This is a genomic window from Bartonella sp. CL70QHWL (genome assembly GCF_042194855.1).
In the GTDB taxonomy this organism is placed as follows: domain Bacteria; phylum Pseudomonadota; class Alphaproteobacteria; order Rhizobiales; family Rhizobiaceae; genus Bartonella.
Genome location: NZ_JBHINJ010000001.1, coordinates 57,672 through 173,014, shown reverse-complemented (window position 1 = coordinate 173,014; position 115,343 = coordinate 57,672). Strand labels below are relative to the sequence as shown.

Annotated in this window: 77 protein-coding genes and 1 tRNA gene (2 of these 78 cut by a window edge); 34 read left to right on the top strand and 44 right to left on the bottom strand. The window is 37.6% G+C overall.

The genetic code is table 11. The features are described 5' to 3' along the window. The 4 genes from ahcY to accD form a co-directional block, all read right to left on the bottom strand. A protein-coding gene (gene ahcY / locus ACFIJZ_RS00585; RefSeq protein WP_375630596.1) for an adenosylhomocysteinase crosses the window boundary here: on the bottom strand, positions 1 to 1,336 show its 5' portion. The gene continues 62 nt to the left of window position 1, outside the view; only the first 1,336 of its 1,398 coding nucleotides appear in the window; it begins with the start codon at positions 1,334 to 1,336; the stop codon falls past the left edge of the window. Positions 1,337 to 2,049: 713 nt separating this feature from the next. Then, positions 2,050 to 3,048, bottom strand: coding sequence for a complex I NDUFA9 subunit family protein (locus ACFIJZ_RS00580; RefSeq protein WP_273790204.1), 999 nt, complete (start codon positions 3,046 to 3,048; stop codon positions 2,050 to 2,052). A 43-nt stretch (positions 3,049 to 3,091) separates the two neighbouring features. Continuing rightward, the gene (locus ACFIJZ_RS00575; protein ID WP_273790205.1) at positions 3,092 to 4,411 is read right to left on the bottom strand and encodes a folylpolyglutamate synthase/dihydrofolate synthase family protein; all 1,320 of its coding nucleotides are present in this window, start codon (positions 4,409 to 4,411) and stop codon (positions 3,092 to 3,094) included. 4 nt (positions 4,412 to 4,415) lie between these two features. Continuing rightward, complete coding sequence (accD, locus tag ACFIJZ_RS00570; RefSeq protein ID WP_375630594.1) at positions 4,416 to 5,336, bottom strand: acetyl-CoA carboxylase, carboxyltransferase subunit beta; 921 nt, start codon at positions 5,334 to 5,336, stop codon at positions 4,416 to 4,418. Positions 5,337 to 6,310: 974 nt separating this feature from the next. Here accD and ACFIJZ_RS00565 point away from each other — a divergent pair. Beyond that, positions 6,311 to 7,030, top strand: a complete 720-nt coding sequence (locus ACFIJZ_RS00565) for a sulfate transporter family protein (RefSeq protein WP_375630592.1) — start codon at positions 6,311 to 6,313, stop codon at positions 7,028 to 7,030. 1,861 nt (positions 7,031 to 8,891) lie between these two features. Here the strand turns inward: ACFIJZ_RS00565 and coaBC are convergent. From coaBC to gyrB, 4 genes are all read right to left on the bottom strand, one after another. Further along, on the bottom strand, positions 8,892 to 10,313 hold the full coding sequence (coaBC, locus tag ACFIJZ_RS00560) for a bifunctional phosphopantothenoylcysteine decarboxylase/phosphopantothenate--cysteine ligase CoaBC (RefSeq protein WP_375630590.1): 1,422 nt from the start codon (positions 10,311 to 10,313) through the stop codon (positions 8,892 to 8,894). A 68-nt stretch (positions 10,314 to 10,381) separates the two neighbouring features. Beyond that, complete coding sequence (gene ubiB, locus ACFIJZ_RS00555) at positions 10,382 to 11,968, bottom strand: 2-polyprenylphenol 6-hydroxylase (RefSeq protein WP_273790209.1); 1,587 nt, start codon at positions 11,966 to 11,968, stop codon at positions 10,382 to 10,384. 2 nt (positions 11,969 to 11,970) lie between these two features. Continuing rightward, positions 11,971 to 12,753: a bifunctional demethylmenaquinone methyltransferase/2-methoxy-6-polyprenyl-1,4-benzoquinol methylase UbiE gene (gene ubiE, locus ACFIJZ_RS00550; protein ID WP_273790210.1), complete on the bottom strand. Its 783-nt coding sequence runs from the start codon at positions 12,751 to 12,753 to the stop codon at positions 11,971 to 11,973. Between the two features lie 118 nt (positions 12,754 to 12,871). Continuing rightward, on the bottom strand, positions 12,872 to 15,304 hold the full coding sequence (gyrB, locus tag ACFIJZ_RS00545; protein WP_273790211.1) for a DNA topoisomerase (ATP-hydrolyzing) subunit B: 2,433 nt from the start codon (positions 15,302 to 15,304) through the stop codon (positions 12,872 to 12,874). Between the two features lie 1,304 nt (positions 15,305 to 16,608). Between gyrB and ACFIJZ_RS00540 the strand changes: the two genes are divergently transcribed. Beyond that, on the top strand, positions 16,609 to 17,514 hold the full coding sequence (locus ACFIJZ_RS00540; RefSeq protein WP_375630587.1) for a transporter substrate-binding domain-containing protein: 906 nt from the start codon (positions 16,609 to 16,611) through the stop codon (positions 17,512 to 17,514). 11 nt (positions 17,515 to 17,525) lie between these two features. Here the strand turns inward: ACFIJZ_RS00540 and ACFIJZ_RS00535 are convergent, their stop codons facing one another. Further along, entirely contained in the window at positions 17,526 to 19,058 is a 1,533-nt protein-coding gene (locus ACFIJZ_RS00535) for a YifB family Mg chelatase-like AAA ATPase (protein ID WP_375630585.1), read from the bottom strand. A gap of 407 nt (positions 19,059 to 19,465) precedes the next feature. Between ACFIJZ_RS00535 and ACFIJZ_RS00530 the strand changes: the two genes are divergently transcribed. Next, complete coding sequence (locus ACFIJZ_RS00530; protein ID WP_375630583.1) at positions 19,466 to 21,430, top strand: autotransporter assembly complex family protein; 1,965 nt, start codon at positions 19,466 to 19,468, stop codon at positions 21,428 to 21,430. Then, entirely contained in the window at positions 21,430 to 26,088 is a 4,659-nt protein-coding gene (locus ACFIJZ_RS00525; RefSeq protein ID WP_375630581.1) for a translocation/assembly module TamB domain-containing protein, read from the top strand. The genes ACFIJZ_RS00530 and ACFIJZ_RS00525 overlap by 1 nt, the downstream gene beginning before the upstream one ends. 1,438 nt (positions 26,089 to 27,526) lie before the next feature. Here ACFIJZ_RS00525 and ACFIJZ_RS00520 read toward each other — a convergent pair. Both ACFIJZ_RS00520 and infC read right to left on the bottom strand, forming a co-directional pair. Further along, the gene (locus tag ACFIJZ_RS00520; RefSeq protein ID WP_273790216.1) at positions 27,527 to 29,293 is read right to left on the bottom strand and encodes an ABC transporter ATP-binding protein; all 1,767 of its coding nucleotides are present in this window, start codon (positions 29,291 to 29,293) and stop codon (positions 27,527 to 27,529) included. 595 nt (positions 29,294 to 29,888) lie between these two features. Then, positions 29,889 to 30,407: a translation initiation factor IF-3 gene (gene infC / locus ACFIJZ_RS00515; RefSeq protein ID WP_273790218.1), complete on the bottom strand. Its 519-nt coding sequence runs from the start codon at positions 30,405 to 30,407 to the stop codon at positions 29,889 to 29,891. A gap of 195 nt (positions 30,408 to 30,602) precedes the next feature. Between infC and ACFIJZ_RS00510 the strand changes: the two genes are divergently transcribed. The 3 genes from ACFIJZ_RS00510 (at position 30,603) to dapE (ending at position 33,555) form a co-directional block, all read left to right on the top strand. Beyond that, positions 30,603 to 31,382: an alpha/beta hydrolase gene (locus ACFIJZ_RS00510; protein ID WP_375630579.1), complete on the top strand. Its 780-nt coding sequence runs from the start codon at positions 30,603 to 30,605 to the stop codon at positions 31,380 to 31,382. Between the two features lie 31 nt (positions 31,383 to 31,413). After that, complete coding sequence (locus tag ACFIJZ_RS00505) at positions 31,414 to 32,160, top strand: M48 family metallopeptidase (RefSeq protein ID WP_273790220.1); 747 nt, start codon at positions 31,414 to 31,416, stop codon at positions 32,158 to 32,160. Between the two features lie 222 nt (positions 32,161 to 32,382). Further along, positions 32,383 to 33,555 (top strand): succinyl-diaminopimelate desuccinylase, encoded by a 1,173-nt coding sequence (gene dapE, locus ACFIJZ_RS00500; RefSeq protein ID WP_375630577.1) that lies wholly within the window; start codon positions 32,383 to 32,385, stop codon positions 33,553 to 33,555. A 1,598-nt stretch (positions 33,556 to 35,153) separates the two neighbouring features. Here dapE and hemW read toward each other — a convergent pair. Further along, positions 35,154 to 36,353, bottom strand: a complete 1,200-nt coding sequence (gene hemW, locus ACFIJZ_RS00495; RefSeq protein ID WP_375630575.1) for a radical SAM family heme chaperone HemW — start codon at positions 36,351 to 36,353, stop codon at positions 35,154 to 35,156. Beyond that, a complete protein-coding gene (gene rdgB / locus ACFIJZ_RS00490; RefSeq protein ID WP_273790223.1) occupies positions 36,350 to 36,997 on the bottom strand; it encodes an RdgB/HAM1 family non-canonical purine NTP pyrophosphatase in 648 nt (215 codons plus the stop codon). Before rdgB ends, hemW begins: the two co-directional genes overlap by 4 nt. Positions 36,998 to 37,502: 505 nt before the next feature. Between rdgB and hrcA the strand changes: the two genes are divergently transcribed. Together hrcA and grpE are read left to right on the top strand one after the other, a co-directional pair. Next, the gene (hrcA, locus tag ACFIJZ_RS00485; RefSeq protein WP_273790224.1) at positions 37,503 to 38,573 is read left to right on the top strand and encodes a heat-inducible transcriptional repressor HrcA; all 1,071 of its coding nucleotides are present in this window, start codon (positions 37,503 to 37,505) and stop codon (positions 38,571 to 38,573) included. 124 nt (positions 38,574 to 38,697) lie between these two features. Continuing rightward, positions 38,698 to 39,360 carry a nucleotide exchange factor GrpE gene (gene grpE, locus ACFIJZ_RS00480; RefSeq protein ID WP_273790225.1) on the top strand — a complete coding sequence of 221 codons (663 nt, stop codon included), beginning with the start codon at positions 38,698 to 38,700 and terminating at the stop codon, positions 39,358 to 39,360. A gap of 106 nt (positions 39,361 to 39,466) precedes the next feature. Here grpE and thpR read toward each other — a convergent pair whose 3' ends face one another. From thpR to ACFIJZ_RS00450, 6 genes are all read right to left on the bottom strand, one after another. Further along, positions 39,467 to 40,006, bottom strand: coding sequence for an RNA 2',3'-cyclic phosphodiesterase (thpR, locus tag ACFIJZ_RS00475; RefSeq protein ID WP_375630573.1), 540 nt, complete (start codon positions 40,004 to 40,006; stop codon positions 39,467 to 39,469). A gap of 624 nt (positions 40,007 to 40,630) precedes the next feature. Further along, positions 40,631 to 40,924, bottom strand: coding sequence for an HPr family phosphocarrier protein (locus ACFIJZ_RS00470; RefSeq protein ID WP_012754483.1), 294 nt, complete (start codon positions 40,922 to 40,924; stop codon positions 40,631 to 40,633). Positions 40,925 to 40,934: 10 nt separating this feature from the next. Next, on the bottom strand, positions 40,935 to 41,336 hold the full coding sequence (locus ACFIJZ_RS00465; protein ID WP_273790227.1) for a PTS sugar transporter subunit IIA: 402 nt from the start codon (positions 41,334 to 41,336) through the stop codon (positions 40,935 to 40,937). 135 nt (positions 41,337 to 41,471) lie between these two features. Continuing rightward, the gene (locus ACFIJZ_RS00460) at positions 41,472 to 41,936 is read right to left on the bottom strand and encodes an HPr kinase/phosphatase C-terminal domain-containing protein (RefSeq protein ID WP_375630571.1); all 465 of its coding nucleotides are present in this window, start codon (positions 41,934 to 41,936) and stop codon (positions 41,472 to 41,474) included. A 23-nt stretch (positions 41,937 to 41,959) separates the two neighbouring features. After that, the gene (locus ACFIJZ_RS00455; RefSeq protein WP_375630569.1) at positions 41,960 to 43,744 is read right to left on the bottom strand and encodes a stimulus-sensing domain-containing protein; all 1,785 of its coding nucleotides are present in this window, start codon (positions 43,742 to 43,744) and stop codon (positions 41,960 to 41,962) included. 39 nt (positions 43,745 to 43,783) lie between these two features. Beyond that, positions 43,784 to 44,506 carry a response regulator transcription factor gene (locus tag ACFIJZ_RS00450; protein WP_005774392.1) on the bottom strand — a complete coding sequence of 241 codons (723 nt, stop codon included), beginning with the start codon at positions 44,504 to 44,506 and terminating at the stop codon, positions 43,784 to 43,786. 386 nt (positions 44,507 to 44,892) lie between these two features. On the opposite strand from ACFIJZ_RS00450, the gene lysM reads away from it, so the two are divergent. Beyond that, positions 44,893 to 45,348, top strand: a complete 456-nt coding sequence (gene lysM / locus ACFIJZ_RS00445) for a peptidoglycan-binding protein LysM (RefSeq protein ID WP_375630565.1) — start codon at positions 44,893 to 44,895, stop codon at positions 45,346 to 45,348. 109 nt (positions 45,349 to 45,457) lie between these two features. Here lysM and ACFIJZ_RS00440 read toward each other — a convergent pair whose 3' ends face one another. Beyond that, a complete protein-coding gene (locus ACFIJZ_RS00440; RefSeq protein ID WP_273790231.1) occupies positions 45,458 to 46,012 on the bottom strand; it encodes a copper chaperone PCu(A)C in 555 nt (184 codons plus the stop codon). Between the two features lie 967 nt (positions 46,013 to 46,979). Between ACFIJZ_RS00440 and dnaK the strand changes: the two genes are divergently transcribed. The 5 genes from dnaK (at position 46,980) to lepA (ending at position 56,968) form a co-directional block, all read left to right on the top strand. Then, positions 46,980 to 48,872, top strand: coding sequence for a molecular chaperone DnaK (dnaK, locus tag ACFIJZ_RS00435; RefSeq protein ID WP_273790233.1), 1,893 nt, complete (start codon positions 46,980 to 46,982; stop codon positions 48,870 to 48,872). A gap of 158 nt (positions 48,873 to 49,030) precedes the next feature. Continuing rightward, positions 49,031 to 50,173, top strand: coding sequence for a molecular chaperone DnaJ (gene dnaJ / locus ACFIJZ_RS00430; protein WP_273790234.1), 1,143 nt, complete (start codon positions 49,031 to 49,033; stop codon positions 50,171 to 50,173). 1,708 nt (positions 50,174 to 51,881) lie between these two features. Further along, positions 51,882 to 52,787, top strand: a complete 906-nt coding sequence (gene argB / locus ACFIJZ_RS00425; protein WP_375630729.1) for an acetylglutamate kinase — start codon at positions 51,882 to 51,884, stop codon at positions 52,785 to 52,787. Positions 52,788 to 52,819: 32 nt separating this feature from the next. Continuing rightward, positions 52,820 to 53,734 (top strand): DMT family transporter, encoded by a 915-nt coding sequence (locus ACFIJZ_RS00420; protein ID WP_375630563.1) that lies wholly within the window; start codon positions 52,820 to 52,822, stop codon positions 53,732 to 53,734. A gap of 1,428 nt (positions 53,735 to 55,162) precedes the next feature. Then, entirely contained in the window at positions 55,163 to 56,968 is a 1,806-nt protein-coding gene (lepA, locus tag ACFIJZ_RS00415; RefSeq protein WP_375630561.1) for a translation elongation factor 4, read from the top strand. A gap of 517 nt (positions 56,969 to 57,485) precedes the next feature. Here lepA and dapD read toward each other — a convergent pair. Further along, positions 57,486 to 58,334 (bottom strand): 2,3,4,5-tetrahydropyridine-2,6-dicarboxylate N-succinyltransferase, encoded by an 849-nt coding sequence (gene dapD / locus ACFIJZ_RS00410; protein WP_375630559.1) that lies wholly within the window; start codon positions 58,332 to 58,334, stop codon positions 57,486 to 57,488. A gap of 106 nt (positions 58,335 to 58,440) precedes the next feature. Here dapD and ACFIJZ_RS00405 point away from each other — a divergent pair, with 106 nt between their 5' ends. Next, positions 58,441 to 59,304, top strand: coding sequence for an LOG family protein (locus ACFIJZ_RS00405; protein ID WP_375630557.1), 864 nt, complete (start codon positions 58,441 to 58,443; stop codon positions 59,302 to 59,304). A 32-nt stretch (positions 59,305 to 59,336) separates the two neighbouring features. Here ACFIJZ_RS00405 and truA read toward each other — a convergent pair whose 3' ends face one another. From truA to def, 3 genes are read right to left on the bottom strand one after another with little or no spacing between them, the layout of a single operon-like run. Then, positions 59,337 to 60,080 (bottom strand): tRNA pseudouridine(38-40) synthase TruA, encoded by a 744-nt coding sequence (gene truA, locus ACFIJZ_RS00400; RefSeq protein WP_375630555.1) that lies wholly within the window; start codon positions 60,078 to 60,080, stop codon positions 59,337 to 59,339. 1 nt (position 60,081) lies between these two features. Continuing rightward, positions 60,082 to 61,011 (bottom strand): methionyl-tRNA formyltransferase, encoded by a 930-nt coding sequence (fmt, locus tag ACFIJZ_RS00395; protein ID WP_375630553.1) that lies wholly within the window; start codon positions 61,009 to 61,011, stop codon positions 60,082 to 60,084. Beyond that, entirely contained in the window at positions 61,011 to 61,547 is a 537-nt protein-coding gene (gene def, locus ACFIJZ_RS00390) for a peptide deformylase (RefSeq protein ID WP_375630727.1), read from the bottom strand. The genes fmt and def overlap by 1 nt, the downstream gene beginning before the upstream one ends. Positions 61,548 to 61,643: 96 nt before the next feature. Here def and ACFIJZ_RS00385 point away from each other — a divergent pair, with 96 nt between their 5' ends. From ACFIJZ_RS00385 to ACFIJZ_RS00375, 3 genes are all read left to right on the top strand, one after another. Then, positions 61,644 to 62,825, top strand: a complete 1,182-nt coding sequence (locus ACFIJZ_RS00385) for a DNA recombination protein RmuC (RefSeq protein ID WP_273790242.1) — start codon at positions 61,644 to 61,646, stop codon at positions 62,823 to 62,825. A gap of 111 nt (positions 62,826 to 62,936) precedes the next feature. Continuing rightward, on the top strand, positions 62,937 to 63,524 hold the full coding sequence (locus ACFIJZ_RS00380) for a hypothetical protein (protein ID WP_273790243.1): 588 nt from the start codon (positions 62,937 to 62,939) through the stop codon (positions 63,522 to 63,524). Next, positions 63,515 to 63,637, top strand: a complete 123-nt coding sequence (locus tag ACFIJZ_RS00375) for a hypothetical protein (protein WP_375630550.1) — start codon at positions 63,515 to 63,517, stop codon at positions 63,635 to 63,637. The genes ACFIJZ_RS00380 and ACFIJZ_RS00375 overlap by 10 nt, the downstream gene beginning before the upstream one ends. Before the next feature lie 1,478 nt (positions 63,638 to 65,115). On the opposite strand, the gene ACFIJZ_RS00370 is transcribed toward ACFIJZ_RS00375, so the two are convergent. After that, positions 65,116 to 65,191: transfer RNA gene (locus tag ACFIJZ_RS00370), tRNA-Ala, on the bottom strand. Positions 65,192 to 65,308: 117 nt separating this feature from the next. Continuing rightward, positions 65,309 to 65,689, bottom strand: coding sequence for a TIGR02300 family protein (locus ACFIJZ_RS00365; RefSeq protein WP_273790244.1), 381 nt, complete (start codon positions 65,687 to 65,689; stop codon positions 65,309 to 65,311). A 187-nt stretch (positions 65,690 to 65,876) separates the two neighbouring features. Here ACFIJZ_RS00365 and aroA point away from each other — a divergent pair, with 187 nt between their 5' ends. The 5 genes from aroA (at position 65,877) to pncB (ending at position 79,920) form a co-directional block, all read left to right on the top strand. Then, positions 65,877 to 67,205, top strand: a complete 1,329-nt coding sequence (gene aroA, locus ACFIJZ_RS00360; RefSeq protein ID WP_273790245.1) for a 3-phosphoshikimate 1-carboxyvinyltransferase — start codon at positions 65,877 to 65,879, stop codon at positions 67,203 to 67,205. Then, positions 67,202 to 67,849 (top strand): (d)CMP kinase, encoded by a 648-nt coding sequence (gene cmk / locus ACFIJZ_RS00355; RefSeq protein WP_375617510.1) that lies wholly within the window; start codon positions 67,202 to 67,204, stop codon positions 67,847 to 67,849. Before aroA ends, cmk begins: the two co-directional genes overlap by 4 nt. Before the next feature lie 133 nt (positions 67,850 to 67,982). After that, the gene (rpsA, locus tag ACFIJZ_RS00350) at positions 67,983 to 69,683 is read left to right on the top strand and encodes a 30S ribosomal protein S1 (protein ID WP_026500132.1); all 1,701 of its coding nucleotides are present in this window, start codon (positions 67,983 to 67,985) and stop codon (positions 69,681 to 69,683) included. A 228-nt stretch (positions 69,684 to 69,911) separates the two neighbouring features. Then, positions 69,912 to 78,482 (top strand): GH36-type glycosyl hydrolase domain-containing protein, encoded by an 8,571-nt coding sequence (locus ACFIJZ_RS00345; protein WP_375630547.1) that lies wholly within the window; start codon positions 69,912 to 69,914, stop codon positions 78,480 to 78,482. Positions 78,483 to 78,615: 133 nt separating this feature from the next. Continuing rightward, a complete protein-coding gene (gene pncB, locus ACFIJZ_RS00340; RefSeq protein WP_273790248.1) occupies positions 78,616 to 79,920 on the top strand; it encodes a nicotinate phosphoribosyltransferase in 1,305 nt (434 codons plus the stop codon). Positions 79,921 to 81,481: 1,561 nt separating this feature from the next. On the opposite strand, the gene ACFIJZ_RS00335 is transcribed toward pncB, so the two are convergent. The 10 genes from ACFIJZ_RS00335 to nth form a co-directional block, all read right to left on the bottom strand. After that, positions 81,482 to 81,868, bottom strand: coding sequence for a YbaN family protein (locus ACFIJZ_RS00335; protein WP_375630545.1), 387 nt, complete (start codon positions 81,866 to 81,868; stop codon positions 81,482 to 81,484). A gap of 408 nt (positions 81,869 to 82,276) precedes the next feature. Continuing rightward, positions 82,277 to 83,182 carry a metal ABC transporter permease gene (locus ACFIJZ_RS00330; RefSeq protein ID WP_375630543.1) on the bottom strand — a complete coding sequence of 302 codons (906 nt, stop codon included), beginning with the start codon at positions 83,180 to 83,182 and terminating at the stop codon, positions 82,277 to 82,279. Then, entirely contained in the window at positions 83,179 to 84,045 is an 867-nt protein-coding gene (locus ACFIJZ_RS00325) for a metal ABC transporter permease (protein ID WP_273790251.1), read from the bottom strand. Before ACFIJZ_RS00325 ends, ACFIJZ_RS00330 begins: the two co-directional genes overlap by 4 nt. Continuing rightward, positions 84,042 to 84,872, bottom strand: a complete 831-nt coding sequence (locus ACFIJZ_RS00320; protein WP_273790252.1) for a manganese/iron ABC transporter ATP-binding protein — start codon at positions 84,870 to 84,872, stop codon at positions 84,042 to 84,044. Before ACFIJZ_RS00320 ends, ACFIJZ_RS00325 begins: the two co-directional genes overlap by 4 nt. After that, positions 84,869 to 85,777, bottom strand: a complete 909-nt coding sequence (locus ACFIJZ_RS00315) for a metal ABC transporter substrate-binding protein (protein WP_375630541.1) — start codon at positions 85,775 to 85,777, stop codon at positions 84,869 to 84,871. Before ACFIJZ_RS00315 ends, ACFIJZ_RS00320 begins: the two co-directional genes overlap by 4 nt. A gap of 289 nt (positions 85,778 to 86,066) precedes the next feature. Next, positions 86,067 to 88,481 (bottom strand): phenylalanine--tRNA ligase subunit beta, encoded by a 2,415-nt coding sequence (gene pheT, locus ACFIJZ_RS00310; RefSeq protein WP_375630539.1) that lies wholly within the window; start codon positions 88,479 to 88,481, stop codon positions 86,067 to 86,069. 39 nt (positions 88,482 to 88,520) lie between these two features. After that, complete coding sequence (gene pheS / locus ACFIJZ_RS00305; RefSeq protein ID WP_375630537.1) at positions 88,521 to 89,597, bottom strand: phenylalanine--tRNA ligase subunit alpha; 1,077 nt, start codon at positions 89,595 to 89,597, stop codon at positions 88,521 to 88,523. 94 nt (positions 89,598 to 89,691) lie between these two features. Then, positions 89,692 to 90,093, bottom strand: coding sequence for a 50S ribosomal protein L20 (gene rplT / locus ACFIJZ_RS00300; RefSeq protein ID WP_012754515.1), 402 nt, complete (start codon positions 90,091 to 90,093; stop codon positions 89,692 to 89,694). Between the two features lie 33 nt (positions 90,094 to 90,126). After that, complete coding sequence (gene rpmI / locus ACFIJZ_RS00295) at positions 90,127 to 90,330, bottom strand: 50S ribosomal protein L35 (RefSeq protein WP_183193590.1); 204 nt, start codon at positions 90,328 to 90,330, stop codon at positions 90,127 to 90,129. A 155-nt stretch (positions 90,331 to 90,485) separates the two neighbouring features. Then, positions 90,486 to 91,226: an endonuclease III gene (gene nth, locus ACFIJZ_RS00290; protein ID WP_375630535.1), complete on the bottom strand. Its 741-nt coding sequence runs from the start codon at positions 91,224 to 91,226 to the stop codon at positions 90,486 to 90,488. A gap of 120 nt (positions 91,227 to 91,346) precedes the next feature. On the opposite strand from nth, the gene ACFIJZ_RS00285 reads away from it, so the two are divergent. The 3 genes from ACFIJZ_RS00285 (at position 91,347) to ilvD (ending at position 94,888) form a co-directional block, all read left to right on the top strand. Next, positions 91,347 to 91,778 carry an Hsp20 family protein gene (locus ACFIJZ_RS00285; protein WP_012754518.1) on the top strand — a complete coding sequence of 144 codons (432 nt, stop codon included), beginning with the start codon at positions 91,347 to 91,349 and terminating at the stop codon, positions 91,776 to 91,778. Positions 91,779 to 91,804: 26 nt separating this feature from the next. Then, positions 91,805 to 92,056 carry a DUF1150 domain-containing protein gene (locus ACFIJZ_RS00280; RefSeq protein ID WP_012754519.1) on the top strand — a complete coding sequence of 84 codons (252 nt, stop codon included), beginning with the start codon at positions 91,805 to 91,807 and terminating at the stop codon, positions 92,054 to 92,056. Between the two features lie 993 nt (positions 92,057 to 93,049). After that, positions 93,050 to 94,888, top strand: a complete 1,839-nt coding sequence (gene ilvD, locus ACFIJZ_RS00275; protein WP_375630533.1) for a dihydroxy-acid dehydratase — start codon at positions 93,050 to 93,052, stop codon at positions 94,886 to 94,888. Positions 94,889 to 95,924: 1,036 nt separating this feature from the next. Here ilvD and mutS read toward each other — a convergent pair. After that, complete coding sequence (gene mutS / locus ACFIJZ_RS00270) at positions 95,925 to 98,669, bottom strand: DNA mismatch repair protein MutS (RefSeq protein ID WP_375630531.1); 2,745 nt, start codon at positions 98,667 to 98,669, stop codon at positions 95,925 to 95,927. 195 nt (positions 98,670 to 98,864) lie between these two features. Between mutS and ACFIJZ_RS00265 the strand changes: the two genes are divergently transcribed. Then, on the top strand, positions 98,865 to 101,165 hold the full coding sequence (locus tag ACFIJZ_RS00265) for an NADP-dependent malic enzyme (RefSeq protein WP_375630529.1): 2,301 nt from the start codon (positions 98,865 to 98,867) through the stop codon (positions 101,163 to 101,165). Between the two features lie 67 nt (positions 101,166 to 101,232). On the opposite strand, the gene secB is transcribed toward ACFIJZ_RS00265, so the two are convergent. Then, positions 101,233 to 101,709, bottom strand: coding sequence for a protein-export chaperone SecB (gene secB, locus ACFIJZ_RS00260; protein ID WP_375630527.1), 477 nt, complete (start codon positions 101,707 to 101,709; stop codon positions 101,233 to 101,235). Positions 101,710 to 101,852: 143 nt separating this feature from the next. Continuing rightward, positions 101,853 to 102,347 carry an FxsA family protein gene (locus tag ACFIJZ_RS00255; protein ID WP_375630525.1) on the bottom strand — a complete coding sequence of 165 codons (495 nt, stop codon included), beginning with the start codon at positions 102,345 to 102,347 and terminating at the stop codon, positions 101,853 to 101,855. A 174-nt stretch (positions 102,348 to 102,521) separates the two neighbouring features. On the opposite strand from ACFIJZ_RS00255, the gene ACFIJZ_RS00250 reads away from it, so the two are divergent. Then, positions 102,522 to 103,214: a Tim44/TimA family putative adaptor protein gene (locus tag ACFIJZ_RS00250; protein ID WP_375630523.1), complete on the top strand. Its 693-nt coding sequence runs from the start codon at positions 102,522 to 102,524 to the stop codon at positions 103,212 to 103,214. A 52-nt stretch (positions 103,215 to 103,266) separates the two neighbouring features. After that, positions 103,267 to 103,857 carry a Smr/MutS family protein gene (locus tag ACFIJZ_RS00245; RefSeq protein ID WP_375630521.1) on the top strand — a complete coding sequence of 197 codons (591 nt, stop codon included), beginning with the start codon at positions 103,267 to 103,269 and terminating at the stop codon, positions 103,855 to 103,857. 912 nt (positions 103,858 to 104,769) lie between these two features. Here the strand turns inward: ACFIJZ_RS00245 and ACFIJZ_RS00240 are convergent. Beyond that, complete coding sequence (locus ACFIJZ_RS00240; RefSeq protein ID WP_273790264.1) at positions 104,770 to 105,306, bottom strand: GcrA family cell cycle regulator; 537 nt, start codon at positions 105,304 to 105,306, stop codon at positions 104,770 to 104,772. A 486-nt stretch (positions 105,307 to 105,792) separates the two neighbouring features. Between ACFIJZ_RS00240 and ACFIJZ_RS00235 the strand changes: the two genes are divergently transcribed. The 3 genes from ACFIJZ_RS00235 to ACFIJZ_RS00225 are packed head-to-tail and all read left to right on the top strand — an operon-like array spanning position 105,793 to position 108,977. Continuing rightward, positions 105,793 to 107,007: an aspartate aminotransferase family protein gene (locus ACFIJZ_RS00235; RefSeq protein WP_375630519.1), complete on the top strand. Its 1,215-nt coding sequence runs from the start codon at positions 105,793 to 105,795 to the stop codon at positions 107,005 to 107,007. After that, positions 107,004 to 107,939, top strand: a complete 936-nt coding sequence (gene argF, locus ACFIJZ_RS00230) for an ornithine carbamoyltransferase (protein WP_375630517.1) — start codon at positions 107,004 to 107,006, stop codon at positions 107,937 to 107,939. Before ACFIJZ_RS00235 ends, argF begins: the two co-directional genes overlap by 4 nt. A 36-nt stretch (positions 107,940 to 107,975) precedes the next feature. Beyond that, positions 107,976 to 108,977, top strand: a complete 1,002-nt coding sequence (locus ACFIJZ_RS00225; protein ID WP_375630515.1) for an Hsp33 family molecular chaperone — start codon at positions 107,976 to 107,978, stop codon at positions 108,975 to 108,977. A gap of 848 nt (positions 108,978 to 109,825) precedes the next feature. Here the strand turns inward: ACFIJZ_RS00225 and ACFIJZ_RS00220 are convergent. From ACFIJZ_RS00220 to ccmA, 4 genes are all read right to left on the bottom strand, one after another. Next, on the bottom strand, positions 109,826 to 110,440 hold the full coding sequence (locus ACFIJZ_RS00220) for a DsbE family thiol:disulfide interchange protein (protein ID WP_375630725.1): 615 nt from the start codon (positions 110,438 to 110,440) through the stop codon (positions 109,826 to 109,828). 191 nt (positions 110,441 to 110,631) lie between these two features. After that, the gene (locus ACFIJZ_RS00215; protein WP_375630513.1) at positions 110,632 to 111,411 is read right to left on the bottom strand and encodes a heme ABC transporter permease; all 780 of its coding nucleotides are present in this window, start codon (positions 111,409 to 111,411) and stop codon (positions 110,632 to 110,634) included. A gap of 46 nt (positions 111,412 to 111,457) precedes the next feature. Next, complete coding sequence (gene ccmB / locus ACFIJZ_RS00210) at positions 111,458 to 112,123, bottom strand: heme exporter protein CcmB (RefSeq protein WP_375630511.1); 666 nt, start codon at positions 112,121 to 112,123, stop codon at positions 111,458 to 111,460. An 11-nt stretch (positions 112,124 to 112,134) separates the two neighbouring features. Next, positions 112,135 to 112,746 carry a heme ABC exporter ATP-binding protein CcmA gene (gene ccmA, locus ACFIJZ_RS00205; protein WP_273790270.1) on the bottom strand — a complete coding sequence of 204 codons (612 nt, stop codon included), beginning with the start codon at positions 112,744 to 112,746 and terminating at the stop codon, positions 112,135 to 112,137. 297 nt (positions 112,747 to 113,043) lie between these two features. On the opposite strand from ccmA, the gene acnA reads away from it, so the two are divergent. After that, positions 113,044 to 115,343, top strand: partial view of an aconitate hydratase AcnA gene (acnA, locus tag ACFIJZ_RS00200; RefSeq protein ID WP_375630509.1) — the 5' portion only. It continues 388 nt past the right edge of the window; 2,300 of the gene's 2,688 nt are visible here — the first part of the coding sequence; it begins with the start codon at positions 113,044 to 113,046; its stop codon lies beyond the right edge, outside the window.

Sequence of the window (115,343 nt, the reverse complement as noted above, 5' to 3'; positions counted from 1 at the left end):
GTTCTTCTGATAAAACACTTAATTTTATTCCTAACCGATCAAGATGTAGACGTGCAACTTTTTCATCAAGATGTTTAGGCAAAACAGTGACTTCATTTGTATAGTGTTCTGCACGGGTAAAAAGTTCAATTTGCGCTAAAACTTGATTAGTAAACGAGGCTGACATGACAAAAGAAGGATGCCCAGTCGCATTCCCGAGGTTTAACAAACGCCCTTCAGAGAGCAAAATGATGCGTTTTCCATCGGGAAAGGTGATCATATCAACTTGTGGTTTTATATTTGTCCATGGCAAATTTCTAAGGGCAGCGACTTGGATTTCGTTATCAAAATGACCAATATTTCCAAGAATACACATATCCTTTACTTGTCGCATATGGTCTAAACGAACAACATCTTTATTGCCTGTTGTCGTGATGATAATATCAGCACTGGAAGCAGCATCATCCAAATTAACAACTTCATAGCCATCCATAGCGGCTTGAAGAGCGCAAATGGGATCAATTTCTGTTACTTTAACACGAGCCCCAGCACCAGAAAGAGATGCTGCTGAACCTTTACCTACATCACCATAACCACAGACAATGGCAATTTTACCGGCGATCATCACGTCTGTTCCACGTCGAATACCATCGACCAATGATTCTTTACATCCATATTTATTATCAAACTTTGATTTAGTGACGCTATCATTAACATTAATAGCAGGAAAAGGTAGAAGTCCTTCTTTTTGTAACTGATAAAGACGGTTTACACCTGTTGTGGTTTCTTCGCTTACACCTTTAATTGCTGCACGCTGTCGTGTAAAAAAACCTGGCGTTGCATCCATACGCTTTTGTATTTGTTTGAAAAAAATTTCTTCTTCTTCTGTTTTGGGATGCGATAAAATATCTTTATTTTGTTCTGCACGACTTCCCATTAAAATATAGTTTGTGGCGTCAGCTCCATCATCTAAAATAAGATTGGAAGGATTACCATCTGGCCATTGGAAGATTGCATCTATATAAGTCCAATATTCTTCCAATGTTTCACCCTTAACGGCAAATACAGGAATGCCAGTTGCGGCGATAGCTGCTGCTGCATGGTCTTGCGTAGAAAAAATATTGCTAGAGCTCCAACGTATATCGGCGCCAATGGCTTTTAATGTTTCAATTAAAACAGCTGTTTGAATTGTCATGTGCAATGAGCCAGAAATACGCGCTCCGCGCAAAGGTTGGCTGGAAGAAAACTCCTTACGACAAGCCATCAAACCAGGCATTTCAGTTTCAGCAATATTAAGTTCTTTACGACCATAAGCGGCAAGTGCAATATCTTTGACAACAAAATCTTGAGCTGCCATTCTTCATTCCTTTAAAATAAGTTTTTCCAAGACGGTAGGAGAAATTAAAAAAAAATGCAAGACAAGAAGAGGACTTCTCTATGTGAAAAAGCTCTTTTAAAATCTCCATAAATTTGTGCAACAAATATGCATTTACGGATCTGAGTAGTGATGTTACTAACAGAATAAGAGATCTTCATGATAAGTCTTATTATATAAACAAAACTCTATCCTTTTCACGTAACTTTAAAGCTTTTAAAAATCTCTAGAGGGAATACCTTTTAAATAATAAAAATGGTGCATTGCTTCACAGTTTTTATATCGATTTTTTATGGGATAATATCGAAAGTAGTATACCCATATTCTACTCACTTATGCGGTTGTTGAAAAAGGAAGTATTACTTTAATCTCATTATTAAGCTTTTTAGCAAAATAATATAATGCAAAGCCATAGGCTATCATGTTTATGAATAGGCAATTCAGAATCGGTTCTTTAGGATTCCAATATTGCATCTGCTCTTGGATAAAGACAGTTTATAAGAAGTGCTTTTCTTCTGTTTTCAAAGATTTTTATCAAAAGACTATAGATATACGATTAAACATTTTTTGTGATACTGAATAGAGTATTTAAAATGTAAAAACATCACTCTATTGAACACTCTGATTTTAAAACTGCTAACAACGAGCGATGAATTATAAATCAAATAATTAACTCAGTTTTAGAAGAATTTATTCTAAACGAATAGGTTTTGGGAAAATTGACCATGTGGACGAAATCGCCAAAGATAACTTGGCAAGAATGCTGCCATTGCTCTGGGGGTAATTCCCACACCTTCTAGAGTATATCCATTCTCTATAGCTTCTTTAGAAACAATGTTATCCATTTGCAAAAAACGTATCTGATTGGCTGTTACGAGTGTTGGTACAAAAGGCAATTTACCGACTGTTCCCAAAATTCCTCCAATCAATAGACCAGCAGAAAGGGGCATGGATAGGATTGTTTTTTTACGGTGAATAATTTTGAGTATATTTTCAAGAGTATTTTGGAAGGTGATAATCTGGGGACCACCAAGATCATAATTTTTTCCCCAAGCAACTTGTCCATCTAAAGCGCGCGCGATAAACTCAGCAACATCACCAACATACACGGGTTGCAATTTGCTTTGCCCACCTCCAAAAAGAGGCATAATTGGTAAAAAACGTGACAAATCTGCCAAGGTGTTAAAGAAACAGTCCTCTGGTCCAAAGATAACGGATGGACGGATAATAATTGCTTGAGGATGCTTGTTATGAATGATTTGTTCACCCATAAACTTAACACGTGCATAAAGACATGAAGCATTCTCGTTAGCCACAAGTGTTGACATATAGATTAGCGGAATACCAGTTTCTGCTGTTAATTCAGCAACATTGTAAACACCATCAATTTGTGTTTTTTTAAAATTCGATTGATTTGCTTGTTTTAAGCTACCAGGCAAAAACACTGCTGCATCAGCTCCAAGCAATGCGCGTGCAACAGAAGCACGATGCTTGATATCTGTTTTAAGCATTTGGGTTTGTCCTACTTCTCCTATTTGAAGCATGTAATAAGCTTTTTGTGGACAACGAACAGCGATACGAACGCGATACCCCCGCTTAGTCAAAGTTTCAACGACATGTCGTCCTACAAAACCAGATCCGCCAAAAACAGTAATAAGTTTAGGATGTTGATAAAGTGCACAATCAAGTTGCATGATGAAAAAGTCTATCTTTCAAAGTTTTAAAAATGGCTAATTTTTAGCACGGAGGTGTTTTATTGTCACGCAAAATATCGCCCGCAAGATAAAGGGAACCACCAATAAGGACAATTGCCTCTTTATATTCCACCTTAATCTTATGCAAAGCATCTTGTAGATGAGCTTGTGGAGTAGCAAGGATTCCTGCTTTTTGCGCTGATTCAGCTAAGTTTATTGGAGAGATACTTGCATTATTGTTAATCAGCGGTATCGTATATACTTTATCGACAAGGTTTGCTAAGGAACGAAAATAACCGACAGCATCTTTGGTATTGAGCATGCCAGCAATCATAATAATAGGACGATCTGTTTTTTTTCTCCATTGTGCAAGTTCTGCTCCAATAACTTTTCCAGCAGCAGGATTATGACCACCATCTAACCATAAATCGATATTAGGAGACAGTTGATCAACCAAATGTCCCTGGGTAAGATGTTGCATTCGTGCGGGCCAATAAATATTTTTCAAAGCATCATTTATGGCTTGTTCTGAAAGTTGAAAACCTGCTTGAAAGACTGCTTCAAGAGACGCGCCAGCATTAGCAACTTGGTGGTCTCCAATAAGGTTAGGAAGGGGAAGATCCATGAGACCTTGATTGTTTTGAAAAACCATACGTCCATGTTCTTTATAACTTTGATAATCTTGATCAAATAGAGAATAAGATGCTTTATTTTTATTAGCAAGGGGTATTAGAGTAGCAAGAGTTTCTTCATAATTTTGCTTTCCAATGACTACAGGAACGTTTGGTTTGATAATCCCTCCTTTTTGAAAAGCGATTTGAGCAATTGTCTTTCCAAGAAAGATCTCATGATCATAATCAATGGGCATAATAAGTGATACAGCTGGTTTGTTAACGACATTGGTAGCATCAAAATGTCCTCCCAATCCAACTTCTAAAATGACAACATCAGCCGGATGTATACTAAACAGCATAAAGGCAGCGGCTGTAAAAATTTCAAAAATAGTAATCGGCTCTTGACGATTTACTTTTATAATTTCATGGATTGTCTCAGCTAATTGGTTTTCTGTAACAAGTTGACCACCTCCTTTTTGACCTAACCGGCAGCGTTCATTCCAGTTGACGAGATGAGGTGAGCTATAGACATGAACGCGGTAGCCTGCACTTTCCAAAAGAGCACGGCAAATTGCTGAGGCAGATCCTTTGCCATTTGTTCCAGCGATGTGAATAACAGGTGCAAGTTTTAAATGTGGATTACCAAGACGCTCTAAAAGGTGAACAATACGCTCTAAAGAAAGATCAAATTTTTTCGGATAATTTTTTAGTAAATCATCCACCACCCTTTGTATTTGGCTTTGTTGCATAAATTTAAGCTGCTTTTGTTGTAGAAAGCGATGTTTGAGAGTCTGTTGGGGATGGATCAGAAGGGTTAAAAACAGCAGGGCGTTTCATCATCAAGCGTAAAAGACGTGCAATGGTTGTTTTCATGTCTAAACGCGATACAACCATATCAATCATACCATGTTCAAGCAGATACTCACTACTTTGAAAACCTTCTGGTAGGGTTTCGCGTATAGTTTGTTGAATTACACGTGGACCAGCAAAACCAATCATAGCGCCAGGTTCGGCAATGTGAATATCACCAAGCATGGCGTAAGAAGCAGTAACACCACCGGTGGTTGGATTGGTCAGCACAACAATATAGGGAAGTTTTTCTTCTTTCAACATTTCAATCGCTACTGTTGTACGAGGCATTTGCATCAACGAGAGTGTTCCTTCTTGCATGCGTGCACCACCAGAAGCAGCAAAAAGAACCAGCGGGCGCCTTTCAGCAATAGCAGTATCAAAAGCTTTGATAATAGCTTCTCCTGAAGCCATACCGAGTGATCCACCCATAAAGGCAAAATCTTGAACGATTGCAATAATTGGTAAGCCTTCAATCGTACCACGTGCACTTAAAATATTGTCATCAACACCAAGTTTAGAACGATAATCTTTTAACCGGTCAATATAGCGTTTTTCGTCACGAAATTTTAAAGGATCTGTTACAACTTTTGGATTTTCAAGAGTTGTATAAACACCATCATCAAAAAAATGCATGAGACGATTTTTAGCACTGATACGCATATGATGGCCAGAATTGGGAGCTACAAATTGATTAGCTTCCAGATCTTTATGGAAGATCATTTCACCACTGGTAGGATCTTTAATCCATAGATTTTCTGGAATTTCACGGCGCCCCAATATAGAGTTAATTTTAGGACGAACATAATTTGTAATCCAGTTCATCTTTATAACCTTCCTTTAAATATTGTGCATCTTTTGCATGATTTGAAAGAATATAGAACTTAAGCAGTCACATTTGCTTTACCGGTTGAACAAAGGAGTCTATTTAATACTTTTATCAGTGTACGTATAGCTTGTTTTTTAATTTTTAATTTTTCCCATATCATAACAATCATATGCATCATGAAGAGTATTTCCTATAATAAATTTCTCATAAGTTTTAAGAACTTACATTTTTTTATTTTTTACTTTGGTATTAAAATTCACTCCTTGTGTGGTTAACAAACGCCTTATTTTTTAATAAAAATGAATATCCAATTAATCATTCGTATCAACAGTTTTGAAGAAAAGAAACCTTATAGTATAAGGCGCTAACAAGGCTAAAATAATCCATTAAAGATAATGAATACGACAACGCTATATTAGCGAAACGCTAACATCAGAGCAAGGTTTTTTTCAAAAGGTTTCTTTAAAGCGTATGCTTTTTACAATTAAAATTGAATACGCTCAAAATACTCCTATTCCATTGAACTCAATATTGTTTTGAATAAAAACAAGAGGAAAAAGCATGCCGCCAAATAGTAGAAAAGTACAGAGTATTAGGAATTGTGCAAAACAATTAAGCACGTAGCTAAACGAAGTTAAACAACTCTACTGAATAAATAAAAGTAAACAACTTTCCTCCCAAATAGTTATTATTCCTTAATTTTTTACATATATCATACAAATGCAATAATCTACACTCTGTACAAAAATATTAAAAATTTCTTCTACAACAGCTGCTTTTTGAATTCTTCTTGGTTTTTAAAATTCAAAATTTCTATTCATTAAAACTTTATTTTAAACAAAGAAGCCCTAGCCGTTTTTTATAATGTTCTTGAAAAAAATCTTGTAGTTCAAAGAAAGAAAAAATTATACAGTACATTCTTTAAATATATTTCTTGTTTTTTTTGCGTCTTTCCTTAGTTTATTAATCTATGATTTTTACTGCTGCTTATCGTGCTTTACAACGTCTTTTGACCTCGCAATATCGTATTATGATACTGAAAGCATTGGGGGTTACTTTTTTCACTCTCACCATTTTATGGTTATGTGTGCACCAACTTTTTGTGTCTTACTTTTGGCCCTGGATTGCACAATTTCTTCCTGGACTCCCTAGTTGGGCAGGATGGATTGGTTTTAGCATGCTTATCATTTTTAATCTTGGTTTGGCTCTTTTGTTGGCTTTTTTGATTGCACCAATCGCAGCTATGATTGGTGGTTTTTTCATTGACTCTGCTGCTGAAATTATTGAAAAAGAGGATTACCCAAACGAGCCTATTGGACAAGCTTTGCCGTTTCGGCGTTCTCTTATCATTTCCTTTAAATTTGTTATTTTAAGCCTTCTTGGTAATGGAATTGCTTTTATTTTATTCTTCATACCAGGTATTAATTTAATTGCTTTTTATCTTATTAATGGTTATTTGCTCGGTCATGAATATTTCTTGTTTGCTGCTTATCGTTTTCGAACAGAGCAAGATGCACGTGCTTTTTTACATACTCATTACACAACGGTTTTTGGTGCAGGATTATTGATAGCGCTTTTTGTTTCAATTCCAATTCTTAATTTAGCAACACCGCTTTTTGCAGCCGCCTTTATGACATATTTACACAAAATGCTTTCCCAAAAGACCATGGCACGCATTACACAAAAATAGTGTTCCTTGACTTTAAGGTTAATAAAACTTGCTAGCCAAAGAAAGCATAATATAAAATTTTATGCTTTATCTTTTATTAAAGCAATATATTGATTTATAATGATAATTTATTGTTTCACAACATGAATGAAAAACCTAAATATCATGAGGATTTCTTATTTTAGTCCTATTCATATTAGATCAATTGAAATCGTTTGTTAATATGTCATAAACGGAGGTGGTGTGCAGATAAAAGTACTTTCAAAAAGGCGTGAAATATCTTTTATGAATCCTCTTAATGCAAACATTATCGTCGCATTGAAAACTGAAAAAGAGTATGATGGTGCCGCTTTGTACCTTATATTTCAGTAACAATGGATAGCATAAAGTATTTTATACCATTCATGGAGAGTGTATACTCTTCATAAGAGTGTTTTGGCAATTATTGAAAGATATCTGTGTAAAATAAGCACGTAGTTATATAGGAGTAACGTAGTAGCGCCGTAGATATTCTGATTTTGGGCAACAGATAGAAAATGATTAATATGATAAAAGTGGAAAAAATAAGCTTAGGCGATTGACCGTCCGATCCCATGGAAGAGCTCTTTCTTAAGAAGAAGCAAAGAATGAGAGACACCACTGATGATTAAAAATGATGAGATTTTAAAAGCTATAAGTGCAATGAAATAAGAATTCATTGAAGCACTTTTCGTACAAGTGGTGCACTGTATCAAATAATTTTTAGATAATAACACCATTAATTTACGAAGAGAATTGATCATTTTCAACTTGAATAAGAATCCAAAATATAGAAATATTCTTTAATTTCAAAGTCTCTATTCAACATCAAAAAATTATTTACTTGCACATTATAGACGAGACCAATGTATGGATACAAGGCTTTCGATAGAGGAATAAAAATGCTTTTCATGAATCATTACAATGTGAGGATATCATGGATAAAATTCTAATCTTTGTGGTCTTGGTATTCTGGAGAGAGGACACACACATTTAATCTTAAAGACCGATCACTGAGGAAAATAATAAAGGCGTCAGTTTAGACAGTGGTGCAATGAATTTTGTCTATACTCTTTATAAGCGTCAGTGTGAGATATGCTTTAAATTGCATTGAGATATTATAATATATTGATTTATATATTATTTTTCATAGTGAATAAGAGCTCCAAATAAAGTTGTCATATTTTCTCATTAGCTGCTCTCATCATGAAACAATCAAAATCATTTATTTGCATATCATAAATATGACCAATATGAGGATAAAAACATTGAAGAAAGAAAATGCTTTTTATAAATTTTATCCAGTGCAAGAGCTTTGTCAAAATTGATGGTAGCCAAAGTGAATGATAGCTTGTTTTTTTATAAGCTGGGGAGACAGTGGTGCAAGAGATCCTACTTTTATGAAGGCTAAGGTGATACGGGATTTTAAAAAAAATATTTCCCAATGCTCGTCACACCCATTTCGCAATCGCGCCCATGAATGGTATAAGGGCAAAGTTCTCGTGAATAATATAAAACTTATAGGGCATCACTATCTTTACGCTTAATAAAAAGAGCACGCTGGCGCCATCATCCTCAGTGTTGCCCGAGACGGCCCATTATAAGCGTTTTTAGTTCTTTCTTAAACGTTTTGTATTCATACAGCTATCCTTGTTTGCAATGTGCAAGAAAATGATTTTTATTGCCTTAACATGAGAGAGATTGGAAATGAGAGAATCTTACGATATTTGGGTTCTAATTTAATATGAACAATGCGAGATTATCATTATAAATCAAAAATATTGTATAACAATCGAGATGGATAGACACCTATTGTCAGTTCTATTTTATAGGTTTTTTTAATATCAACGCGTTTGAAGAGTTATTATTTGCAAAGGGGTATATTTTCCTCATGAGGAGTAGGTGTTTTGGGGGCAAAAAATGATACAATCACGTTTGCTAATTTTTGCGCTACGTGTTGTTTACTCATATGGGGCCATTGTTCAACTTTTTTTCTACTTACGAGATAAACTTGATTTGTATCAGCACCCATGACACCTGTACCATCTAGTTGAAGAGAAATATCATTAGCAAGAATGAAATCAGCTCCTTTTTCAACACATTTTTTTTGCGCATTGGCAATGATATCACATGTTTCTGCAGCAAAACCAATGACCAGTGAGGGGCGGTTTGGAGCGTGTCCAATCGTTGCTAAAATGTCAGGATTTTCGACCATATGAAGGGATGGTGGTATTTTATGAGCATTCTTTTTAATTTTGTGTAAAGACTGCGTTTGACTGCGCCAGTCACAAACAGCGGCAACAAAGATGGCGCCATCAGCAGGCAATGCGGTTTGAACGGCTTGTAACATCTGTTGTGCTGTTTCAACATGAATGGTTTTTACTTCTTGTGGGTCTGCAAGATTAACAGGTCCACAAATAAGTGTTACTTTTGCACCCAAATGCGCAAGAGCGGTTGCGATGGCATGACCTTGTTTACCTGAAGACCGATTAGCAAGATAACGTACTGGATCAATTGGTTCATGGGTAGGGCCAGAGGTAACGATGAAATGGCGGTCAGAGAGAGGTTTTTCATGCCCATTCAAAAGAGCCTCTATGGTAGCAACAATAGTTAAAGGTTCGCTCATACGCCCATATCCTATCTCGTCACGTTCAGCCATATTTCCGATTTCTGGTCCGATGATATGAACGCCATCTGCGCGCAGTTGTGCAACATTGCGAATAGTGGCAGGATGCGCCCACATGGACGGATTCATGGCGGGTGCAATTAAGAGTGGACAGCGTGCCGCTAAAAGAATGCAATCAGTCAGATCATCTCCTATGCCATTGGCTATTTTTGCAATGCGATTGGCTGTAGCAGGGGCTAAAATAATAAGGTCAGCGTTACGTGCTAATCGGATATGTCCAATATCATGTTCTTCTTCGCGTGAAAATAAATCAGTATATACAGTACCACCGCTTAAAGCTTCAGCGGCTAAAGGCGTAATAAATTTTTGCGCTGCTTTTGTCATTACAACTTTTAAGTGTGCTCCACGTTCTTGTAAACGGCGAATCAAATCAAGTGCTTTATAGGATGCAATACTTCCACCAATAATAAGAAGAAGAGATTTTGATTTCAATGATTTCACTTCAACAGCACTAGCATGAAGGGGTTGTGTGGTGAGAGGAGTGGGATTGCTTAAAAGGCGTCGGACTTCTTCTTCCATAGAAATACCATTTTGCGCGGCGCGTATGCGCAAAGCTTCTTTGGTTTCAGGAGACAGGTTACGAATGGTAATACTGGCCATAAAATACCTCCAAGAAATAAAATGATTGCAATGATTTCATTGTTGATATTTTTAGCATATTAAGGAGATTAGAAAAGATGAAAAAAGTAAAAAGTAAGAAAAGTGCAACAAAGTGCAATGATGAAAAGGCTATAACGACCATAACGGTTTCGATGACTTTGTTCCACAGCAAGTTGTTTGAGGGTAGTAGGAGAAAGATTAAAACCTGTTTTTCTCATTTGATTAAAATCTTCTTCTATCCGTTGGAAATTTTGAACCAATTGTGGTGTTTTGCGTGCCAGCGAAAGGAGAGCTTGTGCTCCTTCACTAAAGTCTTTTGCAACGCCTACGGGTCCTAAATTTTTACTAATCCATTCTTTGACAACGGGTTCAGAAGCTTTCCACATATTAAAAGTGGGGTCTAATGTGCGGGCAACGCCTTCCACAACAACCATCGTTTTTTGCAACAATAAAAGTTCAGGTCGCGTTTGCATGTCAAATAATTCAGTGACTTCAAACAATAAAGTGAGCAATTTAGCCATGGAAATGCTTTGTGCTGATTGTCCGTGAATTGGTTCGCCAATAGCGCGGTTGGCTTGCGCAAAGCTTTCAATATTATGGTGTGAAGGAACATAACCTGCCTCAAAATGGGCGCGTGCAACCCGATGGTAATCGCGGGTAATAAAGCCATAAAGGATTTCAGCAAGGAAATGCTTTTCTTTTTTACCAAGCCTTCCTGTAATGCCTAGGTCAACAGCAACAATACATCCTTTTTCATCTACAAATAAATTACCAGGATGCATATCGGCGTGAAAAAAACCATCACGCAATGTATGGCGAAGAAAAGATTGAATAAGCGTAATAGCGAGCGCCTTCAAATCAAAACCTGCTTCTTTAAGTTTGGAAGTTTCGGATATTCTTATACCATCAATCCATTCCATTGTAAGGACATTACGTCCTGTCCGTTCCCAGTCAATACGTGGAACCCGAAAGCCTGTATCATGTTGAATATTTTCAGCCATTTCAGATATAGCTGCTGCTTCTAGGCGTAAATCCATTTCAAGCCGTGTTGTTTGTGCTAAAGTATCCACTACACAAACAGGACGAAGCCTTCGAGAGGCAGGGATATAGCGCTCTTGTAAATGAGCAATGAGATAGAATCCTCTAAGATCTTTAGAAAAACGTGCTCTGATATTGGGACGAATAACTTTTACAGCACATTTTGTCGTATGGCCAGTTTCATCACTGTATTCAGCTGGATGAACTTGAGCAATAGAAGCGGCGGCAATGGGGGGATAAAAATTTACGAATAAATCATCAATAGAGCGACCAAGAGAACTTTCAATTTGAGCAATAGCGGCGGTACAAGAAAATGTTTGGACGCGATCTTGTAGTTGTGACAAATCTTTCGCAATATCATGGCCGACAATATCAGGCCTTGTTGCAAGAAATTGACCAAGTTTTATGTAAGAGGGTCCAAGCTTATTAATGGCATACGAAATATTTTCAGATCGCTGTTTCTTTTTTGTTTTGCGTCTTGCTAATGCGCCCGCTATACGATGACATAGCGCTGGAAATCCTTGAAGATCATCATGAGGAAGAGCACTTAAAACACCTTCACGTGTTAAAACCCATCCTGCACGCATCAATTGAAAGTAAGGGGAAATTTGCACCATTTTTAAATTTTCCAACCTGAATGCAGCGCTGCAATCGCACCGGTGAGATTGCGGTACGATACCCGCGAAAACCCCGCATGCTTGATCATATGGGCAAAATCATCTTGCTTAGGAAATTTGCGGATAGATTCAACCAAATAACGATAAGCATCGCCATCATTTGCGATAAATTGACCCAGCGTAGGGATAGCATGGAAAGACCAAAGATCATAAATTTTATCGAGCCAAGGCATCTCGACATTTGAAAATTCTAAACATAAGAAACGTCCACCGGGCTTTAAAACACGAAAAGCTTCTCTAAGAGCTTGATCAATATGAGGAACATTGCGAATTCCAAAAGCAATCGTGTAAGCGTCAAAGCTTTGATCTTCAAAAGGTAGATTTTCTGCATTGGCTTCAACAAAATCAATCAGAGGGGCAAGACCATTTTTTTGTGCGCGTTTTTTGCCAACGCTGAGCATTGAGCCATTAATATCAAGTACTGTAGCATGGGCTTTTTGGCGTGAAGCATTAAGAATACGAAAAGCAATATCACCTGTACCGCCAGCGACATCAAGAACTTTCCAATGAGAAAGTGCTGGTGGGGAAAGCCAAGCAACCATGGAATTTTTCCACACACGGTGTAGCCCTAAGGATAAGATATCATTCATCTTGTCATAATTTTCAGCGACAGAATGAAACACACCATCCACCATGGATTGTTTTTGCGTTTCATCTACTCTTGTAAAACCAAAAGAGTGCTCCATGCCACCCTTGGTTCCTACACGTTCTGTTTCAATTGCCATGTATATGATCTTCCTTATTTTTCTTTTATCGTAAATGAAATAGAGAGGGAATGTTCAACTACGAAAAAACAACGTATAAAACTACGACATTTACACAGCCAAAAACAGAAGAGTACCTTTAGATATCAAGATTGGCAACGTTTAAGGCATTGTCTTGAATAAAAATACGTCTAGGTTCAACTTCATCACCCATGAGACGAGAAAAAAGTGAATCTGCATCGGTTGCATCATTAATTTTTACTTGTAAAAGAGAACGTGCATTGGGATCAAGCGTTGTTTCCCAAAGTTGTTCAGCATTCATTTCCCCAAGACCTTTATAACGTTGAAGAGTAACACCTTTTTTACCGTTTGTAAAAATGCTTTCTAAGAGGCTCATAGGACCAAAAATACGCTCTGTTTTATCTTTGCGACGTAAAAGAACAGGAGGATGATATATGTCGATAAAATTTTGGGAAATGCGATCAATTTGACGTGCATCAGTTGAATTTATAAGTCCCACATCAAGCGTAACAACATCTTTAACACCACGCAAAATACGCTCAAAACATAAACTTCCATCTGCTGTATATTGTCCACTCCAACCTTGTTCCATATCATCAGCAATCAGATTAAGGCGGTGTGCTATAGTATCTGCTATTTTTTGCGCTTTTTCTTGTGATGCAAAGACTTCAAGATTAAAAGCGCCAACAATTGCTGCTTGTTCAACAATATTACGATCATAACGGGTATGAAGACCATTTAAAAGTTGACGTAATATACGAGCATCTTTAGCGAGTTGATACAAATCAGCCCCTGCACGAACTTCTCCCGTTGAAAGCTCAAGCGTTGTTTCTTCTAATCCAGTATCGATCAAGAATTCTTCAAACGCTGCTTCATTTTTAATATATTGGGAAGATTTTCCACGCGATACTTTATAAAGAGGAGGCTGAGCAATATAAAGATGACCACGTTCAATCAATTCAGGCATTTGTCTAAAAAAGAAAGTAAGCAGCAAAGTTCGAATATGGGCTCCATCAACGTCCGCATCCGTCATGATAATAATCTTATGATAACGTAATTTATCCGGTGAAAATTCATCTTTACCGATAGACGTTCCAAGAGCTGTAATAAGTGTTCCAATCATATCAGATGAGAGCATGCGGTCGAAACGTGCTCGTTCAACATTGAGGATTTTACCACGAAGGGGTAAAATTGCTTGATTTTGACGTGAGCGCCCACTTTTTGCTGAACCGCCAGCCGAATCCCCCTCGACAATAAAGATTTCTGATTTTGCAGGATCACGTTCTTGGCAATCGGCAAGCTTTCCTGGCAGAGAAGTGATATCAAGTGCCCCTTTTCGTCTTGTGAGTTCACGTGCTTTGCGCGCTGCTTCACGTGCTGTTGCAGCTTCTACCACTTTACTAATGAGAAGTTTTGCTTCATGAGGATGTTCTTCCAGCCATACTGAAAGACCTTCATTGACCAAATTTTCAACAATAGGGCGCACTTCAGAAGAGACTAACTTATCCTTTGTTTGTGAAGAAAACTTTGGATCAGGAACTTTGACAGAAAGAATAGCTGTTAATCCTTCACGGCAGTCATCACCGGTTAAGTTCACTTTTTCTTTTTTAGCAATACCTGAAGATTCAGCATAGCCATTAATTTGGCGCGTAAGGGCACTTCTAAAACCTATCAAATGAGTTCCACCGTCACGCTGAGGAATATTATTGGTAAAACACAAGACCTTCTCATGATAGGAATCATTCCACCATAGGGCAACATCAACGCTCATACCATCCTTTTCACTTGCAATATAAATAGGATTATCAAGCAGGGCTTTTTTTGATTGGTCAATATATTTGACAAACTCCGTTAATCCACCTTCATAATGCAATTCAACTGATTTAATATCAGCATGACGCTCGTCAACAAGAAGAATATAAACCCCAGAATTTAGAAAGGCTAATTCCCGTAAGCGGCGCTCCAAAGTTTCAAAATCAAACTCAACCATAGTAAAAGTTTCAGAACTTGGTAAAAATCTGATTTCTGTTCCACTTTCTCTATCGCAATCGCCAATAACTTTTAATGGAGCATCAGCTACCCCGTGGGTAAATGATATTTCATGAATTTTACCATTGCGTTTGATTTGCAATTTAAGCCAAACGGATAATGCATTCACAACAGAGACACCAACACCGTGTAATCCGCCTGAAACTTTATAAGAGTTTTGATCAAACTTTCCGCCGGCATGAAGCTGTGTCATAATAACTTCAGCTGCAGAAATACCTTCTGTTGGATGGATATCTGTCGGAATTCCACGTCCATTATCACGAACAGAACAAGAACCATCAGCATGGAGCGTGACGTTTACAAGAGTAGCATGACCGGCTAGAGTTTCATCAATAGCATTGTCTACAACTTCATAGACCATATGGTGTAAACCCGATCCATCATCAGTATCACCGATATACATACCAGGACGTTTGCGTACAGCATCAAGACCTTTGAGAACTTTGATAGAAGCGGCATCATAGTTATTGCTTTGTACTGGTGAGGTTATTTCATCACTCATAAGTTAGTCCATTCCTGTGTTCAATTTACAATATTTTATCCGCTTTTTTCAAAGCTCAATGTTCTGATCAGTTATTTATGGAATAACCACATTAAATATTTACCGTATATCAGATCTAGATTCAATATCTGTCGATATATAATGGAGAGAATGATGAAATGATAGTGTACTGTTATGCTGTAAAACACGAGGGCGGTGATATAAGGCGAATAAACACTTTTGACTTATACAAAAAGTTGTTTCATAAAACGATGCTATTTACTTTGTTTATTTTTGCATATGCGTAATGTTTTAAAATTAGTTATGCATTTTTGTGTTACTCTAACAGAGGTCTTACTTGTTTTATCCATAAATCAATTTTCAATCCTAATTCTACCATATATTTAAAACAAAGGTTACGAGCTCTCTAAGCAGTTCAAACTTTTGTATGTTAGATTGAGGCGAAAATATTGTGTATATTGGTTTGTGTCATCTTTAAAATGTGAAAAAAGCCTCATTTGAGGAAAATATAAACGCGTAAATATAAAAACACGTTTCCACGATCATCTTTTATATTCAACTTTACAATTTTAAAAAACGTCTACGGTGATGTTTTTGAATAATGAGGGTGATGACGCATTATCTTACGCTTTATGTTTTTCTCATTCCTGTAATGGAGGTTACGTCCCTCATTTAAAACAAAGCACCATTGCGCTGATATTCTCGCACTTTTTTAAGGAACATCTCTCAATGTTTCCAAACTCATTTTACAACGATGTTTGAATAATATAGCGCAAAATACCCTGTGAATACTACAAGATTCATGTCTCCCACCTTTCCCATCTTGACAATAAAGCACAAACCAGAATCATCATTTTATTTTTCAACTCTTAAATGTTGATGCAACCTTAATGTTGAGAAAAACCTCGGCATTTGAGGGGTATTTTTACTCTTTTCTTCAATAGTATCTATATACTTCCCTAGTTGTGATACGCAAGGAAATGGTCTTAATATTTTAAGATACGCGAGATATTTTGATAAAATAAAGTGTGCCACTAAAGTATATACAGCTTATTTCTTATATTTAAAAAATTAAATCACCTTTCTCTAAAATTACCTTTTATATATTTATTTTGGAAAATTAACATCAGAAATCTAAGCATTTTCAATGGTTTCAAAAAAAATATATGAAAACTGTTAAATTTTTTAACAGTTTTAAAAAATAGCAAGAATTTTATTTATTAAACGCCAGATATTTTGGTGAAGTGCGTTAGATAATAGTTAAGAAGAGTTGCATCTTAGTTTTGAAAAATGGGGGAGAGATTTTGAAAATAAAAAAATCTATATATGTAAAACATCTTCAATTGCGTTTACGGTATCTTTTATTCAATAATCCATACAATATTTTTATTCGTATTTTATTTGTAGCAGGGGGGGTTCTATTTTCCTCTTACGCAGAAGCTGAAAGGCTGCCTTCTTTTTTTGATTCGCATGAACACTTGGTACAACCTGATACAACGGATATCTTTCGTTTGCGTTTTGTAACAACTTTTGATTTTCCTCCTTTTAATTTTATTGATCAAACGGGGCATCTTGCAGGTTATAATATCGATTTATTGCGCGCTATTTGTTCAAAATTAAAATTAGAGAAGCTTTGTGAAGTAGAAGTGATTCCTTGGAAAGAGCTTGTAGAACATGTTGAAAATGGTGATGCGGAAGTCATTATTGCGGGTTTAAAAGAAACAAGTAAAACCCAGCAAGATCTTGTTTTTACAAAGTCATATTTACGTTTTCCAGCGCGATTTGTTGCTTCTCGACGTTTAAATCTCGATGCGCCAATAAGCGATCAATTGATACATTTAACCAGTGGTGTTTTGTCTAAAAGTGTTCACGAAAAACTCTTTCAACATTATTTTCCTAAAGCCAAATGGCAAGGATTTAAAAAGAGAGAAGAGCTCTATAAAGCGTTACAAGAGCGTAAAATTGACCTTATTTTTGATGATGGATTTGCTTTATCATTATGGTTCAAAAAACAAAAATCTGTTGATTGCTGCCATTTTGTTGGGGGGGCATATATGGCGCCACAGTTATTGGGGCAAGGAATGCAGCTTGCTGTTGCAAAAAAGAATGAAAAATTGGTTGATATACTCAATTATGCGCTGAAATCACTAGAAGAAGATGGTAAACTTACAGAACTTTATTTGCGTTATTTTCCAATAAGTTTTTATTGATGAATAGTTTTTTAATTAAGGGCTGTTAATCTTTCTGCGCCTAGTCGATAGGAAATAGCTTCTGCGAGATGATAGCGTGAAAGAGTATCTGATCCGTCAAGATCAGCAATTGTGCGTGCAACTTTGAGAATGCGATGATAAGCGCGTGCAGAGAGGTGCATTTTTTCACTCACATCTCGTAAGAGTATGGTCGCACTTTTATCAGGAATGGCAATCTGTTCTATAATTTTGGCAGGGCAATCGCCATTGGTACGAATATGATCAAACCCCATTGTTGAAAAACGTTTAGCTTGAATGGTACGGCATCGTGCGACGCGTTTGGCAACGTCGCAGCTTTTTTCTGATTGTTCTGGTTGCATAAGGTCCATAGCTGTCAAAGCAGGGACATCAATCCGTAAATCAATTCGGTCAAGCAGAGGACCAGAAATACGGGACTGATAATCGATTTGACAGCGTATTCCTTTAGGGCAAACATGGTCTTTTTCGCCTGCCATACCACATCGGCAAGGATTCATTGCGGCAATGAGTTGGAAGCGAGCAGGATAGCTAATATGGTGATTAGCGCGGGCGATAACTGACTCCCCACTTTCTAAAGGTTGACGAAGAGAATCAAGAACCTGCGGAGAAAATTCAGGCAATTCATCAAGGAATAACACACCATTATGGGCAAGGGAGACCTCTCCCGGTCGTCCTTTAAGCCCCCCACCAATCATTGCGGCCATGGAAGCAGAATGATGTGGGGAACGAAAGGGGCAATGAAGTGAAATGGTATTATGAACCGTTTCTCCTGTAATAGAAGCAATCAGAGAGACATCTAAAAGCTCACGGCTATCAAGAGGTGGCAAAATGGAAGGTAAGCGTTGCGCTAACATAGATTTCCCAGCACCAGGGGGGCCTACAAACAAAAGGTTATGGCGTCCAGCAGCACAAACTTCTAAGGCACGTTTGGCTGTTTTTTGTCCTTTGATTTCGCAAAGATCTGGAAGTTCAGTTTCGATAGTATATTGGCGCGGTTGTGGACGTTTTTGAATTTGGGTTCCTTTGAAATGGTTGACTATAGTGAGCAGAGTCTCTGGAGCAAGAATATTTATTTCTGCATTTGCCCATGCTGCTTCAGGTCCACATTGGAAGGGACAAATCAGCCCTTTATCGAGTGATAAAGCTGTCATGGCGGCTGGTAAAACACCATTAACAGCGGTAAGCGAACCATCCAGTGATAATTCTCCTAAAATGATATAGTCTTGTGCTACTTCAGGAGGGAGGATTCCCATAGCAAGCATTAAGCCTACGGCGATTGGCAAATCATAATGCGATCCCTCTTTAGGCAAATCAGCTGGTGCAAGATTAATCGTAATTCGTTTAGTAGGCATAGAAAGTCCACAAGCGTGGAGGGCTGCTTGTACACGTTCACGGCTTTCTGCAACTGCCTTATCAGCTAATCCAACAATAGCCATTCCTATTTTACCAGACGAAATCATAACCTGTACATCGACAGGGACTGCTTCTAGACCGCGAAAAGCAACAGTTGTAATACGTGCGATCATTTATTTATTTTCCCCCTTTAGACTTGGTAGAGACAATCATATCTATTTATAAAAATCAAGAAGCATCTCTATGGTTTTTTTTATAGAGAGATCTATATACATGGGCAGTTTTTAGCGTTCTCATGGAAAGTCATTTGTACAAATTTAACCATGATAATATGGGACGCAATAAAACATTTATAATAAGCTAAATAAATATGTTAAGAAAAAAAGAATGAGGCTGTTCGTGTTATACAACAGTGCAGAATTTTATGAAAATATAAGGGGAGGGTGACGTTATGTATCGCAGAGTGTTATTTGATGTGATAAAACGCGTAAAATGTGCAAAGTAATTATATTTACCTTTCTTATTTTTATATTATTTAAAGCGTAGTAGAGGCAAAGTGTATTATAAGGTATCTGATTTTATGGTATACCAGACAAGAGTTTTGTTAAAATCAGGGACTGTGCGCTGTGTCTTTATAGGCTTGTGTTTTTCTTTTTCTTTTCCACAGCCTCTTGCTGCATTTGATTTTTTCGGCATTCCTCTTTTTGGTAAAAAGAAAACAAATTCTCCTTCACATTATGCAAAAAGTACAGAGAGATTTTATAAAGTTGATGTTGTTGCACCGCCAGGTGCGCCATTAGAAGGTATAAAAATAGTTAAATCTGTTTCTTCTCTTGTTGCTGATAAAGAGAAAGCATCCGCCAGTTCTTCTGGTTTGCTAGCCAAGGCGCGTTCAGATTATCGAGCAATTCTTTCTGCTCTTTATGCTGATGGACGCTATGGTGGTGTTATTAGTATTAAAATTAATGGTTTAGAAGTCGCTGATTTAAGTCCGGTAACTCAACTTCCAGCACAATCGAATATCGTTATTACAATTAATGCTGGTCCACAATATGTTTTTAGTATTGCCAATATTGATAAAGTAGCTCCGTTTGAAAAACGTAAAGCGCATAAAATGCCCACAATTGAAGAATTGGGCTATAAAGTTGGGGCTATTGCTAAATCTGAAACCATTTTGAAAGCAGAAAAATGGGCGATAGAAGGATGGCGGCAACAAGGTTATGCTAAAGCTAAAATTATGAAGAGTGAAGTCGTGGCTGATCATGCTACATTGCGTGTTGAAGGACGGATTGTTGTTGGTCCTGGACAAAAGGCTCATTATGGTCCTTTAAGTGTGCGTAATATAAGTAAGAAACCACGTGTAGATTCAGCTTATATCGCGTGGATGACTGGATTGAAACCAGGGCAGATATACGATTCCGATGCGTTAGCTAAGGCAAATGAACGTCTTGCGCGCCTTGGTGTTTTTCGTGCTATCAATATACGTGAGGCTGATACTATTAATCTAGATGGTAGTTTACCGCTTATGCTTGTTGTACAAGAACGTAAACCGCGTCGTTTTGGTGTAGGCGGTAGCTATTCAACATTAGATGGTGCTGGTTTTGAGACTTATTGGATGCATAACAATCTTTTGGGTCATGCAGAGACTCTTAAAATTGAAACAAAAATAAGTGGTGTTGGTAGCAATAAAAAGCAATCATATAATTTTAAAAATTTTGATTATCTTTTCGGTGGCACGTTTATAAAGCCTGGGGTACTCACGCCAGATACAGATCTCAGGTCAGAATTAAAAATACAACAAGATGTTTTAGAAAATTATACGACAAAAGCCATCAAAGGAAAATTAGGTATTACGCATATTTTCAATGGTAATCTATCGGGACAGGCTGCTGTAGAAGTTTCAAATGGTTATTCACGTGATATCTATTTTGGGAGCCGTAATTTTACAACAATCGGTTTCCCTAGCGGCTTGATTTACGATAGTCGTAATAATAAGTTTAATGCAACAAAAGGTTTATATGGTGAAGTTTTCATTGAGCCTTTTTATGAGATGCGTTTTAGCAACTTTGTTGCAAAAGTAACAGCAGAAGGTCGTTCTTATTGGGCGTTGGATGAAGGGGATCGTTTTGTTGTTGCTGCGCGGGCAAAGCTTGGTACAATTCTTGGGAATGATACAGCACAAGTACCCGCAAATACGCTTTTTTTTGCTGGTGGTGGGGGCTCTGTTCGTGGTTATGCTTACCGTAATATTGGTATCAAAATAGAAAATGATGCGGTTGTTGGTGGACGGGCGCTTATTGAGGGATCGGCAGAATTGCGTGTTTCTTTAAATGATAAAATAGGGGTTGTCGGTTTTCTTGATGGAGGTTTAGTAGGGGAAAAGGCGAATTTTGATTTTTCTCAAAAAATTAAATGGGGAGCCGGTATAGGAGGACGTTATATGACGGGTCTTGGTCCTTTACGCGTTGATTTAGCCTTTCCTTTAAAGAGAGAGAAGGGTGACCCTCGCATTGGTTTTTATGTGGGTATAGGGCAAGCATTTTAATGAAAAAAGGTGTACGTTTATCAGCTTTCTTCTTTGTATTTTTGTTTTTTGGGGTGGGTGGTTTTGTTTTTGCGCAAAGAGGAGACATTCTTCCCTCTAGCGAAATGAAAACAGATGATCGCTCATGGTTTGTTTCTTTAATTGAACGAAAGCTTTCAGCGCCTAATCGTCAAGTTCGTTTACACAATATGCAAGGGACACTGTCTTCTCAAACATCAATTGATACTATTACTGTCAGTGATAAAAAAGGGGTTTGGCTTAAAATTACCAATGCTAAAATGGATTGGAATCGTCTAGCATTGCTGAGAGGGCGGATGGATATTAACCAGCTTTCGGCAGAACAGGTTACATTCTTACGCAAACCGCAAGGCAATTCTTCTTTTGTTTCTTCCCTTGAGACGGGTAAGTTTTCTTTACCAAAATTGCCGCTTGCTCTTTCTATCAATACGCTTACTGCTCAACATGTGACATTTGAACAGAATCTTTTTGGTTTTTCTGCTGATATGTCCTTAAAAGGCAATTTCACCTTGGCTAGTGGTAATTTTGATGTCGATATAGCGGCGCATCGTTTAGATGCACCGGGTTCTTTTTCTGTTCTCACCAAGATATCTGATAGTAATCGTACAGCTCAAATTGATATTTCTGCTAACGAACCACAAAATGGTATTTTGGCAAATATTTTTAACATTGAACAATGTCCAGCATTAAATCTCGTCCTGAAAGGTGATGGTACTTTTGATGATTTGGTTATCAAACTTTCTTTAGAGTCTGATCATCATTCTATTGTAGATGGTAATGTTATTCTTGCAAGTGTTCCAGAAGGACAGAGTTTTTCTACGAAACTAGAGGGAACACTGAGCCCTTTAATACCTTCTCAATATCGTAGTCTCTTCGAATCTAATATAACATTAAAAGCAAAGGCAAGAAGAACAAAAGAAGGTGTGACACACCTTGATCAGATGGTTATTCAGAACAAAGCAATGAACGTTATAGCCAATGCTGAAATAACCGCCGATGGATTTTTGCGACGGCTTTTTGTTGATGGAAAAATGGCTCTTGATAACGAAAAGGATTCTGTTCATTTACCTATATCAGACGTGCCAAAATCTGCGAATACTCTTGCTTTGAACATTGATTATGGTCGCGAAGGTCAACAATCTTGGAGTGGGCGGTTGGTTGTAAATCATTTAAGCAATAAAAATATTTATATTCGCGATGCAATTTTTGATATGGGAGGAGTAAGCGAAAATCTTGATAATGCAGCTTCTCGTCATGTTGGTGTTCAGGTTAAAGGGACGCTTCAAGGGGTTAAAAAGATTAAGGGAGCGTTAGTAGAAAATTTAAGCCAAGCGGTTCATGTGCATTTAGATACGGATATTGTTTCGAACAAACCAATTTTGATTCATGATCTGAGTGTTACGGCTCAGGGTTTTTCTTCTTGGTTAAAAGGGACAATGGAGAATTTTATTTTTAAAGGCGATCTCGGTTTAAAAGCTCAAACATTAACTCCTTTGGAAGTGTTCAGTAAACAATCACTTTCTGGTAGTGCAGATATTAAAGCCAAAGGAACGATCAGTTTATTGAGTGGTATTTTTGATCTCCAATTATCAGGAATGGCTGACGATATGAAAATAGGCATGCAGTCTTTTGATCGTTTATTCAAAGGAAACATCACTCTTTCAGGTGGTGTTACTCGAAATACGAGGGGTGTCATTTTTCGTCATTTTAATTTGAAAAATCAATATACAAACATAGAGGCTAATGGTTATTTTTCAGATGAAAGCGCTAAAATGGATCTATCTGCTCAAATATCTGATTTGTCCAAATTAGATCCAAAGATAAGCGGTGCGCTTACAATTCAAAGTACGGCGAGAGGGCGCAATAGCCATATAAAACTAAATACACGTGCCCATATTGCTGAAGCATTAATTGTAGGGAAGAAACTTCAAAACACAACACTTAACATAGATGCATTTGTAGATAATACAGCACAAATTACTTCTTTAACGGGGGTGGTAAAAGGTGAAGGGATTTTTGCTAAGAAACCTTTGCATGTATCGGCCTCTTTTGAAGATTCTCATAAAATTCGAAAACTTAAAAATATCAATATTAGAGGGGAAAGTGCAAAAATAACGGGTGATCTTTCTCAACAACTTGGCGGTTTTTTGAAAGGAGCGCTGCATATTGATGCCGATGATATTTCCGTACTTTCAGCGTTATTTTTGCAGGATGGTAGTGGAAAAGTAAAAGGAGATTTTATTTTTGATGAACAAAATGGCAGACAAAAAACCAATGTGAAGGCGCATGTTAACCATTTGAATTTTTCCAAGAATAAAATAAAAAAATTGGCAATAGATGCTGACATATTCGATCCTTTTGGCATGACTCAGTTTGAAGGAGTTATCAATGCAGAACATATTCAAACACCTTTGGTAATGGTCAATCGTTTAAATGCTCACGCTGATAGGAATAATGGACAAACGGTTTTTACTGTCCAAGCGATGTTGCATGATACTCTCAATGCACGGCTTTCTGGTCGTTTAATGGTTGAGGAACTTCCAGAAAGTATAAAACGAGAAGTGCAAATTGAAACTGTGGACTTAAAACAACATACGTTTCATGCAACATTGCCGAAGCCATCCATAATTGCTTTTGATAAAGATGGAATGACAATCAATGAATTAGGAATTGCAATAAATGGAGGCAACATCATCTTAGCAGGGAATATTCAAGATACCATGAATTTGCAACTTACAATGAATGCGCTTCCTGCTGCTTTAGTCAATCTGTGGAAATCTGATCTTGGAGCAGCAGGGAGTGTAACAGGGCAGGTTATGATTCGTGGTCATTTAAAAAAACCTAATATAACTTACGATATAAAAGGTGAGGGACTGACAACCGTTGCTTTTCGAGATAAAAAAATTATGCCTTTTTCTCTTTCTGCTACGGGGAACACTGTAGATCAAAATCTTACTTTGAATGCAAATTTAACAGGAGAAGGAGTACAAGCACAAGCTCAGGGGCATGTATCTCTAGAGAAAAATGCGCTTGATCTTCATATTAATTTGCAAAATTTATCTGCACGTTTGGCGAATGGTTTTATTGCAGGACAAGCGCTTGATGGGACAGTGATAGGTAAAGTTGATATTGGTGGAACAATGAAGGATCCATCTGCTCATTTTGAGCTTTCTAGTCAAAATTTAACCGCTATGACGCATAAAGGACCGATGTCAATCAATATAAATGCTCGTGGTTCTTATAAAAAATCGACATTTCATATTGAAAATATGATAGCTACTGGAGATAAAGGATTAGATCTTTCCATCCATGGGCCTGTGTCTCTTAATGGTTCAGAGGCAAAATTAAACGTTAAAGGGATAATGCCTCTTGATTTTGTTAATCTCTTATTAGCCAAGCGTGGTGCACATATAACGGGTACAGCAAGAATTGATACAGCTCTTAATGGGGCGTTATCAAAGCCACAATTGTTAGGAAATATTTCTATAGGCGACGGTAGCTTTTTTGATTCACAAACAAATGTAGGATTGAATAATATAAAGCTTGAAGGCAAATTGAAAGGTGATCATATCCTTATAGAGAAAGCTTCAGCTTCTTCGTTTGAGGGGGGGGGAATTTCTGCTTCAGGTCGTATCTCTAATAGTCTAGAGACAGATTTGATATTTCATCTTGATAATGCCAATTATAATGATGGTTCTATGATTCTGGCAACATTATCAGGTGAGATGACAATGACAGGTCATTTTTTAAATAATCTTGTTCTTGGTGGTGATATCATCGTTGAAAAAGCTGAAGTTTTTGTTCCTGATCATTTTAAAAGTGCCAAGTTTCTTGATGTTAGAAATAAGAATTTAACTAAATCGATTCAAACAACACTTGAACGTGCTGATGTTAAGAACACGAACAAAAGCAAAAGCCGTATAGTTACACAAGAATCGTCATCTGTCGTGCTATCAAATATGCGTATTACAGCACGCAATCAATTTTTTGTACGCGGAAAAGGCTTAGATGCTGAACTGGGAGGACGCATTAATCTAGCAGGTCCATTGAATGATGTGCATCCAGTTGGTGAATTTAGAATGATTCGTGGACGTTTTGATATCCTGTCGCAACGTCTTAATTTTGATCAAGGACAAGCGAGTTTTAGTGGTAATCTTAATCCTACGGTTTATTTTGTAACCAACAATAACAGTGGTGATATTCGCGTCACTGTAACTGTAAGTGGGACGGTTGATAATCTTGATATTAATTTTTCTTCACAACCAAATTTGCCTCAGGATGAGATTTTGGCTCGTTTGATTTTTAATCGCTCTCTTAATGAATTATCACCATTTCAGATTGCTCAACTTGCAGCAGCAGCGGCTGATCTTGCAGGTGCTTCTAATACATCTTTGTTGAATACTTTACGAACTAAAATTGGACTTGATGATCTTGATGTTATCGTTAATGAGAAGGGTAATACAGGCTTACGTATTGGACGCTACATACACAATAATATTTATTTGGGCTTTGAAGCAGGGTCTGATGGAACGACGAAAGGGACAATTAATTTAGATATTTCGCGTCATCTCAAAGCTAAAGGTGCTATAGGAAATGAACAAAATTCTAGTATAGGTCTCTTTTATGAAAGAGATTATTAAAGATTGAATTTTAAAAAAACAATTTCTTCGTTTTTTGTCTTTCATTTCTAAATCTGAGGAAGGAGGCATAGACTAGAAATCCTATAAAAGAAGAAGCTTTTTGTTGAGGCGTGAAGAGATATATCTGAAATATTCGATTTTTTGTTATGCTATTCTCTAAAGGGACAAAATCTTCACGAAAGATAGTATGTTATTTTGCTGCTATATATTTATTTTAGAGAAATACCTTACCTTGTTTTCAAGCCCATATCGTGCTGTTGCCTAAAGAATGTAGTGTGTGCAATATATTGATTTATAAAGATAATTTATTGTTATTCAACTTGAATTAGAACTTTGAATATCGTACGAATCTCTTTCGTATTGAATCAATCAAAACCATTCGGCTTGTATGCTACAAGCGGGGAATCCTGTGTGGATAAAACTATTAAGAAATGACTAAAAATGCCTCTTATGAATCATCTCGAGAGCTAAGAGCTGTCGCAACATTAGGGACTGGCAGAATAGTGTGAATGGTGCCGGTTTATTACTCCATAAGCGTAAAGATAGAGGGGTTAATGGATTTATCGTTATACAGTTCACGAATGTTATCGCGAAATGGGCTTAGGGAAGACTTTGAGAGAGGTCTCTTTAAAACAAGTACGTGAATTTGCAACACAATGGCATTCTGTTTTTACGTGAAGGACATGATTCCATTAAAGACCGTCAAAAGCATGAGGCAAGCAGAGAATTCATAAGATATCGATTTTATTGTCAAACGCATTTAAAGCAATATTTTTTAATAATAAAAATTACCTATTATTTTAGATTTTTGTTTATTGTGTCTTGAATGAGATCACTTTTCTTATAACGAATAGCTCCCCAAACAGAATACTCCAAAATATAACATTATTGTGTTGCAAGTTTATGTACTTGTTTTAAAGGAACATTTCTCAGTGTGCGCTTGAGTCTATTTCATAAGATTGCTTGTGAAATGGTATAAAGTACCTCTTATGAATGGTATAAAATCTACACTACCGTTATTAATAAAGGTATAAGTATTTGCTAAAGCTATAAGCCGGCATTATCATTCTATTTTCCAGCTTTTCATGTTGCTGACAATCTTTTCACTTGAAAGTGTAGAGGTATTTTTATTGCTTATCTTAAGAGTTTTTATGCATATACCAATATCTCTTATGACGTACAACAAGCGCTTTTGATTGATTCATCATAAATATAAAGAAAATTTGCAATAAGCAAATTACATCTTATCTTTTGCATTCAACAAAACAACGAGTAAAGTTTTCATCTAAATCCAAGAATTTTATTTTCAATAAACCATAAATTCTTTACCAATTCTTGATTGAAGTAATGCTTTTTCTTGATAACAAGTCTTTTTTTATAAATGGAGCATTACCTTCTATCCATTTTTTATTTCAAATCTTATTTAAGGATCTAGAAATTAGGAGGTATGTTTTTTGAACTGGATATTATGAAGTTTTTTATAAAACCCATTTTCTTTTGCTAGCAATTCTTTTTGAGTACCTTGTTCAATTAGTTGTCCATTTTGTATGACCACAATTTTATGAGCACGAGCAATCGTTGAAAGGCGATGAGCAATAATGATCGTTGTGCGTCCTTTAGTAAGATGGTGAATGGCTTCATTAATTTGTGCTTCGGTGTGTGAATCGAGCGCACTTGTTGCTTCATCAAGAATCAGAATTTCACTATCGTGAATCATTGCTCTAGCGATAGCGAGTCGTTGTTTTTGCCCCCCTGAAAGATTACAGCCATTATCACCTATCTGTGTATCATAACCATTTGGCAAACTCATAATAAAGTCATGAGCATTTGCTGCTTTTGCTGCTTCGATAATTTCGTCATCACTAGCCCCTTCTTTTCCAAGCCCGATATTATATTTAACAGTTCCTTGAAAGAGAAAAGTATCCTGTCCTACATAGGCCATCAGGTTTCTCAGAGAGCGAAATGTTGTGTAGCGAATGTCTTGATCATTAATCAATATGCGTCCTTTTGTGGGGTCATAGAGGCGCATAATAAGGTTGATAAGGGTTGATTTTCCCGAACCGGATGGTCCCACCAATGCTGTCATTTTTCCGGCTTCTATTTCTAGATTGATGTCTTTCAATATCATTTTGTTATTAGTGTATGCAAAAGAAACATGTTCGAAACGAATAGTTCCTTGCGTTTTATTCAGATCTTTAGCTTCTTTATGTTCTACAACTGTAAGGGGACAATCGAGTATTTCAAACATCGTACGGATATTGACCAAGCCAGATTCAATTTTAACACGTACATTTGCTAGTCTTTTTGCGGGTTCATAAGCTAAAAGTAAAGCAACAATAAAGGACATAAATTCACCTTGAACACCTGCGCGTTGGGTTGCAAGATAACCGGAAAAACAAATAATACCTGCAATGGCAACACCCGTGAGTGTTTCCATAATTGGATTGGTAATAGCTTCGAGTGTTGCAATACTGTTTGTTTGTTTTTCAACATCACAAATGGCTTTGTCCATCCGTTTTTTCATGACTTCTTCTAGTGAAAAGGCCTTGATGATTCGAATACCAACAGCCGTTTCCTGTACGATTTTGATAATTTCACCAAGTGAAAGGAGCTCTTTTTCCATCAAGCTGCGAACGCGTTTTAAAGCCATTCGAACGCCTAAAAAAGCTAGTGGTCCTACGATTAAAGTAATGGAGATTAACACAAAGTTTTGAATGAACATGACAAGCAACAGACCACTAACGGAAAGCAAATCACGTACAAAAGTTGTGATAATAGTATCAATTATATTACGTACGGCTGTTGCATTATGAGTTACACGAACAAGAAGATCAGATGAAGTATTATTATGATAAAAAGAGACTCCTTGTTCCATAAGTCGTGCAAAAATTTTACGCTGTTGTTCAGCAATGATACTGTTGCCTGCTTTGTTTAGAAAGTAAGTTTGGAAAAAAGTTGCAACTCCTTTGAGAATAAAGATAAAAGCAATGAAGCTAGAAATCAAAACAATCATAGGAAAATTTTGTGCATCAATAATCTGATTAACAACATCCCGCATAATCCATGCACTGGTTGCTGTGGTACAAGAAATGATGATCATTGAGAAGATAGCCGCACTGTACCAACGCATATGTTTACGAAAATTTTCTCGTAAAAGGCGGATAATAAGATGTTTGTCGAAAGAGGAAATTTGTTTTTTAGCCATGAAGTGCTTCTATATTCTCTCATTATTTTATGCAAGATTGAAACACTCTTAATTAAAAAGCCCCTTAATCTTTTTTACAAAAATAGTCTTTTCTTTCAAGGCTCATCATATCAATTTCACGACGGCGAGAGTGAAGAATGTAGTGCAAAGTTTCTGTAAAAGGTATAACGAAAATTCGTTGTTCATCATTATTTTTAGTTTTCAATAAAAGATACCGGCGAGTTTCACTATTGTATTTACCAATTTCCGTATTGTGATAGCCTTTGGCACTTGAAATGGCTCACAAAAAACATTTCTGCTTTTTTAATAATTTTTTATGTATCATCTCCATTTGTGATGTGTAAGCAAACAATTTCGCCGCATTGCATAATAAGAGTGCTTGAAATAAGAAGGCCTTACGATGTTTGAGCTTTCTCATTTAATATGCAAAATAACGAATTCTTCTTATAAATCGATCAAGCATTATTAAACTCTTAAAAGGCTTTATACACATTTATAAAACCTTAAAAGCACCACAAAAACTCTATGTGGTGCTTCTAAAAATACCATACGCTCATGCTGATGAGTTGCATGCGAATATTATTCCAATGCAAAACTATTTAGGTGCTATCACCATCATCATTTGCCGGCCTTCAAGCTTTGGCTCCAATTCGATTTTGGCAATTTCACTTGTATCTTCTTTCACACGCTGAAGAAGCTTTAATCCAAGATCTTGGTGAGCCATCTCACGACCACGAAAACGCAAAGTAATCTTTACTTTATCACCATGATCAATAAAGCGATGAACAGCCTTGAGCTTGACTCCATAATCATGGACATCAACATTTGGGCGCATCTTAATCTCTTTGATTTCGATGACTTTTTGCTTCTTACGTGTTTCAGCAGCTTTTTTTTGGGTTTGATATTTTAATTTTCCCAAATCGATGATTTTACATACGGGTGGCTCTGCATTTGGTACAATCTCAACCAAATCAAGTCCCGCATCTGCAGCCATAGCAAGAGCTTCTTGTATCGCAACAACTCCCTGATGTTGTCCCTCATCATTGATAAGCTGAACATGAGGTACCCGAATATCCTTATTTGAACGTGGTCCGTCTTTTTGGGTAGGTGTCATTTTAAACGGTTTACGAATGGTTTATGCTCCTTAAATTTTGATTCAACTACAGTTAATTTAATATACAATTATGCACCTAAAAACAACTATAATTCGTGTTATTTTCATTATTTGATTTATTACTTTTTGGAATGATTTAGATTATAAAAGTTTTCTCTTAATTTAAAGAAATTGTTTTATGGAGGATAAAGAATCATGGATCAACATATTCCTTGTCAGTTTTTTTCGTTTGAGAACACCACACTTGCAGTACGCTATCGCAAGGGGCGCCAATCTCCAGGTTTGGTTTGGCTTCCTGGCTATCAATCCGATATGTTGGGAAGTAAGGCAACGTTAGTTGATCAGTTTGCTCAGAAGAATGATTTGTCTTGTTTACGTTTTGATTATTCTGGACATGGAGAATCTGAAGGTGATTTTTTTCAAGGAACAATTTCGCGTTGGGTTAAGGAAAGTTTAGCGACTTTTGAAACCTATTGTGAGGGTCCACAAATTTTGATTGGTTCCTCTATGGGTGGGTGGATTGCACTAAGGCTTGCTATGATGCTAGCACAGAAAAATAAGAAGCTTGCTGGCATGATATTGATTGCTCCAGCGCCTGATTTTACACAAACATTGGTGGAACCCAAATTAGGCCCAGAAGAATGGAAGATTTTGGAAGAAAAAGGCTATATTGAACGACCTGCTGTTGATGATACAGAGCCAATGCCCTTTACAAAAAAATTAATTGAAGATGGGCGCAAAAATTGTGTTATGAAAGGATGCATTGATGTTGGGTGTCCAGTCCATATTCTACAAGGGATGGAAGATGAAGATATTCCCTATCAGCATACATTGACTTTACTTGATCATTTACCTCTCCATGATGTAACGTTGACACTTGTTCGTGATGCAGATCATCGCTTTTCTCGTCCACAAGATTTAGATTGCCTTGAAACAGTATTGAGATCTTTTATTAATCAGATTAATGCAAAATAAGGGGTACATTTATTGATGAAGATAAAAATATATGAGCATTTCTAAGCAGCATTTTATTTTTTCTGATCGCTCTGTACCTGTACGGGTGCGGGAAAATAAGTATGCACGCCGTCTTACCTTACGTATTGATGCCAGCAGTCAAGAGATTTGTGTAACAACACCACCAGCGATAAGTCTCTGTACGATTCAAAGTTTTATTGAAAAGCATCGATCTTGGATTGAGGCACGTCTTGCTCGTTTACAAATCTCTCATGAAAATGCTTATCTCAAAGAGGGGGCAATGATTCCTTTATTAGGTGTTTCCCATACCATAAAGCATAGAGAAGGGCGTGGGGTAACAGAAATCCTTACAGCAGATGCGGAGCAAGGACCTAAAATTATTGTTTATGGTCAATTAGAATACCTCCCAAGACGCATTGCTGACGTTTTGAAAAAACAAGCAGCACTTATTATAACACCTTTGGTGGCACATTATGCCCATAAAGTAGAGCGTAAAGTCAAATCAATTTGTTATAAAGATACGAGAAGTCGTTGGGGATCTTGTTCAATAGATAAGCGTCTTTCTTTTTCTTGGCGCCTTGTTATGGCACCAAAAGAAGTTGTGGAATATGTTGTTGCTCATGAGGTTGCTCATCTTGTTGAAATGAATCACGGACCAAGATTTTGGGCTCTTTGTGAAGAGCTATGTCCTGATAGTAAAACGTACCGTGCTTGGTTGAAGGAAAATGCCCATAGATTGCAAGCAATTAATTTTGATTCATATAATTTAGAGGCGTAAAAAACTTTCAAATGAAGGCAACATTTAACGGAACTTTTTGTTGAGTGTTTTGTTGTGTGTGTGCTTGCTCATTTATAATGAGGAAGCCATTGAAGCTCTCAGCACGATTGTTCTCCCCTGCTTGGTTTGCTGAGTGTCTTCAATGTTTTTTCTTTATCTTTTTTGTAATTCAGCGTAATAACCTTAAGTTCCGATGACTTATAAAAAATGGGAAGGGACCTTATGCCTGTTCTTACAGATCCACTTCAGCTACTAAAGAGACTTATCCGTTGTCCTTCTGTTACACCTCATGAAGCGGGGGCTTTATCAACTTTGGAACAATTTTTGAAAAAAATGGGATTTCACGTCGAGCGCCCTATTTTTACGGATAAAAATACAGATAATGTTGAAAATCTTTATGCAAAAATGGGAAATGAAGGACCCCATCTTATGTTTGCGGGTCATACAGATGTCGTACCACCAGGTGCATTGGAAGATTGGACTTATTCACCTTTTGAAGCTGTCATAGATCAGGGGAAATTATATGGGCGGGGTGCTGTTGATATGAAGGGCGGAATCGCTTGTTTTATTGCGGCGCTAGCGCGAGTTCTTGAGAAACGATCCATTAAAGGAATGGTAAGTTTTTTGATTACCGGTGATGAAGAGGGACCTGCTGTTAATGGTACCGTCAAACTTCTCAAATGGGCAGAAAAAAAAGGCGAAAAATGGACTGCGGCTCTTGTGGGGGAACCAACAAGTGTAAAGACTGTTGGGGATGTCATCAAAATCGGTCGCCGCGGATCGATTTCTGGTATCATTACCGTGAAAGGTCGCCAAGGTCATGTTGCTTTTCCAGAGCGGGCTGCTAATCCCTTGCCTTTGGCAAGTAAGCTTATTCAAGCATTGACACAAACTGCTTTAGATAAAGGGACAGAGAATTTTCAACCCAGTAATCTAGAGCTAACAAGCATCGATACCGGTAATTTAGCGGTCAATGTTATCCCAGCGCAGACAACAGTTCATTTTAATATACGCTACAATGATCTTTGGACAAAAGAAACACTGATGAAGGAAATTGAAAAGCGTCTTGCTTTGGTGCAATCAAAAAACAATGGTGACCAATATCCCTCTTATCAGCTTGAATGGATTCCAAGTTTAGGAGATGTTTTTTTGACCAAAAATGATAAACTCATTCAAACTTTATCCAATGCTATTAAAAGTGTAACAGGGAATATACCAGAATGTTCCACTTCTGGTGGTACTTCAGATGCGCGATTTATTAAGGATTATTGCCCAGTGGTTGAATTTGGCTTACCAGGGCAAACGATGCATATGGTAGATGAGTGTGTGGCCCTTGATGCAGTGGAAACTCTTACTACTATTTATGAGCGTTTTATTATTGAATTTTTTGCATAAAGAAAAGATTTTTGGTTCAAAAATACCTTTATCTTGTTGAGCTATAAGATATTGACATTTAAGGTGTGGTGATATGAGTCTCGTAAGACTTAATATATTAAGTGGTTTTAGAGTAAGTGATGAATATTCTTAAGTTGGGATTCTTGCCTGTAGAGTTTTTAGTTAAGTGAATTACATAATTGGAAAGCCAAGAGAGACCTGCTTGAAGAAGTAGAACTGTTTAGACCATATTGGATTGAAAATATTCGTTCTTTAAAGTGTAGAAAGGAAGTCACACGCAATCATATATGGAAAACAATGAATATTATATCATCATTGTGTGATGACAGGTTGAAGCCATAAAGACACACAAAAACATGCTGCTATTGTCAAAAGTTCGTACAACATAAATGCGCTCATTCACAGCTCATGTTTTGATATGTTTTCTGCACTCTCATAAAAGGTACTTCTTGTTCCAATTAGACTCTCTTAGAATAAAGCCTATAGGAAAAGCGCTTTAAGTTTGTTTTATTTCATATATTTTGCCATGCTTTTTTTGTCCCCAAGAACTTCCGTTGCAAAATCATTACGAGATAGAAGGTGAGCTTATTTAATCAGCTTGAATCTTGGTTATGATAAAGATACACAGAATTTTTTGTAGCAGCACGTTGACTTCTTGAGCCAAGGATTGTCCTAGTATTATTCTCAATTTTTTAATAAAATAACCTTAAAGGACGCGTACAGATACTCATAAGCATTATGCATACAAGTAAGATCATATGGAATTAACATCGTTTCGCTCGCTAACAAAGCAATCTCGATTCATATCGGGTATATTTGCCATTTGAGTGCATTATTTGTTTAATAAAGCTCGTGATTTTGCTGTGACCTATAAATCAATACCAATCATACAGCCGCGTATCTCAAATAAATATTGGTTCAGTACTTTTTGCGATAACCGCTTTTACATGCCAGAATAGGATAAAAGTATTGCGTATATCTATTTTTTATAATCTCTGAAACAGACATACAATTTCATTGAGGAAAAATATAAAGGTATAAAGGTGAAAATCAGCGTGCTTTTTTACTTTCTTTTTTATTCGGCTTTACGGTTTTCAAAAGTAAATAGAGTAAGATCTTTTTAAATAATCAGAAATTGATGCATGGTTTCATGCTTATTTCTATGGTTCTTTTAATGGTGCCACGATTTCATAAAGAAAAAATACATTATCGTGTTATGCATTCACGTATTTGTTTTAGAGGAATTTTCTCAATGTTTGTCACATTTGTGCTACTACGGTGCTTATGAATGTTGTAATATAAAATCTATAATGCCTCCCCATCTTTATGTTTATGAAAAATAAAGTTAGAGCACCATACACTTTCTAGCTCAAAATATTGCAATAGCTTTTAGCACTTAAGAGTGTTCATAAGAGGCCTTTTTACTCCTTTTTTATAGTTTTTATCCACATGCTTCTCTATTTTTAAGGTGTAAGCAAATGGCGATAACTCACTTGCTATAAATAGTTTTGAAATGAGAGAAGCTCACAATATTCTAATCTCACCTTGCTATGAAAAATGATAATTATGATTAAAATAAGTATGTTGTTATAAAAACTTTAATTTGCAAGTTGGCTGATGATGTGATCAAGAACAATACGTCCTTTGGTTGTTGCTTTTAAGCGTTGGTTATCCACCATTTCTATCAATTCTTGGTGTTGTAAATCGATCAGTTTTTCCATTGGGATACGTTTAGGGCTTAAGGTTTCATAGCGTATAAGTTCTAAGCCTTCGCAAAGGCGTAATCCCATAAGGAGCATTTCATTTGCCTGTTGTTCAGTGGTTAAATGTTCCGTTTCAATACAGCCATGTCCTGTTGTTTCTACCAAATTAAGCCACTGCTCGGGATGCTTTTCATTTATTGTGACATAACGTTCGCGGTTTTCAAGGTGTGATGACAATGTTTTTGAACAGAAAGAGGAATGATTCGATGCGTGCTCAATGAAACGTCCATGTGCTCCTGGACCAAAGCCTGCATATTGGTGATAACGCCAATAAAGAAGATTGTGTGCTGATTCGGCACCGGGCATTGCATGGTTTGAGATTTCATAGGCAGGAAGTCCATGTAGTGCCGTTATTTCTTGAGTAAGATGATACAGATCTGCTGCTAGCTCTGATGGGGGAAGGATAAGTCTTCCTGCATCATGAAGCCGTTTAAAGGCGGTTCCTTCTTCGATCGTCAATTGATAAAGAGAAAGATGGTCCGCTGCTAAATCAATTGCTTGCACAAGTTCAGATTTCCATTGTTCAAGGGTTTGTTCGGGGCGGGCATAAATGAGATCAAAGGATAAACGTGGAAAAATTTGTCGTGCTAAAGCAATGGCACAAAGAGCTTGTTCCACATTATGGAGTCGGCCAAGTTTGCGCAATGCTTTATCATTGAGCGCTTGTATCCCTAGAGATAAGCGATTAACACCTGCCGCACGGTATCCACGAAAGCGCTCTGCTTCCACACTGGATGGATTAGCTTCTAATGTAATTTCAACTTTATCATCGACTACCCATTTTTTTGCAAGTGCTTGCAATAGGGCATCGACAGTTTGCGGCTCCATAAGGGAAGGGGTTCCTCCACCAATAAAAATACTTGTAATATGGCGTGGGCCTATTTTGTGGTATTGCGTTTCTATTTCGCGCTTAAAGGCGGTGACAAAACGTGGTTGATCAACACCATGGATGCGAACATGCGAATTAAAGTCACAATAAGGACATTTAGCTGCACAAAAGGGCCAATGAATGTAAATGCCAAAAGGTTCTTTCATGAGAATGCTAAAAGGTTTTCTGCCAAAAGTTTGAAAGCACGTGCGCGATGTGAAAGAGGGGGAATATCATTACGTTTCCAGTTGTGTTTTTGCTCTGTTGACATTTCTCCAAAGGTATTTTCACATCCATCGGGTAAAAAAATAGGATCAAAACCAAAGCCTTTATCTCCCCGTGGAGGCCAAATGAACGTTCCTTCAACGCATCCACGGAAGTAATCTGCATGAGCATCAGGCCATGCAATGCAAATGACGGATATAAAACGGCATTTCCGTTGACTTTTTTCTCGTGCTCCGACTTTTTGGAGTTCATTTTCTATTTTTTTCATAGCTTTTGGAAAATTACGTGTACCATCGGCTTGAATTGCCCAATCAGCGGTATAAACGCCTGGCGCACCCTCCAATGCATCTACCTCTAAGCCTGAATCATCAGATAGGGCAGGAAGTCCTGTTTTTTTTGCTGCTGAAAAAGCTTTAATATAAGCATTTTCTTCAAATGTTTTTCCCGTTTCTTTTGGTTCTGGCAAGCCCAGTTCTTTTGCCGATTGTATTATTAAACCGAAAGGCGTAATTAAAGTAGTGATTTCATGCAATTTTCCGGTGTTATGTGTAGCAATGACAAGTTTTTTATCTGCTATGCTTCTCATATAGATTTCTCCAAAAATGAAAGGGGAATTATTTTTGTGCTAAAAACCGACTTTAATGCTCATACACACACATTTTACATGATATGATTATTTTACACGTTTAATGATATTTTATTCCAATAAAATTTTTTATCTTGTATGAAGATAACCTTGCAAAGATATGAAAGACATGTCTTTATTTATGATAGCATTTTTATGGTAAATTTCCAATTTCCTGCTTGCTCTAAAGGGTGAAATTTTCTATCTACAGCGGTTTTTAATCAATCTAGATTCTCTTGATAAGTCCCTACAGCAGACCACTTTACAGATCAACTCTTATCTTAAATATTTCTCACACACTCTAACAAAAAATATTTCCTGCGTAATTTATCAAGCATCACTCTGAAAGGTAGCATTTTACAGCTCAATAGGATAATATATTTTTATACTACTTTAGACTATTTGACCAAACCTTGGCAAAACTTATATAAGAGATGAGGATTTTAAAAGTAGTGAAACAATTGTGATGAAGCACAAAACTATTGATAATGAACTAAAATATCTTGATGAACGTTCGCGTGATATTTTTCGCCATATTGTTGAAGCTTATCTTAATGATGGTGAACCTGTAGGGTCACGTAATCTTTCGCGGCTTTTACAACAGACATTATCGCCTGCGACGATTCGCAACGTGATGAGTGATCTTGAACATCTCGGTTTGATTTATGCACCACATGTTTCTGCGGGTCGAATGCCGACACAATCAGGTTTACGCTTTTTTGTTGATGCATTTATGGAAGCGGGTGATTTGCCAAACGAAGAGCGAGAAAATATTGAAATGCAAGTCAAAGAGGCTGGTCATGCACAATCGGTTGAACATTTTCTTGTTCAAGCAAGCCGAGTTCTTTCAGATCTTTCACGTGGGGCAGGGCTTGTTTTAGCAACAAAACAAGAAGGAACATTGAAACATATTGAATTTGTGCGCCTTGATAGGGAGCACGCTCTTGCCGTTTTGGTGACTCAACAAGGTGAAGTTGAAAATCGTATTGTTCATTTACCAGAAGGGGTTACCCATGCACAATTGACGGAAGCAACGAATTTTCTCAATGCCCATATTCAAGGGCGTACATTGAGTGAAGCTAAAGGGGAAATTGCCCGCTTATGCGCAGAAACAAGGGCCGCACTTGATGATTTATCACATCATCTTGTTGAAACGGGATTAGCTCTTTGGGGAGGAGAAGATGCTGATCATAAAATACACCTCATTGTTCGCGGGCGTAGCAATTTACTTGAAGATGTAAAAGCAGAAGAAGATTTAGAACGGTTACGCCATTTGTTTGATGATCTTGAAACGCGCGAGAGTATGGCACAGCTTCTCGATTTAACGGATGAAGGTTCTGGGGTTAGAATTTTTATTGGTTCAGAAAATAAATTATTTTCTCTTTCTGGTTCTTCTTTAGTTGTAGCACCTTATCGAGATTCACAACAAAGAGTCATTGGTGCTTTAGGTGTTATTGGTCCTACACGGCTTAATTATGCAAGGATTGTGCCCATGGTTGATTATACAGCTCAACTTGTGTCACAGTTATTGCGTTAAAACGATGCAAGTAAGTATTTGTACTATAAAAGCTCATTGTATTATATACATCGCTACCCCTTGATTTTTGTCTGTAGAATTTCGATATCGAGAATAACGAATCTTATGAAGGAATAAAATTTTTATGTCTGATGAAAAAAACAAATTTACTGACGCTTCATTTGAAAATTGTGATTTAAAAAATCCAGCTGATCGTAATACACTTAAACAGGCAGCCGATGAATTTTTAAAAACACATAAAACAGAGGAACACGAAGTCATTGAAACAGAAAGCAATGAGGTTAGTGATCTTTTAGCGTCTTTGCAGGATGAAAATAAAGAACTGAAAGATCAGCTTTTACGTCTTGTTGCAGATATGGAAAATCTTCGACGCCGTACTATGCGAGATGTGGCGGATGCAAAGGCTTATTCCATTGCTAATTTTGCACGGGATATGTTATCGGTTTCTGACAATCTCAATCGTGCTTTGGAAGCTATTCCAGAAGGTGCACGGGAGAGTGATGCTGGTTTGAAATCATTGGCAGAAGGCGTTGAAATGACTGAACGTGCCATGATGGCAGCATTAGAACGTCATGGGGTGCAAAAAATTCATCCAGAGGGGCAAAAATTTGATCCTCACTTTCATCAAGCGATGTTTGAAATTCCCAATGCTGATGTTCCAGATAATACTGTTCAACAAGTGGTTCAGGCAGGTTATATTATCGGGGAAAGGGTGTTACGTCCAGCTATAGTGGGTGTAGCTAAAGGAGGAGCAAAAGAAGCTTCTGTTGAAGCTGATTCGACTTAAAATACATCAATAACAAACCTCTATCGTAAAATGCAGTATTCCCTGCAGTTTCATATATATAGGGTCTTTTCTCAAAGAGTTTTTAAAGGGTGTGACAAACACCCTTTTATTTTTGAAGTGGCCAATTTCCTTTTACAATATAGGGAGCCTTATTTAAGGGAGAGGCCGATAACAATAAAACAAAATGATCAACTTCAAAAGGAGGGACAAAAAAATCATTTTGAAAAGATAGATAAGAAGAAAGATCTTTAAGATTAATATCAAATATTCGTGCAAGAGTGATATGCGGAATAAACAGTCTTTCATCAGGCTTTAACTCTAATTTATTCCGAATATATTGCATCTTTTCATGTAAAAGAGTAAGTTTTTCACAAGGTTCAATGCGAACCACAAGAGAATGGGGAGCATTTTCTGAACCAAAAACTTCAAAACCCTTTATCTGTAGCGTAAAAGAAGGAAGTTCTATAGTGTTAAAGGTATGCATAATTTCATCTGCTGTAGAACTTTCAACTTCGCCAAAAAAAGATAAGGTGACATGAAAATTTTGCGGGTTGATCCATTGCGCTTTTGGTAAGCCATTTTGCAATGATACGAGGGCTTTTGTTGTTTGTTGAGGAATCTGGAGAGCACTAAATAGACGACCCATGATATTATCTCCTTATAATGAAAGATGCTATCCCAAGCGCAATATAGATAATAAGGGCGGGGCACGTACCACATAAAACAAGGCAATAGTATAGAAAAAGAATGTCTAAAAAATGCTTACTATAATTATGAGCGTACAAAGCTTATTCGTTTTAAGAAAATGGTTATGACATTGATAAGAATTGCGTTTTCATGATCTGTATCACAATGATGTACAATGGAAGATTACTTGTGTATTATAAAGGCTACAAAGTTAGCAGAAAATAAGAAAAGTTGATAGATTGTTGATGTGCGAAATTATTTTGACATTTATCTTTAGCCTAAAATAAAGCATATTATAATACAAGGTGAAGAGTTCTCTTTTCTGTAAAGATTTAATTATATGATTAAGTCGGGGAATAGCCATAATACGCAAAACTATTCAAATTGGTCAAATAATGTTAGGAAAGGAAGAAAAAACCAGCATAACAAAATTACTATAAGCTTTTACATTTATGATAATTATACCAATCCATAATGGATATGAATATTGGTATAAAAGCAGGAAGAGAAATTAAAACTCAAAATAATGATGGAAAGTTCCTATTTTCTAAGAATTATCATCCTTGTTTATGATGAAAAAGCACTAGTTTTCCTCTCCAAAGTTGTTATTGATGAGCTTTTCAAGAGCATTAAGAGCATCTGTTGCTTCTGGTCCTGAAACACGAATGGTGAGGTTGCAACCGGATGAAGCCGCTAGCATCATAAGTCCCATAATTGATGATCCGCCAACAATTTTTCCATCTTTTTCAACTTCAACAGTAACATTAAAATTGTCAACAGTTTGTACAAATTTTGCAGAAGCACGTGCATGTAACCCACGTTTATTACAGATATTGAAATGACGACTTATACACGGGAGGGTATCTTTGGAAAACATTGGTATTTTATTATCCGCTAATCATACTTGGTACATTAATATATTTACGCCCTGCTTCTTGTGCTATTCTTAACGCGTCTGATAATGAAATATCCGGACATTTGCGAATAGAAATCAGTTTAATAAGCATGGGCAAATTAACACCCGCAATCATTTCAACGCGTCCTTTTTCAATAGCAGGAATAGCTATATTTGATGGTGTTCCACCGAACACATCTGTTAATATGATGACGCCATGATCCGTATCTGTATCGGTTACTGCGGCTATAATATCACCTCGGCGCTGATCTATATCGTCATCGGGATAAACGCATATTGTTGCGAACTTTTCTTGTACTCCAACAACATGTTCCACGGCATGTAAAAATTCGACAGCCAGCTCACCGTGCGTTACAAGCACGAGTCCAATCATTTACGCAAACTCCTGTTAACTAATAAGACCCAACCATATTGGTGGGAAAGACATTGTACAAGGCTTTATCTTGCTGCCAAGAAAAATTTGCAAAAAAAAGGCAAAAATTGTGATTTTTTTATCTTTAGAAAAAAATTAGACAGATTTTTGCCATATTTTTTTAAACAAAAATGCTTCAATAGCTTGACAAATGGCTGTACAATCGGCTTCACGAAGAGAGGGAAGTTTTAAAAGAGGAATGTGCAAATTTTCAAATTGAAAAGTTTTATTTGTGGAAAAACGTTCATATTCCGGACCGAGAAAAATAACACAATCGATAGTTGTGTGCTTTTCAAATTCTATCATATAAAGACCAACGCCACGAATCTCGATGCCGCCCTCTAAATTATCGGGAGTGTATCCGTGAAGCTTTCCATTTTCCGCACGCAACATTGTATAATCATCACTGATAAGCTTCGCTTCACGTTTTGACCACTCAGCGCGGTCAAGCAAAGAAAGGGTGAGGGTTGATTTTCCTGATCCCGATGGACCTATAATTAACAGCCCCTTGCCGCCTAGTTGAAGGCAATTTGCGTGGAGTATTTCACATTTTGTTTTCATGTCTTTTACTTTGGATAAAAGATTTATTTAGCAAGCGGAAGCATAATAGTAAAACGTGCACCAGTTTTACACTTCCCAAGTGTAGGATCAATAATATTTTCGGCTGTAATTGTCCCATTATGAGCTTCGATGATTTGGCGACTAATAGAAAGGCCAAGTCCAGAGTTTTGCCCAAAAGCATCTTCATTTGGTCGATCTGTATAAAAACGTTCAAAAATGCGTTCAATATTTTCTGAACGAATACCTGGGCCATTATCTTCAATGGTTAAAATAAGGGTTGAAGCATGACTTTTCATAGTAATGCAAATTTTGCCACGATTCCGAGGAATAAAAGAACGCGCATTTTCAAGAAGATTTGAAATCACTTGTCCTAAACGGAGTTCGTGTCCCAATACAAGATAGGCTTTTCCATGAGGACGTGGGACAATATTAAGGCTTATATCAATGGTTTGCGTATTACGATACACTTCCTGAACAGCATGAACAAGACTTTCCAAAAGCGGTGTCATATCAACAATCTCTGCGGTTTCTCGTGCAAGCTCTGCATCGAGCCGTGATGCATCAGAAATATCTGTAATCAACCGATCAAGGCGGCGCACATCATGTTGAATAATTTCAAGCAATTTCTCTTGTGCTTCTTCATTTTTAGCCAGAGGGAGCGTTTCAACAGCACTGCGTAGAGAGGTGAGAGGATTTTTTAATTCGTGGCTTACATCAGCAGCAAAGCGTTCAATGGCTTCAATACGCATATAAAGGGCATTGGTCATATCACGAATAGAAGTTGAAAGGTGACCAATTTCATCTTCACGCATTGAAAAATCAGGAATTTCTACACGCTGATTATTGCCATTACGCACTCGATTAGCCGAGGCAGATAATTTACTTAATGGATGGGCAATCGTATGGGCCAAAAAGAGAGAAAGAACCAAAAGTACGCTACCTACAACGGCAAAAACTTTAAAGATAACCAGTCTTTCGCCTTTTACAATGTTATCAATATCGGAACCAGTGGTTGAAAGAAGAAGAGCTCCAACCACTGCGCGATAGCGTTGAACAGGAACGGCAACAGAAACAATTAATTGCCCTTGTCTGTTGCGTCTTTTAGCCGTAGCAAGAGATCCGTTTAATGCGCGGTACACTTCTGGATAAGCAATACCACTGGTTTTTATTTGTTCTCTGTCAAGAGCAATACCTTTACCATAAAATGCGCTTGAATACCATGAAGTAAGGCGATCCCACATGTTTTGTTCTGTTTTAAGTGGGGGTAAATCATAACTAAAAACTTCTCCACTAGAATAAAGAACGCGCGAATCAAGAAGGAGAGTAGCATCACGATCATAGATACGTGCTCTTGTCGTTTTAGGTGTGATGAGACGCCGTAAAAGAGGGGCAACTTGCTCAGGGTTAATAGGAAAATCCCAAGAATCGGTTGATTGAGGGGCTGGTGTAACGCTTTCACCAGTCTGTAACTCTAAGAGTTTTTGGGGATCAATGAGGATAGAATTTGTATCTACTGTTGCAGAAGCAGCAATAGCCCCAGCAATAATTTTTCCTTGGGTACATAAACTTTTAATTTTTGCTTCAATTAAACCATCGCGAAATTGGTTAAGGTATAAAATGCCTGTAACTAAAACGGCAAGGGCAGCAATGTTTAATATAACAATGCGACGTGTAAGGCTGGAAAAAAGCAATTGTCTAAAGAGACGTTGTATTCGAAGATGCAAACGAGAAAACATAAGAAATGGCGTTGAGGATGTACCATTAACGGTTGTTTTTTGTAAAGTTTCCAGTTGAGAATTGTCTGTCATCGATTTGATTGCCGTTCAAATTTTTGCGACAAAGTAGTTTTATACCTCGTGGAAACGATAACCTACACCATAAAGTGTTTCAATCATTGCAAAATCATCATCCACTTGTTTAAACTTTTTACGCAGACGTTTAATGTGACTATCAATGGTGCGATCATCTACGTAGACTTGATCACTATAGGCAGCATCCATTAAAGCATCACGACTTTTTACAACTCCTGGTCTTTGTGCTAAGGTTTGCAGAATCAAAAATTCCGTAACGGTTAAAATAACAGGTTTATCTTTCCATGTACAGGTATGGCGTTCTTGATCCATCACAAGATCTCCACGTTTGAGAGAAGAGGTGGAAGAAGTTCCTGTAGAAAGCGGTTGGTTACGTGCATTAGAACGGCGCAAAATAGCTTTCACGCGTTCAATAAGAAGACGTTGGGAGAAAGGTTTAGTAATAAAATCATCAGCTCCCATTTTGAGACCAAATAATTCATCAATTTCATCATCTTTAGAGGTGAGAAAAATAACTGGAAGATCAGATTTTTGACGCAAACGACGCAAAAGTTCCATCCCATCCATTCGGGGCATTTTAATATCAAAAATAGCTAAGTGTGGAGGGTGAAGTGTGAGACCCTTGAGTGCAGATGCTCCATCTGTATAGCTTTCAACCCGATATCCTTCTGTCTCAAGCGCAAAAGATAAAGATGTCAAAATATTGCGATCATCATCAACAAGTACAATCGTTTGTGTGATTGTTGGTGTATCTTTCATGGTTTCTTAGACCTTTCTATTGCTGTGGTAGCAAATTACCCACACTTATTTATATGGGAGTTCATATTTTTTTTGCAAAACAAATATGATACAAATTGTAGCAAAGTAAAAAACCTTTTGTCATTACTGTAAAATCTTGTTTTGCTTTCATAATTTATAATGTTTCTATGTCTATTAAGATCCCTTCATTTGAGAGAAAATTTTCATAAAGGCTTTTTTTATCAAGGTTTATTACAAAGTTTATTATTGTATTTGTCTCATAATTGAACAGATGTAGTTTTGATTGTTGAAGTTTAGAAAATCTGCCTATGTGTTTTAAGAGCAAAGAAAAGAATGTGGCAATATATGCACAAAAATTTGTTTCTGCTACACGAAAGGAGGTCGTAATGGGATTTTTTAATTTTATTAAAACTGTAGGGGAAAAGTTAGGTATTGGGGACCATGAACCAAAAGAAAAGGATTTTAAAAGAGCATTTGATGATTTTCAACTCGGTACAGAAAAAGTCAATATTCAAGTTGAAGACGGTAAAGCTATTTTAAGCGGTGAAGTTCCAGACAGGGAAACACTTGAAAAAGCACTGCTGGTTGTTGGCAATTCACAAGGTATCTCTTCTGTAGATGTTGATCAATTAAAGGTTATAGATACAACGCCTAGAAAAACTTCTCGCTTTTATGAGGTTAAATCTGATGATAATCTTTGGAAAATTGCTGAAGAGGTTTATGGAAAAGGGCAAGGTAATAAAAACACATTTATTTTTGAAGCCAATAAGCCAATGCTAAAATCTCCCGATAAAATTTATCCTGGACAAGTTTTACGTATTCCTGAAATTGACCATAGTTAATTCATCAAAGAGGATAATTTTTTACTGATGGCATTAAACAAAAAATAAAGGAGCGTAAAAAAATTCACGCTCCTTCATTTTATAAAGTGTGTATTTATATAAAAGGAGCTTAGTGAACAAGAGAGGATTTAGAAGGTGATGGTACTTTCATAGCGTTTACAGAGAAATCAACATCAATGGTTCCTGCTTTCTCAAATGTCAATTTTGCGCTAATTTTATCACCTAACTTGAATGGTTTTGAAAGCCCCATAAACATAATATGATCACCGCCAGGCTTAAGCGTGATTTCTCCATTTCCCGGAATTTCAATGCCATTGTGCATTTTTTCCATTTTCATAATATCATTAACGACAGCCATAGAGTGTATCTCTGTTGTTTTTACTCCGTTTGTGGAAATAGAAACCAAACGGTCTGGAGTATTACTGTGATTAATAATGTAGAGATAACCGCTACCAACTCTTATACCTTTAGGTGTTTCTCGTGTCCAAGGATTGAGAATTTCTATGTCGCCAAGTTTATATTGCTGAGCACCTGCTGGCAGGGTTATACCAGCAAAGAGAAGAGCACACACGATATTTATGATAACCTTTTTGTATGGATATTGTGTATGGATTATATTCTTAAAGATGAGATTTGTTATTTTCTTAATAATAGATGTCATCATTGATTTACCCTCCTTCATAAGATTCACACTTTGAATATTTTTTTATTTTAGCAGAGCTTTTATTTAAAATAAAAGAAAGAAATACTAAAATGAAATTGATTTGAGTATGAGAATAAAAATCATAGAATTATTTGATTCTAAAGGAAGGCAGTAAGGTTTACAACGACAACACACCTCTCAACACTTCCGTATTCATCTCATAAATAATATTTGTAAATGGTATAAAATCTATGATGCACTACTATTTTGCTTAATAAAATATAATATAGAACAATCATCAACCACTTTACCAATTTTAATATTATAACAGCTCTTGGCATTTTAAAGCGTTTATACAGACGCATTTTTATATATTTTCAAAGTTCAAAATTATACAGTTAGGAAAAAACGCTTTAGGTGAGTTTAAAGCATAGATTTCAAATAACCGCAAACAATGAGATCGTTAGAAGGAGAATTTTTGAAAGGAGATCGATGGATAATACCTTTACAGATGTGAGCATTAGATATGATGATTATTTTAGTCCAAGAAAAATTTATAATATTCGTGATATAAATTATTCGCCTTTTAAAAAGCTTTTACGTGGGTATTTTTTATCAATGATGAGAAGATCAAGAGCGAGAGTGCAATCACTCTTTTATTTTTTTAATTTTTATAGAAAGATATATTTGTTGAGAATTGCAAGAAAAATATATTATAATCTCAAGTCTCTCATAAATATGGTATTTATGGGTCATTAGAGCGCCTATTTTAAAATAAATTTTTTATTTTGGAGATGTTTCTCTCATTATTCTCTTGTAGCAATAAAAGCCTGTTCTTATATACGAGGCAGCAAGGCTTGTTGCGACTTGCAGTTTATTATTATTTTATGTTGCTTGAAGCAATATACGGGCTTTAGGTGTTATGAGGAGCTATCTTAAAAAGATGCTTTATGAAGGTTGAGGTAGCTTGCTGAATGGAGATTATAATATGGCAAAAGTAATTGGTATTGATTTGGGGACAACGAACTCTTGTGTGGCTGTTATGGATGGCAAAAACGCAAAAGTTATTGAAAACTCAGAAGGAGCGCGAACAACACCTTCCGTTGTTGCCTTTACTGATGGGGGGGAGCGGCTTGTTGGGCAGCCTGCTAAACGGCAGGCGGTGACAAATCCTGAAGGGACAGTTTTTGCAGTTAAACGTTTGATAGGGCGCCGTTTTGATGACCCTATGGTTGAAAAAGATAAAGCACTTGTGCCTTATAAAATTGTTAAAGGTGACAATGGTGATGCATGGGTTGAAGAAGCGGGAAAGAAATATTCTCCGTCGCAAATTTCAGCTATGATTTTGCAAAAGATGAAGGAAACAGCAGAATCTTATCTTGGTGAAAAAGTTGAACAAGCCGTTATTACGGTTCCTGCTTATTTTAATGATGCGCAACGTCAAGCTACGAAAGACGCGGGTAAAATTGCTGGACTTGAAGTTTTACGGATTATTAATGAGCCAACAGCTGCTGCTTTAGCTTATGGTTTGGACAAAAAAGACGGAAAAACAATAGCAGTTTACGATCTTGGTGGTGGTACATTTGATATTTCAGTTCTTGAAATTGGAGATGGCGTTTTTGAAGTTAAATCAACCAATGGAGATACGTTTTTAGGTGGTGAAGACTTTGATATGCGCCTAGTTGGTTATTTTGCAGATGAATTCAAAAAAGAGCAAGGAATTGATCTGAAAAATGATAAATTAGCTTTACAGCGCTTAAAAGAAGCGGCAGAAAAAGCAAAAATTGAGCTTTCTTCGTCACAGCAAACAGAAATCAATTTACCATTTATCACGGCAGATCAATCAGGTCCCAAGCACTTAACAATGAAATTGACTCGGGCAAAATTTGAATCTCTCGTTGACGATTTAGTGCAGCGTACCATCGAGCCTTGTAAAGCTGCGTTGAAAGATGCTGGATTAAAGGCTGGTGAAATTGACGAAGTTGTTTTAGTAGGTGGTATGACACGTATGCCCAAGATTCAGCAAGTCGTGCAGAGCTTCTTTGGTAAGGATCCACACAAAGGTGTTAATCCTGATGAAGTGGTCGCAATGGGTGCTGCCATCCAAGGAGGTGTATTGCAAGGCGATGTCAAAGACGTGTTGTTGCTAGATGTAACGCCTTTATCTTTGGGTATTGAAACCTTGGGTGGGGTTTTCACACGCCTTATTGAGCGCAATACCACTATCCCAACAAAAAAATCGCAAGTTTTTTCGACAGCTGATGATAACCAGAGTGCTGTGACGATTCGTGTTTTCCAAGGTGAACGGGAAATGGCAAGTGATAATAAGTTATTGGCTCAATTTGATCTTGTTGGTATTCCTCCAGCACCACGTGGTATACCTCAAATTGAAGTTACTTTTGATATCGATGCGAATGGTATTGTTAATGTTTCGGCCAAAGATAAGGGAACAGGTAAAGAGCATCAAATTCGTATTCAGGCATCAGGTGGTTTAAGTGATGCTGATATTGAAAAAATGGTAAAGGATGCAGAAGAGCACGCGGCTGAGGATAAAAAACGCCGTGAAGGTGTTGAAGCTAGAAATCAAGCGGAGGCTCTTATTCATTCAACTGAAAAGTCGCTCAATGAATATGGCGATAAAGTATCAGCTGAAGAAAAGGGACAGATTGAAACAGCAATATCTGATTTGAAATCTGCGCTTGAAGGCAGTGATACGGAAGAAGTAACAACAAAGATGCAAAAATTAGCAGAAGTCAGTATGAAGCTTGGACAGGCTATGTACGAAGCCTCACAAGCAGCGAGCGCTGACACTGAAACAGAGGCAAAGAATGATGATGTTGTTGATGCTGATTTTGAAGAAGTTAATGATAAGAAGAAATAGTGTCAGCATATGTGTTGATTAATTTATAAACCCGGCCTTTGAAATATAAGGCTGGGCTTTATTATTTGAGATAAGTTGCAACTTTGTTGCTAAAAATATAAATTAAAAGCAATATTATCCATAAAGATGGATGACAGAAAAATTATCAGGAATACATGATGAAGGTTGACTATTATGAAATTCTTGGCGTGACTCGCGAATGTGATGATAAAAAGTTGAAATCTGCTTTTCGTAAGTTGGCAATGCAATATCATCCTGATCGCAACGCGGGGGATAAAGAGGCAGAGCGAAAATTCAAAGAAATTGGCGAAGCCTATGAAGTTCTTAAAGATCCTCAGAAGCGTGCTGCTTATGATCGATTTGGCCATGCGGCCTTTGAAAATAGCGGTGGTCAAGGGGGAGCAAATCCCTTTGGCGGTTTTGCTGCTGGTGGTGGATTTGCGGATATTTTCGAAGACTTTTTTGGTGAGATTATGGGAGGGACACACCGTAAGCGTGGTGATAGTCGCGAACGTGGTGCAGATTTGAGTTATAATATGGAAGTGACTTTAGAAGAGGCATTTTCAGGAAAAACTGCAGAAATTAATATTCCCAGTTCCGTCACGTGTGATGTTTGTGAGGGATCAGGAGCGAGAAAGGGCTCTAAGCCGCAAGTTTGTGGAATATGTCATGGATCTGGTCGTGTGCGTGCAGCACAAGGTTTCTTTTCTATTGAGCGAACATGTCCTTCATGTCATGGACGTGGTGAAACTATTACGGATCCATGCCCCAAATGTCAGGGGACACGACGCATAGAGAAAAAACGTTCATTGAGCGTAAATGTTCCAGCTGGTATTGAAGATGGAACGCGTATTCGCCTTTCTGGTGAGGGTGATGCTGGTATTCGTGGTGGCCCCAATGGTGATCTTTATATTTTCCTTTCCATTAAACCGCATGAGTTTTTTCAGCGAGAAGGAGCAGATCTTCACTGTCGCGTTCCTATTTCAATGGTAACAGCTGCTTTAGGAGGAGAGTTTGAAGTTTCCGACCTTGATGGTGTTAAAGCACGCGTTAAGATTCCAGAAGGGACACAAAATGGACGTCAATTCCGCCTTAGAGGCAAAGGTATGCCCATGTTGCGCCGTCAGCAAGCAAGGGGTGATCTTTACATCCATATCACGATTGAGACACCGCAGAAATTAACGCAAGAACAACGTGAATTGTTGCAAAAATTTGAAAAGCTCTCAAATCATGAAAATTCACCGCAATCACATGGTTTTTTTTCACGTATGAAAGAATTTTTTGAAAATATTTCTGGTTAAAATTATGTGAATGTTCTCAGAATAATTAGAGAGAGCTGTAGGAAAGTTATTTTCATTAAGTTTTCTATTATCTCATTGTCTTTGAAAAGCATTTTTTCTTGAAAAGAAAAGAGAGAGACAGCTAATTTAGGATAAACTCCTGCTGCTGATAGTTTTTATATTTCATGAGTTTTATGGATAAGTCTTATTTTTGAGTGTCTATGACATTTTAAAAAGGGCTTATCCATATAAGAACGCAATTGAGTGATTGATAATAAATATTGCCAGTGTCATGATAACTGCCTTTATGCATTCAGTATTTTTTGTATTTCTTTTTAAAGGCTCTATAATAAAACTGTAAAATAGGTAGCAGCTTGCCAAGAAACGCTAAATAAGCTGTTAGGCAATCCATCTTATTTCAAATAAAGTATCAACTTCTTATAACCGATTTTATTTTTGGCATTTTTCATAGTTTTAATCACTGCTTCCTTTAAAATAAGGGTTATTTTATTTGGAATAGCTTTTACATGCCTCATCTTAGCTTTTAGCCGTAATCATGTCTTTTTAGATGCGGATTTAGTTTTGTATTTCTGATGTCATAAATACTTCTTCCAGATAATAAAAAACGCTATAATCAAGTTTATTTTGTTCCAAAGAAATTGTGGAATGAGATAATGTGTGTTTAATGCTAAAGAAGACATAACAAAACACGTTTTGAGGTATTCGATGTATCTCTCTTGTAGGGAAACAGATTCGATGGAATTCACTTAATTGAATTTATTGGCATAATAAAAAGTTGGTGGGAAGATAGAGGAAGTTACCTTTAAAAAGAAAAAATAAATACCATAAAAAATAGCACAATATGCTTAGAAAACAGCACGATATATTATTGAAATTGTTAGTGATATGGAAAGAGAAGTATACGAAATGAATCTTTTTTCATAAAATAACATAATTAAAATAATACATTAAAAGAATTAACAATTCTAAAAAACATTGAATAATTCAAGCATGTATTGCTATGCAAAAAGAAAAACTTAATGACAGATCATGAAAATGAGAAATTTTATCAAATCTTACGAAGAGAGTAATCTAAACAATTAAATGCTTTTACGAAGATGCTTTTGAAGAGCTATCACAATATATGGATAATGTTGCAAAGCCTTTTTTCGATTTTACGATATAAAAAGATAAATTATTATTATAAATTAACTTATTATGATTCTCCATAAGGAGCGTTCAGTTGACATTTCCTCATGTTTTATGATTGAGAAAAAGTCAAATTTTTAAAACCAAAGTTATAGTTTATTGGGATAAGCTATAAAGCAGTTGAGTGATTTCTTAATCTTGGGAATATGTTAATTTTATTATTATAAGAAACTTTATTTTTATCTTATAAAATCAATGGTTGTATATATTCCTATTCATTGTTAAGTATCCGTAGGGATAAACTAATGAGTTGAATGTGCAGCGTAGCTTCAAAATTTTGCTTTTCAATTTTATATATAAGATCATAAAATAATGACGTTTTTTACGCCTATTTTGTTTAATTTTTCGCTGTCAATTTTTAAAGGAAGTTTTTGTATTTCATTTCGCTATTCCTTTTTCGTAATTTAGAGGAAAATTGACGATTTTCAGGGGGGTGGATAGAGTAAAGTTTGGTTTTATTGTTTTCACTTTTCCTAAATTTCATTAAGAGATGGTAAAAAGTGATGAGGAGGCTCTATTGATGGATGATGCTAAAAACGGTGATGTAGATGTTTTGGAAAAACAAGCAGCATTTTTATCGTCTGCTTTACCCTATATGCAAAAATATGAAAATGAAACGGTCGTGGTAAAATATGGCGGCCATGCTATGGGTGATCCTGCTTTGGGGCGAGCATTTGCGCGTGATATTGCTCTATTAAAGCAATCGGGGATTAATCCTGTTGTTGTTCATGGTGGTGGGCCTCAAATTGCTGAAATTTTAATGAAAATGGGGATTGAATCGCGATTTGAAAACGGATTACGGGTAACCGATGAGCGGATCGTTGAAGTGGTTGAAATGGTTTTAGCGGGTTCCATAAATAAAGAAATTGTTGCTCTCATCAATGCTGAGGGAGAATGGGCAATAGGATTATGCGGCAAGGATGGCAATATGGTTTTTGCCGAAAAGGCTTATAAAACTGTCATTGATCCTGATTCGCATATTGAGCGTGTTTTAGATTTGGGGTTTGTTGGTGAGCCTGTTGAAGTTGACCGCACATTGCTAGATCTTTTAGCATGTTCTGAAATGATACCGGTTCTTGCTCCTGTGGCTCCAGGACGCGATGGTAAAACTTATAATATTAATGCTGATATTTTTGCTGGAGCTATTGCTGGTGCATTAGAGGCTAAACGCCTTTTATTTCTCACTGATGTTCCTGGTGTTTTGGATAGCCAGGGTAAACTTTTAAAAGAATTGACAGTTTCTGAAGCTGAGAAATTTATTAAAAATGGGACAATTTCAGGAGGCATGATTCCAAAAGTAGAGACTTGTATAAAAGCCCTTCAAAATGGCGTGGAAGGTGTTGTCATTTTAAATGGTAAAACTCCTCATTCTGTTTTACTAGAGCTGTTTACCGAACAGGGAGTTGGAACGCTTATTGTTTCATAAATTGTGGGGAAAATTGGAAGAGAAAGTTTTTCATGGTGAATCTAAAACAGTTTAAATATCCTTTATTAAGTAAGCCAGAATTGGCAATATTTACTGCGACAATATTGTGGGGCGTTACATTTTTAGTCATTCACATTGCGGTACGCTATAGTGGTCCTCTGTTTTTTGTTGGATTTCGTTTTATTGTTGCATCTCTTATATGTGGGGTAATTTTTTGGCGCTCTATAAAAGGTATAACTGTTTATGAAGTTTTCGCTGGGATGGCGATAGGTTTAGCCATGTTTTTTGGTTATGCTTTTCAAGCAGCTGGACTTCAAACAATTATTAGTAGTCAGTCAGCTTTTATCACAGCGCTTTATGTACCGATGGTTCCAATCTTGCAATGGATTGTTTTTAAAAAACCTCCCCGTTTAGCTTGTTGGATTGGTATTATTTTCGCTTTTATTGGGCTTGTATTTATTTCAGGACAAAAGCTGGGAAATTTTGATTTTTCAAAAGGCGAAATTTTAACTTTGTTAGGCGCTTTAGCGATTGCTGGAGAAGTCATACTCATCGGAATTTTTGCGAACAAGGTTGATAGTCGGCGTGTAACCATTATTCAGTTATTTTTTAGTGGTTTTTTTTCATTTGCTTGTATGCCTTTGATGGGTGAAAGCATCCCTGAATTTTCGTGGGTGTGGTTTAATATTGGTATAGGATTGGCATTAATGAGTGCCATCATTCAATTAGCTATGAATTGGGCACAAAAGTCTATTTCCCCTACGCGTGCGACACTCATTTACGCAGGTGAACCGGTATGGGCTGGTATTGTTGGGCGTTTGGCTGGCGAACATTTATCTCCCTTAGCTTTATTGGGCGGTTTGCTTATTCTGATTGGGATAATTGTGGCTGAATTACAACCTTCACAATGGCGTAAAAAAAATAAAGCAATTAAAAAAATTGATTAGCTATACATTTTTTTATTATGATTTTATTGCATGAGATTTTTGCTTGTAGAGTTTTCATTTTTGAAGCTTTTTTAATATTAAGATGATTAAGAAGTTCTATAAGTTATTCCAGCTTTTGCATGTATCTGTTTGCCTAACTTCTGAAACGGGAAGACAACCTTTATTGAGCCAAAGCATGAGGTGATATAAAGGTAAAAATTAACGCTCATCTTTACGATCATGTTTAAATTTGGCTTTAACAACTTTCAAAAACATCTACGGTAATGTTTTTGAATAATGAGAATTACGCACTGTCGCACGTTATTTCTTTTGTCCTTTAATAGAGTTACGCTTCTCATGCAAAATAGAACGCCCAAAGTATCCCCATAACGTTGTACATTAAATCGTTTTTTAAAAGATAATTTTCTCAATATACATCATATTCATTGACAGTCCGCATGAAGTATAGAAAAACCACAGAGCATCATCATTTTACTTAAAATAAAGGGCACTAGCATTTTCTTTATCAGTTCTCAATATTATGATAGCCTTTGGCATTTGAAAGAGAGAGGCATTTTTACTCATTTCTTAAACGTTTTTATCCATACACTAGCTCTGTTTTATAATGGGGAAGCAAAAAATTTATTGATTCATTATGAGAAGATTTAAAATGAGAGAGGCTCGCGATATTCAGAGTTTTAATTTAAATCGCAAAACAATAAACGATCATTATAAATCAATGTGTTATCCAATGAATCGAAGAGGATTGGTGTGCTTTATGCTTAATGGAGGAAGGAAGGAGTTATATAAAAAGTATATAAAAACATCACTCAATAGAGCATATTTCTAAAGTTTTAAAAATTGAGAAGAAACTCCCGCGATATTCATATTATTTTATATAAGATTACTAAAAAAGAAGATTATTGCGTACAAATAAAAAAGCATTTCTTGCGAATTTATTGCAAGCCTAAGTGATATACACGCCCATCATATAAATATGATAATACATTGATTTATAATTATAATATAGCACTATTCACATTGAATTAGAACCCTGAATACCGTAAAATTTTCTCACGTCAAATCATTTTCATGTTAAATCAATCCAAATCACTTGCTTACACATCACAAGTGGGTGGGGGCATGTGGGTAAAGACTGTACAAGAAAAGCATATCTCTTATAAACTTTTTCAAGTGTAAAGGATCGTCGTAATATTGGAGGCTGGCAAAGTGTGTGATGGTGCCGGCTTACTACAGATATGAGTTATCAAATAAGATGTGAAAGAATCATTTTAGCACCCTTGGATTTAATTTAGCAAACAAAAGCCTCATTTTTTAGGCTATAAAAAGTTGTGTTTTGAGAAGCTTTTTAGGTTTATATTATTTTGATAGAAGCCGGAACATAATTGGTCTTTGCGTTTTGTATTATTCTTTGCTAAATCGCCTTATATGACAATAGATCGTAATTATATTCGTAATTTTTCCATCGTGGCGCATATTGATCACGGCAAATCAACTTTAGCTGATCGTTTGATTCAAATAACAGGTGGGCTTGATACACGTGAGATGAAAGAACAAGTACTCGATTCCATGGATATTGAGCGTGAACGTGGAATTACTATTAAAGCACAAACGGTACGTTTACACTATAAGGCAAAGAATGGTGAAACCTATATTTTAAATCTTATGGATACACCTGGTCATGTGGATTTTGCTTATGAGGTTTCGCGTTCATTGGCAGCTTGTGAAGGTTCTCTGTTGGTGGTGGATGCGAGCCAAGGCGTAGAGGCGCAGACGTTAGCAAATGTTTATCAAGCCATTGATAATTCCCATGAGTTGGTTGTTGTTCTCAATAAAGTTGATCTTCCAGCAGCAGAACCTGAGCGTGTTAAAGAACAAATTGAAGATGTAATAGGCATTGATACATCTCAAGCAGTAGAAATATCAGCAAAAACAGGTTTGGGTGTTCCTGATGTTTTGGAGGCAATTGTTGCACAATTACCACCTCCACATATAGGCGATGTTGCAAATCCCTTGAAAGCAATGTTGGTTGATAGCTGGTATGATGCATATCTTGGTGTTATTGTTTTGGTACGGGTGATAGATGGTATTTTAAAAAAAGGCCAAACCATTCGTATGATGGGTACAGGAGCAAAATATCCAGTTGAGCGCGTTGGGGTTTTTACACCTAAAATGGTACAGGTTGATGAATTAGGACCGGGCGAGATTGGTTTTATCACTGCTTCTATCAAAGAGGTAGCAGATACACGGGTTGGGGATACGATTACTGAAGAGCGCCGTCCTTGTGAAAATGCTTTACCTGGTTTTAAGCCTGCGCAACCGGTTGTCTTTTGTGGACTTTTTCCAATTGATGCTGCCGATTTTGATGATTTGCGTGCAGCCATGGGCAAATTACGCTTAAATGATGCGAGTTTTTCTTTTGAAATGGAAACATCTGCGGCTTTGGGGTTTGGTTTTCGCTGTGGATTTTTGGGACTTCTGCATCTTGAAATTATTCAAGAGCGATTAGAGCGTGAGTTTAATTTGGATTTAATCGCGACAGCACCTTCGGTTGTTTATCGCATGAATATGAATGATGGTTCTGTTAAAGAGTTGCACAATCCAGCGGATATGCCTGATGTGGTTAAAATTTCTTCCATAGAAGAACCGTGGATTCGGGCGACAATCATGACTCCTGATAATTATCTTGGGTCAATTTTAGAACTATGCCAAGAGCGGCGCGGGGTACAGGTTGGTTTGTCCTATGTTGGAATCCGTGCTATGGTAACGTATGATTTACCACTGAATGAAGTTGTTTTTGATTTTTATGACCGGCTAAAATCAATCTCAAAGGGTTATGCTTCTTTTGATTATCAAATGACAGATTATGCAGAAGGTGATTTAGTTAAAATGTCTATTTTGGTGAATGGAGAGCCTATTGATGCATTATCGATGCTTGTTCACCGCACGATTGCAGAAAAGCGCGGGCGTTCCATGTGTGAAAAACTGAAAGATCTTATTCCCCAGCATATGTTTCAGATTCCAGTTCAAGCGGCTATTGGTGGTAAAGTTATAGCGCGCGAAACGATTCGTGCTTTGCGTAAAGATGTAACAGCGAAATGTTACGGGGGTGATGTTACGCGTAAGCGCAAACTTTTGGAAAAGCAAAAAGAAGGCAAAAAGCGGATGCGCCAATTTGGAAAAGTAGAAATTCCACAATCAGCATTTATTCAAGCGCTCAAAATGAACAAATAATGAAAAAAGGAGTATTTTCTCTCATTGATTGCGCTTTTGCTTTTGTCGATTGGTTCAGGTGTTTAAAGGACACTTTAAATAGAATTGCGCCGTGCTTTATGTTTTTGTGTATTGCGTAATGGTGTCACTTTCTCATGTAAAACAGAATGCTTTAAACAAAATGCGTTTGTGTTGCATATTTGTGCACGTATTTTAATAAATATCTCTCAATACACTCGACCTCATTTCACGATAGCGTGCGTAGAAAGTATAACGGTAAAGCTTCCGTGAATGACATAAAACTCATAACCATATTTATTGTCATAAAGACACATAGTGCTTGAGAAAACTCATTAAAGACATTTTTATTCTTTTCTTAAAGTGCTTCTTACCCATACACCAACAGTGTTTATGAGACGAGCAGGAAATGATAGTGATTGATTCACTATGAAAGGATTTGAAATGAGAGAATCCTTGTATTCGAGGTTATTATTCAAGTTAAAAAACGATGAAATATTATTATGCATTAATCTTGTGTCTAAGAACGTAAAAGATCATTAATGGATGTTTTTTCTCGTGTTTTTTGATCAACACGTTTTACAATAACAGCACAATAAAGGCTAGGTCCTGCTTCACCATTTGGTAAAGGTTTTCCAGGGAGAGAACCTGGTACAACCACTGAATAGGCTGGTACTTCACCAATAAAAATTTCACCTGTTGTACGATCAATAATCTTTGTTGATTTTCCAATAAAGACTCCCATTCCCAAAACAGCACCTTCACGGATAATACAGCCTTCAACAATTTCAGAGCGAGCACCGATAAAGCAATGATCTTCAATGATTGTTGGATTTGCTTGCAGTGGTTCCAAAACACCTCCAATACCAACACCGCCAGAAAGATGGACATGTTTACCAATTTGTGCACAAGAACCAACGGTGGTCCATGTATCAACCATTGTGCCCTCATCGATAAAAGCACCAAGATTGACAAAGGAAGGCATCAATATAACGTTGGGTGCAATGTAAGCAGAATGACGTACAATGGCTCCAGGAACGGAACGGAAATCAGCACTTTTAAAATCTGCCTCTTGCCAACCAGAGAATTTTGAAGGAACTTTATCCCACCAATGTGTCCCATTGATTCCACCAGTAATAATTTGCATAGGATTAAGCCGAAAAGAGAGTAAAACCGCTTTTTTCAACCATTGATGAACATGCCATTGTCCATTTTTGTGTCGTTCTGCAACACGGATTTCACCTTTATCAAGAAGGTTCAATGCATGTTCAACACTCTCACGTATTTCGCCTTTTGTGGTAGTATCGATAGAATCGCGATCATCAAAAGCTTGTTCGATAATAATTTCAAGTTGTGTGATATGGGTCATGACGAGAGTTCCGTTAAACAAGTTGAAAGCTTCAAGATTTATTCTCTATGAACTACGCGAAGAAATGTGTTCAGTCAATAAAACGATGAGGAAGTAGGACAGGTGTATGAAAAAAAGCTGTAAAGAAAAAAGAAAAGCAGAGCAAGAAAACTGGGCACCACTTCTCCATGCGAAGGATGCTCTACAACAAATACATAAAGTTTCTAATTCAGCACAAATGCGTTCGTCTACTTATCGTTTAGCCTATACCGATCAAGATTTTATGATGCGTCCAGAGCTGCGCTCACAACGTATTAGTCTTGAATTTTTAAAGCCGGAAATAACCCTTAAAGAATATGATATTCAATCAACAGTTGTTTTGTTTGGTGGTGCGCGTATTCCTGAACCTGGGCAAGCAGCGTGGGCTGCAAAAAATGAAATACAAAAGAAAAATTTGCATGCTATGTCACATTATTACGATGAAGCAAGAGAGTTTGCGCGTTTGTGCTCACTTTATTCTGCTACGACAGAATATCGTGAATTTGTGGTTGTTACGGGAGGCGGACCAGGAATCATGGAGGCGGGAAATCGTGGTGCTTGTGATGTTGGTGCCCCAACGATTGGCTTGAATATTATTTTACCACATGAGCAAGAGCCTAATTCGTATGTGTCACCGCATTTGTGTTTTAATTTCCACTATTTGGGGATGCGCAAAATGCATTTTTTAGTACGAGCGAAAGCCCTAGCCATTTTCCCTGGAGGATTTGGGACTCTGGATGAACTGTTTGAGACGTTAACTTTAGTACAGACAGGGCGTATGAAACAGGTACCAATTTTATTGTTTGGCAAAGAATTTTGGAGCAATACTATCAATTTTGAGTATCTGTCTGCACAAGGTACAATCTCTCCTACTGATGTTAATTTTGTGAAATTTGTTAATACAGCAGCAGAAGCTTTTGAAGAAATTCGTTCTTTTTATAAACTGCCTTAACGACTTTTGAGACGCTCACTCTTGAAGGATCATTAATACTCTACTTTGGTTAAATAAAGTCCTGAGGGGGGGGCAACAACACCACAACGTTTACGATCTTTAGCATGAAGAGCTGCTTCGAGATCTTGAGCTGTCCAACGTCCAATACCCACTTCCATGAGGCTTCCTGCGAATGAACGGATTTGATGATGAAGAAAAGAACGAGCTTGTGCATAAAGAAAAATTTCTTCACCTTCTCTTTGAATATCGAGGCGTTCAAGGGTGCGAATAGGGCTTTTGGCTTGGCAATGTGCTGAACGGAAAGTTGTAAAATCATGTTGTCCTACAAGTTTTTGCGCAGCTTCATGCATGGCGTCAGCATTAAGAGGCTTTGGCAACCACCACACGCGTTTGGCATTTAAAGCTGGTGGAGAGCGACGATTGAGGATTTTGAAAAGATAATGGCGTTTGGTTGCGGAAAATCGTGCATCAAAGTCATCAGGGACATTTTCTACATTTAAGATTGAAATCGCCTCTCCCTGTTTACGTAAAAGAGCATTGAGCGCATCTCGCACAGTATGGGAGAGCCAGTTTTTTTCAAAATCAACATGCGCAACTTGTCCGGTAGCGTGTACGCCCGCATCCGTTCGTCCTGCTGTTGTTATGGTCAATTGTTGTCCACTAAAGCAAAAAATCGCTTGTTCAAGAGCTCCTTGTATCGTGTGAAGTTTTGCTTGACGCTGCCAACCAGCATAATTTGAACCATCATATTCAAGAGTGAGTTTAAAACGTGGCATCTTAAAAAACAGCAGAAATATGAGCACCTCGCAAAAAGGTTGCGCTATCAAGAATTTTACCGCCAGATCTTTGGAGAGAGGTTATTTCTATCCGTCCTTGCCCACAATGGATAATCAAAGAATCTGGTTCTATCCGTCCAATTTCAAGAGAAGGACCTGTTGTTAAACGACTATCAAGAATTTTTACACGTTCTTCTCGTCCACCGATATTCATATTGCACCAGCAACTAGGAGAGGGAGAGAGCGCGCGAATATGCCTATGAATAAACTCTGCTGGTTTTGTCCAATCAATGCGGGTTTCTTCTTTTCTAATTTTGGCGGCATAGGTGATGCCTTCTTCTGATTGTGGGGTCAGTTTAAGTCGTCCTTTTTCAAGAGTGGATAAAGTCTCTACCATAAGTTCTGCGCCAATATGTGAAAGTCTGTTTGAAAGCTCAGCAGTGGTGGTGTTATCCGTAATGGGGATGGAGCGAGAAAGAGCGATAGGCCCCGTATCAAGTCCTTCATCCATTTTCATGATCATGATACCTGTTTCTTTATCACCAGCCATAATTGCTCGTTGAATAGGCGCAGCACCACGCCAACGTGGTAAGAGTGAAGCGTGGGCATTAAAACAACCAAAACGCGGCGTTTCGAGAATAGCTTTGGGTAAAAGGAGTCCATAAGCCACCACAATAGCAGCATCAACAGAAAGTGCTGCAAATTGCTCCTGTTGTTCGATTGTTTTAAGTGTTTGAGGTGTAAAGATGGGTATAGATTTCTCTTTTGCTACGGTGTGAACAGCGGAGGGGATTAATTTAAGCCCTCGACGTCCTGCTGGGCGAGGGGGTTGACTATAAACAGCAACAACATCATGACCTGCATCCAGTAAAGCATGTAAAATAGGAACAGAAAAATCTGGTGTTCCCATAAAACTTAATCGTAAAGCCATTACAAAACTGCTTCCTGCATGTTTTTTTCTTTTGCGCGTTTTTTAAATTTTCGTATCACCATATCGCGTTTGATCTTTGAAATGTAATCAATAAAAAGGCGCCCATCTAAATGATCAATTTCATGCTGCAAGCAAGTTGCTAAGAGATCGTCTGCTTCAATTTCTGTTTGTTTTCCTTTACGGTTCTGATAGCGAACACGAAGGCGTTTAGGACGTTCAACCTCTGCAAAATAATCAGGAATAGAAAGACAACCTTCTTTGTAAATATTACGCTCATCTGAAAGCCATAAAATTTCAGGGTTGATAATAACAAGTGGTTTTTTCTGCTCATCTTCAGAATTTCCAGAGACATCTATAACCAACATACGTAGCGGTATACCAATTTGAATAGCAGCAAGACCAACGCCCTTAGCATTATACATGGTTTCCAACATGTCATCTGCAAGTTTTTGGAGAGATGAATCGACCTGCTCAACAGGTTTGGACACTTCCCGTAAAATCGGATCAGGTAAAGTAATTAAAGATCTCATTGGCATAGGCATAAGTAGAGATTAATCAATGGTTTGTTATTGGTCAATATTGAATAACGGATTCTTGCGTTTTTTTACAATAAGAGCGTTATATTACAATTTATGTTTGATTCGTTTTTTTCCATACTCGCTGGTGATTTTTTTTCTAAACTAGTGCTTTTGCTTTTATTTATACTTGTCTGTTTGGCATTTTTTATGTTGATACATTCTCATCGAAAAAAAGCATTTTTGGAAAATGAAATTGCTGAACGCGCACGTGAGGCACAAATGCAGATGGCTACCTTGCTGAAAACACAAGCTGAAATGCAAGGGCGAATGCAAACGATGGCGGAAATTTTTGGTCAACGGCAGGCTGAATTGAATAAATCACTCAGTGAGCAACTCAATGGGATGACAACAAGCTTAGGCCAAACACTTCAGGTACAGACTAAATCCACTTATGAAAATTTGAATCGTTTGCAAGAGCGTTTAGCAGTGATTGATGCGGCACAAAATAATATTCAATCGCTTACGGGACAAGTTGTTCAGTTACAGTCTATTTTAAGCAATAAGCAGACACGTGGTACTTTCGGTCAGGGGCGGATGGAAGCTATTATTGCCGATGCCTTACCAACAAACGCTTATGCTTTTCAGGCCGTTCTTTCTAATGGAAAGCGCCCAGATTGTCTCATTCATATGCCCAATAAAGCCCCTTCTCTTGTTGTTGATGCTAAATTCCCTCTGGAGGCTTGGAATGCTATGCGTAAGGCAGAATCAGCGCAAGAGCGTCAAGAGGCAGAACGCCAATTTCGTACCAATATGGAAGTCCATATTCGTGATATTGCACAAAAATATTTGATTCCTGGAGAAACTCATGACACTGCTTTCCTTTTCGTGCCATCTGAATCGATTTTTGCAACAATTTATGAGGACTTTGAGGCATTGGTACAAAAATCCAATAGAGCTCATGTGATTATTGTTTCACCATCTTTGTTGATGCTCTCTGTCCAAGTGGTACAAACCATTATGAAAGATGCGCGGATGCGTGAACAAGCGCATTTAATTCAATCAGAAGTAGCAAAATTGATGGAAGATTTTGGACGAATGGATATGCGTGTTCGCGCATTACAGAAGCACTTTCACAAAGCAGGTGAAGATATAGAGGGAATTTTGATATCGTCCTCCAAAATTATGAAACGGGCAAATCGCATTGAAACTGTTGAATTAAAAGAAAATTACTCTGAACCAACAAAAATGACAACATTAGCTCAGTCGCAAACATTGCGTTTTGCTGATGAGGAATAAAGCAAAGCAAGCTTCTTAAATATCACAAGTTAGATCATGTTCTTTATTGATTGGTAATCATTTTTTAGTATCTCTATCTTGTTTTATTTCTTAAACGAGAGGAATAGGAATATGCGACACCTTTTGTTTTTAGGGGCACTGGTGTTTTTGCTAGAGGGATGTGCAACAACCACTCCCATCCACACAAATAATGCTTGTGCTATTTTGGCACAAAAAAATGGTTTTTTTGACAATTGGGGTAAAGTGTCTCAAAGAGCGGAAATGCGCTATGGAATTCCTATGCCTATCATTCTTGCAACCATTAAGATGGAATCGAGCTTTCGTCACAATGCACGTCCTCCACGCAAAAAACTACTTGGTTTTATCCCATGGAAGCGTCGGTCGACAGCTTATGGTTATGCTCAAGCGCTTGACAGTACATGGGCAATGTATCTTCGCTCGACAGGAAAGTCTTTTGCATGGCGTACGAATTTCGCAGATGCTGCTGATTTTGTTGCTTGGTATCATCGCCAAAGTGTTCAACGCAATGGGGTGAGATTTGATGATGCATATAGCCTTTACTTAAATTATCATATGGGACATGGTGCTTATGCGCGTAGTGGCGGGCATGCCACTACGGCACTCTCACAGGCAGCACAGCGCATGGCAAGGATATCGAGGCTCTATGAACAGCAATTAAAAAGATGTGGATGGCATTAGGGAAGATTTTTGAAAATCTCAATCAGGGAATTGATGTGGTAAAATCATTTGAGGGAAAAATTTTTTATGATACGACAAGGCTGTCTCGTTTTTCTGATCATTCAATGAAATAAATTGTTATTTTTTAGAATAAACTCAAGCAACAGAAAGCTTTTGCAATACACAATATATTTGAAGATACTCTCGACATTTTTACCTCCTTTGTTTAAAAAATTTACAATGGAAACTATCTTCTATTTAGCGCTGGCATTTCGCATTGGGCTAAGTACTAGAGGTTATTGAAGAAAAATTTTAAAATATAATATCATTTTTTATTTTCATTATGCGTATTACTGGCTGATTATTATATGAATATTTTCTTTGTTAAGCGTATAAAATAGCAATTAAAACAAATGCAATTCGGGCATCATAAAAAGGGTGAAATATTCAATATAAAAAAACGAGAAATGCATTAAACGAAAAAACGTTGTTTTGTATAAAGAGGGCGCTACAGTCCTCAAAAGAACTAAGTATATTTAGTATTGTATGAAATAAAACATACTCGTCCATCCAGTCCATTTTAATTGAAAGACGTTATCTTATTGTATTGTAAAAACACTATCGTTTATAGGATGATAAGGTATATGCAACTTTACACACAATGAATATTCAGGGTAGGGAGTATTCAGAGAAAGATTTGTAGCGCCTATGAAGTAACAAGTCAGTCTCCAATGTTGTGATAGCTTTTGCATTTGAGAATATTTATGAGAAGCATTTTTATTCTTTTTCTTAATTGTTTAAGCATATTGATTTATAAAGATAATATATCGTTATTCATATTAAAGTAAGAATTTCGAATGACGTAGGGTTTTATCGTTTCAGATCTCTTGAGGTTGAATCAATAAATCCATTGGCTTGCACATAACAAGCGCAATTGGCATGTGGATAAAAACTGTGAAAGAAAAGACTAAAAATGTTTTTTATGAACATTCTAAAATGTAAGAATTATCGCCAACATTGGGAATTAGCACAATAATGATGGCGCTACTTTGCTCTCACACCTCAACCTTTTTTGTGATGCGCAAGGAAAAAAATAATTGATTCAATATATTATTTAAGCGTTAATATACCTTAGTATTGAGCAGGTAGATGCTAATCAAAGTGAGTAATTTTTTTGGCAGGACATCTGATCAGGCTAAAAATACTCGAAAAAAGCTCTAATTTTCAATAATTGAGAAGTATATTTTAATATTTTATTCTCTACTCTTTGTTTAAGTACTTCATACCTTTTAAAAAGATATCGGTAGCCAACATATTATGATTTTGTGGAAATATTGTGGTAAAGGAAATTCAAATTTTGTCCTTGAAGACAAGGCGTAGGTTAAACAGCACATTTTCTATTTCTGTGCAAAACATAAAAGAATTATCTACTTTCACGGTTGCAACAGTAAAATTTTATAATCCAACAAATGATTAAAAACGTATTATAATATCATTAAAATGCAAGGAACAAGCGCTATTGGAATTATGATTAAATAGCAAATAAACCTTTTAAATTGATGTACACATCCTTTATTATAATTGATTCCCTTGATAGAACAGTTTGTCCTTTTGGTGGAGCTAAGCGGGATCGAACCGCTGACCTCTTGCATGCCATGCAAGCGCTCTCCCAGCTGAGCTATAGCCCCTATAAAAACAAATTTTTCCAAAAGGACAGTATACAATTCCAACTTTTCTAGAACGATCAAAGTTGAAGATCAAGAAGAATTTACATTCAATGGAAAAGATGTCCTTTTTTATTTCTCTTAAGCATCGTCATCATTAGAAACACCGCCTCCGAGAATATTAGTAACGTCATCATCTTCATCGTCACCATCATGAGATAAAAATGTATCATCATCATCACCAAGATCTACATCACTATCTTCTAAATCAGGAAGATCGTCATCTTTAGAATCCTCATCATCCTCTTCAAGAAGCATAAAAGCAGATTTTTCAAGTGCTGTATCAAGCTCTTCAGTATCAACTTCTTCCTCATTGTTTGCTTCAGCTGCTGCAACTTCAAAGTAAGAACGCGGATAAGAAATTCCTGTATAGGGCGACACAATAGGATCGCGATTTAGATCGTAAAATTTTTTTCCTGTTTCTGGATCAACACGTTTAGTTCCAAGTTCTTGTTTTGCCATAAACCGTGCCTCTTTGATTAACTATTATTCCATTAAAAGATAAATTTTATGGTGCTTAATCGAAAAATAATACCTTTGTCAAAGATAAATACACTGTTCCACAGTGATTTTTTCATGACGTCTTTTAAAGCATGTGCTAAAGGATGCACAATTTCATAAAAGTTAGATAGAATTAAATAGAATTTCCATGCAAAAAGCAATCCCTATAACCACCTATAAATCGAGTAGTCTCTCTGGAAAAATTCAAATACCAGGAGATAAATCAATCTCTCACCGCTCTCTTATATTGGGAGGATTAGCAAGTGGTGAGACATATATTCATGGATTACTTGAAAGCGCTGATGTACTCAATACAGCTGCTGCTATGCAAGCTATGGGTGCCTGTATTATTAAAAAAGATGACTTCTGGATCATACGAGGAACAGGGAATGGTTGCCTTTTAGCTGCACAAAAACCTTTAGACTTTGGAAACGCTGGAACAGGTGCTCGTTTGGTTATGGGAATGGTTGGTCCGTATCATATGAAAACAACCTTTATTGGTGATGCTTCTCTCTCTAAACGTCCAATGGGACGTATCCTTGATCCACTGCGTCTCATGGGGGTTGAAATTGAGGCAACGCGCGACGATCATCTTCCTTTAACGCTTTATGGTCCGAAAATGGCTAATCCGATTCGTTACCGTGTTCCAATAGCTTCCTCCCAAATTAAATCAGCAATCCTGCTTGCTGGACTCAATACCGCCGGCATTACAACTGTTATTGAACCAGTTCTGACACGAGATCATACGGAAAAAATGTTAAAAGCATTCGGTGCGCAACTTGAAATAGAAAAAGATAACGAAGGTGCGCGTTTGATTCACCTTAATGGTCAACCCCATCTTACTGGGCAAACGATTCATATTCCGGGGGATCCTTCTTCTGCTGCTTTTCCAATTATCGCAGCCCTTCTTGTAGAAGACTCTGATATCACCATTGAAAATGTTTTGATAAATAACTCTCGAATAGGACTTATCGAAACATTGTGGGAAATGGGTGCTCAAATTGAATTTTTGAACCGACGTCAAACAGGTGGAGAGGATGTTGCTGATCTACGGATAAAATCATCGGTCCTTAGAGGCGTTACGGTGCCCAAAGAACGTGCTCCATCGATGATAGATGAATATCCTGCTTTGGCAGTAGCAGCAGCCTTTGCAGAAGGCAAAACAGTAATGCTAGGAATTGAAGAGTTGCGTGTAAAAGAATCAGATCGACTGTCTGCTGTTGCTCAAGGACTCGAAATTAATTGCGTAGACTGTGAAGAAGGTCAAGATTTTCTTATTGTTTATGGAAAAGGTTCTGCCAAAGGTTTGGGTGGTGGACATGTCTCCACACATCTTGATCATCGAATTGCTATGTGTTTTCTCATTTTTGGGCTTGTATCAGAAAAACCTGTTACTATTGATGATAAACGAATGATCGCTACGAGCTTTCCAGAATTTATTCCTTTTATAAAACAACTTGGGGGAAAAATCGCTTGAAGCCTTTTGTTATCGCCATTGATGGACCTGCAGCCTCAGGCAAAGGAACCTTAGCACGCAAAATTGCTGCACATTATCGCCTTCGCCATCTCGATACTGGTCTTACTTATCGTAGTGTTGCTCATACGCTTTTACAACAAAATTTAGCTCTTAATGATGAAAAAAATGCTATTATTTATGCTAAAGAACTTGATTTTAATACCTTAAATCCTTCTCTTCTTTCTTCTCATGAACTTGGTGAAGCGGCTTCAAAAATAGCAATTAATCCTGCTGTACGCAAAATTCTTGTCGAAAAACAACGCAACTTTGCTAAAGTTTTGCCCGGCTGTGTGCTTGATGGGCGTGATATCGGAACTATTGTTTGTCCTGATGCCGATATCAAGTTTTATATTCTAGCCAATGTCCAAACACGCGCCAAACGTCGCTACCAAGAGATTTTAAAAAAAGGTGTTCAAGCAAATTATCATGAAATCCTAGCTCAACTTGAACAGCGCGACAGTCGCGATATAACGCGCAAACAAAGTCCATTAAAACCAGCAAAAAACGCCCACTTGCTTGATACGTCAGAATTGAGTATAGAAGCAACATTTGAAGTTGCATGCAGTTTTATTGATCCAATCATAAAAATGCATATAATTGGATAAATTCGTTAAGGTAACTTCCAGCCTAGCGCTAACTTTTTTTCCTTTATTCAAGGAAAAAGGCTAAGAAGTTGCTTATGTTAACACTAACCCAGCGCTCATACCTTATAATACAAGGTATATATTAGGAGTTCTTATGTCACAATACAATCCCACAACAGCGGATTTTGAAGCCCTTTTAACAGAATCTTTTCAAACTAATGATCTTAATGAAGGATCTGTTGTTAAAGGTCGTGTTATTGCAATCGAAAAAGACATGGCCATTATTGATGCTGGTCTTAAAGTCGAAGGACGTATTCCTCTCAAAGAATTTGGAGCTAAAGCAAAAGATGGTTCTTTGCAAGTTGGCGATGAAGTTGAGGTTTACATTGAACGCATTGAAAATGCGATGGGTGAAGCTGTTTTATCGCGTGAAAAAGCACGGCGCGAAGAAAGTTGGGTCCGTTTGGAGGAAAAATTCAATGCTGGTGCACGCGTTGATGGAGTGATCTTTAGCCAAGTAAAAGGTGGTTTTACAGTCGATCTTGATGGTGCCGTTGCTTTCTTGCCTCGCAGCCAAGTTGATATTCGTCCCATTCGTGATGTTTCACCCCTCATGCATAATTCACAGTCCTTTGAAATTTTGAAGATGGATCGTCGTCGTGGCAATATTGTGGTTTCACGTCGCACTGTCTTAGAAGAAAGTCGCGCTGAGCAACGTTCAGAAATCGTACAAAATCTTGAAGAAAACCAAATCGTTGAAGGTGTGGTGAAAAATATTACAGATTATGGTGCCTTTGTTGATCTTGGTGGGATTGATGGTCTCTTGCACGTTACAGATATGGCATGGCGGCGTGTTAATCACCCATCTGAGGTGCTCACAATTGGCCAAACGATTAAAGTTCAGATTATTCGCATTAATCAAGACACGCACCGTATTTCTCTTGGAATGAAACAGCTTGAAAGTGATCCTTGGGAAAGCATCAGTGTCCGGTATCCGATTGGTAAAAAAATTACGGGTGCTGTTACCAACATTACTGATTACGGTGGTTTTGTTGAAATTGAACCAGGAATCGAAGGGCTGATCCATGTTTCTGAAATGAGCTGGACAAAGAAAAATGTTCATCCTGGAAAAATTCTGTCTACATCACAAGAAGTAGAAGTGGTTGTTCTTGAGATTGATCCTTCTAAACGGCGTATTTCTCTTGGCTTAAAGCAAACATTTGAAAATCCATGGGAAGCTTTTGCCAATAAATTTCCTGTCAATTCGCAAATTGAAGGAGAGGTTAAAAATAAAACAGAATTTGGTCTGTTTATTGGGCTTGAAGGCGATGTTGACGGTATGGTTCATTTGTCTGATCTTGATTGGAACCGTCCTGGTGAACAAGTTATTGATACTTATAATAAAGGCGATATCGTTAAGGCTGTGGTCCTTGATGTTGACATTGAAAAAGAGCGCATTTCTCTTGGAATTAAGCAGCTTTCCAGCGATAAAGTTGGAGAAGCAGCTGCTTCTGGCGAATTGCGAAAAGGTGCTGTTGTAACATGCGAAGTGATTGCTGTTAACGACAATGACATTGGTGTGAAATTGATTGATCACAACCTTGAGACAACCATTCGGCGTGCTGATCTCGCGCGTGATCGTGATGAGCAACGTCCTGAGCGTTTCGCAATTGGGCAAAAGGTTGATGCTCGCATCACAGCATTTGATAAAAAAACACGTAAAATTTCAGTATCGATTAAAGCTTTAGAAATTGCAGAGGAAAAAGAAGCTGTTGCACAATATGGTTCTACAGATTCAGGTGCTTCTCTTGGTGATATTCTTGGTGCAGCTTTGAAAAAACAAGAACAAGATTAATCATCAATCATTAAAGTTAGTGTTATTATTAAGGTCACTCATTTTAGGAGTGACCTTTTTATTTTCTAAAGAAATTGTCTGCTTATTTTTAAATTATTGAAACAAAAATTATAAATGCTTGCAAATAAAAACAAAAAGTTTGTTTTTTGTCTAACAACGGTTCACTATTCAGATAAAATGCTTAAAATTTAAATAAAAAACGATGTAATTGAATAACAATGGGACATTATGACGTGCATAAGACCTTTCATAAAGTGCTTTTTTTCTCAAAAAGAGAAAAAAGACCATTTTATTAATACGGATTTTCCTCTTCGTGCAATTTATAAGGTACAGGAAGATCTTTATAACTTAGGGCATGATATAGCTTCTGGTAAAGAAATTTTACTCCCTGAATATGAAGGAGTAGAAGATTTTCGCAAGAGATTGAATGAAAATGCTAAACTTATTCTTCATGCCTTTCATACCAGTGATTTTGCTGCCCGAAATGATGAAACCATCGCACCTTCTGCTCAATGGCTCATTGATAATCATTACACCATTGATAAAACCATACAAAAGCTACGTCGTAATCTACCCAAGTCCTTCATAAAGCAACTTCCTCTTTCTACACACAAAGCGGGAATACCACGAATTTTTGCTTTAACTTGGCTTTATATTGCGCATACCGATAGCAGCTTTTCACAAGAAACACTCACTGCTATGACCAACGGATTTCAAGAAATTTGTGCGCTCACAATTGGTGAATTGTGGGCTCTTCCTTCAGTTATGCAAATGCTGCTCATTGAAAATGTCCGTCGTCTTTCAGTACGTATCGAAAAAGCGCGACATATGCGCCATCTTGCTAGTCAAGTAGCTGATAAAATTTCTCTTGTAGAAAATAAAACAAATCTACACTCTCTTTTTACGCAGTATAAACCATTTACTGTTGATCCAACTTTTTCAGCACATTTATTCTATCGCCTGCGCAGTGCATCTGTCGATTCAACCGTAGCATTAACTTGGCTTGAAAAGCAATTGAAAAGCCAAGGCAGTAGCTTAGAGATTGCAACAGCTGATGAACATACCCGACAAGCAGCAGATGGTGTGACCATGGGAAATATTATCCGTGCTCTTAAAGCTATAGATGATGTTGATTGGATAGCATGGTTTGAAACAGTGAGTTGTGTCGATTCTATTTTGCGTAAAAATAGTGATTTTTCTGAAATTGATGCTCACTCACGCAATATTTATCGACAAGTCATTGAAAAAATTTCACGCTTTTCGCCTCTTAGTGAGCTGGAAATTGCACATAAAGTTGTAGAAATGGCAAATTCCACTTCTAAGGATATGCCTCATCATTCTTGTGTGGGGTGGTACCTTGTTGATGATGGTCGTGGCATATTTGAAAAGGCTTGTGGATATATTCCGCCCTTTCTCATAAAATGGACACGCGCTTCCTGTTGCTCAAAATTGAGAGTCATCGCCATTCCTGTCTCTTTTCTGACGCTTTCTCTTTTGCTGGTAATTTACGCCCTTTTACAAATATCTGGCATGACACAATGGATGTCTTTTTGCTTTACTGTATTGGCGCTTTTTCCTGCTATTGATGCTTCTTTTGCTTTATTTAACACTGTTGTTTCGTGGTTTGTCCCATCAAAACAACTCATTGGTTATGAATATAAAGAAGGTATTCCAAAACATGCACGGACAATGGTTGTTGTACCTACTTTGATGACATCACGCGCTAATGTTGATGAACAAGTGCGCAATCTTGAAGTGCACTATCTTTCCAATCCTAAAGGTGCCATTCATTTTGCGCTCATTACAGATTGGGTGGATGCTCCATTGAGAGAAACGCAAGATGATCTTGATTTATTGCACTATGCGCAAAAGAGTATTGATAAACTCAATAGTCGTTATCATCGTGATGAACTTCCGCTTTTTTTCCTTTTACATCGCCGACGCCTTTATAATGCAAGCGAAAAATGTTGGATGGGATGGGAACGAAAGCGAGGAAAACTTCATGAACTTAATCGGCTCTTAAGAGGCGATAAAAATACAAGCTTTTATCCTCCCAATCCACATCTTCCTATGGATTGCCGTTTTGTTATGACGCTGGATTGTGATACACGTCTTACTCCAGAGAGCGTCGCGAAACTTGTTGGAAAGCTTAACCATCCACTCAATCATCCCGTTTTTGATCCACAAAGTGGAAAGGTTGTAAAGGGCTATAGCATTTTACAACCACGCATTATTCCTTCTCTTACAACAGGAAAAAAAACATCAATTCTCCAACGGGTTTTTTCTATCAACCGTGGCATTGATCCTTATGTTTTTGCTGTTTCTGATACTTATCAAGATCTTTTAGGAGAAGGCACCTTTATCGGTAAAGGTCTTTATAATATTGATGCATTTGAACAAGCGCTTGATGGCAAAATTAAAGAAAATACTATTCTTAGCCATGATCTCTTAGAGGGAGGTTATGCTCGTACTGCTCTGGTAAGTAGCATAGAAGTCATTGAAGACTATCCAACCGCTTACAATATTGATGTTATGCGTTATCATCGTTGGGTCCGCGGTGATTGGCAGCTTTTGCCTTATCTTTTTTCCCACCGTCAAATAAGTTTCGTGACGCGTTGGAAAATGCAGGATAATTTACGTCGTTCTCTCACTCCACTTATGTGGTTAATCGCAGCATTTGCAGGATGGGCTTTTTTGTCTTTAAAGAGTGCAATCGTCTGGCAAATATTCTTGTTGTTTAGCTCCTTCATTTCACCCATTCTATGTGTATTAAAAACGTTTGTCTCATCTAATATAGATCATTCTTTGCGTGGACATTTTCAATTAATTGGGAACAAAATTGCTCTTACAAGCGCTGATATATTTCTTAAAACGACGTTTCTTGCTCATTCGGCGTATTTTATGACCGATGCGATTATTCGTACACTCTATCGTATGACGATTTCAAAACAGCATCTTCTTGAATGGAAAACTTCTGCCGCAACAAAATCAATGCCCAATAGTTTGCGTTTCTATGTTTTTACAATGGCACCAGCATCGCTTATCGGTGTTCTTACTATAGCGCTCCCTCTTTTTTCTGATAGTTTTGCAAGTTTGGTTGCTTTACCTTTTGGGATAGCATGGTTTTTTTCACCCTTTATTGCTTGGATTGTGAGTCAACCTTCAACCTTTCAAGATAGCCTTTATCTTTCTTCAAAAGATGAAAAAAAACTCCGCTCTATTGCACGGCGGACATGGCTTTATTATGCAACCTTTGTCAACGAACAAAACAACTATTTGCCTCCCGATAATTTTCAAGAAGATCCTGAACCTCTTGTTGCTCAACGTACATCGCCTACGAATATTGGCGTTTATCTCCTTTCTATTATTGCAGCACGTGATTTTGGCTGGATTGGTTTTGAAGAGACCATCACCCGTATTGAATGTACATTACGCTCTCTTACAAAAATGGAAAAGTTCCGTGGTCATCTCTATAATTGGTATGAAACGGATACACTTAGGCCTCTTTTGCCTACTTATGTATCAACCGTTGATTCGGGAAATCTTGCCGGTCATTTGGTAACACTTTCTTCTGCGTTAAGTGAATGGGCTGAAAAACCGCCTCTTTTTTTTCAAAGTGATCGAGAAGGCTTATCGGATGTTCTTGCTATTCTTGAAGAAACTGTCAGAGAAATTCCAGATCATCAACCCAGTTTACGCTCTTTACGCCAAAAAATCGAAGAAAACATCACTCGTTTTCATGATTCTGTCTTCACTTTTATAGAACAAGAAAATACGATCCCTTCTCACGTCATAGATCTTTCACTTGCAGCCCACGATATTGTGCACTTAGTCGGTGAACTTGACCACAAAATTCAAACGATAGAATCTGCTCGTGCGCTTTCTTGGGCTAAATGCCTTATCGACACCTGTAACGCTCATCATAATGATGCGACTGCTCATTGTGATACTGAAAAATTACGTAAAAAACTAAACAGGCTGGCTATAGTGGCACGGCAAATAGCCTTTGATATGAAATTTGACTTTTTAGAACAGCCTAAACGGCATCTCTTATCCATTGGATATCGTGTTCAAGAAAACAAACTCGATGAAAATTGTTATGACCTGCTTGCTTCAGAAGCACGTCTTGCAAGCTTTTTTGCCATCGCAAAAGGAGATATAAAACTTAAACATTGGTTTCGTCTTGGTCGACTTCTCGTACCCATAGGTGGGAAAGGTGCACTCCTATCATGGTCTGGATCAATGTTCGAATATCTTATGCCATCTCTCGTAATGCATGAACCTTTAGGGTCTCTCTTAGATCAAACAAATCGATTGATTATTCGTTGTCAAATACAATATGCCCATAAACGGGAATTGCCATGGGGTATTTCAGAAGCCGCATTTAATGCTCGCGATCATTTAATGAATTACCAATACGCTCATTTTGGTGTTCCAAACCTCGGACTCCAACGTGGTCTTTCACGCAATGCTGTCATTGCTCCCTATGCCAGCCTTCTAGCGGCACAATATGCTCCTGCTTGCGCTGTCGCTAATTTAAAACGACTTCGTGATCTTGGAGCTTTAGGAACATATGGTTATTATGACTCTGTTGATTTTACCCCTTCACGCGTGAAAACAGGGGAAAAATACGCCGTTGTACGCAATTATTATGCGCACCATCATGGCATGTCTATCCTTGCTCTTAACAATGTTATTTTTCAAGGGCGAATGCGTGATCGTTTTCACCGTGATCCCGTTATTGAGGCAACACAATTGCTCTTACAGGAAAGAGCGCCTCATCTCATTCCTATTATTCATACCAAAGCTGTTAATCGTATGCGCAATAAGTCTCAAGCATTTGATGCAGCCCCTTTGCGCATTATTACAAACCCGTTACTCAAACCACGAGCGACTTTACTTTTGTCTAATGGCTTTTATTCTACCATGTTAACAGCGAATGGTTCTGGTTACAGCCGTTGGCACGATTATGCGATTACGCGCTTTATTCCTGATGCAACAGAAGATCAACAAGGTACTTTATTCTTCTTGCGTGACACGCATAGTGGACGGTGGTGGTCTGTTACTGGTGAGCCAACACGTGTTATTGAAGAAGAAGCTGTCAGCATTTTTACAGATGAAAAGGCTGAATATACAAAAATGGTTGATGGTATTAAATCAACACTTGAATGTCTTATTACATCTGAAGGATGTGGCGAAGGGAGACGTATTCAATTGATGAATACGACAAATAAAGACCGATTCATTGAAGTGACTTCTTATGGTGAATTAGCGCTTGCCACGATGGATACAGACCAAGTTCATCCTGTTTTTTCCCGTATGTTTATAGAGACAGAAATTGCTGAAGAAGGTAAAACAATTTTTGCCAAAAGGCGCAAACGCTCGCCTAGTGATCCTGAAGTCTATGTTGCCCATTTTGTTTCTAGTACAACAGATATTCTCCAAGAGACAGAAGCTGAAACAGATCGCTCTCTGTTTATTGGTCGGGGGCGATCCATTCATCGGCCCGCTGCATTTGACCAAAATGCTCGTTTCAGTAACAGTCAAGGTTGTGTTCTTGATCCTGTTATGTCATTGCGATGCCGTATAAAAATTTCAGCCCATGAAAAAGCAGAACTTATTTTTTGGACCTTTGCTGCTCATACAAAAGAAGCGCTAAATAATCATATTAAACATTATCGACAACCTGATATGTTTCAAAAAGAACTTTCAATGGCATGGACGCGCTCACAAGTCGCACTGTATCAGAGCGGAACCCAGCTTAAAGAAGCTATTATCTATCAAAAATATGCAACACCGCTTATCTATCCAGAAAGAACGTGGCGTCTTCCTTCTGAAATATTAGCAAAAACGCTAGGAAAACAGTCTGATCTTTGGCCCATGTCTATCTCAGGAGACAATCCACTCTGTCTTCTTAGATTAAATAACGAGGGAAATATAACCGTACTGCGCGAGCTCCTTAAAGCACACGAATATTGGTGTATGCGCGGACTCATTGTTGATTTGGTCATTCTTAATGAACAAACATTTTCTTATATACAAAGTACACAACGCGCTCTCGAGTGGGTCTGTGAAACTTATTATCACCACACGCAAAAAGCAGATGAACGCCAACATATTTTCATGCTTCGACGCGATCAAATGAGTGAACAGAGTTTTAAAACGCTTCTTGCATCAGCACGCATCGTTCTTGATGCCCAAAATGGCTCTTTATCTGAACAACTTAAACGACTTGATGAGAATGATTTTAATCTCACAATTCATAAAAATTATCAAGAATCTTATGATCAATTAGACTTGCCAAGATATAACGAAGGAAAGCAATTTACAACGCAAACTGAACAAAATCTTTTTTCTTCCATTGGTCTTATTAGCCAACAAAAACCATCCTCTTTTCTCCCAAATGGAGAAGATCTAAGATATTGGAATGGTTACGGTGGTTTTAATCAGCACAATCATTATGTAATACGTCTTCATGGACGTACCACCACACCACATCCGTGGATTAATGTCATTGCTAATCACAGATTTGGTTTTCATGTCTCTGCTGAAGGTGCAATTTTTACTTGGGCTAACAATAGCCGCGATTATCAACTAACTCCTTGGGCGAATGATCCAACGTCTAACCGGCCAGGAGAAGCTCTTTATCTGGTTGATCGCCAGTCTTTAAAACGTTTCTCACCCGTTTCTACTGTTGAATGTGACGAAAATATTGTCTATGAGGCTTGTCATGGGTTTGGATTCTCAACTTTTAAATCAACACATTCAGAAATCGCATTAGAACTGACTCATACACTTGATCCCGAAAAACCTATTCGCTTTTCACGTCTTATCCTTACGAATGAAGGGAAAAAACTACGCAGTTTACGCCTTTATAATTATGTTGAATGGGTTTTGGGAAATGTCCGTACAAAATATGCCCCCTTTATTGTTTCCTCTTATGAGGCCAGATGGGGTGCACATTTTATTCAAAATCCCTATCACATCGAGAAATCTCAACAAGTTACATTTTTATCAGCATCCGAAATGCCAACCAGCACTACAACCAATCGCGCTGAATTTATTGGTGCAACGGGAACCGTAACACGTCCAAATGCGATCCGTAAAGCCGGTGCTCTTTCGAATACCATTGAAGCAGGATGTGATCCTTGTTCAGCATTCGCCTATGATATTGATCTTCAACCAGGGCAAACAAAAGAAATCATCTTCTATCTTGGCAGTACTGAAAATAGGCAAGAAGCTGAAAAATTACTTAATCAAGTACGTGCAAGTGATTTTGAGATTCAGCTCACAAAACAAAAACAGCAATGGAGTGATTTTGTTTCTCCTCTCCAAGTCAAAACACCTGACGCTTCTTTTAATCTTATGGTCAACCATTGGCTTCCTTATCAAATCTACTCATGCCGCATCATGGCACGCGCAGGCTTTTACCAAGCTAGTGGTGCATTTGGTTTTCGTGACCAGTTACAAGATAGCCTGTCTTTGTTATTGCTGGAACCACAATTAGCACGTGAACAATTGTTAAATGCAGCAGCGCACCAATTTCTTGAAGGTGATGTGCAACATTGGTGGTTGCCTGACACAAATGCTGGTGTTCGTACATACATTTCTGATGATATCGTTTGGCTTGCATATGCAACAGCTCTTTATGTCAATACCACTGGCGATAATGCCTTTCTTGATACGCTGATTCCTTTTATTGAAGGTGATGTTCTCAAAAGTGGGCAACAGGATGCTTATTTTCAACCCACCCAATCCTCAAAGGTTGCAACAGTTTATGAACATTGTGCTTTAGCTTTAGACCTTGCCATTAAACGCTGCGGACCACATGGTCTCCCTCTTATTTTAGGTGGGGATTGGAATGATGGCATGAATTTGGTCGGTGTGGAAGGAAAAGGCGAAAGCATTTGGTTAGGATGGTTTCTTGGGCACACATTACAAGCATTTATCTCTTTAGCCAAAAAACGTGGTGACAATAGCCATATGCAAATATGGAGTACGTACCTTGAACATTTAACAAAATCCCTAGAGAAAAATGGTTGGGATGGTGCTTGGTATCGACGTGGTTATTTTGATGATGGAACGCCTCTGGGCTCTAAAGTCAATGATGAATGTCAAATTGATACCATTGCTCAATCTTGGGCTGTCATTTCTCAAATGGCATCGCTTGAACGCCAAAAACAAGCAATGACATCAATGCTGGAACATCTCTATGATAAAAAAGGTGGACTCATTCGCCTTTTTTGGCCGCCTTTTGATAAAAGTACGCTCGAGCCTGGTTACATAAAAGGTTATCCTCCAGGAATTCGAGAAAATGGTGGTCAATACACGCATGGTGCCATTTGGAGTATTTTTGCGTTGGCTGAAATGGAACAAAACGATAAAGCTTATGCTTTATTTTCTATGATAAACCCAATTACCCACGGACAAGATCCTGAAATTTATCGTGTTGAACCTTATGTGATGGCCGCAGATATTTATGCTGTTGAACCACGATGTGGTCAAGGCGGTTGGACTTGGTATACAGGTTCAGCCGGTTGGTTTTATCGCGCCGCAACACAAGCTATTCTTGGAATACAGCGTCAGGGAGACCTCTTGTTTTTGCAGCCACATTTACCCTCTATTTGGCCAAAATATGAAGCAACAATGAAGTTTTATGATGCCGTTTATAGCATTAAAGTAAAATGGGGACCTAAAAATATGCTCTATGTTAATAGCAAAGAATATACCGAATTTCATACAGGGATAAAGTTACAAAAAACAGGTCAGCATGAAATTATACGTATTGTCAAATATTAAAGATGAAAGATGAAAAAAGAGAGCAGACTTTTTTATTCTTGCCCAAAACTGTAGAGTTGTTATATTGCACCGCCTATATTAGCCGTGTTGGTGCATAATATTTTAGATTTTATGAAACTGAAAGAAAAAGGTTATGAATCATCCGGATATTGCTAGACGTGTTTACAATCATACTTGGAAACTTGATCCCATTATTCGTTCACTTCTCGATACGGATTTTTATAAGCTTCTTATGGTGCAGATGATTTGGGGGTTATATCCTAATGTTGATGTTACTTTTTCCCTCATAAATCGCTCTAAAACAATACGTCTTGCCGATGATATTGATGAGAGTGAATTACGTGCTCAACTTGATCATGCTCTTAGTTTGCACTTTACAAAAAAAGAAATGATTTGGCTTGCTGGTAATACATTTTATGGACGCAAACAAATTTTTGAACCGGATTTTCTTCAGTGGCTTGAGAATTTTCAACTCCCAGAATATGAACTAACCCGTAAAGATGGCCAGTATATTCTTCATTTTTATGGTTCGTGGGCTCATAGCTCTATGTGGGAAATTCCAGCCCTTGCTATTATAAGTGAATTACGTTCACGTGCTGCTCTCAAAAAACTAGATCGTTTTGCTCTTGATGTACTTTATGCGCGTGCTAAAGCAAAAATGTGGAGTAAAGTTGAACGTCTCAAAAAATTGCCTGATATTAAAATATCTGACTTTGGGACAAGGCGCCGCCATTCTTTTTTATGGCAGCGCTGGTGTGTGGAAGCATTAAAAGAAGGGATTGGTAATTCTTTTACTGGAACTTCTAATGTTCTTCTTGCCATGGATACGGATTTAGAAGCTCTTGGAACCAATGCACACGAATTGCCCATGGTTATTGCGGCTCTCAGCAATAACGATGATGAATTACGCAGAGCTCCGTATCAAGTCTTGCAAGATTGGAACCGTTATTATGGTGGAAATCTTCTCATTGTTTTACCTGATACCTTTGGTACAGAAGCATTTTTACGCAATGCACCAGATTGGGTAGCTGATTGGACGGGTTTCAGACCCGATAGTGCGCCCCCTATTGAAGGTGGCGAACGTATTATTCAATGGTGGAAAGAAAAAGGAAAAGATCCATGCAAAAAACTTCTAATTTTTTCTGATGCTCTTGATGTCAATACAATTGAAAAAACCTATCATCATTTCCATGGTAAAGTGCGCATGAGTTTTGGGTGGGGCACGGATCTTACCAATGACTTTACAGGCTGTGCACCTCAGGAAATCGAAACTCTTGATGCTCTTTCCCTTGTTTGTAAGGTGACCTATGCCAATGGTCGACCAGCCGTGAAACTTTCAGATAATCCTGAAAAAACGATCGGTGATTCAAAAGAAGTACAACGTTATATCAATTTTTTTGGTAATACAAAGCGAATTGCTAGACCTATAAAGACGTAGTTTTCGGCTCTTTAAACAAGTATATTGCCTCAACATATTGTTTATAAGATTGATTTTTGTTCTGCCCTAAGGATGAGGATTCTTAACCTTTGCTGGTCTGAAATAGTTCGGCTGTTTTTTGAGCAGATTCTACTTAGTCTATCAACGCATACGCTTCACTTACATAAGGCGCGATAGATAAGACTTAAAAATATTCACTACGCATTAAAAAAATACTTAACGCGCTAGGGAAGTTTAGCCAAGGAGGCTTCCTTATATCATTTGTCATAAATAACAGTGTTATACAGCATAACAAGATACTATCATTTTGCATGTTGAATGAGCGTGCGCGAGTATCATAAGTTTTTCTCATTTCAATCCTGTTAAATCAAGCACACTAATCCCCTTGCATATATGAAGGTTTTCAAGTTTTAAGAGTTATTGTTGTAGTTTGACAGTAGGTTTTATACTAAGTGGAAAGAGGCGGGATTAAGTAGGAATACGTGGTAATTTGTTGTTTTATGTACAATTTTTACCATTAAATGCGCGTTTTATCAAAATAGATTTTGACACCTAAAATTACAAAAATTACCGAAAATCAGAAAAAAGTGCGTTTCCATAGTAAAAATGAGAAAAGGCTTTCAAAACCCTTTGAGAACACCTTTAAAACTCTTTGAAAAAAATAAATTGGTACAAAATCTAGTGTCAAAATATACAAAACCAGATGACAAGCTACAATTGCAACATTAGAAATTACTAAGGCAACATTGGAGGATGATAAATAGCATGGTGACTATCGGTATGCATTTTGCAAGGCAAGGATGATGGTGCTCAAATAGATTTTATACACTTTACAGGAGATTTTACTTTATCCATGTATGGTCTGCTATTATGAAATGAGTAAAGCGTTGAGAAATGTTTCATTAAAATAAATGTGTAAATAACATGATTTGGGAGACCTTTTGTTTTACGTGAGGGGCATGACTTCATTAAAAAACAGAGAATGCAATAATATTTTTATTTCGAATAAGCTTTATATCAAGACAGAGAAATTATTTATTCGCATATTATAATAAGAATGCGTGTATGTATAAACCATTTGAAAAATTCTGTTGTTTCTTATGAATTATTCTTAAGTTAAGAACAGATGTAACCTTAAAGATTGATATAATAGACCGGCTTCTTAACTGTATAAGTATAAAAATGAGGGTATTTAGTAAGCTTTGTATTATATCCTCATTAAGAGATATGAAAACAAACGAAATGTCTATCATATCAATGACTTTTCAATGATGTATATATAGAGATTCATACAAACATGCTTTACAAAAATAATGACTCTCTTCCATGAATGTGATTTATCATTGTTTACCAAGTGAGAACATTTTGAGTATTCGTAAACAATCTTCTTTGTTCATAAAAATTATTTCACAAACATATTATTAATTAATTGCGCTCAAAAAGCTTGCTATTTCATATGTATTTTGGATATGGAGAGCTTATATTCAAAACTTAAAAGTCCTCATAGTTTTTACAAATAAGTCGAAGCTAAAAAGAGTATCTCATAAAGCCTTTTTTATCATTAAGAAGATGGACGTGTTACAATATAAATGGCAATCAGCAATAATATAACCGCAACAAGTAAGGAAATCCATAAAGGAGGGTGTAGCATTACGAAAAAGGATAAAAATCCTCCTGTCATACTCATCATTGCAAAAACTTTAACGAATGGAGAGATTGCTTTTTTTTCTTCCCATCGCTTAATAGGGGGACCAAAAATACGATGATTATTCAACCATTGATGAAAATGTGGAGAAGAACGCGTAAAACACCATGAGGCAACCAATAAAAAAGGCACCGTTGGCATAATAGGTAATACGACACCGATAATACCTAATATAACCATCGCCCACCCTGCTATATAATAGCAGATACGTAAAGGGTGCGATATCTTCGAATCTTTTTTCATTCTCTCGTACTATTTTCCTCTACGCAAAACCCTATACAAAAACATTGTATCTGTTTTTTTCTGTTTACATGTCTGAGTGCACAATTACGCTCTACCCCTTCATGCGTAAGTGTCTTTGCTGTTATAAGTTCCTTGAAAATACCGAATAGCTTACACAATATGATAATCATTTTAAATGATTTCAAGAAAAGAGGAGAGATTTTAGAAAAACAAAAAAATAAAAAGGCTGCAGAAGAAATCAATGCAGCCTCTTAATTAAGAATGCAGTGTTGGGGGGGAGAAAATGTACTGCACTCATCTGCTAGATATTAGGAGGAAAAACAACCTAGCACCCCAGACTCTAATTAAAATAAAAATGAGAAACAATATATAAAAATGCATGGCTGATATGCATGAATTTTAACACTTTCAAGTTTCTTGAACTGTGTTTCGACGAAAGAAAATCATCATGAAAATAGCCATAAAAATCAACGTCAAGATCAACACAATTGTGGAAGCAGAATCAGAGCCGATAAATAAGCTGAGATAAATCCCTAAAAAACCAGAAAAAGCTGCAACAAGTATCGCGATCATTAACATAAAAGAAAACCGCTTTGTGACAAGATAGGCAATTGCTCCTGGTGCTATCAGTAAAGAAATAACGAGCACGATGCCGACAGCTTTCAAAGCGGCAACAATTGTAAGAGAAATCATCGTTAGAAGGGTATAGTGGAGTAGAGATATTGGTAACCCCATTGCACGTCCTTGAACTGTGTCAAAAATATACAGCATAAAGTCGCGCCATTTTGCTGTTAAAATAAAAGTGACAACAGCAGAAATGATTGCCGTCTGCGTTATATCAAGCCAGTTAACACCCAAGAGATTACCAAATAGAATATGATTCAAATCTAAGCTACTATAAATAGACGTGGCTAAAACAAGCCCTAAACCAAACATTGAAGAAAAGACCACGCCCATCACCGTATCCTGTTTGATACGGCTATTGCTCCCTAAAAAACCCGTTAATAGTGCACACACCATTCCTGCAACAAAAGCACCGCAAGTAATCAAAGTCATTGTAATATTCTCTGGACGCATATGCTGAAACCAAGCAAATGGCAAAGAAGTTAAAAATGCGATTACCCATGGTGTTGTCATATAACCAACAACAACACCTGGAAAAACTGCATGAGAAATGGCATCGCCTAACAGCGCCCATCCTTTCAAAATAAGAAAACAGGAAAGCATCGCCATGGGAATAGAAAGAATCATGACAATAAGCATACCCTTAAGCATAAAAGAAAACTGAAACGGAAGCAGTAATTGATCAATCATGATAATATTACACCCTTTTTTGCTGCATTTATGCGTAAGCGCGCGGCAATAAACCCATGTTTAGGAGCAAAAATAAAAGCTAAAACAAATAAAGATGCTTGAAAAAGCACAACAACCCCCCCCGTTTGTGCATTCAAAAAATAACTCACATAAACACCCAAGATACTTGTGAAGGTTCCAATTACAACTGCAATAACCAAGATGTTCACGAAACGATCACTTAAAAGATAGGCCGTTGCCCCAGGTGTCACAACAAGACAAATGACTAAGAACGCTCCAACGGTTTGCATCGCAGCAACGGTACAAGCGGCAAGCAATGTGAAAAAGAGAATCTTTAAAAATTTTACGTTTAATCCAATGGCATGCGCATGCGTCTCATCAAATAACGAAACAAGAAGATCTTTCCATTTCAAAAGCAATATAAGCAACGAAACAAAGCCGATAAAAGCCAATTGTAGAATATCTGTTGAACTAACTGCTAAAATATTTCCCAAAACAATCGTATCAATATTAACAGCCATTGGTTTTAATGATTTGAGAAACAACCCAAAGGCAAAAAAGGAAGAAAAAATGAGCCCAATAATGGTATCTTCTTTAAGCTTTGTCCGGTGGTTAAAAAAGAGCATTGCTGCTGCTGCAAGACCACCAGAAAAAAAAGCGCCAAGTGAAAAAGGTAACCCTAAAAGGTAAGCTCCTGCTACACCAGGAACAATCGAATGGGAAAGTGCATCACCAATCAATGACCAACCTTTTAACATCAAAAAAGCCGAAAGAAAGGCACAAACACACCCAACTAATCCAGAAACCCACATTGCATTCACCATATATTGATAGCTCAGTGGCTCAAGCAACCAAGAAATCATGCAACGTGCTCCACTCTTTCAATATCTTCACAAACGGCAGACTGCTTTCTTCCCATGAAAACATCATTTTTTTTTGTGGTTTGAAGATCAAAAATATGGTGGTGCAAAGACCCTCCAAAAGTTTTCTCCAGATTTTCCTTTGTAAAGATTTTTTCTGTTAACCCAGAAGCTAAAACGGTCCCTTTTATTAAAACTGTATGATCACAAAATTCGCGAACAGAACCCAAATTGTGAGTTGAAACCAAGATCACTGCTCCTTCTTTACGAAGATCTTGTAACAAAGCAATGATTTTATCTTCTGTTGTAACATCAACCCCTGTAAACGGCTCATCTAATAAAATAGCTTTTGCTTTCTGTGCAAGAGCGCGCGCTAGGAAAACACGCTTTTTCTGTCCACCAGAAAGTTCTCCAATTTGGCGCTTGGCAAAAGCCAACATATCAACGCGTTCTAAGGCAATACGAACGGCTTCATAATCTTGTGTACGGGCATAGCGAAAGAAATTCATATGACCATACCGCCCCATCAATACAACATCTTCGACCAAGACAGGAAAATTCCAATCAACATCTTCACTTTGAGGAACATAAGCAATGAGGTTTTTTTTCAAAGCTATATCAACAGGTAAATCAAACATGCGAATTTTTCCCTTTGAGGGGCGTACAAACCCCATAATCGCTTTAAATAACGTTGACTTACCGGATCCATTAACACCAACCAATGCCGTAATAGAACCCTTTGGACTTTCAAAATTCACTTCGCGTAAAGCTGTATGTCCATTACGATATGTTACCGTTACTCCTTGGGCAAATATTCCACATTCCGTCATTGGCTTTTTACTCCCTCTACTAAAGCATTGCTAATACGCCCACTCGTGACACGTAATAAATCAATATAAGTGGGTACCTCACCATTTTTCTCACTTAAAGAATCAACATAAAGAACACCACCGTATTTAGCCCCTGTTTCTCTGGCAACCTGCTTAGCAGGCGCAGGGGAAATAGTGCTTTCAGAAAAAACTGCATGAATATTGTATTTGCGAACCATATCAATAACATGCTTGACTTGCTGTGGTGTTCCTTGTTGGTCAGCATTGATGGGCCATAAATAAAGTTCTTTTAGATCAAAATCACGCGCCAAATAGCTAAAAGCCCCCTCACTTGTCACAAGCCAACGTTTGTCTTGCGGTACAGCTTCTAATTCAGCCCTAATTGGATCAATCGTTGCACGAATTTTCTGTTTATAAATTTCAGCATTCTGTTTATAAATTTCAGAATGTTCAGGATCATATTTTACAAAAGCATCGCGAATATTATCAACGTAAATCAAAGCAGAGGTCGGTGACATCCACGCATGAGGATTAGGTTTACCGCTAAAGGGGCCCTCACCAATTTTAATGGGTACAATACCTTTTGAAACAACAACACTTGGAACATCCTTGATATTTTGAAAAAACTTTTCAAACCAAAGCTCTAACTCTAAACCATTCCACAATACAAGGTTAGCTCCCTGAGCACGCATAAGATCGCGTGGGGTGGGTTGATATTCATGAATTTCCGCACCTGGTTTTGTAATGGATTCAACATCAGCGGCATCACCTGCTACATTGCGTGCCATATCAGCAATGATAGTGAATGTCGTAACAGCTTTAAATTTACCAGCACACAAAGCAAAATTGGGTGTAAAAAAAATAACACTTCCAAAAACTATGGTGAAAAACGTTCTTACGTTCATTGATTCTCTCTTTCCTTTATATGCCTTCTTTTTATTGCAAATAATTTGCATTATCATTTAGCAATAGCAGTTATCTTTTACATTTGCAATGAAGGATTAAGAGAAAAATAACTTTTCAAAATGTTTAAAAACAGTTTTTTCATATTGAAAAAATTGATGATTTAAGCAGCTTGTTTTGGTAAGGAGGTCCCCTTTCAAGAAGTTCTATAGCTCTTGAATGCCAAACAAAAAGGGAGCACTCAAAGATGCTCCCACTTCATGTAAAATATCTCATAAAAAATGAGAATACTCAGTAGCGTAAATATGCACCTGTCATTTTGGTAACATTATCCACGATCTTTGAGGCAAGCTTTTCTAAATCTTCATCCGTTAGAGTCCGTTCTATGGGCTGAATAGTTACTTCAATTGCAACAGATTTTTTATCTTCACCAAAGCTTAAATCTTCGAAAACATCAAAAACTTGCACTGAATGAATAAGTTTTTTATCGGCTCCACTTGCCGCACGAATAATAAGAGAAGAGGCAACAGTTTTATCCGCTATAAAGGCAAAATCACGCCGCACCATTTGAAAAGGTGAGAGTTTCAAAGGAGGACGGCTTTTGGTCGTTTTTTTCTTTGATTCTGGAATTCGGTCTAGAAAAATTTCAAAGCCGCATAAAGGGCCACTGACATCTAACTTTTCTAATGTAGCAGGATGAAAAACACCAAAAAAACCAAGAATAATCTTTGATCCAAGTTTTATGACACCTGAACGACCAGGATGATACCAATCTGGTGCTCCAACTTCAATCTGCACTTTCCCAATATCCATATCACATGCTTCTAAAATAGCTAAAGCATCTGCTTTGGCATCAAAAACATCAACGACGGTTGCATTTCCATTCCAAAAGCGCCCAGCACCTTTAAATTGCTCTGTTCCGCGACGAATCCCACTAACAACACGGTGTTGTTTATCAGGGGTGTCGCCCTCATAAATACTGGAAACTTCAAACAAAGCAAGATCGGAAAAACCACGATCAGCATTTCTTTGTGCCGCCATAATCAAACCAGGTAAAAGGGAAGGACGCATCATTGACATATCAGCAGCAATAGGATTAACCAATTTAAGCTCTTCTTGACCTCCTCCAAAAGCAAGAGCTTGATTTTCAGAAATAAAAGACCATGTTACCGCTTCTTTCATACCGCGTTGCACTAAAGCCAAACGTGTAGCACGTGAACGAATTTGTGCGCATGTTACAATCTGATCTTTTTCTTCTACGAAGTTTTCCAAAGGAATAGGTTTAATTTTATCTAACCCATAAATTCTCATGATCTCTTCCACCAAATCGGCTTTACCCATAATATCAGGGCGCCATGATGGTACTTTTACCGTAACGATATCTCCTTTTCCTTCAACAAAAAATCCAAGTTTTGTTAAAATAGAGATGATTTTTTCAGGCTCTATTTCCAAATTTGTTAAACGTTTAATTTCAGAAAAAGGAAAAGCGATCTGTTTGATTTCTTGTTGCTGATAGCCAACGATCCTCTTCTTAGATACTTCACCACCACAAAGATGCAAGACCAATTCTGTTGCAATCTCAAGCCCTGTTTCTATAAAAGCCGGATCAACACCTCGTTCAAATCGATAACGTGCATCACTGATAAGACCTAATGCTCTTCCTGTTTGTGCAATGCTTTGCGCATCCCAAAGCGCCGATTCAATAATAACGCGATGTGTTGTTTCATCACAACTCGTTCTTTCTCCGCCCATGATACCGGCAATCGAAACAACTCCCTCGTCATCTGCAATGACACAATTCTTAGCGCCCAAATGATAGATTTTTCCGTTCAGTGCTTGAAGCTGTTCTCCCTCACGCGCACAACGTACACACAAATTACCTTTAATTTTATCTGCATCAAAAACATGGAGTGGACGACCAAGGTCAAAACTGATGTAATTGGTCATATCAACAAGCGCATTAATCGGTCTCAAACCAATTGCATTCAAACGCTGTTGCATCCACTGTGGTGATTCGCCATTTTGAACATTGCGTACTTCACGCCAAGCAAAACCTAAACATAATGATGAATCTTGCGAAAAATCTAATGAAACATTGAGAGGTGTTTCAAAGGAAGGCTCAAATTTTGGTAAAGACAATTCTTTTAATTGTCCGATTCCTGTAGCGGCAAGATCACGGGCAATACCACGAACACCTGTGCAATCGGAACGATTAGGGGTCAAACCAATATCAATGACCGGATCATCTAAACCAGCATAAGCTGCAAATGAACCTCCAATAGGACTATCTTCTGGAAGTTCAATAATCCCATCATGCTCATTCGATAATTCAAGCTCTGCTTGTGAACACATCATCCCAAAACTTTCAACACCACGGATTTTTCCTACAGATAATGTTACATCAAGTCCTGGAATATAAGTACCTGGTAGTGCCAGAACACCAATAAGACCTGCACGCGCATTTGGTGCTCCACAGACAACTTGAACAGGTGTGGAAGTCCCTGTATCGACGGACAGAATCTGGAGTTTATCTGCATCAGGATGCTTTATTGCTGTTAAAACTTTTGCAATCACAAAACCTTTTAAAGAAGATCGATCATCAACGGAGTCAACTTCAAGACCGATAGCTGTTAGTTTCTCACAAATTTCATCCAAAGATGCATTTGTCTCTAAGTGATCTTTTAACCACGACAATGTAAATTTCATTTTAAAACCTCACATGAAAGCGATGACTAAGATCACACATTATCTATTAGGAAAAAAAGCAGGCATATCAAAGAAACGAAAGCCATAGTGGTCTAACCAACGCAGATCAGCATCAAAAAAAGCCCGCAAATCAGGCATACCGTATTTCAACATGGCAATACGATCAATGCCCATTCCCCATGCAAAGCCTTGATATTCATCGGGATCTAAGCCAACATTTTTCAACACATGAGGGTGCACCATTCCGCATCCTAAAATTTCCAACCAGTCCTGCCCTTCTCCGAACTTTACATCTGAACCAGAACGATCACATTGAATATCCACTTCCATAGATGGCTCGGTAAAAGGGAAAAAAGAGGGACGAAAACGCATTTTTACAGAGGGAACTTCAAAAAATTCTTTACAAAAGGTTTCATGTAGCCACATCATATGGGCAATGGTGGAGGTTTTATCGATGACAAGACCTTCTACCTGATGAAACATGGGAGAATGTGTTGCATCCGAATCCATGCGGTAAGTTTTTCCAGGAATAATGATCCGTATCGGTGCTTTTTGTCTTTCTAGTGTGCGAATTTGTACAGGTGATGTATGGGTCCGCAATAATTTTCGTTCTCCCATTTTATCAACATCAAAAAAGAAGGTATCATGCATTTCGCGTGCTGGATGCCCTTCAGGAAAATTCAATGCCGTAAAATTATAATAGTCTGTTTCAATATCAGGTCCCTCTGCAAGAGAAAAACCCAACTTCGTATAAATGGCAATAATTTCCTCAATCACTTGTGAAATAGGATGAATGCGTCCCCGTTCTATAGGTGAAGAGCGAATAGGCAAGGTAACATCAACTGTTTCACGAGAAAGACGGGCATCCATTGCCTGTCTTTTCAGAAGATCACGCTTTTGCGCCCATAATTCTAAAATACGATTTTTTAATCCATTAAGAACTGGTCCAACTTTATGACGCTCGCCAGCATCCATTTTTCCTAATTCTTTTAATTTTTCAGAGATACTACCTTTTTTACCCAATGCTGCAATACGCACTTCTTCAAGTGCTTTTTCATCACCTGCTGCCTCTAAGGCTAAACAAATTTCTTGTTCCAGACGCTCAATATCATTCATATTTTTGCCTATTTTTTAATAAAGAAAAACCCGCACTTGCAATAGCCAGCACGGGACCTCAAATAAATGAATGCTTTAAGAGAACACGACTGGCTTATTTGACAGCGCCTTCGAAAGCATTAGGTGTCGTATCTTTTAAATATTCTAAAGCTTTTTTTGCCGAAGCTACTAAAGCAGAAAATGCTTCCGCCTCGTGGATTGCTATATCTGAAAGAACTTTACGATCAACTTCAATACCAGCTTTTGATAAGCCATCAATAAAACGTCCATAAGTTAAACCTTCTGCACGAACAGCCGCATTAATCCTCTGAATCCACAAAGCACGGAAAGTACGTTTTCTATTTTTGCGATCACGATAAGCGTATTGCTTTGAACGATCAACCGCTGCTTTAGCTGCACGAATGGTATTTTTACGACGACCGTAAAAACCTTCAGCCTGTTTAAGAACTTTTTTGTGCTTAGCGTGTGCTGTCACACCTCTTTTCACACGAGCCATATTATAATCTCCTCAAAATCAAAAGCGTAAGGTTTAAATACCATTCGGCAAATAATGCTGAATGACTTTTTTAGCATCTTGTTCACACAAAACCATTGTTCCACGTGCATCGCGAATAAATTTATTCGAACGCTTAATCATGCCGTGGCGCTTACCGGCAGCTGCTACTTTAATTTTGCCTGACGCAGTGATTTTAAACCGCTTTTTAGCGGATGATTTGGTCTTCATCTTGGGCATTTTGCTACTCCGTACATTAATTTATTCAATCAAAAAATTTATTCACTCAAGCGGACCAACGCTTGAACAAGCATTTAAACAGCCACGGCATGCCCTGCCGGGCGGCTCTTAAAGACGTTTTCATAAGCTAGTATACACAAAATTGCAAGACCGTATTACAAAAAAATCGGCGCTCCATTGCCTTGAAGCTCAACTAAAGGTGCTGGAATTGCATTTGTTTTGATGGCTGCTTTACATAAATCGGCAATAATGCATTGCGTACATTGTGGTTTACGGGCTTGACAAATATAGCGACCATGTAAAATCAGCCAATGATGTGCATGGCGAATATAATGAACCGGTATAATCTTTAATAATTTTTTCTCAACAATTTCTGGTGTTTTGCCAGGCGCTAAACCAAGACGATTGCTTAAGCGAAAAATATGTGTATCTACTGCCAATGTAGGTTGACAAAAAGCAACATTCAAGACCACATTAGCCGTTTTGCGCCCCACTCCAGGAAGGGCCATGAGTGCTTCACGCGTATCGGGTACTTGACCGCCATAATAATCAATTAAATAGTTGCAAAGCGCATAAACATTACGTGCTTTTGCACGCCAAAGACCAATTGAACGGATATGATGTGCTATTTCTTCTTCTCCTAATGCAACCATTTTTTCCGGTTGATCAGCAAGGCGAAATAATTCTTTTGTCGCTTTATTAACGCTTACATCTGTCGCTTGAGCCGAAAGCACAACGGCAACCAAAAGCGTAAAAATATTTGTATAGATAAGATCACTCTTAGGCGCTGGGCGTTGCACAGAAAAACGGCGAAATATTTCTGCAATTTCATTTTCATTATATAATATACCAGATAAATTTCGCACTTTTGACAATTTTATGGTACGTTGAGGCATTGAACTCTCTTAAATCTTCTCTCTTGAAGTTATCATTCACGCTCGCCATATGAGAGAAATGCAGCGAACACTTTTATAGAGTGTGGTCAAGTAAAGCCGTTTTAAAGAGGATACTCATGAATGACACATGTGACGCCTTTCTCCAATCCCTTTCTTTTAGGGTTTGAAACCGTAGAAAAAATATTGCAACGTATCGGTAAAGCTGATGAGGCTTACCCAGCCTATAACATTGAACGTTTGCATAAAAATGATGATGCAAATCATATCCGGATAACTTTGGCTGTTGCTGGATTTAAGATTAACCATCTTAATATTTTGCTTGATGATAATCAATTGGTTATTCATGGTAAACAAACAGACAACCAAAATCATCAATATTTATATCGCGGTATAGCTGCGCGACAATTCCAGCGAACCTTTGTTCTCGCGGAAGGGATGCATGTTACAAATGCGGAGTTGAAAAATGGTCTTTTATCAATTAATCTGTATCAACCAAAATTAAAAAAAGAAATAAAACAGATTCCAATTAAAGTCAGTAGTGGTGAGTCATAAAAGTTAAGGCGTAAAGGAACAGTGAAATGGGAGAACATAAACAAAACTTGTCGTTTCAGAACACATCCTACTCTGATGCGGGACAGATTGCCTATTTAAAAAAAGTTTGTACAGATGATCTGGCTAAAAACTTTCCAGATCTTCCACCGATGACCCCAGGCATTACGATATGGGCTCTCTTTGGTGAAACAGGTTATCCTATCATTTTATCCGATGAGCGTTCTATCGCTCTTGCTGGAGCCAATGAGCATGAACTACAAATTGTAACTCTGCACTAGATTACCTTACGAGAAAAAGCTGTACTCTTTTATAAATTCTATCTGTTTTTTCGTAAAGGGTGTAATGTGGGTTATAATGAGATTAAGTATTGATTTATATTCATAATTAATTTTTTACAACTGGAATGAGAGTCCCGAATATCATAAGGTTCTCTCATTTGAGATCTTCTTATATTGAAACAATTAAAGTCACTTGCTTGATGTCATAAGCAGGGAGAGCCATGTGGATAAAAACACTTGAAGAAAGGAATAAAAATATCTCTTTTTAATTGTCTCAATTACCAAAGACATTCACAATATGGGGATGAAAAAATGTATGATGGTGTCAGTTTTCTTCTTCATAAGTGTGAAGATGTCCCTTATAGATTTATATTATTCACGAGGGCTGTTATACCATTCATGGGCGCTATCGTGAAATGGGCTCGAGTTACATTGAAAGATGTCTCTTTAAAATGAGTACATAAAGGCTATACAAGTGTATTTTGTTTGGTGTGTTTTGTTCTTCCTGAGGGGAGTAGCTCTATTGAAGAGTGTAAAAACAAAAGCATGAGATAATGCGTCATAATTATTTAAAAGATATTTCTATGAATGCGTTTGAAAGGTGTAAAGCTGAATTGTAAGGAGATGATAGATTTTTACCACGATGCCTTTATATTCTTTCCAAATGAGGCTGTCTTCTTGTTCCAGAAATTACGCAAACAGATAGATGCAATATACTGACCAAATCTGGCATACAAAAATCTGGAACAGTTCGTTCCACACTGAAGCGTTTTGATATTTGTCTCAAACGTGGACTTGCACAGGGATTAGATGTTGATTAACAGGTAAGAAAAAAACAAAGGCTTTATGAAAAAGTTTATACAGGGCTTTTAATTTTGTGCTTCAAATGCCTCAGTACGAGGTATTTTGCTCTTTTGAATATTAAAGCTCTTGTTTTTATAATGAAGTTACAGCACAACAAGCAAAATGGAATTATTTGAGGGGAAAAAAATAATGCCTTCTTACCGTTCAAGAATATCAACCCACGGGCGTAATATGGCAGGAGCCCGCGGACTTTGGCGTGCAACAGGGATGAAAGATACTGATTTTGGTAAACCCATTATTGCGATTGCGAATTCTTTTACACAATTTGTACCAGGGCATGTCCATTTAAAAGATCTTGGGCAATTAGTCGCACAACAGATAGCTGTTGCCGGTGGTGTTGCGAAAGAATTTAATACCATTGCTGTAGATGATGGAATTGCGATGGGGCACGATGGAATGCTCTATTCTTTGCCCTCACGTGAAATCATTGCTGATTCTGTAGAGTATATGGTTAATGCACATTGTGCGGATGCACTTGTCTGTATTTCTAATTGTGACAAAATTACGCCTGGTATGTTAATGGCTGCTTTACGGTTGAATATTCCGACAATCTTTGTTTCTGGCGGTCCTATGGAAGCAGGTAAGATTAAATGGAAGGATCAAGATCTAAGGGTTGATTTGGTCGATGCCATGGTTGCAGCAGCTTCAGAACAAAATTCAGAAGAAGAAGTTGCTGAAATGGAGCGTGCAGCTTGTCCTACATGTGGTTCTTGTTCAGGAATGTTTACGGCCAATTCCATGAATTGCTTAACGGAAGCATTGGGGCTTTCTCTTCCCGGAAATGGATCAATGTTAGCAACACATGCAGATCGACGAATGCTTTTCGAAGAAGCTGGAAAACAGATTGTTGCATTGGTTAAGCGTTATTATGAAAATGATGATGAAACAATTTTGCCACGCTCTATTGCTTCACGCAAGGCTTTTGAAAATGCAATGACCGTTGATATTGCCATGGGGGGATCAACCAATACAGTACTGCATCTTTTAGCCGCGGCGCAAGAAGGTGAGGTGGATTTTACCATGACGGATATTGATCATCTTTCACGTCGTGTTCCTGTTTTATGTAAGGTTGCTCCTGCTGTTGCAAATGTACATATGGAAGATGTTCATCGCGCTGGTGGTATTATGGGGCTTTTAGGCGAACTGGATGCGGCGGGACTCATTGATACATCAACTTATACGGTTCATGCAAAAACAATGAAAGAAGCTCTTTACCGCTGGGATGTAAAGCAAACTAATGAGCCAACAGTTCGTGCATTTTATCGTGCTGCTCCAGGTGGTATTCCGACACAAACAGCTTTTAGCCAATCTTGTCGCTATGAGACCCTTGATCTTGATCGTGAAAAAGGTGTGATTCGCAATAGAGAACATGCATATTCACAAGATGGAGGATTGGCAGTTCTTTATGGAAATCTTGCAAAAGATGGCTGTATTGTAAAAACAGCAGGCGTTGATCAATCAATTTTAACTTTTAAAGGTCCGGCAAGAATTTTTGAAAGCCAAGATTCAGCTGTTTCAGCTATATTAACTGATAAGATTAAAACAGGTGAAATTGTTTTAATCCGTTATGAAGGTCCACGTGGTGGACCTGGAATGCAAGAAATGCTTTATCCAACGAGTTATCTCAAATCTAAAGGATTAGGCAAGGTTTGTGCACTTGTTACAGATGGACGTTTTTCAGGGGGAAGTTCAGGGCTTTCGATAGGACATATTTCACCAGAAGCTGCGGAAGGAGGAGAAATTGCGTTAGTGGAAGAAGGGGATATCATAGAAATTGATATTCCAAATCGTAGAATTCATATGTTGGTGGATGACGTTGAGATGAAGCAGCGCCGTGCTAAGATGGAAGCAAAAGGAAAAGGCGCTTGGCAACCGATTGAGAAGCGTCAGCGTAAAGTTTCAAAGGCTCTCAAAGCTTATGCAGCGATGACTACATCTGCTTCAAAAGGTGCAGTACGTAATATTTGATGAGTTGAATAGAGACAGTACTCTGATTTTTTGCATCTTTTGCACGATATTCTGAGCTAATTATTTTATGAGTTTATGAACTTATCAGAATATTTCGAGTCATGGATGAGTATGATTAAAAAGCTATCAATACAACTAAAAGCAGCTGCGGATTGCTTATTTTAGCAGCTATGTAAGACAGATAATAGATACAGTATCATTACTTTTCATATCATATTCCAATCTTATACGAAATTACAATTTCCTGTTCTCATATTTATGGAAGATATTTATTGTACTGGTGGCATTATCTTGTTGTACCGTAAAACACTGTCATTTAGGACTGTGATATACGGCATCCTCCTTAAATATTAAGTGTTTCTTAGTGCGTGGTGAATATTCTTAGACTTGTTTGTAAAGCTTTTAGTTTAAGTGAATCACATGACTAGGAAATCAAGATAAATTCCTTAGAATCTGGATTGTTTGCAGACTTGATTCGAATGAAAATCTTTATCCTTTGAGATGTAAGAAGGAGTTTAAGGATATTTAGGAAAATAAAATGCTGCTGTGATATATCTGATTATATGTTCCATATGAAAACAGTAAAAGAGCTCTTTATAGCTTAAAATGTGAAGAAAATACGAGACCCATTATCCATGAATTTATTATGCAAAATGGGATGGTATCCCAACACCAACAGCTTTAAACTAGAAATGTTGCTATGATAACAATAATATCGATCGTGAAAAAGCATAATTCACTAAATATGGCGTATTTGCAAGGTGGAGGAGATTTCATGACAATCTTTACAAAAAACGACTATCTTGTAAAAATAGTCGATCTTGACCAATTTTTTGTATAAGAGCCAATATTAATCTAAGGGAATATGAAATATAATGCATATGGTTTTGCTTCTATAGGCAATTATACTTACAAAATATATTATGTAGAAAAGCGATGGGAATACGATAAATAACTGTTTATGCTGTGGTATATCAAAAATGGTTACGTTATCTCCTATTAAGAAGGTTTTTTAATAAAAAATAACATCTGTTTTCTATAAAGGGTTACTCTTTTCAAGTTGTTTGAGGTGGTAAATTGCTTCTAAAGCTTGTTTAGGAGAGAGTTCATCGGGATGAATATTTTTTAAAGCTTCGTGAAGTATACAATGTTTGTTTTTTGCTTCATTGACTGGAGATGTTGCTTTAAGAGAAAAGAGTGGTAAATCATCAATGAGTTTATGTCCTTTTCCAGCCATTTCGCCTTGTTCTAATTGATGGAGTACATCTGTTGCTCGTGTAATAACGGCTGGGGGAAGTCCAGCAAGCTTTGCGACTTGTACACCATAGGAACGGTCAGCGGCTCCTGGTGTGACCTCATGAAGAAAAACTACATCACCATCCCAATTTTTGACTTTCATGGTTACGTTATGCAGTCTGTCAAGTTTTTCGGTAAGTGCAGTCATTTCATGAAAATGGGTAGCAAGAATAGCACGACAATGGTTAACTTCATGGAGATATTCAACAGCAGCCCAAGCAATAGAAAGTCCATCAAAGGTTGATGTTCCACGTCCTATTTCATCAAGAATAACAAGGGAATGGTGGCTAGCATGATTGAGAATCGTTGCTGTTTCAACCATTTCCATCATAAAGGTTGAGCGCCCCCGTGCAAGATCATCGGAAGCCCCAACGCGACTAAATAGGCGATCAACGACACCAATATGTGCTGAAGTTGCTGGAACGAAGGACCCCATTTGCGCCATAATAGCAATAAGAGCATTTTGCCGCAAAAAAGTTGATTTTCCTCCCATATTAGGCCCTGTCAACAGCCAGATTGCTGCATATTGCTGATTTTCTTGCACAGAGAGATCACAATTATTGGCAATAAAAGGTTCTGCTGCTTGTTTGCGGAGTGCTTGCTCGACGACAGGATGGCGTCCTGCTGTAATATGAAAGGTAAGTGAAAGATCAATTTTAGGGCGGCAATATCCTTGTTCTTCAGCAAGATATGCTAAAGCGACAGAGACATCTAAAATAGCAAGTGCTTCAGAGGCTTTACGAATAAAATCAACTTGTTCGGTAATTTCCTGAACGAGAATATCAAAAATCTCTAGTTCAAGTGTCAATGCGTGATTGGCAGCATGGGCAATACGGCTTTCAAGGTCAGCGAGCTCTGTTGTCGTAAAACGCATAGCGTTTGCCATTGTTTGCCGATGAATAAAACGCGCTTTAGCTTGTGGATTATTTGTAAGGGAAGATGCTTGTGTGCTGGTTACTTCAATGAAATAACCTAGAATATTATTATGCTTTATTTTAAGCGTCTTAATATCTGTTTCTTGGGCATATTGCGCTTGAAGTTCAGCAATGACACGGCGAGATTCATCACGTAAAGCACGCATTTCATCGAGCTCTTTATGATAATTAGAACGAATAAAACCACCATCACGTTTAAGGAGTGGGAGATCATCAGCTAATGCCTGTTCTAAATGAAAGTATAACGCTGTGGGTAATTTTGAGAACACCTGTTGTACATCACTTATTTCTTGAGGCAGAAGCTCATTATCAAGAAGTTGATGCAATTCACGAATGATTTCAAAGCCACGCTGGATTGTCGCCATATCACGGGGACCTCCTCGTCCAAGAGCCAAACGTGAAACGGCGCGGGGCATATCTGGTCCCCCCTTTAAAATAAGCTTTATCGCTTCTGCAAGAGAAGGATTACGTAGAAAAAAATCGATAGAATCCAAACGCGTATCAATAGCCGAAGGAGTGGTGAGGGGAGCAATAAGGCGGTCAATAAGAAGGCGTGATCCTCCTCCTGTTACAGTGCGATCAATAGCTTTTAATAAACTTCCATCCCGTTGACCTGATGTCGTACGAATAAGTTCAAGGCTTAATCTGGTTGCGGCATCAATAAAAAGAGTCGCACTTTCATTTTGGCGCTCAGGCTGCATGAGGGGAGGGCGATGCGTGATTTGTGTTTTTTCGATATAACGAATAGCAGCTACAATTGCAGAGAGTTCGGAACGTGAATAATCGGCAACGCCTTCAAGAGTTGAGAGTTTAAAATAATTGCAAATATCGCGTTCAGCGGTGAGTGCATCAAAGAGACAAGCAGGTTGAGGTGAAACGATACGATCAAGAACACTAAAAAGTGACTTGTGAGATTTATCATGAAAAAATGAATCAGCAACAATGATTTCTTGTGGATCAACACGCATAATATCTGCTAAAAGTTTTTCTTGGCGGCTTTCTGTTACACGAAATATGCCTGTTGAGATATCAATCCAAGAAAGAGCAAATTCCTCTCCATCGCTAGTTTTTATACGGGAAAGTGTCATCAAATAATTTGCGCGTGTTGGATCAAGGAGTTTTTCTTCTGTTATCGTTCCAGGTGTTACAAGGCGAACAACATCACGCCGAACAACAGATTTTGAGCCACGTTTTTTTGCTTCAGCAGGATCTTCTATTTGTTCACAAACAGCAACTCGGTAACCACAAGCAATCAGTTTTTGTAAATAATCATCAGCAGCATGAACGGGAACACCGCACATAGGAATATCTTGTCCTAAATGTTTTCCGCGTGCTGTGAGTGTGATTCCTAAAGCCTGAGCAGCTTCAATCGCATCATTAAAAAATAATTCATAAAAATCCCCCATTCGGTAAAAGAGAAGGGAATCATGATGGACGGCTTTGATTTCTATGTACTGCTCCATCATAGGTGTAAGACGTTCTTGAGAGGAAGCAGATGAGGAGGCAGGCTGTGGAATTAAATTATTTTTATGATTGTTTTTTTTATCCATTTGTACGAGGCCTGTTTCCTTTAAGTGAAGTTTTTACTCTTTTTTATTTACTTCAATATCTATTTATCTCTAAATTGCAACGCATCATCAGATTTGCTAAGGCAAGAATAGCGATTTCTAATATATGAATCAGATTTAATGACTATACGCATTATCAAGCAAAATTTACACTGTTTTTGGAGAAAATAAAGTGAGATGAAAAAGAGCGAGCAAGATCAGAAAATGTCTCAAACTGTTTACAGTGCGAGCGAAAGAGAAGCTCTAGATTTTCATAGTCGTGGTCGACCAGGAAAGCTTGAGATTGTTGCAACAAAGTCTATGGCAACACAGCATGATTTAGCACTTGCTTATTCACCAGGTGTTGCCGTTCCAGTTAAGGCAATTGCTCAAAATCCAGCGCTAGCTTATGATTATACAGCAAAAGGCAATCTTGTTGCTGTTATTTCAAATGGTACAGCTATTTTAGGGTTAGGCAATTTAGGTGCACTTGCCTCTAAGCCGGTCATGGAAGGCAAAGCAGTGCTGTTTAAGCGTTTTGCGGATATTGATTCCATTGATTTAGAAATTGATATAAACGATACAGAAAGTTTTATCAATTTGGTGCGCCATTTAGAACCTTCTTTTGGTGGAATTAATCTTGAAGACATTAAGGCGCCAGAGTGCTTTATGATTGAAAGCCGCCTACGCGAGGTAATGAATATACCTGTTTTTCACGACGATCAACATGGTACAGCAATTATTGTTGCTGCTGGTGTTCTCAACGCTTTGACTTTAACAGGGCGCGATATGCAAAATACGCGGTTAGTCTGTAATGGTGCTGGTTCTGCAGGGATTGCTTGTATTGAACTGATTAAAGCGATGGGCTTTCGTTCCGAAAATATCATATTATGTGATACAAAGGGTGTGGTCTATGAAGGCCGCAAAGAGGGAATGAATCAGTGGAAATCTGCGCATGCTATTCAAACAGATAAACGTACGCTTATGGAAGCAATGGAAGGTGCAGATATATTTTTTGGGGTTTCTGCTAAAGGTGCTCTTACTCCTGAAATGGTAAGATCCATGGCACCCCAGCCGATCATTTTTGCTATGGCTAATCCCGATCCAGAAATTACGCCGGAAGAGGTTATGCAAGTGCGTCATGATGCCATTATCGCAACAGGACGTTCCGATTATCCAAATCAGATTAATAATGTTCTCTGTTTTCCTTATATATTTCGTGGTGCGCTTGATGTGCGTGCAAGAGTTATTAATGAAGACATGAAGATTGCTGCGGCAAAGGCTCTTGCTAATTTAGCGCATGAAGAAGTGCCTGACAGCGTTGCAGAAGCTTATCATGGAAAGCGATTAAAATTTGGTCCTAATTATATCATCCCTGTTCCTTTTGATCCGCGTTTATTTACGGTTGTTTCAATAGCGGTAGCAAAAGCAGCAATGGAAAGCGGTGTTGCGCAAAAGAACATAGATGATTTAGAGGCCTATGAGCGCGATTTGAATGCGAGACGTGATCCTACTTCCTCGATGATGCGTGGGGTTTATAACCATGTTCGTCAAGCGCCAAAACAAATTGTCTTTGCAGAAGGTGAAGAAGAGCAAGTTATGCGGGCAGCCGTTTCCTATGTCCATCAAAAATTAGGACAAGCGATTTTGGTTGGTCGTGAAGAGCAAGTAAGAGAAGCGGCTGTTATCGCTGGAATTGATCTGGAGCGTGAAGGTATTTCTATTATGAATGCTAAGCTTTCTTGCCGTACAGATGCTTATGCGAATTATCTTTATAAAAAGATGCAGCGTCAAGGCTGGCTGTTGCGTGATTGTCATCATCGTATCAATAATGATCGCAATTATTTTGCTGCGTGTATGGTGGCACTAGGAGATGCTGATGCAATGGTTACAGGGGTGACACGCAATTATGAAACAGCGTTAATCGATATACGTCGTGCAATTGATGAAAAAACAAAAGAACGATTGATTGGTATTTCAATGGCTATTTGCCGTGGACGAATTGTGTTTATTACGGATACAGCCGTTTATGAAAATCCTAATGCTGAAGAACTTGCGGATATAGCGGAACAAGCAGCTTCATTTGTGCGAGGATTTGGATATCAACCACGGGTAGCATTTTTAGCATTTTCTACATTTGCTTATATGAAAGGGCAGACGACGCAGCAAATTCAGGATGCGATTAATATTTTGCATGAACGCAAAGTTGACTTTGAGTTTGATGGAGAAATGAGTGCTGATGTGGCACTCAATTCCAAATTGATGCAGCAATATCCATTTATGGGATTAACGGAGCCCGCTAACATTTTGGTTATGCCTGGATATCACGCGTCTTCCATTGCAAGCAAAATGTTACAAGAACTTGGTGAAGCAACCATCATTGGTCCTATTTTAATTGGATTGGAAAAATCTGTCCAAATTGTACCATTTAGTGGAAGCGATACAGATGTTGTCAATATTGCAATGCTTGCGGCTTATCATGCCGCAAAAGTCGTCTAAAGGAAAAAAGCCCCTACTATACCAAGAATATATCAAGGGGCTTTTTAATAACAAAAGAATAAACTTTTTAAGAGGGCTGTATTTGACTGTCTTTTTGTTCTTCAGAAAGACGCTTTTGGAAGAGTGCTGCAAAATCAATAGGATCAATCCACAAAGGTGGAAAGCCACCGTTTTGAGTAGCATCAGATATAATTTGGCGAGCAAATGGAAATAAAAGACGGGGACATTCAATAAAGACCAGAGGCATAACATGTTCTTGTGGAATGTTTTTAAGGTGAAAAACACCACCGTAAATCAATTCTACATGAAATAAGGTTTCAGTTTCATCATTGGCTTTGACGGAGAGAGACAAAACGACATCATAATTGTCATCACCAATTGGGTTAGCATTGACGTTAATATTGATATCAATTTGTGGTGATTTTTCACGTGCACGCAATGAACGAGGAGCACCTGGATTTTCGAATGATAAATCTTTTAAATATTGAGTTAATACAGCAAAAACCGGCTCTCCACCACTGTTATTCATTTCACCTTCGGCCATACGACGAACCTCTCTTATTATAATATGTATAATTTATTTTAGATCTAAAGACCAGATTGGTTATCACGCCTTGCAAAAGGTTGCAAGAAATGCGCTCTTTATCTTGAATATTTTTTTAGTTTGTTGCAGATTTTTTAGGCATTTCAATGGTTATCATCATTTTTGCGCCATGGAGATTCTGTCGTATCATGAATTGTGTAATCTTCTGCTTTAAGATCAATTATTTTTTCAGAGTCATTTTTTCTTTTAGTATTGGGATTCATTTTGTTTTTTAATGATATAAAGAAATGCCAAGCAACAGAGCGAATTGGTTTAATAAGAAGTAATATTCCCAAGAAATCACTTACAAAGCCGGGAAGAATAAGTAAAATTGCACTAAAGATGATGAAAGCATCATTAATAATATTATTCTCTAATGTGCGTCCTTGGACAAGTTCAGTTTGTATATTTTTTAAAAGGCTAATCCCTTGAATTCGCAATAAAACAACCCCAACTATGGTTGTGAGAATAACCAAACTCAAAGTTGCCAAAATACCAATTTCTTGACCAACAAAGATAAAACCAGCAATCTCGATTAAAAGAATGCAAAGAAAGATAACAACAAAAAAACGAGGATTTATAGAATAAAGTTTTATCACATGAAAATTTCCTTCTGGATGAGTAGGGGGAGAAATTCTTAAGAGCACTCCGTTTAAATACAAAATCTATAAAAATATTTGAATGATAAGATTCCTTATTTTACATATTTATTGATAAATGGTATTGACTGCAATGTTTATTAGAGACTTAAGCTTTGGAGATTGACAGCGCCTATGGAATTTGACGTTATACTTGTCATAGCTCTTGTTGTTATGGTTGTTATTTTTGTGCAACTCCGTAATGTATTAGGGAAACGAATTGGGTTTGAAAAGCCACCCTTTGATCCTTATTCACGTCGTTCTAAAAAACAGGTTGAAGCAGAAACGGCTGATAATATTGTTTCGTTCCCTCATCAGAAAAATTCACAAAAAGACGACTTTAGTGAAATTGATAAAATTTCACCGGAGGGGAGTCTTTTGAATAAAAATTTGCGGGAATTGCATAGAATTGATTCTCATTTTTCTCCTCAACTTTTTATAAAAGGTGCGCAAATTGCTTATGAAATGATTGTAACAGCTTTTGCCAAAGGTGATCGCAATCAGCTTAAAAGCTTGCTTTGTCAGGATGTTTTTGAGAGTTTTTGTACGGCTATTGAGCAACGAGAAAAAAATAAAGAAAGAATAGAATTCACTTTTGTTGGAATTAATAAGGTCGAATTTATTGCGGCGGCAATACAAGAAAAGGATGAACTTTTAACGATACGTATTGTCAGTGAGATGATTTCTGTTACTTATAATGAACAGGGCGAGCGTATAGACGGTGATCCTGATGCTATTGTAGAAATCAGAGATATTTGGACTTTTGTTCGCAATAGTTTATCGTCAGATCCCAACTGGAAGCTTTTTGCTACAGAAAATGAAAATTAAAATACTTTTTGTTTTTCTTCCATAAGCATTCAATGATTTATGAGAAATTAAAATGTCCTCAAGTAAATGGAGACAAAAAAGAGATTTATTGGCTTCACAAGATCGCCTTTTATGGGAGATGGTGTGTCGTACGATAACACCGCTTCACGGTAAGATGCTCTCTTCTACTTCAGAAATTATTGCAAATATTAATGATAAAAATCAACCTGTAACTCAAATCTCCTCATTGTCTCAGGAAAATCAACAACCCTCGACAATTATTAAAAGAGAAAAGAGGGCAGTTATACAAGCACAAAAGATTCATTTCTTTGATCATGTTGCATATCGTAAAATTTCCCAAGGTCGTTATCCTCTTGAGGCGCGTCTTGATCTTCATGGTTATATACAGGAAGAAGCTTATTTTTTCTTAAAAAAATTTCTACAATCCTCTCAGCAGAGAGGATTGCGTTATGTCCTTGTGATTACAGGAAAAGGACGATCCGTTGGGAGTGATGGAGCTTTATATAGATTTGTTCCGTATTGGTTATCAACACCAGCTTTTCGATATTATGTCCACGCGTTTGAGCAAGCAGCACGTCAGCATGGCGGAGAAGGTGCGCTTTATGTTTGGTTGCGCCGTTTTATGTCGGGAGAAGGAATGTGATGTCATTATGGTCGTTTCAGGTTTAATATTTATTTATACTTATAATTTATTGTTTTCGTATATTTCGTAAGAGCCTTGAATACAATATTCCCTTCGTTATAATTTTTTATAAAGAATTATAAAGATATTATTTTACATTCTACGTATTGCTTCACGCTTTTGTTTATAGCATTCGTTAACGGGGCACATCCCTCACACAAAACAGAACGACATTGAATTGAATATATCCACAGGCTTGTTTTAAAGAAACATCTTTCAACGCTCTCAAGCTTATTTTGCGACAGTATCCGTGAAGAGTATAATGATAAATCCATGAAGCACCCCCCTATCTTTATGCTTAGTAAAAGAGTAAGCTGGCATCATCATACACTTTACCATCTCCCAATGTTGCAACAACCCTTTAAGTCCTTGGTATTTTAAAGCGTTTATACAGAGGCATGCTTTTCTGTAAGTGTTTTTACTCTCCGCAGTTCTCATCTCGCGCGTGACGCCCAAACGAAAGATTTTGATCGATTCAATATAAGAGGACTTAAAATGAGAGAGATATAGATGGATCTCATTCAGGTTGCAAAGCGATAAATTATTTTTATAAACCACAGCATTACTCTATTAAATACACGAAGAATAAAAACATGAGAAATTGAGAACTGTATTATTCAAAAGACATTGCTATGGATAGTGTTAACAGCAGTACAACTAAATTAAAGAGAATCGTGAAAATAAACAAGAATATAACTTTACAACACATAGCTGCGCAGTAGCATCAAAAGATACAGTTTCGTTGAATAATTTCATGAAGAAATTTTTTCATTCATTAAAAGCTCCATCAAATTTCGTTCTCATAATAATTCGATAATTAAAATTTAATAACGAAGCGCAGAAGACGTAAAATACGAGATTCAATTGAGGATATTACACTCTTATCCGACGTCTTTCAGATATTGGTTGAAATGCTAGCTTAGCATGAAAGGCACAATAGGGGCTACTTTCATCAGAATCTGCACCACAAAAATGAAAATCTGCTGATAATGGATCGCCAACCGGCCATCTACATGTATTTTCACTCAATTGTAGAAGATTAAGTTGACGTGATATAGGCACCACTACATTGGATTTTGTGGACATATCAACTTCTTTTACATCTTCCACTACAAATTCTGTCTTTAAAGCTGTTTCTTCAATACTTACAGATGATGTGTTTATTGGCGATACCGTGGATGTGTTGCGACGCACACGTGGAGATGATGGGCTGCTGCTTCCCACGGGAGTTTTTTGCGCACGCGTGCTTCCTTGAGCTGTCTTACCACGTCCTGGTAACTTTAATCGATGTACTTTGCCGATGACTGCATTTCTGCTGACCCCACCTAATTGAGCAGCAATTTGACTTGCACTTAATCCTTCACTCCAAAGCTTTTTAAGAAGCTCAACGCGTTCACATGTCCAACCCATACCAGCACTCCATTCCGATTACGTCACTAAGATGCTCTCCCCCGTTGCATCTTCAAATGTTTAAATAATGTTTTCATTACGCTGAATGAAAGAACTTTACACTCTAAACGAGCATAAGAAAATCATCCAGCCTGTGGACTTACAAATCAAAACACATCATCTTGCTTATTATATTGTAAATTACAATATGCACTCACTCTATGACAAGAGTCTTTACCTCTTGAAGAGTTTATTTAGAATGTTTTCCCCAACTTGCAAATCAATCATAGGTTAAACTTTCACTTTTGTTTAAGGATTTTCCCCAAAATGCTTATTTGTAGAACCTTCATTGACTTTTTTTCAATTGGTGTAATGATCTATTCTATAGGTGTAATCACTAATCGTAATGAAATGTTGAAAGCACCGTAACGAAATGTACCATGCTGTTTTATTTGTAGTGTTGCTTTGTATATATATTGAAAAGGTTAAAATATAAAGGGAATTATGATGGATGCTGTCTCTATACAACCACTTTATGAATGCTTCGCACGACGAAATTTGCATTTTGAACAGGGGCATGGTGTATGGCTTATTTCCGATAAAGGAGAACATTATCTTGATTTCACATCTGGCATTGCTGTTAATGCATTAGGGTATTCACATCCAAAATTGGTTGATACGCTCAAAATACAAGCTGAAAAACTTTGGCATGTTTCTAATATTTTTCAATCTCCTGAACAAGCATCTCTTGCCACGCGGCTTTGTGCAAATAGTTTTGCGGATAAGGTTTTTTTCTGCAATTCAGGTACTGAAGCATTGGAGTGCGCATTCAAAACGGCACGTCATTATTACTATGCTGCTGGTCATTCAGAACGCATTGAAATAATTACTTTTGAAGGGGCATTTCATGGACGTACACTTGCAGCACTTGCTGCGACTGGGCATGAAAAATATCTTGAAGGCTTTGGACCTAAAGCTGGTGGATTTATTCAAGTACCTTTTTGTGATGAAATCGCTTTGTGTAATGCTATTAATAAAAATACCGCCGCTATTCTTATTGAACCTATTCAAGGAGAAGGAGGAATACGAACGGTCCCTCATGAATATTTAAGATTTTTGCGCAAAATATGCGATGATAATGGTCTATTATTGATTTTAGATGAAGTCCAAACGGGTATAGGACGAACAGGAAAGCTTTTTGCTTATGAATGGAGTGATATCACGCCTGATATTCTTACCCTCGCAAAAGGATTAGGAGGGGGATTTCCATTAGGCGCTTGCCTTGCAACGGATAAAGTTGCAAAAAGCATGACACTTGGGACACATGGTTCAACCTTTGGAGGAAATCTTCTTGGAATGGCTGTAGGAAATAGTGTTCTTGATATTTTGTTAGAGCCAAGTTTTCTCAACCATGTTCAGCGCATGGGGGATAAACTAAAAAGTGGACTTTTGCATATTCTCAATATCTATCCTGATATTATCCGCGCAGTTCCGGGGATGGGGCTAATGTTGGGTATTCAATGTGTTGTGTCTTCAAATCTTGTCGTTAATGCTTTAGAAAATGAACATCTCTTAAGTGTTGCTGCCAACAACAATGTTGTGCGCTTATTGCCTCCTCTTATCATTAGGGAAGAAGAAATAGATGAAAGTTTGCATCGTATTGAAAAAGCAATAGCTTATCTTTCGCAAGTAAACAAAGAAAGACAAATATCACACACATGACAAATGCTCTTCGTCATTTCACGGACTTATCCATTTTAACGCCAGCAATAGCACGCGCACTGATCGATTATGCGAAGATCCTTAAAGCATCTTTTAAAGCAGGAAAAGGTTCAAAACCTTTTATAGGTAAAACACTTGCGATGATTTTTGAAAAACCATCCACACGAACCCGTATTTCATTCGATATCAGTATGCGCCAGCTTGGCGGAGATACAATCATGCTCACGGGTTCAGAGATGCAGCTTGGTCACAGTGAAACTATAGCTGATACGGCTCGTGTTTTATCTCGTTTTGTGGATATCGTGATATTACGAACAACAAAACATCAACGTATGCTCGAATTGGCACAATATGCACAAATTCCTGTCATTAATGCCCTTACAGATGATACACATCCTTGCCAAATTCTAGCAGATATATTAACCTATGAGGAGCATCGGGGGCCTATTTCTGGTAAAATATTTGCGTGGATGGGGGATGGTAATAATGTGCTCCATTCCTTAATTGAAGCTGCAGCTCTTTTTGATTTTCATTTGCGTATTGCTACTCCAAAGGGCAGTGAGCCACAGGAAAAATTTATCCATTGGGCACGTGAACGAGGAGCACATCTTACACTAACCCATAATCCCCAAAAAGCAGCTCAAGATGCTGATTGTATTATGACCGATACATGGGTCTCCATGGGACAAGAATTTCGTGCTCGCAGTCGTTCTACTTTTCAGCCTTATCAAGTCAATGAATCTCTCATGAAATTAGCAAAATCTGATGCTCTTTTTATGCATTGTCTTCCTGCTCATCGCGGTGAAGAAGTTGTTGATTCTGTGATTGATGGACCGCACTCCGTTGTTTTCGATGAGGCTGAAAATCGTCTTCATGTTCAAAAAGCAATTCTTTCTTGGTGTTTACAAGATGCGTTTTTCTCTCCACAATAGCCTCCCTACAACAAATTATATAAAAAAGGCAAAGCTATGAGTGAACAAGCTAAAGATGAAGCCTCTCTCAACAACAACTTCTTGCGTGAAGATGATAGTGTTATTCCCTTTCAAGTTGAAGAACTTGATATCCGTGGACGTGCCGTACAACTTGGGGAAACTTTAAATTCTATTCTTAACAGACATCAATATCCTGAACCGGTTTCTTATCTTCTAGCAGAAGCTTTACTTTTAACGGTTCTGCTTGGAACTTCTCTAAAACTTACGGGAAAATTTATTCTACAAACCCATTCCGATGGACCTGTTAATATGTTGGTGTGCGATTTTTCGCCTCCTTCCAGTTTACGTGGATACGCTCGTTTTGATAAGGAACAGCTAAAACAAGCCATAGACAATGGTCAAACTTCTTCAGAAACACTTTTAGGAAAAGGCACTTTAGCCTTCACCATTGATCAAGGTCCCCATATGCAACCCTATCAAGGGATAGTTGCATTAGATGGATCAAATTTACAAGAAGCTTCTCGTATTTATTTTGATCAGTCAGAACAAATTCCTACCGATATCCGTCTGGCTGTTGCTATATTAATTAATCGTGACCAACAAGGAAAACCGCAGAAAAGCTGGCGAGCTGGAGGTATTTTGATCCAACTTTTACCCCAAGAATCGTCTCATCATAAAATAGATGCCCCTCATCAAAAGCGAGAAGAAACGAAAACCCATACCCAATTGGATAACCAATGGCAGGAATCTAAAATACTCATGGAAACGATTGAAAGTTCAGAATTAACAGATCCCCAAGTCGGTAGTAAACAGCTCTTGTTCCGCCTTTTTCATGAACAAGGTGTTAGAGTTTTTAATCCTTTTTCTCTTGTCGATCAATGTTCTTGTTCACACGAAAAAATTAAAGGAATCCTAGAAGGTTTTTCTATTGATGAACGCAATAAAATGGTTAAAAATAAATATATTTCAGTCACATGTGAATTTTGCTCAAAAACATATTGTTTTACACCGCAAGAATTTTTAGAAGAAAAAACATAATCAAATATTTTTCATAAAAAATGATGATTGCAACAAAAGCCTATTTTATTTGCGTTATAAAAGTTTACGCATAAGCTCATATGAACTTCTAGAATATTTCTTGTCTTAGAGTTTTTTAATGTATACGAGTGATCTTTCTGTTGAAATCAGTAATCACGTTATAGAGTGCTTAAAAAAGAGTTCTCTGTAAAATATATTTTCTCCTCTCGAAAAAGCTTCTTTTATACTTTTTACATCTCAAAAGTTTATTTCTTACAATGAATTCTTTTATAATGTTCATTGATAGATTGATTATGTATTCATAACTTATCTTCTCTGTTAAATGAGACTTTTTGATTGTAGTCATATTTTCTTACTCGAATTTATCTTATTAAGAGTCAAAAAAGCTCATTAGTTATAATCATAAGAGAAATTATCGATAGAATAAGAATGTATAGACTCAATATGGACTTTATAGAGTCTATTACGAACAGATAGTGTAATGGGAATAAATGTAACAATGACGCTGCGAAGGAACGGGTTTGTTATTTTATAAAAAAGATAAGAATAGTGGTGAAGTCCCCTCATAACAATGTGCATTTTAGATAAAAATGCGAAGACAAAATACTATATGACTTTGAAAATAATAGTTGGTTGCTGTCACTAATCTAACGATGGTTCTATAGCAATATTGTTTTTGTCCAAGTAATCAAAAATAAAGCTCCTACACAGATATTTCTTTACACATGTTTTTGAATCAACAATGGTAATACTCTTGTAAAATTTTTCTAAGAAGAATGCGGGTCCGTATAAATAAAATAGCATACATAGCATGATAAAACGTTATGTTTTTACAAACCTGCATTATTTTATTTTTCTTCTGTCATAATCGCTTGTTCAATTTTTGGTAGAATTTTTTTTTGATAAATTTGCCACGTTAAGGGACCAACATGTTTGGCAATAATGATGCTCTCTTTATTCAAGAGAAAGGTTTCTGGGGGGCCATATATTCCCCAATCAATGGCTGTATATCCTGAAACATCAAAGCCAATAAATTTAAAAGGATTACCAAAACTGTTTAAAAAACGCAGGGCATTTGTTTTATTATCTTTATAATTAATACCAATCAGATCAAAACGTTTATCTTGTGCAATTTGCATAAGAATAGGATGTTCTTCGCGACAGGGCAGACACCAAGAGCCCCAAAAATTGACCAATGTGACACGTCCTTTAAACTGTTTTGAATTGAGATAACTTTCTTTATCAAGAAGAGGAAGATGAATATTGGGAGCAGGTTTTTCAGCCAATGCGTTTGGGAGAAGAGAAGAATCTTGAAGGTGTTTTTTATCCATAAAGTTGAAAAAAAGCACCATGAGAAGAAGAAAAAGAACAAATGGTCCAAAAAAAACAAGCAGAACAGGCAAAGATATATTTTTTTTAAGTTTGGAGGGATGTTTTTCATTATACTTTTCTTTTTGTGACAGCTCTTTTTTGTTTAGTTGTTGGAGAATTTTTTTTTGGTATAGAGCTTTGCAAAGAATATATCCAATAAGACATAAGAGGGATATTGCAGAAAGCACATAGCTTAAAACAACAATTTGCTCGTGTTTAAGGGTGCTAAGGAAAAAATCAATTTTCTGAGATAGATTTCCTAAAAGTCCGCTGTGGATGCCATTTAGGTCGAGCATGATGAAGCGTCCTGTTGTTGTGCACGACGGGATTTTTTAATCTGAAGTATTCGGATATAATGACTATTGATTTCATTTCGCATAGCCATCAAATAAAGCACAATAAACATAAAGATAAAACAAAAGAGCATTGTTATAAGGGGCCATAACATAGCATTGTCGATTGTTGATCCTCCAGCACGTAACAATGATGCTGGTTGATGCAATGTATTCCACCAATTAACGGAAAATTTAATAACAGGGATATTAACAAATCCAACAAGTGTAAGAATTGCAGTCGCACGAGCGGCTTTTACTTGGTTGTCAAAAGCACGCCCAAGCAGGATAATGGAGAGATAGATAAAAAGCAGAATTAAAACTGATGTTAACCGTGCATCCCAGACCCACCATGTTCCCCATGTAGGTCGCCCCCAAAGCGCTCCTGTCATGAGAGCCAAGGCGGTAAAAATTGCCCCTATAGGCGCTCCACATTTAAGTGCTACATCAGCAAGATGATATTTCCAAATCAGATTTCCTAATGCCGCTGCACTCATCGTTACATAACAGAATGTAGACAACCACGCAAAGGGAACATGAAGGTACATAATCTTAACAGTAATGCCTTGTTGGTAGTCATCAGGAGAATGCATCACCAGCATAAGCCCTAAGATAAGGAAACACAATGTTATGCCGGCCAACCAAGGTAAGACGATACTGCTTATTTTCATGAAAAGGGTGAAACTTGCAGGGAGTGACCTGATTTTATATGTACGAGATAGTTCATTCATAAAATTCATAATAGGCAGAGTTTTGCTATGCGGCAATCATCTTTTATTATTCTGATAAAAGTTTAAGCGTTATTGCAGCAACAAAAGAGCTAAAGAGACTCAAAAGAAGTGAAAAAGCACTGAGAAGAGCTAGGGAAGTGAGAAAAGAGGTATTTGGGTTTATTGGGGCTGTAGCAGCCGAAACACCAAAAATCATAATTGGAATGATCCACGGCAAGATAATGATAAAAATAAGCAAAGTACTGTGCAACAATGAGGTTGCGAGTGCAGCGCCTATAGCACCAATAAAAATAATAGCTGGTGTTCCGCATAAAAGGGTGAGTATTGTTGTAAAAGTTATTGTTACATCTAAATGGAGCATGAGGGCTAAAATAGGTGTGGCAAAAATAAGAGGAAGCATCGTTCCTACCCAATGGGCAAAACATTTGGTAAAGACAATTAGAGTAAAACTTTGTCTTTGTCCTGAAAGGATAAATTGGTCGAGATTACCATCATCGCGATCGATTTGGAAAAGTTTGTTCAGATTGAGAAGCCCTGCAAGAAGGGCTCCAAACCACAATATACCTGGTCCTATTTGTGCAAGAATTTTGGGGTCTGGCCCAATGGCAAAGGGGGTTATGACAACAACAGCGATAAAAAACAATAATCCTGTTAGTGAAGAGGCTTGTAGCACTAATAATAGTTTAAGATCACGCCAGAACAGTGCTTTCATTTTATTCTCTCCTAGAGAGGTAAAAATTTTTCCAGAGCGATTTTATGGTTTTCTGGAATGCCTATGGAATTATGAGTTGCAGCGATAATCATACCACCTTGATTGAGATGACGCTGGAAAATACGAGCAAGGAGTTTTTGAGCATGGTTATCAAGCCCAGATATTGGTTCATCTAAAATCCAAAGAGGACGATAGGAGAGCAAAAGGCGAGCAATAGCTACGCGTCTTTGTTGTCCAGTTGACAGAGCGTTAAAGGGTAAATGTTCAAGGTTAGAAAGACCAATATCGGCAAGAGCTTCATGCGCAAAACGTAAATGTTGACCGTAAAAATCTGCCCAAAATTGCAAATTATCAATGACAGATAAAAGAGGTTTCATAGCATTTTGAGGACCAAGATAATGACAGGCAGTTGCAACAGGGTATATTTGATCATGGTCTTTAAGTATTATATGACCTTCAGCAGCTTCAAGAAGACCGACAATGATTCGGAGTAATGTAGACTTTCCGATACCATTAGGACCGGTGATTGTCATAAGTTGCTGTGAAAATAAACAAAAAGAAAGACCTTTAAACAGAATTTCTTCGTTTCTGTAAGCGGCTAAATCTTTGCCTGATAATACCATGTGATTGCCTATTTTGTTTTTATTTTCATATTCTTTATTGTATTATAGAATAAAAAACACATTTTTTATGCAATTGTACCTAGAATAGTTCTAGAAATAGTTCTATAAAGGATACCTTACATCAATATCTGGTGTAAAATGGTTTCTGGCGCTGATTTCCGCATTTGCCTATGAGAGGGTGGAGGGGAAATGGATAGCGGAGGTAATTGCGTCTGCGCTCAAGCTGCGACCTTGACTCGTAGTTTGTGTTGTTCATTCCTGGAAATTGGGTGGTTATAGTATTGAGGGTGGACAGTCATGACTCAAATTGATAGCTTTAATTGTCGCAGAGTATTAAATGTTGGTGGCAAAGAATATATTTATTATAGTTTGATCGAAGCGGAGAAGAACGGACTTGAAGGTGTTTCTCGTTTACCGTTTTCGATGAAAGTTATTCTCGAAAATTTATTGCGATTTGAAGATGGTCGCACAGTTAAAAAAGAGGATATCCTCAATGTTGCTAAGTGGTTAAACGACAAAGGGAGTGCCGGGGCAGAAATTGCTTACCGTCCTGCGCGTGTTCTTATGCAGGATTTTACAGGTGTTCCAGCAGTTGTTGATCTTTCTGCAATGCGTGATGCTATGGTTAAACTTGGTGGTAACGCTGAAAAAATCAATCCTCTCATTCCCGTTGATCTCATCATTGATCACTCAGTTATTGTTGATGCTTTTGGCACTTCCATGGCTTTTAAGGAAAACGTCGAGCATGAATATGAACGCAATGGTGAACGCTATCGTTTCCTTAAATGGGGGCAGCAAGCCTTTCAAAATTTTCGTGTTGTTCCTCCAGGAACAGGGATTTGTCATCAGGTTAACCTAGAATATTTAGCACAATGTGTATGGATGAAGAATGAAGAGGGGTGTGAGACGATTTATCCTGACACCTGTGTGGGAACTGATTCGCATACGACTATGGTAAATGGTTTAGGGGTTTTAGGTTGGGGTGTTGGTGGTATTGAAGCAGAAGCAGCAATGTTAGGCCAACCTGTTTCTATGTTGTTACCTGAAGTGATTGGTTTTCGTCTAACAGGTAAACTTAAGGAAGGTGTAACAGCCACCGATCTCGTATTGACGGTGACTCAAATGCTACGTCGGAAGGGTGTTGTCGGTAAATTTGTTGAGTTTTTTGGTCCTGGTTTGGAGCATATGACACTTGCTGATCGGGCAACGATTGGAAATATGGCACCTGAATATGGAGCAACGTGTGGTTTTTTCCCAATTGATAAGGAGACAGTGCGTTATCTCAATATGACAGGGCGTGATGAAAATCGGATTGCCTTAGTGGAGGCTTACACCAAAGCACAAGGGATGTGGCATGATGAAATGGTAGCTCATCCCATTTTTAGTGATACAATTGAATTAGATATGGGAACTGTTGTCTCTTCTATGGCTGGTCCTAAACGTCCTGAAGGACGTATTGCATTGGAAAACGTTGGGCAGGGTTTTGAGAAGGCATTGGTCGAAGACTATAAGAAAACTTCTGGACAAGATAAGCGTTATCAGGTCGAGGGTGAAGAATATACGCTTGGTCACGGTGATGTGGTGATCGCTGCGATTACGTCGTGTACGAATACATCGAATCCAAGTGTTCTTATTGCAGCGGGTCTTTTGGCACGAAATGCTGTGGCAAAGGGGCTCAAGAGTAAACCATGGGTAAAAACTTCTCTTGCACCTGGTTCACAAGTCGTTGAAGCTTACCTTAAAAATTCGGGTCTGCAAAAAGATTTAGATGCACTGGGATTTAACTTAGTAGGATTTGGGTGCACAACATGTATTGGGAATTCTGGTCCTTTGCACCCAGCTATTTCCAAAACGATTAATGACAATGGTATAATTGCATCTGCGGTTCTTTCAGGAAATCGTAATTTTGAAGGGCGTGTTTCCCCTGATGTGCAAGCGAATTATTTAGCTTCACCACCGTTAGTTGTTGCACATGCGCTCATCGGGACGGTGTGTAAGGATTTAACCAAGGAGCCTCTTGGTGAAGATTCAAATGGCCAACCCATTTATTTGAGAGATATTTGGCCAACTTCTCAAGAAATACAGGAGTTTATCGAAAAAAATGTCACGCGTAAGGTTTTTGCCGAAAAGTATGCAGATGTTTTTAAGGGAGATGAAAATTGGCAAAAAGTTCAGATTCCTACGGGTTCTACCTATTCTTGGGATGAGCGATCCACCTATGTACGCAATCCACCTTATTTCGATGATATGCAGAAAACGCCTGATATCTTACCAGATATTAGAGATGCACGGATTTTAGGTTTATTTGGTGATAAAATCACGACGGATCATATTTCTCCTGCTGGTTCTATTAAAGCAGCTTCTCCTGCCGGAAAATATTTAATGGATCATGGTGTTAAAGTAGCTGATTTTAACCAGTATGGAACGCGTCGTGGGAATCATGAAGTTATGGTGCGTGGGACCTTTGCCAATATTCGCATTCGTAATTTTATGTTAGGGGAAAATGGTCGAGAAGGAGGTTATACGGTTCATTATCCGTCAGCGGTAGAACAAACCATTTACGATGCAGCAATGGCGTATAAACAAGAAGGTATTCC

Coding starts and splice junctions, on each gene's coding strand:
- ACFIJZ_RS00580 (WP_273790204.1), bottom strand. CDS start 3,048: ATGCAACTTGATTGTGCACTTTATCAACATCCTAAACTTATTACTGTT.
- ACFIJZ_RS00575 (WP_273790205.1), bottom strand. CDS start 4,411: ATGCAACAAAGCCAAATACAAAGGGTGGTGGATGATTTACTAAAAAAT.
- accD (WP_375630594.1), bottom strand. CDS start 5,336: ATGAACTGGATTACAAATTATGTTCGTCCTAAAATTAACTCTATATTG.
- ACFIJZ_RS00565 (WP_375630592.1), top strand. CDS start 6,311: ATGATTTTTACTGCTGCTTATCGTGCTTTACAACGTCTTTTGACCTCG.
- coaBC (WP_375630590.1), bottom strand. CDS start 10,313: ATGGCCAGTATTACCATTCGTAACCTGTCTCCTGAAACCAAAGAAGCT.
- ubiB (WP_273790209.1), bottom strand. CDS start 11,968: ATGGTGCAAATTTCCCCTTACTTTCAATTGATGCGTGCAGGATGGGTT.
- ubiE (WP_273790210.1), bottom strand. CDS start 12,753: ATGGCAATTGAAACAGAACGTGTAGGAACCAAGGGTGGCATGGAGCAC.
- gyrB (WP_273790211.1), bottom strand. CDS start 15,304: ATGAGTGATGAAATAACCTCACCAGTACAAAGCAATAACTATGATGCC.
- ACFIJZ_RS00535 (WP_375630585.1), bottom strand. CDS start 19,058: ATGATCGCACGTATTACAACTGTTGCTTTTCGCGGTCTAGAAGCAGTC.
- ACFIJZ_RS00530 (WP_375630583.1), top strand. CDS start 19,466: ATGGTATACCAGACAAGAGTTTTGTTAAAATCAGGGACTGTGCGCTGT.
- ACFIJZ_RS00525 (WP_375630581.1), top strand. CDS start 21,430: ATGAAAAAAGGTGTACGTTTATCAGCTTTCTTCTTTGTATTTTTGTTT.
- ACFIJZ_RS00520 (WP_273790216.1), bottom strand. CDS start 29,293: ATGGCTAAAAAACAAATTTCCTCTTTCGACAAACATCTTATTATCCGC.
- infC (WP_273790218.1), bottom strand. CDS start 30,407: ATGACACCTACCCAAAAAGACGGACCACGTTCAAATAAGGATATTCGG.
- ACFIJZ_RS00510 (WP_375630579.1), top strand. CDS start 30,603: ATGGATCAACATATTCCTTGTCAGTTTTTTTCGTTTGAGAACACCACA.
- ACFIJZ_RS00505 (WP_273790220.1), top strand. CDS start 31,414: ATGAGCATTTCTAAGCAGCATTTTATTTTTTCTGATCGCTCTGTACCT.
- dapE (WP_375630577.1), top strand. CDS start 32,383: ATGCCTGTTCTTACAGATCCACTTCAGCTACTAAAGAGACTTATCCGT.
- hemW (WP_375630575.1), bottom strand. CDS start 36,353: ATGAAAGAACCTTTTGGCATTTACATTCATTGGCCCTTTTGTGCAGCT.
- rdgB (WP_273790223.1), bottom strand. CDS start 36,997: ATGAGAAGCATAGCAGATAAAAAACTTGTCATTGCTACACATAACACC.
- hrcA (WP_273790224.1), top strand. CDS start 37,503: ATGAAGCACAAAACTATTGATAATGAACTAAAATATCTTGATGAACGT.
- grpE (WP_273790225.1), top strand. CDS start 38,698: ATGTCTGATGAAAAAAACAAATTTACTGACGCTTCATTTGAAAATTGT.
- thpR (WP_375630573.1), bottom strand. CDS start 40,006: ATGGGTCGTCTATTTAGTGCTCTCCAGATTCCTCAACAAACAACAAAA.
- ACFIJZ_RS00470 (WP_012754483.1), bottom strand. CDS start 40,924: ATGTTTTCCAAAGATACCCTCCCGTGTATAAGTCGTCATTTCAATATC.
- ACFIJZ_RS00465 (WP_273790227.1), bottom strand. CDS start 41,336: ATGATTGGACTCGTGCTTGTAACGCACGGTGAGCTGGCTGTCGAATTT.
- ACFIJZ_RS00460 (WP_375630571.1), bottom strand. CDS start 41,936: ATGAAAACAAAATGTGAAATACTCCACGCAAATTGCCTTCAACTAGGC.
- ACFIJZ_RS00455 (WP_375630569.1), bottom strand. CDS start 43,744: ATGACAGACAATTCTCAACTGGAAACTTTACAAAAAACAACCGTTAAT.
- ACFIJZ_RS00450 (WP_005774392.1), bottom strand. CDS start 44,506: ATGAAAGATACACCAACAATCACACAAACGATTGTACTTGTTGATGAT.
- lysM (WP_375630565.1), top strand. CDS start 44,893: ATGGGATTTTTTAATTTTATTAAAACTGTAGGGGAAAAGTTAGGTATT.
- ACFIJZ_RS00440 (WP_273790231.1), bottom strand. CDS start 46,012: ATGATGACATCTATTATTAAGAAAATAACAAATCTCATCTTTAAGAAT.
- dnaK (WP_273790233.1), top strand. CDS start 46,980: ATGGCAAAAGTAATTGGTATTGATTTGGGGACAACGAACTCTTGTGTG.
- dnaJ (WP_273790234.1), top strand. CDS start 49,031: ATGAAGGTTGACTATTATGAAATTCTTGGCGTGACTCGCGAATGTGAT.
- argB (WP_375630729.1), top strand. CDS start 51,882: ATGGATGATGCTAAAAACGGTGATGTAGATGTTTTGGAAAAACAAGCA.
- ACFIJZ_RS00420 (WP_375630563.1), top strand. CDS start 52,820: ATGGTGAATCTAAAACAGTTTAAATATCCTTTATTAAGTAAGCCAGAA.
- lepA (WP_375630561.1), top strand. CDS start 55,163: ATGACAATAGATCGTAATTATATTCGTAATTTTTCCATCGTGGCGCAT.
- dapD (WP_375630559.1), bottom strand. CDS start 58,334: ATGACCCATATCACACAACTTGAAATTATTATCGAACAAGCTTTTGAT.
- ACFIJZ_RS00405 (WP_375630557.1), top strand. CDS start 58,441: ATGAAAAAAAGCTGTAAAGAAAAAAGAAAAGCAGAGCAAGAAAACTGG.
- truA (WP_375630555.1), bottom strand. CDS start 60,080: ATGCCACGTTTTAAACTCACTCTTGAATATGATGGTTCAAATTATGCT.
- fmt (WP_375630553.1), bottom strand. CDS start 61,011: ATGGCTTTACGATTAAGTTTTATGGGAACACCAGATTTTTCTGTTCCT.
- def (WP_375630727.1), bottom strand. CDS start 61,547: ATGCCAATGAGATCTTTAATTACTTTACCTGATCCGATTTTACGGGAA.
- ACFIJZ_RS00385 (WP_273790242.1), top strand. CDS start 61,644: ATGTTTGATTCGTTTTTTTCCATACTCGCTGGTGATTTTTTTTCTAAA.
- ACFIJZ_RS00380 (WP_273790243.1), top strand. CDS start 62,937: ATGCGACACCTTTTGTTTTTAGGGGCACTGGTGTTTTTGCTAGAGGGA.
- ACFIJZ_RS00375 (WP_375630550.1), top strand. CDS start 63,515: ATGGCATTAGGGAAGATTTTTGAAAATCTCAATCAGGGAATTGATGTG.
- ACFIJZ_RS00365 (WP_273790244.1), bottom strand. CDS start 65,689: ATGGCAAAACAAGAACTTGGAACTAAACGTGTTGATCCAGAAACAGGA.
- aroA (WP_273790245.1), top strand. CDS start 65,877: ATGCAAAAAGCAATCCCTATAACCACCTATAAATCGAGTAGTCTCTCT.
- rpsA (WP_026500132.1), top strand. CDS start 67,983: ATGTCACAATACAATCCCACAACAGCGGATTTTGAAGCCCTTTTAACA.
- ACFIJZ_RS00345 (WP_375630547.1), top strand. CDS start 69,912: ATGACGTGCATAAGACCTTTCATAAAGTGCTTTTTTTCTCAAAAAGAG.
- pncB (WP_273790248.1), top strand. CDS start 78,616: ATGAATCATCCGGATATTGCTAGACGTGTTTACAATCATACTTGGAAA.
- ACFIJZ_RS00335 (WP_375630545.1), bottom strand. CDS start 81,868: ATGAAAAAAGATTCGAAGATATCGCACCCTTTACGTATCTGCTATTAT.
- ACFIJZ_RS00330 (WP_375630543.1), bottom strand. CDS start 83,182: ATGATTGATCAATTACTGCTTCCGTTTCAGTTTTCTTTTATGCTTAAG.
- ACFIJZ_RS00325 (WP_273790251.1), bottom strand. CDS start 84,045: ATGATTTCTTGGTTGCTTGAGCCACTGAGCTATCAATATATGGTGAAT.
- ACFIJZ_RS00320 (WP_273790252.1), bottom strand. CDS start 84,872: ATGACGGAATGTGGAATATTTGCCCAAGGAGTAACGGTAACATATCGT.
- ACFIJZ_RS00315 (WP_375630541.1), bottom strand. CDS start 85,777: ATGAACGTAAGAACGTTTTTCACCATAGTTTTTGGAAGTGTTATTTTT.
- pheT (WP_375630539.1), bottom strand. CDS start 88,481: ATGAAATTTACATTGTCGTGGTTAAAAGATCACTTAGAGACAAATGCA.
- pheS (WP_375630537.1), bottom strand. CDS start 89,597: ATGAATGATATTGAGCGTCTGGAACAAGAAATTTGTTTAGCCTTAGAG.
- rplT (WP_012754515.1), bottom strand. CDS start 90,093: ATGGCTCGTGTGAAAAGAGGTGTGACAGCACACGCTAAGCACAAAAAA.
- rpmI (WP_183193590.1), bottom strand. CDS start 90,330: ATGCCCAAGATGAAGACCAAATCATCCGCTAAAAAGCGGTTTAAAATC.
- nth (WP_375630535.1), bottom strand. CDS start 91,226: ATGCCTCAACGTACCATAAAATTGTCAAAAGTGCGAAATTTATCTGGT.
- ACFIJZ_RS00285 (WP_012754518.1), top strand. CDS start 91,347: ATGACACATGTGACGCCTTTCTCCAATCCCTTTCTTTTAGGGTTTGAA.
- ACFIJZ_RS00280 (WP_012754519.1), top strand. CDS start 91,805: ATGGGAGAACATAAACAAAACTTGTCGTTTCAGAACACATCCTACTCT.
- ilvD (WP_375630533.1), top strand. CDS start 93,050: ATGCCTTCTTACCGTTCAAGAATATCAACCCACGGGCGTAATATGGCA.
- mutS (WP_375630531.1), bottom strand. CDS start 98,669: ATGGATAAAAAAAACAATCATAAAAATAATTTAATTCCACAGCCTGCC.
- ACFIJZ_RS00265 (WP_375630529.1), top strand. CDS start 98,865: ATGAAAAAGAGCGAGCAAGATCAGAAAATGTCTCAAACTGTTTACAGT.
- secB (WP_375630527.1), bottom strand. CDS start 101,709: ATGGCCGAAGGTGAAATGAATAACAGTGGTGGAGAGCCGGTTTTTGCT.
- ACFIJZ_RS00250 (WP_375630523.1), top strand. CDS start 102,522: ATGGAATTTGACGTTATACTTGTCATAGCTCTTGTTGTTATGGTTGTT.
- ACFIJZ_RS00245 (WP_375630521.1), top strand. CDS start 103,267: ATGTCCTCAAGTAAATGGAGACAAAAAAGAGATTTATTGGCTTCACAA.
- ACFIJZ_RS00240 (WP_273790264.1), bottom strand. CDS start 105,306: ATGGGTTGGACATGTGAACGCGTTGAGCTTCTTAAAAAGCTTTGGAGT.
- ACFIJZ_RS00235 (WP_375630519.1), top strand. CDS start 105,793: ATGGATGCTGTCTCTATACAACCACTTTATGAATGCTTCGCACGACGA.
- argF (WP_375630517.1), top strand. CDS start 107,004: ATGACAAATGCTCTTCGTCATTTCACGGACTTATCCATTTTAACGCCA.
- ACFIJZ_RS00225 (WP_375630515.1), top strand. CDS start 107,976: ATGAGTGAACAAGCTAAAGATGAAGCCTCTCTCAACAACAACTTCTTG.
- ACFIJZ_RS00215 (WP_375630513.1), bottom strand. CDS start 111,411: ATGAATGAACTATCTCGTACATATAAAATCAGGTCACTCCCTGCAAGT.
- ccmB (WP_375630511.1), bottom strand. CDS start 112,123: ATGAAAGCACTGTTCTGGCGTGATCTTAAACTATTATTAGTGCTACAA.
- ccmA (WP_273790270.1), bottom strand. CDS start 112,746: ATGGTATTATCAGGCAAAGATTTAGCCGCTTACAGAAACGAAGAAATT.